We start from the raw sequence: 114,655 nt of genomic DNA on the forward strand, positions 1-114,655 counted from the left end.
CGAGACCGCCGTACTCCTCCGACACGAAGAGCCCCATCAGACCGCGCTCGCCCAGCTCGCGGACCAGGTCGTCGCCGATCCAGCCCTCGCGCTCGGCCTTCAGCGGGTCGTAGCCGGCCAGCACCTCGCGGGCCGACGCCGACACCGTCTCGACCCGCGCCTTCTCGGCCGCGGACATGTGCGGGAACGGCAGCACCAGCTCGGAGGCGATCCGCCCCGCGAACAGGGACTTGGTGAACGAGGGCCGGACAGTACGATCAACGCTGGTCATGCTGCGAGATGCTTCCGAAAGCGCGACGCCCTGCCAAGTCCGTTGTGCCTCATCGACGAAGCACGACCGGGCCGGGCGCGGACGCGTTGTCGGGATGCTCGAAGCGGCGCTGCCCCCGGGAGACCGGGAGGCGGGCCCTACGCAGACGGGGAGGCGGGTCCGACGAGACGGGCGGGCCGCCGCGACCTGGCATGGTTGACCTCATGTCCCGCATCATCTCCGGCTTCGCCGACAACCTGACGCTCGTCGTCCCCAAGGTCGGCACCCGGCCGACCAGCGACCGCGTCCGCGAAGCGCTCTTCTCGTCGCTCGACGCCCGCGACGAGATCCGCGGTCGACGGGTGCTCGACCTGTACGCGGGCACCGGGGGCCTCGGCCTCGAGGCCGCATCGCGCGGGGCGGCCTCGGTCACCCTGGTCGAGAAGGCCCCGGCGGCGGCGAAGGTGCTGCGGCGGAACGCCGACGCCGTTCTGGCACGGGCCCCCAAGCCCCCGCGCGGCGCACCCCCGCGCGTCGACGTCGTCGCGCAGACCGTGCGGTCGTACCTCATGGGCTCGGGCGCGCTCGTCGACCTGGTCTTCTTCGACCCGCCCTACGAGCTGTCGAAGGACGAGCTCGCGGCCGACCTCGCGGCCCTGCTGCCCCTGCTCGACGCCCAGGCGCTGGTCGTCGTCGAACGCGCCAGCCGCGACGGCGAGCCGAGCTGGCCCGCGGGGCTCAGCCTCGACGTGAAGAAGCAGTACGGCGACACGACGGTCTGGTTCGCCCTCCGCGACTGATCCGCCGTCGGGCCCCGCTCGCGCGATGCGTATTCAGCCCCGCTCGCCCGACCACAGGCGATACGGGTCCCAGCCGCCCTCCCGGCCGGCGTCGCCGCCGTCGACGACGACCCGCGGCTCGCCGGACCCGACGGCGCGCATGACGCCGATCGCCCGGAACCCACCCGGCAGCGCCGCACCCGGCGGGAACGTCGCGAGCAGCGAATGGTCCTCTCCCCCGGCGAGCGCCGCCGCCGGATCGCCGCCCAACGCCGCCGAGTCGAGGTCGACCACCAGACCGCTCGCCCGCGCGACCCGACCCGCGTCGAGGGCCAGACCGTCCGAGAGGTCGAGCATCGCCGTCGCGCCGGCCCGGGCCGCGATCGGCCCGTCGACGATCGGCGGCGTGGGCGCGAGCTGCCACCCCACGTCGGGGTCGCGCTCGCGCAGGGCCGCCGCGGCGGCACGGTCGGGGACCCCGTCGTGATCGACGCCGAGACGGAAGAGCAGCTCGAGCCCGCGAGCCGACCGGCCGAGCGCACCAGAGACGGCGACGACGTCCCCCTCGCGGGCGCCGTCGCGGGTGACCGGAGCCCTCCCCTCGAGATCGCCGAAGGCCGTGACGGCGATCGTCATCGTCGCCGAGACCGACAGATCGCCACCGACGACGCCGCAGCCCGGAGCCATCACGGCGCAGGCGTCGCGCAGCCCGTCGGCGAGGGCCTCCAGATCGACCACCGGGGTGTCGCCCGGCACGGCGAGGGCCACCACGAGAGCGGTCGGGACCGCCCCCATCGCGGCCACGTCGGCGAGGTTCGAGGCGGCGGCCTTCCAACCGAGGTCGTACGGGGTCGACCAGGCGAGACGGAAGTCGGGGCCGTGCACCATCAGGTCGGTCGTCACCACGAAGCGCCCGTCGGGTGCCGAGACCACCGCCGCGTCGTCGCCCGGCCCCAGATCGGTGCGGGCCCCTCGGGGCAGTCGGGGCAGGATGCGCGCGAGGGTGGCGAGCTCGCCCACCCCCTGCACCGTGGCGGGTGGTTCGACGTCGACCGACGTGGCGGGGCGTTCCATGTGACGACGGTAGCCTGGTTGCCGTGCCCAGCCCGACCAGGCGACCTCGTCGCCGCCTCCTCCGTCTGCTCGCCGCCGGCGCCGTGATCGCCCCGGCGCTCGCCGGCTGCACGGCCGCCGTGCCGATGACGGCGGCGGCCGACGCGAACGACGCGGCCTGCGCGCAGGTGACCGTGCACCTCCCCGAGACGGTCGGCCCCGACAACTCCCCCTTCGAGCGCCGCGAGACCGATGCGCAGGCCACCGGCGCCTGGGGCACGCCGACGCAGGTCCTCCTGCGCTGCGGCGTCGAGGCGCCCGCCGTCTCCGATCTGCCCTGCTACCCCGTCAGCGGCGTCGACTGGCTCGCCGATCAAGACGCCGACGACCCCGACACCTTCGTCTTCACGACCTACGGTCGCACTCCCGCCGTCCAGGTGATCGTCTCCGCCGAGGCGGGCAGCACCGCGCTCTTCGACCTGGCCGACGCGGTCGGCTACTTGCCGAACGACGGTCGCGGCTGCGTCGGCGTCGACGACCTGCCCGGCACCGAGGCGACCCCGTCGTCCTGAGCCGACCCGCGCCTCCTCGGCTGCCCCTCCCCCAGGAGGCACGGGTCGACTTCGCGAGTCGGCCCCGGCCGGTCAGCGCTCGGTCTGCAGCCCGAGCTCGATCAGCTCGGTGATGAGCTCGGGGTAGCTGAGACCGCTGGCCAGCCAGCAGGCGGGGAACATCGAGATCGGCGTGAAGCCGGGCATGGTGTTGATCTCGTTGATCACCCAGCCGGTGTCGGTGAGGAAGAAGTCGACCCGCGACAGCCCGGTGCCGTCGACGGACTCGAACGCGAGCGCGGCGAGTCGCTGCATCTCGGCCAGCTGGTCGTCGGTGAGGTCGGCCGGGCAGACGAGATCGGCGCCGGGCGCACCCAGGTACTTCGACTCGAAGTCGTAGAAGGTGTCGCTGCCGAGCACGATCTCACCGCCGACGGAGGTGCGGGGCGACCCGCCGTCGCGCCCGCCGAGAACGGCGCATTCGATCTCACGACCCGAGACGGCGGCCTCGACGAGCACCTTGCCGTCTTCCGCGAGCCCGATCTCCATCGCGGCCGCGAACTCCGCCTCGGAGTCGACCCGTGACACGCCGACGCTCGACCCCGCACGGGCCGGCTTGACGAAGACGGGGAACCCCAGGGGCGCGACGTCGGCGATCACCTGGTCGGGATCGCTCAGCCAGGTGCGACGGCGGACGGTGCGCCACGGGGCCACCGCGATGCCGGCCTCTTGCAGCACGGTCTTCGTGAAGTGCTTGTCCATCCCGACGGACGACGCCAGCAGACCCGCCCCGACGTACGGGAGGCCGACGAGTTCGAGGAGCCCCTGGACGGTGCCGTCTTCTCCGAAGCGACCGTGCAGGATCGGGAAGACGACGTCGACGGCACCGAGCAGCCGGACCGAGCCGTCCGGCTCGACCACCGAGAGCTCGCGAGTCGACGCGGATTCGGGCCAGTGCACCCTCGTGCCGTTGTCGACGACGGCCGGCAGCGTCTCGCCGGTCAGCGAGAAGCTCGATGCGTCGTCCGCCTGCAGGGTGAAGGCTCCGTCGCGGGTGATGCCGACGGGGATGACGTCGTAGCGGCTGCGGTCGATGGCCGAGAGCACTCCCCCGGCGGTGGCGCAGCTGATCGCGTGCTCGCTCGACCGGCCGCCGAACAGCACGACGACCGTCTGCTTGGCGCCCGCGAGGGGGGTGGGAGCGGGGCTGGCCTGGTCGATGCTCATCGGGGTCACTCTCGGGGTGGTCGGCGGGCAGACGACTCGGGGCGGCGTCGCACCGGCTCGCGCCGTCGACCCCCGGTCACTCGCCCTGGGGCTCGCTGGTCTCGGTGAGGTGCGGAGCGATGTTCCGCGGGTCAAGCGTACCGGCGAGCACTTCGGCGACCTGCTGCACGATGGGCATGTCGACGCCGCGACCGCGGGCGAGCTCGAGGATCGGCGCGACCGACGCGAGACCCTCGGCGGTCTGGTTCATCTGCCGCACGACGTCGCCGAAGGCGTACCCCTGACCGAGGAGGCGCCCCGCGGTGTTGTTCCGCGACAGGGGCGACTCGCACGTCGCGATGAGGTCGCCGAGCCCGGCGAGACCGGCGAGCGTCTCGGCCTTGGCCCCGAACGACACCGCGAACGCCGTCATCTCGGCGAGACCGCGCGTGATGATCGACGCCTTCGTGTTCTCGCCGTAGCCGACGCCGTCGACGATGCCGATGGCGACCGCGATGAGGTTCTTCAGCACGCCCCCGAACTCGGTGCCGATGACGTCGGTGTTGACGAACGAGCGGAAGTACGGATTGGTGGCGGTCGCGGCGACGAGCGTCGCCGTCTCGAGGCTGTGCGACGACACGACGGCAGCGGTCGGCTGTCGCTTCGCGATCTCGAGCGCGAGGTTCGGGCCCGAGGCCACGGCGATGAGCGACCGGTCGATGTCGAGCTCGCTCTCGATGACCTCGCTCATGCGGAGGCCGGTGGCCTTCTCGACGCCCTTCATCAGGCTGACCACGGGAACGCCGTGCGGCACGAGCGAGCGGATCGCCGAGAGGTTGTCGCGGAGGGTCTGACTGGGCACCGACAGGTAGACCTGCTCGGCGCCCGCCAGGGCGGTCTCGACGCTCGACGAGGCCACCAGGGTGCGCGGGAGGTTGATGCCCGGCAGGTAGTCGGTGTTGCGCTTGCTCTCGGTGATCTCGCGGGCGACCTCGGGGCGTCGTGCCCAGAGAGTGACGTCGGCGCCGCCCTCGGCGAGGACCTTCGCGAAGGTCGTGCCCCAGCTGCCCGAGCCGAGAACCGCGACTCGGCGCGGCACGGACTCTCGCATGACGATCGAGATCGCCTCGGTGGTGACGGCGCCCTCGCCGAGTGCTTCGATCGCGCCTTCGCGCGACGCAGGACTACTCAAAGCGGCCGGTCTCCTTCTGGTCGTTCTTGGCGGGGTTCCAGGGCTCGGCGGGGGCCTGCTCGTCACGGAGGCGCTCGACGAGTCCGGTGATCGCCGCCATGACGAGGGCGGTCGCCTCGGTCATGGAGGCCTGGTCGAGGGGCCGGTCGCGGTAGGCCGAGAGATCGACGGGATCGCCGACGATCACGCGGATCCGCTTGCGGGGGAACGGACGGAGCTTCGCCGAGTAGCGCCCCATGAGCTCCTGACTGCCCCAGTGGGCGACGGGCACGAGAGGCACACCCGCGGCGAGGGCCAACCGCACGGCCCCGCTCTTGCCCTTCATGGGCCAGAGGTCGGGGTCGCGGGTGAGGGTTCCCTCGGGGTAGACGATGACCCCGCCGCCCACTGACGTGAGTCGACGCGCCGCGGCCAGCGGATCGCTGTCGTGGGTGCGACCGGCGCGCTCGACGGGGATGTGCCCCATCGCGTGCATCAGCCGGCCGAACACGGGCACCCGGAAGAGCGACGCCTTGGCCATGAACCTCGGCAGACGTCCCAGTCCGTACATCACCCGCCCGACCACGACGGGATCGATGTTGGTGATGTGATTGGGCGTCAGCACGAACGAGCCGGAGGCGGGCAGCTTCTGCCCGTCGACGACCTCGATCTTCGCCATCAGATCGAACAACGGCGCCGCAGGGATGGCCAGGGCCCGGAAGATCGCGCCCTTGTCCATGCGGCGCCCACGCGTCGCGACCGGGACGACGGGGGCGTCCGGGTCGCCGTGGGGTGCCACGCTCCGATCAGCCCTTGAAGTCGAAGTCGGCGCCCAGCTTGCGGAGCTTCGCGATGAAGTGCTCGTACCCGCGGCTGATGATGCCGACGTTGCTGATCTTCGACTCGCCCTCGGCCGTCAGGGCCGCGATGAGGTGGCTGAAGCCGCCGCGCAGGTCGGGGACGCGGATGTCGGCGCCGTGCAGCGCGGTCGGGCCGTTGATGACCGCCGCCTGCTCGAACTCGCGACGCGCCACGCGACGGTCGTGACCGGGCAGCCCCTCTTTGTGCACCGTGATGTCGGCACCCATGTCGTTGAGGGCCTCGGTGAACTGGAACCGGTTCTCGTAGACGGTCTCGTGCACGATCGACGTGCCCTGCGCCTGCGTGAGAGCCACGATGAGCGGCTGCTGCCAGTCGGTCATGAAGCCGGGGTGGACGTCGGTCTCGACGACGACGGGCTTGAGCTCGCCGCCCGGGTGGAAGAACCGGATGCCGTCTTCGTGCACGTCGAAGTCGCCGCCGACCTTGCGGAAGACGTTGAGGAACGTCATGAGGTCTTTCTGGTCGGCGCCCTCGACGAAGATGTCGCCCTTCGTGGCGAGAGCGGCGGCGGCCCAGCTCGCTGCCTCGTTGCGGTCGTTGATGGCCCGGTGCTTGTATCCGCGGAGCTTCTCGACGCCCTCGATGAAGATGACGCGGTTCGGCTCGACCGAGACGATGGCGCCCATCTTCTGGAGGATCGCGATGAGATCCATGATCTCGGGTTCGATGGCCGCGTTGCGGAGCTCGGTGACACCCGTGGCGAGCACAGCGGTCAGCAGCACCTGCTCGGTGGCGCCGACGCTCGGGTAGGGCAGCTCGATGTTGGCGCCCGCGAGACCGTTCGGGGCGGTCAGGTGGATGCCGTTGTACGACTTGTCGACGACGGCGCCGAACGCACGGAGGGCGTCGAGGTGGAAGTCGATGGGGCGGTCGCCGATGCGGCAGCCGCCGAGGTCGGGGATGAACGCCTCGCCGAGACGGTGCAGCAGCGGGCCGCAGAAGAGGATCGGGATGCGGCTGGAGCCGGCGTGCGCGTCGATCTCGGCGAAGTGGGCCGACTCGACGTTCGACGGGTCGAGGATCATCTCGCCGCGGGCCGGGTCGGTGATGCGGACGCCGTGCACCGACAGCAGACCGCGGACGACGTTGACGTCGCTGATGTCGGGCACGTCGCGCAGGATGCTCGGGGTGTCGCCCAGCAGCGACGCGACCATCGCCTTGGTGGCGAGGTTCTTGGCGCCGCGCACCTCGATGCGACCGATCAGCGGCTTGCCGCCGCGGATGACGATCTCGTCGGACTTGAGCCCCACACGGGCCCCTGCTGCTGCTGCGTCTTGGATGAGCGAGTTCACTTACTTCACCGGCAATGTCTTCGGGCGCCATGCGGCGCGGCGGGTTTCGAATTCTGTGATGGCCGCTTCGTCGCGGAGGGTCAGGCCGATGTCGTCCAGGCCTTCGAGGAGTCGCCACTTAGTGTAAGCATCGACTTCGAACGGAACCGACAGGTCGCCGATCGTGGCGCGTTGCGACTCGAGGTCGACGGTGATCTCGACACCGGGGGCGGCTTCGACGGCCGCCCACAGGCGCTCGATGTCGTCTTCGGCCACCATCGCGGCGAGGAGACCCTGCTTGCCCGAGTTGCCGCGGAAGATGTCACCGAAGCGGGCGCTGAGCACCACGTCGAAGCCGAAGTCGCGGAGGGCCCAGACGGCGTGCTCGCGGCTCGAGCCCGTGCCGAAGTCGGGCCCGGCGATCAGGACGCGGGCGCCCTGGTACTCGGGTCGGTTGAGCACGAAGTCAGGGTCCTGGCGGGCGGAGAAGAACAGGGCGTCTTCGAAACCCGTCTTCGTGACCCGCTTGAGGAACTCGGCGGGGATGATCTGGTCGGTGTCGACGTTCGACCGCTTCAGCGGCGCCGCCACCCCGGTGACGGTGGTGAACTTCTCCATCAGAGCGCGCCTCCTGAAGGGGTGCCGGTCAGGCGCTCGGCGAGGGCGTCGCCGATCGGGGTGTCGGAGGTGAGATCCCACGGGGACGACAGCGTGCCGCGGACGGCGGTCGCCGCCGCCACGAGCGGCGAGACGAGGTGGGTGCGACCGCCCTTGCCCTGACGGCCCTCGAAGTTGCGGTTCGAGGTCGACGCGCAGCGCTCGCCCGGTGCGAGCTGGTCGGGGTTCATGCCGAGGCACATCGAGCAGCCGGCGAAGCGCCATTCGGCGCCGAAGTCGGTGAACACCTTGTCGAGACCCTCGGCCTCGGCCTCGAGGCGGACCCGGGCGGAGCCGGGCACGACCATCACGCGGACGCCCTCGGCCTTGGTGCGACCCCGGATGATCGACGCGAACGCGCGGAGGTCTTCGATCCGGCTGTTCGTGCACGACCCCATGAAGACGGCGTCGACGGCTATGTCTTTCATGGCCGTGCCGGCCTCGAGCGCCATGTACTCGAGGGCGCGCGACGCGGCGGCGCGCTCGTTCGGGTCGACGATCGCCTCGGGGTCGGGCACGGACTCGCTGAGCGAGACCCCCTGACCCGGGTTCGTGCCCCAGGTGACGAACGGCTCGAGCTCGTCGGCGTCGAGGAAGATCTCGGCGTCGAACACGGCGTCGTCGTCGGTCGGCAGGGTCTGCCAGTAGGCGACCGCGTCGTCCCAGTCGGAGCCCTCGGGGGCGTGCTGGCGACCGCGGAGGTAGTCGTAGGTGGTCTGGTCGGGGGCGACCATGCCGGCCCGGGCACCGGCCTCGATCGACATGTTGCAGATCGTCATGCGCCCCTCCATCGAGAGGGAGCGGATCGCACTGCCGCGGTACTCGAGCACGTAGCCCTGCCCGCCGCCGGTGCCGATCTGGGCGATGACGGCCAGGATGATGTCCTTCGCGGTGACACCGGGTCGGAGGGTGCCCTCGACCGTGACCGCCATCGTCTTGAACGGCTTGAGCGGCAGGGTCTGCGTCGCCATGACGTGCTCGACCTCGCTGGTGCCGATGCCGAACGCCATGGCCCCGAAGGCCCCGTGGGTCGAGGTGTGCGAGTCGCCGCAGACCACGGTGATGCCGGGCATCGTGAGCCCCAGCTGCGGGCCGACGACGTGGACGATGCCCTGCTCGGCGTCGCCGAGGGGGTGCAGGCGCACGCCGAACTCGGCCGTGTTGCGACGCAGTGTCTCGATCTGCGTGCGGCTGGTCAGATCGGCGATCGGCCGATCGATCGCCAGCGTGGGGGTGTTGTGGTCTTCGGTCGCGATCGTCAGATCGGTGCGACGCAGCGGCCGCCCGGCCTGACGGAGGCCGTCGAAGGCCTGCGGGCTCGTGACCTCGTGGACGAGGTGGAGATCGATGTAGAGAAGGTCGGGGGCGCCGTCTTCGCCCTTGACGACCACATGGTCGTCCCATACTTTCTCGGCCAGCGTTCTACCCACGGGCCCGCCTCTCTCGATGTCTGCTGCTCGGATGATCGTCGAAGTCTACGCCAGGGTCGGGCGCGGGCCTTCGGTCGAGGGAGCAACGCGCGGGGCCGGTCCGCCCATTCCCGCCGATCGGGCGAGCACCGATGCGGACGGCTCCGAATACGATGACGGCAGTCGTCGGACGCACCGACGGCGCCGCTCGACGAGGAGGTCGATCCGCCCGTGCCCGACCCCCTGCCCGGCCCCGCGCGCGACCCGTGGCGACGACTGCGCGCCGTCCGCGGTCGACGTGCGCCGCGCCTCCTCGGGGGCTACCTGGCGCTGCTCGTCGCGACGGCGATCGTGCTGGCCGCGGGGTGGGCGGCCGATCCCGACTACGGCACGGAGCCGCCGTGGCGCGGACTCGTCGTCGACGACCTCCGCTCGGCCCCCGGCGAGACCCTCTGGTCGCTCGATCTCGCGGCGCTGCTGGCCCCCGAGGCGCCCGCGCACTGCGTGCACCTCTGGCCGTCAGCGGCCGAGTCCGGTCTCGTCGCCGTCACCACCTCGATCGACCTCGACCTCGAGGCCGACGTGGACCTCCGCGCCGACGACCTCGCGCAGGCCGCCGAGTGCCGCACCGCGGCGTTCGCCCACGACACGAGCCGCGTCGCCCTCGTCGACGTCCGCACCGGAGTCGCCGTCTGGGTGCACGACCTCGTCGACGACGTCCCCGACGCCGACCCGACGAGCATCCCGTCGGCCCAGGTGGTGCCGGCGGCGGGCCGCGTGCTCGTGCAGACGCAGTCCGAACGCGGACTCGTGCAGGCGGCGCTCGCCCTCGACGACGGACGGCACCTCGAGACCGCCCGCGAGCGCCGCGACCTGCCGAGCATCAGCGTGGCCACGCTCGGTCGCCTCCAGCTGCGTTCGGCCGCGGCCGCGGTCGGCGACCCCGACGCGTACGCCCTCGTCGACGCCGCCGCGCTGACCGTGCCGGTCTGGCGCGGATCCGCGGATCGGGGCGCCACCCCCCTGCTGGTGCCCGGCGCCCTCATCGTGCGGATCGAGGGGCGCACGGTCAGGATCGACGGGCGCACCGGCGAGATGACGCCGTACCGGTCGGACCCCGATCTGGTCGCGGCCGGCTCACCGGGGCCGGGCGGCGACGACGACCTGTTCGCCGTGCGCTCCGGTCCCGGCGGCCGCGTCGTCTCGGCCCTCGACCCCGACGGCGCCGCCCGATGGGCGCGTCCCCTCGACGCCCGCTCGATCGCATCGACGCCCGGCTGCCTGCTCGTGACGTCCGACGACGACACGACGACGTGCCTGCGGCCCTCCGACGGCGCGACGAGCTGGTCCGTCGACGGTGCGGCCGCGACGGCGCGCGGAGTGCCCGGCCAGGTGTCCGACGACGTCTACGGCATCGCCCGTCGCAACGGTCGACCTCGACTCACGGCGCTCGACGGCCCCACCGGGCGGTCGGTGTTCGACGTCCCCGCGGGCGATCTCGAGACGGTCGTGGCAGCTTCACGCACCGTCGTCTACCTGGCGAAGGGCGCCTCGCCGCAGAGCAGGGCCGTGGCCGCCCACGACGCCGCCTCGGGACGCCCGCTCTGGACACTCCGTTCGGCGGGCAGCGTCTCGTTCTGGGGCGGAGCGCTCGTCGAGGTCGACGGCGTGGGCGTCGCGCGTCGACTCGGCGGCGGTCAGCGGATCGGGGCGACCTCATGACCCGGCCATCCGACCGACGAGCCGAGGAGGCGCACGACGGCGCCCGACGGACCTCCCGTCGACGGGGCGGTCGCGTCCGTTCGCGCTGGCACCGCGCCTCCTCGGCCCGCCGCATCGCGACCGCCTACCTCGTCGGCGTGATCGTCACCGTCGTCGTGATCGTCGCGCTCGTTCCCGGGCAGCCGCGGTACGGGGCGGACCCGCCGTGGCGCGGGATCGCGGTGGACGACCTGCGGGAGGCCCCGACGGCCACCGGCTGGTCGATCGACCTCGGTGCCGCGCTCGCGCCCGGGACGCCGGCGGAGTGCCTGCGGTTCCGGGACGAGCCGATCGACGATCGTCGGGTGCTGCTGCGCGCGGCCGGCGCGTGGACCTACGGCTTCGCCAACGACGGCGACTGCGGCGGGGCCACGGCGGGCGTGGGCACTCGACTGGCGTCGTTCGACACCGACCTCGGGCGTGTGCTGTGGGTGTACGACGTGGCCGACGACCTCCACGCGCTCGGGCTGCGGGGCCCGGTGGAGCTCGCGTCGGCCACCGTCGTCGACGACGCCCGCATCGTCGTGGTGCGGGCCCGGGCGGGTGGCCAGACGGTCCTCGTCAGCCTCGACGCGACCACCGGTGAGCTGAGGCAGCGGACGGCACCGGTGACGACGGTCGACTCGGAGCAGTTCCAGACGGCGGGCCGCACGGTGATGACCGGCGGACAGACGGCGGAGGGCGCGACGTATGCATTCCAGCTGCGCGACGTCCGCGATCTCGACCTCGTGATCTGGGCGGGCCCCGGGAGTCTCGAGGGCCAGGCCCTCGCTCTGCCGGACCGCCTCGTGGTCGCCCGCCCGGGAGGCACGGTGCAGGTCGGACTCGACGGTCGCGAGACCCCGTGGCGGGGGGATCTCGCCGCGCTCGGCGGCTACGTCGCCCGCCCGGACTCGATCGTGGGGCCGGTCCGCGGGGTCGACCGGGGCTTCGCCGCCGTCGACCTCGACGGACGTCCGCTGTGGACCTCCACCCCGGAGGCGTCGGGCTCGTACTCGACGTCGCGGACGTGCCTCACCGTCACCGATCTGAGCGACGACCAGCTCAGCTGCGTCGACTGGAGCACCGGGGAGGTGCGGTGGTCGAGGCCGGCGGACGGGGCCTCGAGCGCCGACGGGCTGCCCGGGCAGACCGACGACACGGTGTACGCCACCGTCACCGCACCCGGCGCCGGCCCGCAGTCGGTCGTCGCCCTCGACGGCGAGACCGGGGCCGCCCGCGCTACCATCGCCCTGCCGGACGGCGCGGTGGTGGTCGCCGCGTCGCGCACCGTCGGGTACGCCCTCGCCTTCGGCAGCTCGGGCGGGCGCTCGACCCTCGTCGGGTTCGACCTCGCGACGGGCGAGACGCTGTGGTCGTTCGCGGGTCAGCTGCAGATCGGCACCTGGGCCGGGCGCTTTGTCGAGGTCGACGTGGACGGGGTGGCCCGTCTGCTCGAAGGGACGGCCCGGGACGTCGTGGCCACGCCGTGACTGATCGAGCGGTCGGCGGGTCTTGGCCTCGACCGGCGACGGGTGCCGGGTACCGGGTGGCGGGAGACGACGAAACCCGCTCAGCCGGAGCCGAGCGGGTTTCGTGGTGGTGACCCCAACGGGATTCGAACCCGTGTTACCGCCGTGAGAGGGCGACGTACTAGGCCGCTATACGATGGGGCCGTATTTGCAACTCGTCGAGTATGCCACAGCTGTCGAGCGCCGCACAAATCGGCCCGGGCGCGCGGTGCGGAGCCGGGTCGCAGGCGCTGCCGGACTGCGCCGGAGCAGCGGGAGTCCGCCTTCTGCGGCAGCGGGTGTATGGTGCTCAGCACTGAGGTAAAAGGCGTCGCGATCTGCGACGCACCCGCACGCGGCATCGGACGAGTCGCCACTTCTTCCCAGAAGGAGTGCGCCCCCGTGTCCCCCAGTCCCTCTTCCACCCGCGGTCGGCTGCGTGCCGGCGACGCGCCTCCCCGGCTCTCCGACTCGTGGATCGCCCTGGCCGGGCTCTCCGCGGTGTTCCTGTTCGAGATGCTCGACACCTCGGTGCTGAACGTCGCCCTGCCGACGATCGGCCGTGAGCTGGGCTCGTCGACGACGGGGCTGCAGTGGGTGTCCGGCGCCTACGCGGTCGCCTTCGGCGGGCTCATGCTCCTCTTCGGCGCCGTCGCCGACCGGGTGGGGCGCCGCCGTGTCATGCTCGCGGGCCTCGCGCTGCTGGCCGTGGCGAGCCTCGCCACCGTGGCGGTCACGACCACCGAGCAGCTGATCGCCGTCCGGGTTCTGACGGGCGTCGCCGCGGCGATGACCACCCCCGGGTCGATGGCGCTGGCGTTCCGGCTGTTCGACGACGAGGGCCTCCGCGTCCGGGCTCTCACGGTGATCTCGACCGCGGGGCTGGTCGGCCTCGCCGTCGGCCCGACCGTCGGCGGGTTCGTGCTCGCCGTCGCCCCGTGGCAGGTGCTGCTGCTGGCCGACGTGCCGATCGCCGTACTCGCGTTCATCGGCATCCGGCGCGGCGTCGCTCGAGACGACGCGGCGGGGCTGCGACGGGAGCCCATCGACGTGGGCGGTGCGCTGCTGGGCGCTGCGACCGTGACCGGGCTGCTCGTGACGCCGAGCGTCCTCGTGGGGGCGACCACCGCCTCCTCGTGGGGGTGGGTCGCCGTCGCCCTGACCGTCGCGTGCGGGGTCGGGTTCGTCGTGCGCCTGCGGACGGCGGGGCACCCGGTGGTGGACCTGCACCTGCTCGCCCGCCCCCTGGTGTCGAGCGGCCTGGCGTTCAAGGCCGCGTCGGGCCTCGCCGTCGCCGGGCTGTCGTACCTCGTCACGCTGCAGCTGCAGTTCGCCTGGGGCTGGCCGCCGGCCCTCGCCGCCATCGGCACGCTGCCGCAGGTCGTCGTGCTCCTGGCCGGGGGCCGTCTCGTCGGGCCCTTCGTGCAGAGGGTCGGCCTGAGCCGGGCCGCCGGGGTCAGCGCCGCCGCTGTCGTGTCGGGCCTCGCGGTCTTCGGCGCCCTGAGTCGTCATGGGTACGTCTGGGTGCTCGTCGCGCTCGTGCTCGTCGCCGTCGGCATGCGCGTCGTCGGCGTCGTGGCCGGAGCCTCCGTGCTCACGGGTCTCCCGGCCGACCGCACCTCGGTCGGCGCGGCCCTCGTCGACACCTCGAGCGAGCTCGCCGGAGGAGCCGCCGTCGCCGCCGCGGGCACGATCGTCGCCGCGTTCGTCACCGGCAGCATCACGACCGCCCCGTGGACGGACTCGCGGCTCGCGTCCTTCGAGAACGCCCTCACCGTCGCCGGGCTCGGTCTCGCCGCGGTCGCCGCCGTGCTCGTCGCGGTCGGGATGGTCCGGGCCCGGGCCGCCGACACCACCCTCGGCACCACTGCACCCGCCCCCTCGTCCGCTCTCACCCCCACCACCCAGGAGTCCTCCCGTGTCTGACACCACCGCCCTGCCCCGCCCGCCGTTCGACCCCGACTTCGCGCCCTTCCTGGAGGCGATGGACGCCCGCGGCCGCTTCCGCCTCGAGACCGCCATGCTGCCGCAGATGCGACAGCTGGACACGACGGAGGCGCAGCTCGACGAAGGACTGCGGGCCCGCGGCCTCGAGAGGCGCAGCATCACCGTCCCCGGGCACCTCGGCGACCCGATCGCCCTCGCGGTCGTCCAGCGCATCGGCCGCACCGGCACCGCGGCCTGCGCCTACGCCATCCACGGCGGCGGGATGATGTTCGGCCACCACCTCGGCAATCTCGACTCGTACGACGACTGGCTGCTCGTGCACGACGTCGTCCTGATCAGCCCCGACTACCGTCTCGCCCCGGAGCACCCCGACCCGTACCCGGTCGAGGACTGCTACGCCGGCCTGGTCTGGGTCGCCGAGCACGCCGACGAGCTCGGCGTCGACGCCGAGCGGATCGTCCTGGTCGGCCAGAGCGCCGGAGCCGGGCTCGCGGCCGGCACGGCGCTCCTCGCCCGGGATCGGCGGGGGCCCGCCGTCGTCGGGCAGGTGCTCGTCAGCCCCATGCTCGACGACCGTGACGCGACGCTCTCCGCCCGGCAGTTCGACGGGGTGGGCGTCGCGGACCGCGAGATGACCCGGTTCGGCTGGGACGCCTACCTCGGAGACCGTCGCGGCGGCGACGACGTGTCGATCTACGCCGCTCCCGGCCGGGCGACCGACCTGACCGGCCTGCCCCCCGCCTACGTCGACTGCGGCAGCACCGAGGTGTTCCGTGACGAGACCGTCGCGTACGCGAGCACGCTCTGGGCGGCGGGCGTGCAGGCGGAGCTGCACGTGTGGCCGGGGGCGTTCCACGGGTTCGGGAGCATGATGCCGGAGGCGACCCTGTCGCGCCGGGCCGTCACCGCCCTGCGCGACTGGACCGGGCGTCTCCTCGAGCCGACGCCCTCGGGATGACTCGACGGCGTCGCCTGGATCCGCGCGTAGAGTCGCGCCCATGCGCCTCACCAAACTCGAACACGCCTGCCTGATCATCGAGATCGAGGGGCGGCGCCTGGTCGTCGACCCCGGGTCGTTCGGATCGCCGATGATCGACGTCGCCGACGTCGACGCCGTCGTCGTGACGCATGAGCACCCCGACCACTGGACGCCCGACCAGCTCGCCCACCTGCTCGCGACGAACCCCGGCATGACGATCCACGGTCCGGCCGGAGTCGCCTCCGCGGCGGCCGACTTCGACGTCCACGTCGTCGCGGACGGCGACACGATCGAGGTCGGCCCGTTCGGCCTCGCGTTCCACGGCTCGCGTCACGCCGTCATCCACGAGTCGATCCCCGTCGTCGACAACGTCGGCGTGCTCGTCGACGGTCGGCTCTTCTACCCCGGCGACGCGTTCACCGTCCCGCCCGTTCCCGTCGAGATCCTCGCCGCACCCGTGGGCGCCCCGTGGTTGAAGATCTCGGAGGCCATGGACTACGTCACCGCCGTCGGCGCGACCACCGTGTTCCCCACGCACGAACGCACCCTCAGCGATGCCGGGCTCGCCATGCACTTCGACCGGCTCCGGTCGAGCGCCGAATCGGCCGGCGGGCGGGCCGTCCTGCTGGCGGCTCACGAATCCCTCGAGATCTGAGGCCGCGCCTCCTCGGCGACGTCTCGGCCGCTCCACCGCCGGACGACGGACCGCCCGCCCCTGGATACGGGGGCGGGCGGTCAGGGGGGTGCGGTCGGACTAGAGCGTGATGTCGATCTCGCGCAGCAGCTCGGCGTCGATCGCGACGCGGACCTTCTCGACGAGCTCGTCGGGCGCGGGGCTGTCGATGGTCAGCACGCTGAGCGCCTGGCCGCCCGCGCTGCGACGCGCGATCTGCATGCCGGCGATGTTGATGCCCGCCTCGCCGAACTCGCGCCCGTAGACGGCCACGATTCCGGGGCGGTCGCCGTACACCATGACGAGGTGGTGCTTCGCGAGCGGCACCTCGACGTCGTAGCCGTTGATCTCGACGATCTTCTCGACCTGCTTCGTGCCGGTCAGCGTGCCCGACACCGAGATCTGCGAGCCGTCGCTGAGCGAGCCGCGCAGGGTGATGACGTTGCGGTACTCGTCGCTCGCCGGGTCGGTGAGCAGACGGACCGTGATGCCGCGCTGCTCGGCCAGCAGGGGCGCGTTCACGTAGCTGACCGACTCGCTGACGATGTTGGTGAAGATGCCCTTGAGTGCGGCGAGCTTCAGGACGCTGACGTCGTACTCGACGAGGTCGCCCCGCACCTCGACGTCGACGCTCGTGAGGGGGCTGTCGGCGAGGCCGGAGAAGACCTGCCCGATCTTCTCGACCAGGCCGATGCCCGGTCGCACGTAGGGGTCGATGACTCCCCCGGCGACGTTGACGGCGTCGGGGACGAGCTCGCCGCCCAGGGCCTGGCGCACCGAACGGGCGACCGAGACGCCCGCCTTCTCCTGCGCCTCGGACGTCGACGCACCGAGGTGCGGCGTGACCACGACGTTCTCGAGAGCGAGCAGCTTCTGGTCGACGGGGGGCTCGGACACGAACACGTCGAGGCCCGCACCGGCGATCTCGCCCGTCGTGAGCGCCTCGTAGAGGTCGCCTTCGTCGATGAGACCGCCGCGCGCGACGTTCACGACGAACGCGCTCTTCTTCATGGCCTTCATCTGCTCGAGACCGATCATGCCGGTGGTCTCGGGGGTCTTCGGCATGTGGATGGTGACGAAGTCGGCCGTGGCCAGCAGGTCGTCGAGCGAGAGGAGCGTGACCCCGAGCTGCTGCGCCCGCGCCGGGGTGACGTAGGGGTCGTAGGCGACGACGTTCACGCCGAACGCCTGCAGACGGGCCGTGATCAGGGCACCGATCCGACCCAGACCGACGATGCCGACGGTCTTCTCGAACAGCTCGACCCCGGTGTACTTCGAGCGCTTCCACTGACCCTGCGCGAGGGCCGCGTGCGCGGCGGGGATGTGCCGGGCGAGACTCAGGATGTGCCCGACCGTCAGCTCGGCCGCCGAGATGATGTTCGACGTGGGGGCGTTGACGACCATCACACCGGCGGTCGTGGCCGCCTTGATGTCGACGTTGTCGAGGCCGACGCCGGCACGGGCGACGACCTTGAGGTTCGGTGCCGCGGCGATGGCCTCGGCGTCGACCTGGGTGGCCGAGCGCACGAGCACGGCGTCGGCGTCGGCCAGCGCGGCGAGGAGGGCCGGACGGTCGGTGCCGTCGACCGATCGCACGTCGAAGTCGGGGCCGAGGGCCTCGACGGTTGCGGGTGAGAGTTCTTCTGCGATCAACACGACGGGCTTTGCCACGGAGACGATGTCCTTAAAGAGAGAGTCGGGGGACGGCCGCGACGCGCCGTGGGCGCGGCTGTCGTCACTCTATCGACTCCGTCGACGTGTGACGCCCCGGGTCGGCGGGACGGCGTCAGACGCTCTGCACGTACGCCGTGATCGTCAGGCTGAGGGCGGCCACCGCAGCGAGGCCCGCGAGCATGACCAGCGCCACGACGGGCAGCGGCCGACGGCGGACCACGACGAGCGCGGCGACGAAGGCCGCGGGCGGCAGCGCCACGTTCGCGATGAGGGCGAACCACGGCGGCGACGCCACGAGACCGTCGAGGCCGTTCTCGGCGTAGAAGTCGTTGTTGGCGTATCGCGCCTGCCCCGGCACGGAGACCAGGTTCGTGACGGCCTCGAACAGGTCGTAGGCGAACAGCAGACCGAACAGCACGACGAGGGCGACGAACACCACCGAGGAGGCGCGGTCGCGTCGGGTGCCGACCGTCGCCCCGGCGGATGCCCGGCTCATGCGCCCGCGCCGATCAGGAGGGGCCAGGGGGCGACGACCAGCGCGCCGACGATCATGGCGAGGATGCGCCGGCGGGTGGCCGCAGCGGGCACGAGCACGATCGACGAGACGAACCAGAGCACCGGCGCCGCCACGGCCAGGAGCACGCCGAACCGCCACAGGCCCGTCGCGACGGGGGTGGCGAAGGTGTACCCGAAGCGGCCGACGAGGGCGACCCAGCCGACCGAGCAGAGGAGGAAGACCCCGCCGAGCACCCCGTGGGCGATCAGCGACGCCGAGCTCATCGGCCGGACGGCGCTCGGGTCGTCGTCGAGGTCGCCGTCGGATCCGATCGTCGAGGCGTGGCGGGCCGGGCCGTCGATGTGGCTGGCGTCGAGCTCGTCGCCCCAGCTCAGCGCGTCGTCGTCTCCGTGGTCGGGTGCGCCGGGGCCGCTCGGGGTCATGCCGACGTCTTGGCGGCCACCGCGTCGCGCAGAGCCGGGAAGAGCGGGTGGTCGGCGAGGACGCCCGTGAGCGTCGTCGTCAGCTCGTCGACACCGAGGCCCGAGACGAGCAGGGCCTGCAGCTCGACGCTCTCGACGTCGTCGGCCACGGAGAAGTCCAGGGCGGCACCGACGGCGCGGACGAGCGCCTCGGACGGCATCCCCCGCTCGGCGAGCTGCGCCGCAGGACCGACGAACCGCTCGTGCCGACTGAGCTTGCGGAGCGGGTTGCGCCCCACCCGCTCGGTCGTGTCGGGGAGGTGCGGGTTCGCGATGCGCACCAAGTTCTTCTCGATGTAGGCCTGCTGCGCGTCGGCCTCGAGCCCGTGCTTGGCGACGAGGAGGGACTTGGTCTCGGCGAGCACGCCCCGCACCTCGGCCATGACCTCGGTGTCGTCGAGAGCCTCGCGGATGCTCGTGAGACCGCGACGGAACCCGTGGTAAGCCGCCGCCGCGTGGGCGGTGTTGACGGTGAAGAGCTTGCGCTCGATGAACGGCTCGAGGTCGTCCACCCAGGTGACGCCCTCGATCTCGGGTCGGTCGTCGCCGAACGGCGTGCTCTCGACGACCCACTCGAAGAACGACTCGATGGTGACGTCGAGGGTGCCGCCGGCCTGCTCGGGGACGATGCGGTCGATGGCGCAGTTCGCGAAGACGGCATTGCCGGCGGGGTCGTGCTCGCGCACGGCGGCGGCCAGCGAGTCGGTCGCGTTGATGGCGTTCTCGCAGGCGATGACCGCGAGGGCCGGGCGGTCGGCGTCGCGGGCGGCGAGGCCCTTCGCGATGACCGGGGCGACGAACGGCAGGATGCGGGCGCCCACCGCGGTCGTGACGATGTCGGCGGCCGCGATCTCGGCGACCAGCGCCTCCTCGTCGGAGCGGCTGTTGATCGCCCGGTAGCCGTCGACGACCGTGGTGCGGCTGTCTTCGCCGACCTCGTGCACCTCGAACGACGACTGCGACTGCAACGAGCCGATGAGGTCGTCGTTCACGTCGGCGAACACGACCTCGTATCCGCTCGCATGGAGGAACTGGGCCACGAAGCCGCGGCCGATGTTGCCGGCGCCGAAGTGGACTGCTGTCTTGCGATCTGCCATGCCTTAGATCATGCCACGGCGAGGCCGACCGGGCGGACGCCGCGAGGGCCCCGCACCGGGCGGTGCGAGGCCCTCGTGGGGTGACTCGGTGACGAGACGGGCGACTAGCGGGCGGCGCTGCCGTCGACGTAGTCGGCGTCCTGCTGCTTCCAGGCGAACAGCGCGCGGAGCTCCTGGCCGGTGGCCTCGATGGGGTGCTCCTCGCCCTTCTTGCGCAGCTCTTTGAACTCGGGGGCGCCGGCGTCCTGGTCGTCGATGAACCGCTTGGCGAACGCGCCCGACTGGATGTCGGCGAGCACGGCCTTCATGTTGTCCTTCACGTCGGGGGTGATGACGCGCGGGCCGGAGACGTAGTCGCCGTACTCTGCCGTGTCGGAGACGCTCCAGCGCTGCTTGGCCAGGCCGCCCTCCCAGATGAGGTCGACGATCAGCTTGAGCTCGTGCAGCACCTCGAAGTAGGCGATCTGCGGCTGGTAGCCGGCCTCGGTGAGGGTCTCGAAGCCGTACTGGATCAGCTGCGAGGTGCCGCCGCAGAGCACCGCCTGCTCGCCGAACAGGTCGGTCTCGGTCTCTTCGGTGAAGGTGGTCTTGATGCCGCCGGCACGCAGACCGCCGATGCCCTTCGAGTACGACCAGGCGAGGTCCCAGGCGGAGCCCGAGGCGTCCTGCTCGACGGCGACGATGACAGGGACGCCGCGGCCCGCCTCGAACTCGCGGCGGACCGTGTGGCCCGGACCCTTGGGGGCGACGAGCACGACGTCGACGCCTGCGGGCGCCTCGATGTAGCCGAAGCGGATGTTGAAGCCGTGCCCGAAGACGAGCGCCTTGCCGTCGGCGAGGTTCGGGGCGATGTCGTCGGCGTAGACGTGGCGCTGCACCTGGTCGGGCGCGAGGATGACGATGACGTCGCCCCAGGCCGAGGCCTCGGCGGGCGTCTGCACGGTGAACCCGGCCTCTTCGGCCTTGGCGCGGCTCTTCGAGCCCTCCTTCAGGCCGACGACGACCTCGACGCCCGAGTCGCGCAGGTTGAGCGCGTGCGCGTGGCCCTGCGATCCGTAGCCGATGACGGCGACCTTCTTGCCCTGGATGATCGACAGATCGGCGTCGTTGTCGTAGACGATTTCAGTCACAGTGGTGATACTCCTCGGTTGTCGACGGGTGTCGGTGGATGTCGGTTGATGGGGGCCGAGGAGGCGCGGGTCGACCGCGCCCCGCCGGTCTAGTTCTTGAAGACGCGGTCGGTGATCGATTTCGCGCCGCGGCCGATGGCCAGCAGACCCGACTGCGAGATCTCCTTCACGCCGTAGGGCTCGAGCACGCGGAGCAGGGCGTTGGTCTTGCCCGTGTCGCCGGTCACCTCGATGACGAGGGCGTCGGTCGAGACGTCGACGACCGAGGCGCGGAAGAGCGTCACGGCCTCGAGCACCTGCGATCGGGTCGTGTTGTCGACCCGCACCTTGATCAGCATGTGCTCGCGCTGCACCGACTGCGAGTAGTCGAGCTCGACGATCTTGATCACGTTGACGAGCTTGTTCAGCTGCTTCGTGACCTGCTCGAGCGGGAGCTCCTCCACGTCGACGACGACCGTGATGCGGCTGAAGCCCTCGAGCTCGCTCTTGCCGACGGCGAGGCTCTCGATGTTGAAGCCGCGGCGGGCGAAGAGGCCGGCGACCCGCGTCAGCAGACCCGGCTTGTCTTCGACCAGGAGGCTCAGGACGTGGCTCATGCGTGCTCTCCTGTCATGTCGCCGTCGCGCGTGGTGTCGGAGGCGCTCGTGCCGGGCGCCTCGTCGTCCCACTCGGGAGCGAGGGCTCGGGCGTGCTGGATCGCGGAGTTCGAGACGCCCTGGGGCACCATCGGCCACACCATGGCGTCGCGGCTGACGACGAAGTCGATGACGACCGGGCGGTCGTTCGTCTCGAGCGCCAGCTTGATGGCGGCGTCCACCTCGTCTTCACGACGCACGCGGATGCCCAGGGCCCCGTACGCGTCGGCGAGCTTCACGAAGTCGGGCACCATGCGCGTCTCGTGCCCCGTGTTCAGGTCGGTGAACGAGTGGCGGCCCTCGTAGAACAGCGTCTGCCACTGCCGCACCATGCCGAGCGACGAGTTGTTGATGATCGCGACCTTGATCGGGATGTCGTTGATGACGCAGGTGGCGAGCTCCTGATTGGTCATCTGGAAGCAGCCGTCGCCGTCGATGGCCCAGACCACGCGATCGGGCTGCGCGACCTTGGCGCCCATGGCGGCCGGGACGGAGTAGCCCATCGTCCCCGCGCCTCCGGAGTTGAGCCAGGCGTTCGGACGCTCGTACTGGATGAACTGCGCCGACCACATCTGGTGCTGTCCGACGCCCGACGCGTAGACCGCCTCGGGGCCCGAGAGCTCGCCGATCCGCTGGATGACACCCTGGGGCGAGAGGAGGCCGTCGTCGGGTTCGGTGTAGCCGAGGGGGAACTGCTCGCGCAGCCCGTCGAGGTGCTCCCACCAGGCCGAGATGTCGGGGCGCGTGCCACCGGTGACCTCGAGGAAGGCGCTCGTGAGGTCGGGGATGACGACCTTCGCGTCGCCCACGATGGGGACGTCGGCGATGCGGATCTTCGAGATCTCGGCGGGGTCGATGTCGACGTGGACGACCTTGGCGTTCGGCGCGAAGAGATCGGCCTTGCCCGTGACGCGGTCGTCGAAGCGGGCGCCGAGCGCGATGATCAGATCGCTCTCTTGCAGACCGAGCACGGCCGGGACGGTGCCGTGCATGCCCGGCATGCCGAGGTGCTGCTGGTGCGAGTCGGGGAACGCGCCTCGAGCCATCAGGGTCGTCACCACGGGGGCGCCGGTGGCCTCGACCAGGGTCTTGAGCTCGGCGGACGCGCCGGCGCGGATGACCCCGCCGCCGACGTAGAAGACGGGCTGCTTCGCATCGGCGATCATCTGGGCCGCGGCCGTGATCTGCTTGCCGTGCGCCTTGGTCACCGGTCGGTAGCCCGGCAGGTCGACGACGGGCGGCCAGATGAAGGGCGCGCTGTTCTGCTGGGCGTCTTTGGTGATGTCGACGAGCACCGGGCCGGGTCGACCCGTGCTGGCGATCTGATAGGCCGCCGCGAGGGTGGCGGGGACGTCCTCGGGCTTCGTCACGAGGAACGAGTGCTTCGTGATCGGCATGGTGATGCCGACGATGTCGGCCTCCTGGAAGGCGTCCGTGCCCATCAGGGTCGAGAACACCTGACCGGTGATGGCCAGCAGGGGCACGGAGTCCATGTAGGCGTCGGCGATGGCCGTGACGAGGTTGGTCGCGCCGGGGCCGGAGGTGGCGATGGCCACGCCGACCCGACCCGACGAGGCCGCGTAGCCCTCGGCGGCGTGACCGGCGCCCTGCTCGTGCCGGACCAGGATGTGACGGATCGCCGTCGAGGCCATCAGCTCGTCGTAGAACGGGATGATCGCGCCGCCCGGCAGGCCGAAGACGTCGGTCACGCCGAGGTATTCGAGCGACTTGAGGATCGCGCCCGAGCCGGTCAGGACGGGAGGCGCGGTGGTGGCGTCGGGACTGGTGCCGCGCCCGGAGGCACGGGTCGTGCCGCCGGGGAGGGGCGTCGCTTCTGGAGGCATCGGGGCCGGGTTCCTCTTCGTGATGATGTGACGGTGATGACGGGGTGTCGCCGCTGCCGGTCGAGCCCTGGCCGCCGTGCCGGCGGTCTCGGTGGGCCGACCCCGACCGAGGACCGCCCGGGAGGCGCGGCCTAGTAGGTGACGGCGCCTTCCGCTGCGGAGCGGACCTGGCGTGCGTACTTGGCGAGGACACCGCGGGTGTATCGCGGCGGGAGGGGCTCCCAGCCGTCGCGGCGGGAGGCGAGCTCAGCCGGATCGACGAGTAGGTCGATCGAGCGAGCGGCGATATCGACCCGAATCAGATCACCATCGCGCACGAAGGCGATCGGACCTGCGTCGACCGCTTCGGGTGCTATGTGGCCGATGCACAGGCCGGTTGTGCCGCCTGAGAATCGTCCGTCCGTCAAGAGTAGTACATCTTTTCCGAGCCCTGCGCCCTTGATGGCGGCCGTGATGGCGAGCATCTCGCGCATGCCCGGCCCGCCCTTGGGGCCCTCGTACCGGATGACGACGACGTCGCCGGCCTCGATGCGGCCCTCCGTCAGGGCGTCCATGGCCCCGCGCTCGCGTTCGAAGACCTTGGCCGGGCCCTCGAAGACCTCGGCGTCGAAGCCGGCGGTCTTCACGACGGCGCCCTCGGGGGCGAACGTGCCGCTCAGCACGGTCAGCCCGCCGGTCGCGTGGATCGGGTTGTCGAGGGTGCGGAGCACCTCGCCGTCGAGGGGCTTCGGCTTGATCGCCTCGAGGTTCTCGGCGACCGTCTTGCCGGTGACCGTGAGGCAGTCGCCGTGCAGCAGCCCGGCGTCGAGGAGGGCCTTCATGACGACGGGCACGCCGCCCATCCGGTCGACGTCGTTCATGACGTACTTGCCGAAGGGCTTGAGGTCGCCGATGTGCGGCACCTTGTCGCCGATGCGGTTGAAGTCGTCGATCGTGAGGTCGACCTCGGCCTCGTACGCGATGGCGAGAAGGTGCAGCACGACGTTCGTCGAGCCGCCGAAGGCCATGGCGACCGCGATGGCGTTCTCGAAGGCCTTCTTCGTGAGGATGTCGCGCGTCGTGATGCCGAGCCTCAGCATCTCGACGACCGCCTCGCCCGAGCGGTGGGCGAAGTAGTCGCGACGACGGTCGGCCGAGGGCGGGGCGGCGGAGCCGGGGAGGCTCATGCCGAGGGCCTCGGCGACGCTCGCCATCGTGTTGGCCGTGTACATGCCGCCGCAGGCGCCCTCGCCCGGGACGATCGCGCACTCGATGGCCTTGAGGTCCTCTTCGCCGATCGTGCCGGCCTTGTAGGCGCCGACGGCCTCGAACGAGTCGATGATCGTCACGTTCTTCTCGGTGCCGTCGCTGAGCTTGACCCAGCCGGGGGCGACGCTGCCCGCGTAGAGGAAGACGCTGGCGAGGTCGAGGCGCGCGGCGGCCATCAGCATGCCCGGCAGCGACTTGTCGCAGCCGGCGAGGAGGACCGAGCCGTCGAGGCGCTCGGCGTTCATGACGACCTCGACGCTGTCCGCGATGACCTCGCGCGACACGAGCGAGAAGTGCATGCCCTCGTGCCCCATCGAGATGCCGTCGGAGACGGACACCGTGCCGAACTGCAAGGGGTAGCCGCCGCCGGAGTGGACGCCCTCCTTCGCACCCTGCGCGAGACGATCGAGCGACAGGTTGCAGGGGGTGATCTCGTTCCAGCTGCTGGCGATGCCGATCTGGGGTTTGTCCCAGTCGGCGTCGCCCATCCCGACGGCACGGAGCATGCCCCGGGAGGTCGTGGCTTCGACGCCGTCGGTGACGACTCGGCTCCGCGGTTTGATGTCGATCCCTACCGGGGTGTCCTTCTCTGGCATGGGTCGAGTTTAGGGCGTGACGACGTGTGCTCCGTCCACCCGGGCCGGGGGCGGTCAGAGCCCGTCGGAACCGCCTCGTCGATCGTCGCCGGCCTGCCGCGGCAGGCCCTCCGAGTCGCGCTCGACGAGACCGTCGCCGTCGGCCGTGGAGTGGTCGCCCACGCCCTCGACGCGGTCCATCTCGACGGCCAGGGCGTCGGCGGATCCGACCGGGAGGTCGGTGACGTCGATGTCGGCGTCGTCGCTCTCGACCGTCTCGGCGAGCTCGCCCGCCGCACGGGCCACGGCCTCGTCGAGCTCGTCGACGACGAGCTGATCGCGCCGGAGGTCGCCGTTCCGGTAGCCGGCGCGCCCGATCATGTGAGCCGAGATGGGCGCCGTCAGCATCTGGAAGACGAGCACCACGAGGAGGGACGCGATGGTGCCGACGGTGTGCTGGTCGAGCGCGATGGCGGCGAGCACGAGGATGAGCCCGAAGATCTGCGGCTTGGTCGCGGCGTGCATGCGCGAGAGCGCGTCGGGGAACCGGAGCAGGCCGATGCCCGCGGCGAGCGAGAGCAGCGCACCGGCGATGAGCAGGACGGACGACGCGATGTCGTAGACGGACTGGGAGATCATGACGGGTCCTGCCTGGAGACGTACCGGGCGACCGTGATCGATCCGAACACCGCCGACAGCGCGAGCACGATGATCACGGGGATCGTGCGGGTGTGCCCCGAGAAGACCATGTCGGCCGCGAGCACGCAGATGAGCGTCGTCAGCAGCATGTCGGAGGCGATCATGCGGTCGAGGATCGACGGACCCCGGACGATGCGGATCACCGAGGCGAGACCGGCGAAGGCGAACAGCGCGCCCACGACGTATTCGACGACGATCATGAGGGACCCCCTTCGGAGGACGAGGACGGGGACACCGGGTCGTGCACCTCGGCGGCGGCCGGCGTGCCGTCCGCGATCCGCCGGAGATCGTCGGTGCTGCCCAGAACACGGGCGATCCTCTTCTCGACGACCAGCACGCCCGAACGGACCGCCTCGACCTCGTCGGCGTCGGAGACGCCGAGAGCGTGCAGGTAGAGGATCGACCGCTCGCGATCGGCCTCGACGACGAGCGAACCGGGGACGAGCGAGATCGCCTCGGCCACCAGCGTCATGATGAAGTCCGATCGCGTGTGCAGCTGGACGGCGACGATGGCGTTCGAGTGGACCCCCCGGGGGCCGACGGCCTGCCAGGCCACCTGCACCGACGCGCGCACGAGATCGACGACGAAGTGCGCCAGGAACACGAGCGCGTACCAGATGTTGAACCGGCCGCTCAGCTCGACCGGGGGCAGGAAGAACACCCGGGTGACCAGGAGGGCCACCGCGACACCCGTGACGAACGCGAGCACCGTGAACTGGCTCCACAAGCACATCCACAGCACGACGAGGCCGATCAGCAACGGCATCTGACGGGCGAGGCTGCGACCCACCTCGCCGCGTGACGGGCGTCCGGTCATGGCGTGCTCCCCTCGTCGACCGATCCCCCGGCGGGTGTCGGTGCCGGCGACGAGTCGTCGCCGCGGGTCTCGCCCTCTCCTGAGGGGAAGACGAGCTGCACGTACTCGTTCGACCCGTACACGCGGCCGGCCGCCCGCTCGGCCACGCCGTAGAGCGGCCCGGCCGCGAAGGTGAGCACGAGCGACACGAGGACCATCCCGGCCGTCGCGCCGACCATCGTGCGGGGGTTGGTGCGCTTCTGCTGCACGGCCACGCGACCCGGCGCCTCCTCGAGGTGCTCGGTGAACGGCGACTCGTGGTCGTCGACGTCGGCCTTCGGACGCCAGAAGGCGAGGTTCCAGGCCCGCATGAGCGCGTACAGGGTCAGCAGCGACGTGAGGGCGCCGGCGCCGATCAGCACGTAGACGAGCGGATCGTCCAGTCGCGCACCGGCCTCGAAGAGCGCCACCTTGCCGATGAAGCCCGAGAACGGCGGGATGCCGCCCAGATTGAGCGCCGGGATGAAGAACAGCACCGCGATGATCGGGGCCGCCTTGAGGAGCCCGCCCAGCCTCGTGATGGAGGCCGTGCCTCCTCGGCGCTCGATCAGCCCCGCCCCGAGGAACAGCGTCGTCTGGACGGTGATGTGGTGCACCACGTAGTAGATGGTGGCCGCCAGCCCCTCGACCGTGCCGAGGGCGATGCCGAAGATCATGTAGCCGATGTGACTGACCAGCGTGAACGAGAGCAGACGCTTGATGTCGGCCTGCGCGACCGCGCCGAGGATGCCGACCACCATCGTCAGCAACGCGATGATCAGCAGGTAGACGTTGACGTTGCTCTCGACGAAGAGCACGGTCTCGGTCCGGATGATCGCGTAGACGCCGACCTTCGTCAGCAGACCCGCGAACACCGCCGTCACGGGCGCGGGCGCCGTCGGATACGAGTCGGGCAGCCAGAACGACAACGGGAAGATCGCGGCCTTGATGCCGAACGCGGTCAGCAGCATGACGTGGATGATCGTCTGCACGTCGGCCGGGATGGTGTCCATCCGCTGGGCGATGTCGGCGATGTTCACCGTGCCGAGCGCGCCGTAGATCATCGCGATCGACGCGAGGAAGAGCACCGACGAGACGAGGCTGACGACGATGTAGACCACGCCGGCGCGGATGCGCTGCTCGGTGCCGCCGAGGGTGATCAGCACGTAGCTGGCCACCAGCAGGATCTCGAAGCCGACGTAGAGGTTGAAGAGGTCGCCCGCGATGAAGGCGTTGAAGACCCCCGTCGCGAGGATGAGGTACGTCGGGTTGTAGATCGAGACCGGAGCCTCGCCGTCGCCGTCGGCCTGCCCCTGCCCGACCGAGAAGACGAACACGGCCAGCAGCACGATCGACGAGATGCTGAGCATCAGGGCGGCGAGGCGGTCCACCACGAGGGTGATGCCGTACGGGGCCTCCCAGCCGCCGACCTGCACGGCGATGGCGCCCTGCGTGTCGACGACCACGAGCAGCACGAGGCTGATGACCACCACGATGCCGAGGGCGACGATCGAGAGGATCGACTGCAGCCGCGGGCGACGACCCGTGATCAATGCGGCGGCCGCGCCCAGGAGCGGGACGAGGACGACGAGGGGGACGAGGAAGCTCATGCGTTCTCGCTCTCGTCGGGCTGGTCGGTGCGGTCGGTGCGGCGGCGGCCGGTGCGGCCTGAACCGGCGGGGTCGGTGCGGCTCCCGGCGGGGTCGCCGAGGGCCGCCCGACGGAGCGCCTCGGTCGGCACGGCGGCCTCGGCGCGATCACCGAACTCGGTGTCACCGCCGGCGACGTCGTCGCCGTCGCTCTGCGAGTCCTCCTCTTCGGCGGGGACGCCGCGGCGCCCGATCTCGAGGTCCTCGACGTCGTCGACGACCGTGTCGACCTGGGCCAGGCGCCACGACCGGTAGATGAGCGCGAGCATGAAGGCCGAGATGCCGAAGGTGATGACGATCGCCGTCAGCACGAACGCCTGCGGCAGCGGATCGGCGAAGTCGACCGGCGCGGCCTGGCCGTCGACGATGGGAGCAGCCCCCCGGCGGCCCGACATGATGAGGATCAGGATGTTCGTCGCGTTTCCGACGAGCAGGAACCCGAGCAGCACCCGGGTCATGCTGCGCTCCAGCAGCAGGTAGACGCCGCAGGCGTAGAGCGCCGCCATGACGACGATCAGGACGAGCGAGACGCTCATGCGCGGCCTCCGTCGGTCGAGGTCGGGCCGGAGACCGAGACGGGGAGCGTCTCGCCGGCGTCGTCGGGCTGCGGCACCGGCGAACCGGTGTCGTCCTCCTCCTCCTGTCGATCGACCTCGGCGCCGAGGCTCCGGAGGACGTCGAGCACGAGCCCGACGACGACGAGGTACACGCCGATGTCGAAGAAGGTCGAGGTGACGAACTCGAGGTGCCCGAGCAGCGGGACCTCGCCTTCGACCCAGGTGGACGTCAGCGCGTCGGCCCCGAAGAAGAGGGGGACGAGCGCGGTCGCGCTGACCGTGAGCAGACCGGCGCCCAGCAGCTTGCCGGCGTCGAGCGGTGCGGCCGCACCGAGCTCGTACCGACCGCCGGCGAGGTAGCGGGCGACGAAGGCGAAGCCTGCGACCAGCCCGCCGGCGAAACCGCCGCCCGGCGTGTTGTGCCCCGCGAAGAGCAGGTAGATCGAGACGACGATGATGGCGTGGAAGATGAGCCGGACGACGACTTCGAGCAGGATCGATCTGTTCTGCGGCGCCAGCTTGCGACCGGCGAGGAGCCAGGCGCGACGATCACCCTCCGTGCTGTCGCCGATCTGCACGATCGAACCGCCGTCGGGCACGACGGGTGCCGGCTCGCGCAGGGGCCGGACACGGGCGAGGAAGCGCTGCGCCCGTGTGCGACGCGCGGGTCGGGGCAGGATGTCGGCCCGCGAGGTGATGAAGACCAGGCTGGCGACACCGGTGGCCGCGACGATGAGCACGGCGATCTCGCCCATGGTGTCCCAGCCGCGGATGTCGACGAGGGTGACGTTCACGACGTTCTTGCCGTGACCGCCGTCGACGGCGAGCGAGGGGAACGCCCCCGAGATCGTCGCGCCGGGCCGGGCGCCGAGCGCGACCACGGCGATGGCCGCCATGACGGAGCCGACGGCCACGCCGATGACCGCGCGCGCGACCCGGTGCGTCCGGCCGTTGCGGTCACCGAGACGGGCGGGCAGGCGCCGCAGCACGAGCACGAAGGCGATGAGCGTGATCGTCTCGATGAGCGCCTGCGTCAGGGCGAGGTCGGGCGCCCCGTGGAGGGCGAACAGGGCGGCCATGCCGTAGCCCGTCACCCCGACCAGGACCACGGCCTGGAAGCGCTTGTTCGACAGCGCCGCGGCGATGGCCCCGACGATCATCAGGACGCCGATCGCGAGCTGAGCGGGATAGTCGAAGAGCACGGCCGAGCTCGGCCACGTGCGGTTCAGCGACAGCGTCACGATGGACGAGGCGATGAACACCACGAGGATCGTCGCCAGGTAGAACGGCAGCGAACCGCGCTGGGTCGTCGCCGTCGTGCGCGAGGCCGTGCGGTCGATGCCCGCCATGATGCGGACGTACCCGTCGGAGGCGCGGGGCAGGAACGAGACCGCCTTCTGGAAGGCGGACACCCGGTCGCGCTGCCAGAACAGCAGGGCGCCGACCGCCAACGAGATGGCGGTCAGCCCCAGGGCGGGCTCGAGACCGTGCCACAGCGCCAGGTAGTACGGCTCGTGGTCGCCGCCGCCCGCCGGGAGGGTGTCGGCGTAGCGGGCGAACACCGGGTCGACGGGGTGTGCAAGGAGACCGAGCACGAGACCCGCGACGGCGAGGACGACGGGGGCGAACAGGAAGTCGATGTGCTCGCGGACGAAGTCGACCGGTTCGACGCCCTTCTTGCGGGCGAAGGCCCCCCAGAGGAACCGCAGGCTGTAGGCCGTGGTGAGGATCGATCCGACCACGACGCCCACCAGGGCGATGACGCCCCAGACGGCACCGGACTCGGCGTCGTGCAGCAGGGCGGTGAGCACGGCTTCTTTCGCGACGAACCCGAAGGTCGGCGGGACGCCCGCCATGGAGGCGAGCGCGAGCACCGTCACGACGAGGAGCACCGGCGTCTGACGACCGAGACCGCTGAGCTTGCGGAGATCGCGGGTGCCCGTGCGGTGGTCGATGACGCCCACCACGAGGAAGAGCGTCGACTTGAACAGCGCGTGGGCGACGAGAAGCGCCAACCCGGCGAGGGCGGCGTCGCGGGTGCCGTAGCCGACGACGATCGTGAGGAACCCGAGCTGGCTGACCGTGCCGTACGCGAGGACGAGCTTCAGGTCGTGCTGCCGCAGAGCGCGATAGCCGCCGAGCACCATCGTCACGACGCCGACGGTGACGATGATCTCCTGCCAGCCGGGCGAGTCGTGATAACCGGGCGCCAGTCGGGCGACGAGGTAGATGCCCGCCTTGACCATGGCGGCGGCGTGCAGGTAGGCGCTGACCGGAGTCGGGGCGGCCATGGCGGCCGGCAGCCAGAAGTGGAACGGCACGAGGGCGGACTTCGACAGGGCGCCGACGAGCACCAGCACGACGGCAACCGTGACGGCCGTGCCCGAGGGGGGCTCGGCGACGAGTGCGGCGAGGGAGCTCGTCCCGCCCTGCACGGCGAGGATGACCAGGCCCACCAGCATCGCGAGACCGCCCGCGGTGGTGACGATCAGGGCCTGCAGGGCGGCGCCGCGACTGGCCTGCTTCGACGTGTAGTGGCCGATCAGCAGGTACGAGAAGACGCTCGTGGCCTCCCAGAACACGAAGAGCACGAAGACGTCGTCGCTCGTGACGAGGCCGTACATGGCACCGGCGAACGCGACCAGGACGGCCGCGAATCGCGCCAGCCCGGCCTCGTCGCTGTGGAAGTAGCGCGCGCAGTAGACGAGCACGAGCCCGCCGATGCCGGTCACGACCAGGGCGAGGACCCAGGCCAGGACGTCCATCCGCAGGGTGAGCGAGATCGCCAGCTGCGGGATCCACGGCACGGTCTCTTCGGGGACCTCCCCCGACAGGACCGCGGGCCCCTGCAGGGCCGTGAAGACGAAGACCGCGAACGGGACGAGCGAGGCCCACAGGAACAGCGACGTGCCGAGGCGGCGTCCGATGCCCGCGACGACCACGGCGGCCACCGCGAAGGCTGTCAGGGCTACGATCACGACGACCTCCGTCGGCTGGCGACCTCGTCTACCGATCGGGATGAACGGGCGCGGGGAGTCGGGCGGAGAGTCCAGACTACCTTGCAGGCACCTGGGAACGCCCGGTCGCGTTCGCCTCGGAGCCGACCCCGGCCGACCCCGGAGACCTCAGGAGTGCCCGAGGTGCGCCCGGAGATCCGCCAGCTCGGTCAGCAGTCGCGCGACGGCCTGCGGGTCGGCCACCCGGTGCCCCGCTCGCGACTCCCCCGGTCCGACCTTGACGGCCAGATCGCCCTCTCCGAGGGCCGCGAAGCCGTCCTCGTCGGTGACGTCGTCGCCGGCGTAGAGCACCCCGGTCGCGCCCACGATGTCGCGCAGCCGATCGATGCCGTCGTTCTTGCCCGTGGACCGGACGGCGTACTCGAGCACGTTCTTGCCCGTCCGCGCGTGGATGCCGTCGAGCGCGCCGACCGTGCGCCGCGCCTCCGCCAGGACCGTCTCGGTGGTCTCGTCGTCGGCGAGGCGCGTGTGCAGGGCGAGACCGGCGGGCTTCTCCTCGACGAAGACGCCCTCGTGCCCCGCGGCCGCCGCGTGCACGGCGTCCGAGAGACGGGCGCGCGCCGCGACCTCGTCGGGGGTGAGCGAGGTCTCGTGGCCGTCCATCCGCAGCTCGATGCCGTGCGAGCCCACCAGCAGCACCTCGTCGGGCGTCTCGCTGATCGCGCTCAACGAGGCGAGATCGCGCCCCGAGACGAGGGCCACCGTGGTCGACTCGGCCGCCGCGAGTCGTGAGATCGCGGCGAGCGCCTCGGGCAGCGCCCTGGCCTCGAGGGGCGCGTCGACCTCGGGCGCGAGCGTGCCGTCGAAGTCGAGGGCGACGAGGAGGCGCGGGGTCGTCGCGAGACGACCGAGCGCGTCGGACAGGGCGCGGGGGTCTTCGGAGGTCATTCGGCGGGGCTCTCTTCGGTCGTTCCGGTGGACACGGCGTCCGCCGGGGTGATCTGCTGGCCGGGGCGCACGTTCTCGAGCGCCTGCAGGAACGACGCCGACCACTTGGCCACGTCGTTGTCGAGCACCCGGCGACGCAGGGCCCGCATGCGGGTCGTGCGATCGCGGCGCGGCATCTCGATCGCCCGCATGATGGTGTTCTTCAACCCGCCGATGTCGTGCGGGTTGATCAGCAGCGCGGTCTTGAGCTCGTCGGCGGCGCCGGCGAACTCGCTGAGCACGAGCACGCCGTCGTTGTCGCGGCGGACGGCGACGTACTCTTTCGCGACGAGGTTCATGCCGTCCCGGAGGGCCGTGACGAGCATGACGTCGGCCGCGAGGTAGAGGGCGACCATCTCTTCGCGCGGATAGCCGTGGTGGTGGTAGCTGATGGCGGTGTGGCTCATCGTGGCGTAGTCGCCGTTGACGCGGCCGACGGTCAGCTCGATCTCGTCGCGCAGCTGCTTGTAGGTCTCGACCCGTTCGCGGCTCGGGCTCGCGACCTGCACCAGCGTGGCGTCCTCGACGCTGAGGCGACCGTCGGCGAGCAGCTCGCCGAACGCCTTCATACGGTGGCGGATGCCCTTCGTGTAGTCGAGGCGGTCGACCCCGAGCATCACGGTCTTGGGGTTGCCGAGCCCCTCGCGGATCTCGCGCGCCCTGGCCTGGATGTCGGGCCGCGCGGCGAGCTCCTCGTAGCTCGCGGCGTCGATCGAGATCGGGAAGTGCTTCGCGAGCACCCGGCGGACCTTCTTGCCGCGCTTCGACACGGGAGCCGACTCATCGTCGACGGGCACCTCGACGTACGGGCGGGTGGTGCCGTAGCCGAGCAGATGCCGGACGGCGCGGGAGAAGTTCGACGCGTCGTCGGCGCGCTGGAACCCGATGACGTCGGCGCCGAGCAGCCCCTCGAGGATCTGCTTGCGCCACGGCAGCTGCGAGAAGATGCCGAGCGGCGGGAACGGGATGTGGTTGAAGAAGCCGATGGTGAGGTCGGGGCGGGCCTCGCGGAGCATCCGCGGCACGAGCTGCAGCTGGTAGTCCTGAACCCAGATGGTGCCGCCCTCCTCCGTGATCTCGGCGGCGCGGTCGGCGAAGCGCTGGTTGACCTGCACGTACGCCTCCCACCAGACGCGGTGGTAGGTCGGGGCGGCGATGACGTCGTGGTAGAGCGGCCACAGGGTGTCGTTGCTGAACCCCTCGTAGTACCGCTGCACCTCTTCGGCGCTGAGCGGCACCGGGACGATCGAGATGCCCTGGTCGTCGAACGGCTCGAACTCGAGGTCGGGCTGACCGGCCCAGCCGACCCAGGCGCCGTCGTTGGCCTTCATGACCGGCTCGAGGGCGGTGACCAGGCCGCCGGGCGAGTGCTGCCACGAGGCGCTGCCGTCGTCGGCGATCACCCGGTCGACGGGGAGGCGGTTGGAGACGACGACGAAGCCGTAACGTTCGGAAGAGTCGGGCATGAGGTGGGTCAGCTCCTGTCGGATCACCCGCACGGACGCGGGACGGCCAGATTATCAGCGGGGGTCGTGGGGGCGCCGGGGTTCCGCCCGGTGTCCGAGGCCACGGGAATAGCATTCGCCTCATGACCGACACGCGACCCGCAGGCACCAGCAGCAGCACCGCGACCGTCACGAGGGCCTACCGCCGCGGCGAGCTCATCGCGCACGGGTTCCCGCTCGCCGAGGTGAGCGACCACCTCGAGGACGGCGACTGCATCGTCTGGGTCGACTTCACCGACCCCTCGGCTGCCGATCTCGCGGAGCTCGAAGACGAACTGGGCCTGCACGAGCTGGCGGTCGAGGACGCCCTGCACGACGGACAGCGCCCGAAGATCGACCGGTACGACGGCCATCTCTTCACCGCGCTGTACGACGTGGACTTCGACCGGGGATCCGGCGTGCTCACCACGAGCGAGGTCAAGGCGTTCGTCACGTCCCGGGCGCTCGTCACGATCCACCACCCCGAGTTCGACGTGTCCCGGCTCGAGAGGACCTACGACGACAACGTCGACCTCACGACGCATGGCGTGACCTACCTGCTCTGGGGTCTGCTCGACAGCGTCGTCGACCGGCACTTCGACGCGACCGACGCGCTCGACGACGAGATCGAGGGGATCGCCGACGATCTCTTCGACCCGAAGCCGAGGACCCTCGACGTCCAGAAGCGCTCGTTCGCCCTGCGCAAGAGCCTGGTGCAGCTCCGCCGGGTGTCGTCGCCGATGCGCGAGGTGCTGAACACTCTGCTGCGTCGCGACCTGAAGGAGGTCGATGCCGAGATGCAGCCGTACTTCCAGGACGTCTACGACCATGTGCTGCGCGTCTCCGAGCAGAACGACTCGCTGCGCGACCTCGTCTCGACGATCCTCGACACGAACCTCAACCTGCAGTCGAACCGGATGAACCTGATCATGAAGAAGGTCACGAGCTGGGCCGCCATCATCGCGGTGCCGACGGCGATCACCGGCTTCTACGGCCAGAACGTACCGTACCCGGGGTTCCAGTCGACGACCGGGTTCGTCACCTCGTGCGTGCTCATCGTCGCCATCGGCGGCGTGCTCTGGTGGCAGTTCAGACGCCGCGACTGGCTGTGACCGGTCGTTCGCGAACTGTTCACCCGGCCCGCCCCGGGGCTCGGGCGCGCCGGTCGTAGCCTTGCCGCGTGATCACGGTCGGAATGAGCACGTCCTGCGTCTTCCCGATGTCGACCGACGAGGCCTTCCGGCTCGCCCGGCTCACCGGCTTCGACGGCGTCGAGGTGATGGTGACCGCCGACCGCGGCACTCGTCGCGCCGACCTGCTCCGCGCCTCCTCGGCCCGCTGGGGTCTGCCGGTGCTCTCTGTGCACGCGCCGGTGCTGCCGATCGCCCACTTCGCGTTCGGTCGCGATCAGCGCGACAAGCTGCTCCGCTCGGCCGAGCTGGCCGCGGACCTCGGGGCCTCGACGGTCGTCGTGCATCCCCCGTTCCTCTGGCAGCGGCGGTACTCGGCCGGGTTCGTCGAGACCGTCCGCGAGATCGCCGGGTCGACCGGGGTGACGCTCGCGGTCGAGAACATGTTCCCGTTGCGCGTCGGGCCGCTCGGGGTCGACGTCCACCGGCCCGGCCACGACCCCTCGGGCATCGACGTCGACGCCGCGACCCTGGACTTCTCGCATGCCGCGGTGGCGGGGCGCGACGCGCTCGATCTCGCGCTGGCGCTGGGGCCGCGCCTCCGGCACGTCCATCTGACCGACGGCCTCGTCTCGCAGCGGCCCGGTGGACTGCACGACTCGCATCTCGTGCCGGGTGACGGCACCCAGCCGGTGGCCGAGGTGCTCACGCACCTGGCCCGCTCGGGATGGTCGGGCTCGATCGTCGCCGAGGTGCACACCGGCACCGCCGGTCGGGCCGAGGAGGCGCGGGTCGAGCAGCTGCGGCGGACCGTCGCCTTCGCACGTCGGCACCTCGGATCCGCCGACCCGGCTTCCGCGCCGGCGCCGGGTCAGAGCACGAGCACGGTCGCCACGACGGCGAGCGGCACCGCGACCACCGCGATGCCGAGGCCGGCCAGCATGAACCGGCCCCAGGACACCTCGACGCCCATCGACGAGAGCCGCGAGTGCCAGAGCAGCGTGGCGAGCGACGCCCACGGCGTGACGAGGCAGCCGATGTTGACGCCGATGAGCACCGCCACCAGACGGAGCGGAGACCCGGCCACGGGTTCGAGCGCCAGGTAGGCCGGCAGGTTGTTGGCGAGGTTCGCGGCGGCGGCGCTCCCGCCGGCGAGCCGCAGCAGGTCGGGCAGCGAGTCCCCTCCGCCCACGACCGACCCCAGCAGGTCGGCCAGCCCCAGCGAGTGCGCGGCCTCGACGACCACGAACAGCCCGCCCGCGAAGAGGATCGTGCTCCACGGGACGATGCCCGGTCGGAGCACCGCGCGACGGCGGACGGCGAACGCGACGACGAGCACGAGCGCCGCGCCGGCGGCGGGGATCCAGACCTCCACCCCCGACACCAGCGCCGGCACGAGCAGGGCGGTCACGATCGCCGCTGCACGGAACAGCACGCGGTCGGCCGGCTCCTCCGATTCGGGAGGCGCGAACCGCCCGGTCAGCTGGCGGCGGTACCGCAGGCCGATCGCCGCCACCGGCACCACGACTCCGACGGCCGCCGCGGGTGCCACGAGCGCCGCGAAGGTCAGGGGCGCGGGCGAGCCGAGCTGCCCGAGCGCCAGCAGGTTGGTGAGGTTCGACACGGGCAGGAGCATCGACGCGCAGTTGGCCAGCCACACCGTCGTCAGGGCGAACGGCATCGCCGGCAGGCCGACGTGACGCGCCACGAGAACGACGACGGGCGTCAGCAGCACGGCTGTCGTGTCGAGCGACAGGAACACCGTGCAGGCCACGGCGAGGACGACGACGTAGAGCCACAGCACGACGACGCGCCCGCCGGCGAGCCGCGAGCAGGTGCGCGCCAGCCAGGAGAAGAGCCCCGCCTCGGCGGCGAGCTCGGCGACGACGGTCAGCGCGACGACGAACCCCAGCACGGGCGCGACCCGCTCGACGAGGGCGACCAGCTCGGCGCCGGTGAGGACACCCGCCAGGAACGCCACGAGACCCATGGCGAGGAACACGGCGCCGAGCACGGCAGTGCGCACGGGGACTCCTTCGGAGGGGACGGGACCGGCGATCCGTCCGAACCGGGCGTCGGACAGCTCAACCTACAACCGCCGGACACGACGGGCCGCACCGGATAGCGTGATCACAACGAACACGGGAGCGAACCTTGCGCAAATTCCTTTTCAACGGAGCCATCCTCAGCGCCACCTTCTCGGGCTTCAGCCTGCTGAAGAGCATCACCGCCGGTCCCCGCGACTGGCGACTGCTCCTCACGGCGGTCGCCTGGGCCGCGACGACGGCCATCGCCATCGGCAACGTGGTCGACGCCGCGAACGACGACTAGGTCGAGCGAGCCGATCCGAGCGATCGATTCGAGAAGGAGGCGCGCCCCGGGTGATCGGGGCGCGCCTCCTTCGTCGTCCTCGCGGGGTCAGCGGTCGGGTCGTCCGACCGGGCGCCCGTCGGGTCGGCCGTCGCCGTCGTCGTCCGGGTACTGGATCGGGATCGCCGACGTGAACAGCGCGGTGCGTTCGGTGTCGGCGTTCTCACCGCTGAAGAGGCCGCCGGCCTCGGACGTCGACCGCTTCGGCCGCGCGGGGGCGACCGGCTCGTCGCCGACCATCTGCACCCGCGCGCGCGGGATCGACACGGGGCTCGAGGCGTGCAGCCAGGCGATGAGGTCCTCGCGCACCAGGCAGCGGAGGTCGAACAGGGTCGGGGCGTCCTTCGCGGTGACGAGCACCCGAACCCGCACGTAGCCGCCCGTCGCATCGGTGACCTGCAGCACCTTGACCCGGCCGTCCCAGAGGTCGGTGCCGGCCAGCACCCGGTCGAGCTCGTCGCGCATGTCGCCGGGCTGCACGCGCCAGTCCAGGTCGAACTCGACGGCGCCGAGCAGCTCGCTGTTGCGCCGCGTCCAGTTCTCGAACGGGGTCGTCGTGAAGTAAGTCGACGGGAGCACGAGCCGTCGGTCGTCCCAGATGTGCACCACGACGTACGACAGCGTGATCTCCTCGATCAGGCCCCACTGGCCCTCCACCACCACGACGTCGTCGATGCGGATGGCGTCGCTGAACGCGAGCTGGATCCCCGCGAACACGTTGGCCAGGGTGGACTGCGCCGCGAGACCGGCCACGACCGACACGAGCCCGGCGCTCGCCAGCACGCTCGCTCCGACGGCCTCGACCCCCGGGAACCCCAGCAGGAGGGCGCCGGCCGCGACGATCACGATGAGGGCGACAGTCAGTCGGCGGAGAATCAGCACCTGGGTCCGCACCCGCCGCGCGACCCGGTTGTCGGGCGTGTCGACCCGGTACCGCGACAGACCCAGGTCCTCGAAGAACAGGGCCAGGGCACCGACGAACCACGCGATGACGACGATGACCGTGCAGCGGAACAGCTGCGAGACGGCCTCCTGCCCCGGGTAGTCGGCCCCGAGGAGGCGCGGGAGCGTCGTCGAGAGCGCGATCGTGAGCAGCACCACCAGCAGCGACCATCGGAAGGGGCGGCGCATCCGCGTCACGAACGCCTTGGCCCAGTCTTTCCGGCGGGCGACGAGCGAGAAGACCCAGGCCACGAGGGCGGAGACGACGAAGGTGAGGACGACGGCGACGAGCACCGCGACGGCGAGTTCGATCCAAGGCATCGCACCAGCTTGGTCGACGCCGGCGAGCGGCGCGACCAGGAAGCGGCCAGAATGTCAGGCGTGAGACAACGCACCGACACCCGTGACGAGCCCGCCGACCGCGTCCCCGCATTCCATCGGGGATCACGCTCGCGACGCCTCGTCAAGATCGTCGCGTCGGTGCTCTTCGCCGTCGTCGTCCTGGCCGCGACCGGCTTCTTCACCTGGGCCAAACTGCCCATGTCGGCCACCGCCTCCTCGATCGCCGCCGTCGCGGCCGACCAGGCCGTGACCGTCACCGACCGACCCGACACCGTGGTCATGCGACCGGCCGAGACGCGCCCCCGCGACCAGGGCCTCGTCTTCGTCGCCGGGGCGCGGGTCGACCCGCAGGCCTACGAGCAGGTGCTCTCGGGCGTCGTCCGCACCGGTGTGACGGTCGTGATCGTGCGCCCCGTGCTCGGCTTCGCGATCTTCGACTGGCGGGCACTCAGCGACTTCACCGCGGTCGCCCCCGAGATCTCGCACTGGGCCGTCGGCGGGCACTCGCTCGGCGGGGTCCGGGCCTGCGGCTACGCCGAGAGCGACCCCCGGGTCGACGGTCTCGTGCTGTTCGGGTCGTACTGCGCGACGAACGACCTGTCGGACGACTCCGAGCTGCCCGTGCTCAGCATCGGCGGCAGCGAGGACGGCCTGAGCACCCCGGAGGACATCGAGCGCTACCGTGCGCAGCTGCCCGACGACGCCACGATGGTGCAGATCGAGGGCTCCAACCACGCGCAGTTCGGCGACTACGGCGAGCAGTCGGGCGACGGCACGGCGACCCTGTCGGACGAGGAGGCGCGCAGCCGGATCGACCGCGAGCTGCGGTCGTTCTTCGCGACCATCGGCCCCTAGGGCGGACGCCTCAGCGCCTCAGACCGAGCGCTTCCGCAGCCGCAGCGCTTCGAGCGCCATGCCCTGCGTGGCGTAGCGGCCCACCTCGTCGCCCCAGTGCGGGTTCGTGCCCCGCAGCGCGACGTGCGAGCCGTTCTCGACGCGGATGTGACCGAGCACGCGGTCGGGCGTCGACACCTGCACGAGGTCTGCGGCGATCGACCGGGTGCTGACCCGGGCGTTGCGGCGGACGGCGTCGATGCTGGTGATGCTCACGGGTGGTGCCTCTCGTGCTGATTCCCGGGATGTCCGGGGTGATGGTGCTGACGCATGATGCGATCGCGACGAGACAGACGGTAGTCGCGCCTCCTCGGCAAGGCCCTGACGGTTCGCTGTGCGTAACCCCCGGCCGGTCTGCGTGATTCCGGTGTCCGCCGGTCGGCGCACGACGAGGGCCCCGGACGACGTCGTCGCCCGGGGCCCTCGCGCAGGTGATGCGGTCCGATCAGCTGGTCAGGCCGTCGACGTACTCCTGGTTGTCGTCGATCCAGGTGTTGACGACCTCGGTGTAGTCGCTGCCGTCGACACCGCTGTTGAACATGGCGTTCTCGAGCGACGACAGACGGTCGTTGTCCATCTCGAAGCCCTCGAGCCACTCGGCGAACTGCGGGTGGCTGTCCGTGAAGCTCTTGCCGCCGAACGAGTGGATCCCCTCGGCGTCACCCAGGGTGCCCTTGGGGTCTTCGAGGTCCTTGATCGGGAACGCGTCGTAGGCCCAGTGCGGGCTCCACAGCGTGACGGCGATGTTCTCGCCCGCGTCGGTGGCGCTCTTCAGCTCGGTGAGCATGGCGGCCGTCGACGAGGTCTGCAGGGTCAGGTCGTCGATGCCGTACTCGGGGATCGTCGCGTTCTCGACGGCCGAGGTCAGACCTGCGGCCGGCTCGATGCCGACGATGGTGCCGCCGAACAGGTCGGCGTTCTCGTTCAGCTCGTCGATCGAGTCGATCGGGGCGTCGGCGTTGACCGCGATGGCCAGCTTCGCGCCGTCGTTCCAGGCGCCGAGGTCGGTGAGGTCGTCGCCGAACTTGTCGATGTACTCCTTGTGCGTGACGGGCAGCCAGGTGTCGAGGACGACGTCGTAGTCGTCGGTCGTCAGGCCCTGGTAGACCGGTGCGACGTCGGCCATCTCGAGGTTGACCGTGTAGCCCTGCTCCTCGAGCACGGACTTCCACAGCCAGGATGCGGCGATGCCCTCGTCCCAGCCGTTGAAGACGGCGATGTCGACGACGCTCTGGTCGCCGTTCTCGAGGGTCTCGGTCGACGACGAGCTGCCGGGGGGCGAGCAGGCGGCGAGGCCGAGGACTGCGGAGGTGCCCAGGGCGACCGAGGCTGCGATGGTGGTGCGCTTGTTCATGTGATCCTTTCGGGTGGTGCAGGAGGTGCGGGTCGGCCGATGACGCCGGCCGACCCGCCGGGGTTCTAGACCGACGCGGTGGCGCGCTCGGGCGCCGGTGCGTCGGGGAGCGGGGTGGCGTCGACCTCGGTCTCGGCACCACCGGAGGCGGCGGGAGCGCTGCCGGCGGCGCGCGTGGAGCGCGACGGGCGACGACGGCGGTCCGCGCCGAGGGCCGCCGTCATGCGGTCGAGGATGATCGCGAGGATCACGACCGAGACGCCGGCCTCGGCCCCCAGGGCGACGTCGATGCGGTTGAGGCTCGCGACGATGTCGCCGCCGAGTCCGCCGGCTCCGACCATGCCCGCGATTACGACCATCGAGAGCGACAGCATGATGACCTGGTTGACGCCGGCCATGATGCTCGGCTTCGCGAGGGGCAGCTGGATCTGTCGCAGGATCCGCCACGGCGACGAACCGAACGCCTGGCCGGCCTCGACCACCTCGGTGTCCACCCCTCGGATGCCCAGCTCGGTCAGTCGCACGCCGGGTGCCATGGCGAACACGATGGTGGCCACGATGCCCGGCACGACGCCGACCCGGAACAGCAGCAGAGCCGGGATGAGGTACACGAACGCCGGGGTCGTCTGCATGAAGTCGAGGACGGGGCGGATGATCTGCGACGCGATGGTCGACTTGGCCGCGAGCACGCCGAGGGGGATGCTGATCGCGATCGCGATGGCACCGGCGACGAGCACCAGGGCGAGGGTCGCCATGGCGTTCTCCCACTGGTTGACCGAGCTGATCAGCAGCAGGCCGACGGCCGAGCCGACGGCGAACTTCCAGCCGCGGGCGAAGAACGCCAGAGCGGCGACGACGATCACCACGGCCCAGAACGGAGGCGCGCTGAGGATGTACTCCATCCACTCGTAGAAGAAGAGGAAGACGGCGCGCACGACGTCGAAGAAGCCGCCGAGGTTGTCGGTGATCCAGTCGACGACCGACGACACCCAGCTGCCGAAGGGGATGCGGAGGATGTCGTTCATCGGGTGGCTCCTTCGGTGACCGCGACGGGGGTCTCCTCCGTCGCGAGGGTGGCGTCGAGCTCGCTCTCGGAGAACCGCGTGACGGGTTCGAGCACGGGGATGGGCGAGGTCGTCGTGTCGACGTTGCCGAGGGCGGCGAGCAGCGTGACCCGCGGGATGACGCCGATCAGGCGATCGCGGTCGTCGACCACGGCGATGGGCAGCGGACTCTCGACGGCGAGTTCGAAGAGGTCGACGAGGGCGGCGTCGGGGCCGACCTTGGCGAACTCGGTGTTCACGATCGCCTCGAGGTCGGTGTCGTTCGTCTTGACCTGACGCATGACGTGGCGGTCGCGGACCCAGCCGAGGAGCTTGCGGTCTCGGCCGAGGACGAACAGGGCCGCGGTCTGCAGATCGCGGAGGGTGCGGAGCGCACCCCGGGGGCCGGCGGTCAGCTGCACGACGGCCCGGGCCGGCTCCATGACGCTCGACGCGGTGAGGACCCGCGCCCGGTCGACGTCCTGCACGAACTGTGCGACGTAGTCGTTGGCCGGGTCGGTGAGGATGTCCTCGGGGCTGCCGATCTGGACGATGCGGCCGTCGCGCATGACCGCGATGCGGTCGCCGAGGAACATGGCCTCGTTCAGGTCGTGCGTGATGAAGACGATGGTCTTGCCGAGCTTCGCCTGCAGCTCGAGCAGCTGCTCCTGCATCTCGCGACGGATCAGCGGGTCGAGAGCGCTGAACGCCTCGTCCATCAGCAGGATGTCGGTCTCGGCTGCGAGCGCTCGGGCCAGGCCGACGCGCTGCTGCATGCCGCCGGAGAGCTCGCTCGGGAGCTTGTCCTCCCAGCCGGCGAGACCGACGATCTCGGTCACCTCGCGGGCCTTGGCCAGACGCTTCGCCTTGGCGACGCCCTGCACCTCGAGGCCGTAGGCGACGTTGTCGATCACGGTCCGGTGCGGGAGCAGCGCGAAGTGCTGGAACACCATGGAGACGTGCTTCCGCCGGACGGCGCGCAGCTCCTTCGCGGGGACGTCGGAGATGTTCGACCCCGACACCTCCACGGAGCCCGAGGTCGGCTCGAGCAGGCCGTTCAGCATGCGGATGAGGGTCGACTTGCCGCTGCCCGACAACCCCATGACGACGAAGATCTCGCCGGGCTGCACGTCGAACGACGCATCGATGACGGCTGCCGTGCCGAAGGCCGAGGCGTCGGCGCGGCTGGCGCCGGACTCGAGGCGGGTGACCGCTTCTCGGGGGCGGCGTCCGAAGACCTTGTAGAGGTTCTTCGCACGCACGGCGGGTGGTGTCGTTGTCATGGGCTCTCCGCGGGCACGCCGGTGGACGCCTTCCGCTCGGGCAGGCGCGCCGTCGGCGGCGTTCTGGTCGGGCGGACGGGTCGACGGCGCATGCGGGACGGTCCGGCTCAAGCATCGTGATCCGAGATGCGAACCTGTACCCCACTGGTGCGGTCATGGGACCGGCACCGGCGCCACCAGACCATACGGCGACCGGGATCCGATACTGCCGGACCGCCGATCAACGCGTCCTGATGATGACGGGCCCACCGGAGCGGGCCTCGACGACCGTAGCGAACATGTGTCGCTCATCCCAACCCGCACCCCCCTCCGGAGGGACCGGACGTGTACCCCGATCCCCTCCGATCGCCGTGTTCATGGGCATCGACATCGTGGCCGTTTCGTTACACGCACTGCACCTCCGAGGGCCGTCGTCCGCAGAGCGAGGGTCCCCCGACATGCCGACCTCCCGATGTGCGCGAACTGCAGACTCGGGCCTACCCTCTCGGCATGAGCGCATCTGACGGAGACCGCGGCCCGGCCGCGCACCCGGACACCGTCCCCCAGGACTTCAGCCACGAGCAGGAGGGGTTCCAGCACGGTCTGAAGCCCCGGCAGCTGCAGATGATCGCCATCGGCGGCGCCATCGGGACGGGGTTGTTCCTCGGCGCCGGCGGGCGGCTGGCGACGGCGGGGCCCTCTCTCGCGATCGTCTTCGCGATCTGCGGCGTGTTCGCGTTCTTCATCCTGCGCGCGCTCGGCGAGCTGGTGCTGCACCGCCCCTCCTCGGGATCCTTCGTCTCGTACGCCCGCGAGTTCTACGGCGAGAAGTTCGCCTACGCGGCGGGCTGGATGTACTTCCTGAACTGGGCGATGACGGCGATCGTCGACGTCACCGCCGTGGCCCTGTACCTGCAGTACTGGAAGGCCTTCACGGCCGCCCCCGAGTGGCTGCTGGCCCTCGTGGCCCTGGCCGTCGTGCTGTCGGTGAACCTGCTGGCCGTGAAGGTGTTCGGCGAGATGGAGTTCTGGTTCGCGATCGTCAAGGTCGCCGCGCTCGTGATCTTCCTGGTGGTCGGGGTCGTCTGGCTCGCCGCGGCGTTCCCGGTGACCCACGACGGCGCGGCCGTCGACACCGGATGGTCGGTGGTCGCCGCGAGCGGGATCCTGCCGAGCGGTCTGCTGCCGGCGGTGCTCGTCGTGCAGGGCGTCGTCTTCGCGTACGCCGCGATCGAGCTGGTCGGAACCGCGTCGGGCGAGACCGAGAACCCGGAGAAGGTGGTGCCGCGGGCGATCAACACGGTGATCATCCGGATCGCGGTCTTCTACGTCGGCTCGCTGGTGCTCCTGTCGCTGCTGCTGCCGTACACCGCGTACGCCGAGGGCGAGAGCCCGTTCGTCACGTTCTTCAGCAGCATCGGCAGCCCCGAGGTGGGTCGCATCGCCGGGTCGATCATGAACTTCGTGGTCGTGACGGCCGCGCTGTCGAGCCTGAACGCCGGGTTGTACTCGACGGGTCGCGTGCTCCACTCGATGGGGATGAACGGTTCGGCCCCGAAGTTCACGACGAAGATGTCGAAGGGCGGGGTGCCGTTCGGCGGGATCCTGCTGACGGCGTCCATCACGCTGCTCGGCGTCGGCCTGAACGCGATCGTCGGCGCGAGTGCGGCGTTCGAGATCGTGCTGAACATCGCGTCGCTCGGCATCCTGACCGCATGGGGCACGATCATCCTCTGCCAGATGCGCCTCCGCCGTTGGGCGAAGGAGGGCAAGGCGAAGGAGCCCTCGTTCCGCCTGCCGGGTGCCCCGGTCACGAGCTACCTGACGTTGGCGTTCCTCCTCGCCGTGGTCGTGCTGATGGCGATCGACTGGCCGATCGGCTCGTTGACGGTGATGTCGCTCGTGGTGATCATCCCGCTGCTGATGCTCGGCTGGCACCTGCAGCGCGATCGCATCCTCGCCGCCGCGCGCCTCCGCGAGGGCATGACCGGCCCGTATCCCGTCACGGGCCGCGACGCCGCGGCGCAGCACCCCCGTCCGGGCGACGACCGCCCGTAGCGCCACTCCCCCGCCGCGAGCGGGACGGACTCCGCCCCCTCCGTCCCGCTCCCGCGCCCCCAGCCCCCGCGACGAGCGAAGCGACGTCGCCCCGTCCCCACCCCGCGGCCAGCGAGGCGAAGCCGCACCGCGACGAGCGAAGCGACGTCGCCCCCGAGCAACACGCACCTGGCGGCAAAGCACCCCCACCCCGCGCGGCCCCAGGCCGCACGTCGGCGGAGCCGACCAGACCGGCACGACGAAAAATCCCCCGCTTCATCGACTGATGAACACGGGGGACACATTTTCGTGCACCCCCTCGGACTTGAACCGAGAACCCACTGATTAAGAGTCAGTTGCTCTGCCAATTGAGCTAGAGGTGCGCGCCGCGGTATGCCCCGCAACGAGGACCAACATTAGCATGAGTTCTGACCCCACTTGAACACACGGGCGCCTCGCGCGCCTGCAGATCGGAGCATCATGGCCACGAGACTCGAGAAGGGCGCCCCGGCGCCGACCTTCACCCTGGACGACGAGAGCGGTTCGCCGGTCTCGCTGGCGGACTTCGCGGGGCAGAACGTCATCGTGTACTTCTACCCGGCGGCATCGACGCCCGGCTGCACGACCGAGGCGTGCGACTTCCGCGACAACATCAATTCGCTGAAGTCGGCCGGCTATCAGGTGCTCGGCGTGTCGAAGGACGCCCCGGAGGCGCTCCGCCGATTCAAGGACGAGCAGGGCTTGAACTTCCCGCTGCTGAGCGACCCCGAGCTCACGGTGCACGAGGCCTACGGCGCCTACGGCGAGAAGAACAGCTACGGACGCATCGTCACCGGCACCATCCGTTCGACGTTCGTCGTCGACGGAGAGGGCGCCGTCGTGCTGCCGCTCTACAACGTGAAGGCGACGGGGCACGTGGCGTCGCTGCGGAAGAAGCTCGCGCTCGACTGACCCCGATCCCTGATGCCGCCCCGCGCCTCCTGCGCCATCCGGTCAGTAGGTGCGGGGCGGCACCTCGTCGCGGCGGGACGTGGCAGCCACCACCGACGGGGTGAGCAGCAGCACGACGACGAGCACGGCCGGCACGATGAGCCAGAGGCCGATGGTCGGGTTGGCGAACGTGCCCTGCAGGCTGCCGACGCCGACCGCGATCTGCAGCACCTGCCACACGATGGCCGCACCGCGGATCCAGGCTCGACCACGGAAGGCGCCGACGACGATGGAGCCGATCCAAGCGGTCGCCATCAGGGTCAGCACGAGCACGGCGACGGCCGACGCGTACGACGACGGCGTCTCGACGACGAGTTCGACGAGGAGATAGCCGGCGGCGGACGCCACGACGGCGAGCTCGCCGACGAGGAGCACGATCAGCAGCCACAGCAGGGCGGGGCGCCGCCGGTCGGCAGACGGATCTGTCGGCGTCGCCGGGTCGTTCTCAGCCGCTCCGCTCATGCGTCGCCCTCCACAAAATCCTTGATTTGGCCGTACCAGTATGCGACCATATTCGAGGTCGAAGTGACGTGCACACGGCCGTGCGCGCCTCCCGAATTCTTTCTCTTTCCCCCATCCGGAACCGGTGCTTCGTTGCGCCGGTTCAGCATTTAAAGGAGTACCCATCGATGGATTGGCGTGACAAGGCCGCCTGCCTGACCGCAGACCCGGAGCTGTTCTTCCCCGTGGGCAACACCGGCCCCGCCGTCGACCAGATCGACAAGGCGAAGACCGTCTGCGGCCGGTGCACCGTCACCGAGACGTGCCTGCAGTACGCGCTCGAGACCAGCCAGGACTCCGGCGTCTGGGGCGGCCTCAGCGAAGACGAGCGCCGCGCGCTCAAGCGCCGCGCCGCTCGCGCCCGCCGCGCCAGCTAGACGACCTCGCCGTCGGGTGGCCTCGGCCATCCGGACGGCGCATGAGAGGCCGGCTCCCCCACGGGGAGCCGGCCTCTCTTCGTCGTCTCAGGAGGCGCTGACAGCCGCTCTCAGGGAGCCCTCACCGCCGATCAGGGCTGCGTGAGCCAGCGGAACGGGATCTCGATGGTGACCTCGGTGCCGCTGCCGACGAGCGTGTGCCAGTCGATGGTGCCCCCGAGCTCGCCCTGGATGAGCGTGCGGACGATCTGGGTGCCGAGCCCGGAGCCGACCTTGCCCTCGGGGAGACCCACGCCGTTGTCGCGCACCTTGACGGTCAACTGCTCGTCGTCGCGTTCGGCGACGATCTGCACCTCGCCGTCGCGACCGTCGAGACCGTGCTCGACGGCGTTCGTGACGAGCTCGGTCAGCGCCAGCGCCAGCGGGGTGGCGTACTCGCTCGGCAGCGCACCGAAACTGCCCACCAGCGCGGGTCGGACCGTCGTGTTGTGACTCGAGGCGACCTCGGCGATGAGCATCAGGACGCGATCGAAGACGGTGTCGAAATCGACGTTCTGGCTCAGCCCCTCGGACAGCGTGTCGTGAACCACGGCGATGGAGGCCACCCGGCGCATGGCCTGCGTCAGGGCCTCGCGGGCGACATCGGTGTGCGTCCGGCGGGCCTGGATGCGGAGCAGCGACGCCACCGTCTGCAGGTTGTTCTTCACACGGTGGTGGATCTCGCGGATCGTGGCGTCTTTGGTGATCAGCTCGCGCTCCTGGTGCCGCAGCTCCGTGACGTCGCGGCAGAGGACGATCGCGCCCATCCGCTCACCACGGTCGCGCAGCGGGATGGCCCTCAGCGAGACCGTCACGCCGCGAGCCTCGATGTCCGTCCGCCACGGGGCGCGCCCGGTGACGACCAGAGGCAGCGACTCGTCGATGACGAGCTTGCCCTGCAGCAGGTTCGTGGTGACCTCCGCCAACGACTCGCCCTCGAGCTCGCCGTCGAAGCCCATCCGGTTGAAGGCCGACAGGCCGTTGGGACTCGCGAAGGTGACCGTACCGTCGACGTCGAGCCGGAGCAGCCCGTCGGAGGCGCGGGGGGCGCCCCGACGAGGCCCGGTGGGCGCACCCAGGTCGGGGAAGTCGCCCGCGGCGATCATGGCGAAGAGGTCGTTGGCGCACTGATTGAAGGTCAGCTCCTGACGACTCGGGGTGCGGGCCTCGCTGAGGTTCGTGTGCCGTGTGATGACGGCGATCGGAGCCTCGGTCACGTCGGGGCGGCTGGCGCCGAGGCGACGCAGCACGGGGACGGCCCGGACTCTGGTCGGGGTCTCTTCGTACCAGTCGGGGGCCGCCGAGTCGACTATGCGGGTCGACGAGAAGGCCGAGTCGATCTGCACCCGCCACTCGGGCCGGACCTCCTGGCCTACGAAGTCGCGATAGAAGAGCGTCGCACTGCTCGACGGCCGCGCATGGGCGACGGCCACGAAACTTCCCGTCTGGGTCGGGACCCACAGGACCATGTCGGCGAACGCCAGGTCGGCCAGCAGCTGCCAGTCGCCGACGAGCAGGTGCAGCCACTCGATGTCCGCTTCGCTGGAGCGGCCCTGGGCGAGTACGAGATCACTGAGCGTCGACACCGCCCCAGTCTAAGTCGAGCCGCGATCACGGAAAATCGGTGCGACACGAGTTCTCCACAGATCGGCCTGTCCCTAGCAAATCAATACCGAATGTCATATGTTGTGTTCGTCCGAGCCGCTTTCACGAAAGTTCGAGCACCATGCCACGTTCCTCACCAGCCACCCCTTCGCCCCGCATCGAGCCAGAGCCCGGGGGCGGCGACACGCCGACGAAGACGATCGCCCCCACGCGCCATCTCAGCGCCGTCGAGGGTTGCGGGGCACTCGCCGCAGTGTCGCCAGACTCCCTGTCGTCGAATGTCCGACCCATCACCGCCGAAGCCGCCGTCGAGGCCCTGGCCAGATCGGTGCTGGAGGTCATGGCGGGCGCCCGCGACATCGACCAGCTCGCGAGATGGGTCACCGCCGACGTCTTCGCCACGCTGCGCAACCGGGTCAGGGTCTCGACTCAGGCTCGACTCGCCCACGGCGTCCGCAGGCATCGACCGGTGCTGCGATTCGGGCGAGTCCACATCGCCGAGCCCTCCCCCGGCATCGTCGAGGCGGTCGTCGTCGTCCACGGTCGTGGCCGCAGCCGCGGCGTGGCCGTGCGTCTCGAGACCGTCCGAGGTCGTTGGCGCGCCAGCGCCCTGCACATCCTCTGAGCGACAGAGCGACATCCGCCAGAGCGGACCAGCAGACGATAGAAGGAGGCGCACCCGCCTGAGCGGGTGCGCCTCCTCTCTGCTGCTCGACCCGACGTCTAGTCGGAGGCCTTCTTGCCCGCGGCGCGGCGCTCGGCCCGGTTCACGGGCGCGGGCTCGTCGCCCCCGGTCTTCTGACCGAAGGCGCCCTTGCCCGCCGCGGCCGGTGCCGGACCGCTCGCGGCGCGTGCCGCGGCGACCTCGGGGGCGGTCGTGCGCTCGGCGGTGTCCTGCTGCCGCTGGGCACGCGCCGTCGCCGCCTTCTCGAGACGACCCTTCTGGTCGCGCACCTCCACCTCGCCGTCGATGTTCGGGGCCGAGTACTCGAGCGCAGGCGGGGCCTGCTCGTTGCCGAGACCCTTCGCGGCGATGACCGGTGCCTTCTGGGAGTCGACCTGCCCCTGGACCTCGACCTCGAGGTTGAACAGGAAGCCGACGGACTCCTCGCGGATCTGGCCCATCATGCTCTGGAAGAGCGCGTAGCCCTCGCGCTGGTACTCGACCAGCGGGTCGCGCTGCGCCATGGCACGCAGACCGATTCCGTCTTTCAGGTAGTCCATCTCGTACAGGTGGTCGCGCCATCTGCGGTCGATGACCGACAGGACGACACGGCGCTCCAGTTCGCGCATGGCCGCCTCGCCGAGCGACTCCTCCCGGGTCTTGTACGCCACCTTGGCGTCGGAGAGGATCTCCTGGCCGAGGAAGTCGCGGGTGGCCTTGCCCTTCGAGCCGGCCTCCGTGATGACCTCGTCGATCGTGATCGAGATCGGGTACAGCGTGCGGCAGCTCGTCCACAGCGCGTCGAGGTCCCAGTCGTCGGGGCTGCCCTCGCCGGTGTGCTGGTCGATGACCTCGTTGACCACGTCGTCCAGGAACTTGGAGGCGCGGTCCTGGAGGTCGTCGCCCTCGAGGATGTGCCGACGGTCGCCGTAGATGGCCTCGCGCTGACGGTTGAGGACGTCGTCGTACTTGAGGACGTTCTTGCGGATCTCGGCGTTGCGCGACTCCACCTGCGACTGCGCCGACCGGATGGCGCGTCCGACGATCTTGTTCTCGATCGCGAGGTCGTCGGGCACATTGCCCCGACCCATCAGCGACTCGGCCGCGCCCGAGTTGAACAGACGCATGAGGTCGTCGGTCAGCGACAGGTAGAAGCGGCTCTCCCCCGGGTCGCCCTGACGTCCGCTGCGCCCGCGCAGCTGGTTGTCGATGCGGCGCGACTCGTGGCGCTCCGTCCCGAGGACGTACAGCCCGCCCGCCTCGATGACCTTCGCGGCCTCTTCGGCCACGGCCTCTTTATGCGACGCGAAGACGGCGTCCCATGCGGCCTCGTACTCGTCGGGGGTGTCGACCGGGCTGAGACCCTTGGCGTTCATCTCCGCCACCGCGAGGAACTCCGCGTTGCCACCGAGCATGATGTCGGTACCGCGACCGGCCATGTTGGTGGCCACGGTGACGGCCCCGGCCCGGCCCGCCTGGGCGACGATCGCAGCTTCGCGGGCGTGGTTCTTGGCGTTCAGGACCTCGTGCTTGACGCCCTTCTTGGCGAGGAGACGAGAGAGGTACTCGCTCTTCTCGACGCTCGTCGTGCCGACCAGCACGGGCTGGTTCTTCGCGTGACGCTCGACGATGTCTTCGACGACCTGGTCGAACTTGGCCGTCTCGTTCTTGTAGACGAGGTCGGTCTGGTCGATGCGCTGCATCGGACGGTTCGTCGGGATGGGGACGACACCGAGCTTGTAGGTGCTCATGAACTCGGCGGCCTCGGTCTCGGCCGTACCCGTCATGCCCGAGAGCTTCTTGTAGAGGCGGAAGTAGTTCTGCAGGGTGACCGTGGCGAGCGTCTGGTTCTCGGCCTTGACCTCGACCCCCTCCTTCGCCTCGATCGCCTGGTGGATGCCCTCGTTGTAGCGGCGCCCGCTCAGGATCCGGCCGGTGTGCTCGTCGACGATCAGGACCTCGCCGTTGATGACGACGTAGTCCTTGTCGCGCTTGAACAGCGCGTCGGCCTTGATCGCGTTGTTGAGGAACGAGATGAGCGGCGTGTTGGCCGACTCGTACAGGTTGTCGATGCCGAGGTAGTCCTCGACCTTCTCGATGCCGGGCTCGAGCACGCCGACGGTGCGCTTCTTCTCGTCCACCTCGAAGTCGACACCCGACACGAGACGGCGGGCGATGGTCGCGAACTCGGCGAACCAGCGGTTCGCCTCACCGCTGGCCGGACCGGAGATGATGAGCGGCGTCCGGGCCTCGTCGATGAGGATGGAGTCGACCTCGTCGACCACGGCGAAGAAGTGGCCGCGCTGGACCATGTCCTGTGACTGCCACGCCATGTTGTCGCGTAGGTAGTCGAAGCCGAACTCGTTGTTGGTGCCGTACGTGATGTCGGCGGCGTACTGCTCGCGACGCTGCGCCGGGGTCTGACCGGCGAGGATGCAGCCCGTGGTCATGCCGAGCGCACGGAACACCCGGCCCATCAGCTCGGACTGGTAGCTGGCGAGGAAGTCGTTGACGGTGATCACGTGCACGCCGCGCGAGGCGATCGCGTTCAGGTAGGCAGCGGTCGTCGCGACGAGGGTCTTGCCCTCACCGGTCTTCATCTCCGCGATGTTGCCCAGGTGCAGGGCGGCGCCGCCCATCAGCTGGACGTCGAAGTGCCGGAGGCCCAGCGTCCGCTTGGAGGCCTCGCGGACGGCGGCGAACGCCTCGGGCAGCAGATCGTCGAGCGACTCCCCGCCCGCGTATCGCTCGCGCAGCTCGACGGTCTCGTTCTTCAACTCGTCGTCGGTGAGCGTGGTGAAGTCGTCTTCGAGTTCGTTGACGGCTTTGGCGTACGCCTTGAGCCTGCGGAGGGTACGGCCCTCGCCGACGCGAAGGACCTTCTCGAGAACGTTGGCCACCGGTTACTCCCTGTGTTTCGGTCGAGCACGCGAAGAGACCCGCGCACCCCGTGAGGCGGGCCCGAGGGCCTCGCCGGGATCGGCTCGACCCGCGGACGGACGAGCACAGAATGGTAACAAGACTAGCGGCCGCGGCCCTGGGAGCCGGCAAGGCGAGAGCCTCGTCGTCTCCGCAGGGCCGCGGCCGCGTCGGGGCCCGCTTCGCGGGGCCCCGTGGGTCCGATCAGCCGGCCAGACCCGCCCGGAGCGCCGTGGCGACCTCCTGCAGCTCGGGGGCCGACTGGTCGAGGCCGATGACGCCGTAGTCCCAGCCCTTCCGGCGGTAGACCACGCTCGGCCGATCGGTCTCGGAGTCGATGAAGAGATAGAAGTCGTGCCCGACCAGCTCCATGTAGTAGAGCGCGTCGTCGACCGTCATGGGCGTCGATGCGAACACCTTCGAGCGGATCACGACGGGGCAGTACTCCTCCTCCGCCTCGGCGGCCGAGGTCGCCGCGTCGTCGTCGGAGACGACCGCGACGGCGCCCGTGCGGACGGCGTCGAGGGTCTCGGCGGCGGCCGGCGTCACGCCGTGCGTGCTGAAGTCGGACGTCGCCGCCTCGTGCAGCGACGTTGGTCGGTGCTGACCCCGGTGCACCTTCTTGCGGTCTTTGGCGCGGCGGACCCGTTCGAGCAGACGCGCGATGGCGAGATCGAACGCGACGTACTTGTCGCCGGCCGTCGACTCGGCGCGCACGAGCGGACCCGGTCCGATGAGGGTGAGCTCGACGCGGTCGTCTCCCGCCTGACCGCTCGACTTCTCGTGGTGCCTCGAGACCTTGATCTCGAGTGCCAGGGCTTTGGTGGCGAGTTGCGCCACCTTGTCGGCCTTGTCAGTGGCGTAGTCGCGGAAACGATCGGTGATCCCGACGTTTCGACCCGTGACGGAAATTTCCATGACGACCTCCTTTGGCTAAGACGTGCCGCCTGTCAGCCAGGCGAGTGTTCTTTCACGCCGTTTGCCCCACCGTAACCGTGACGGCCCCCGCCCGTCACCCCGTGTCCACCGAGTCGCACGTTCTCCAGCGGATTCGAATGCCCGCGGGCGATCGGTCACAGCCGTCTCCCGGTGAGCGGCGTGGACGCCAGACAGGCCGCCCCGACGACCGTCGCCCCGTTCGTCACGAGCGCCCGTTCCGCCTCGAGCAGCGTCGATCCCGTCGTGACGACGTCGTCCACGAGCAGCACGCGACGTCCTGTCAGATCGGCGGCAGCCCGGAGGCTGCCCAGTCGATCGCGATGCCGCTGCACCCGGTCGCGATGCTTCTGCGAACCACCCGCACCGACGACGGACTTCAGGAGGCGCGGTGCGAGGACCAGCCCCGCCTCCCGGGCGAGCAGACCCACGGGATCGAACCCGCGCCTCCTGAGGCCCGCCCTCGAGGCCGGCACAGCGACGAGCGACGGCGGCGCACCCGGCGGGCAGGCCTCGGCGAGCGCCGCCCGCAGAGCGGGGGCGAGCCATCGCGCGAGCCTTAGCCTGCCCTGCTGCTTGAAGGCGATGACCGCGCGGCGCACCTCGAACTCGTAGTCGAGCCCCGACACCACCCGGAGTCCGGTGACGAGGGTGCGTGATCGGACCGCCGGCTCCAGTCGCACGCGGCAGTCGCTGCAGAGTTCGACGTCGGGCGCAGCGCACCCCGCGCAGGCCACCGGGGACACGACGGACAGGGCCTCGCGGAGGGCGGTTCGAGTCGTCATGCACCCAGCGTGCCCGGCCCGCCGGCGGGGTCCGCGCCGCGACGGGAGTCGTCCACAGCAGGCGCGGACCTCGGCCCGCCGGGGAGGAGTGACGCCGGGTCGGGATCAGCGCTGGGTGCCGAGCAGATCGGCTCGGACGCCGCTGTCCTGCCAGCTGCTGCCGCGGGGCTCGAGCACAGTCCCGTCGGAGGTGCGGACCTGCAGACGGGCGAGACCGTTGCCGCCGACGATCGTGTCGGGGTCGCCGGGCGGCCTGCCCCGCGAGGTGGCCGGTCCGCCGACCTCGGAGACGGTGACCTGGGGTTCGTCACCCGCTCGGGTGAGGACGGCGACCGACGACTGATCGGCCCAGGTCGCGTCGACGGGCACCCCCGTGGGAGCCGCCAGCTCGAGCGCGTCGCCGAGGGCCGTGGGGATGCCGTCGGCGTCTCGGACGACGGCGGCGACGAGGATGCGCGCGTCACCGTCGTCGTCGAGGAGGGCGAGGACGCGGGTGCCGTCGCGCGAGACGCGGAGGGCGACCACGTCGGCGCCGCCCGGCAGCGACGAGACGACCCGGTGCGACACGCCGTCGGCGCCGATGGCGCGGAGACCCTCGGGGTCGCTCTCGGGGACGCTCCAGACGAAGCCCCGGTCGTCGAGCGTCGGCGGCACGAGACCGGGGCGCGCGTCGAGGAGGCGCGTGCTGCCGTCGACCCTCGCGAGCACGGCCCCCTCCGGGGTCGCGACGGCGGCGGAGGACTGGTCTCCGGACAGCTCGACGGACGTCGCGCCGAGATCGGCCACGGCGGACGACAGCCCGTCGAGCTCGCTCACCGAGCTCCGCGACGCGAAGCCGAGGACCCCGTCGGCGACGACGAGGGGACGCGCGTCGACGGTCGGATCTCTGAGGGGCGAGTCGGAGCCCAGGTCGGGCACCTCGAGCACCGTCGACTCGACGCTCAGCTCGACCCTCGTGATCGCGGCGACGCTGGAGAAGCTCGCCAGCAGCTGCGCCTGCATGCGGGCCCGGGCGTCCGCCCCGGCCCCGAGGGCGTCGGCCGTGAGGTCGACCCGTGCCGTGCCGTCCTCCACGGTGATGGCGGTGAGCGACAGTCTCGTGCCGTCGGGGAACGCCGAGACGACGGCGCCCTGCAGCCACGGCGACGGACCGGAGAGCAGCGCGCTGGCGATGCGCGTGCCCGTGGAGGAGCGCGCCAGGAACCACCGTTCGTCGGGGACCAGGTAGGTGAAGGTCGGGTCGTAGAAGTAGACCGAGTGGGCGCGGAACACCGACTGGAAGGTCGCCGGGGTGAGCACGATCCCGTCGGGCGCGTCGCTGATGCGCCACTGGCCGTCCTCCTGCACGAACCGGTAGCCGAGCGTCGTGGGGACGGACGACGTCGCGGGGGCGTAGCGCCCGTCGTCGTCGACCGTCGCCGAGTCGACGAACGTGTAGTCGAGCTCGGTGTCGGAGACCCGGGTCGTGGTGCCCGTCCCCGGGCGGATGGTGACGCTCGCCCGAGGGTCCCAGCCGTCGGCGAACCCCGTCGAGAGGAACTGCCGCGCGACGGCGTAGTCGTTCTGCGGCCCGGTGCCCGCGGCGAGGAAGCCGTTGAGGAGCTGCTCCTGCGAGCTGCCGACGGAGGGGCCGTTCGGCGTGTAGACGACGTCGCTGTCGACCACGTCGCTCGTGATCGACTCGCCCTGCTGAACGGAACCGTTGTCGGGGATGCCCGCGCAGCCGACGAGCACGGCGACGACCGAGGCGGCCACGGCGAGGGCCACTGGGCGTCGGGAGGTCCGACTGGTCATGAGAGTCCTTCCGGTCGGATCGGCAGGGGCCAGGAGTCGACCGGCCGCCCGACGACGCGGGGCAGCGTCATGACGAAGCGGCTGCCCTCGCCGGGTCTCGACCACACGTCGATGCGCCCGCCGTGCAGCACGGCGTCCTCCAGGCTGATCGCCAGCCCGAGACCCGTGCCCCCGATCGTCCGACGGCGTGACGGGTCGGCACGCCAGAAGCGGTCGAAGACGCGCTCGGCGTCGGCCTCGGTCATGCCCACCCCGTGATCGTGGACGGCGATCGCGACGGAGTCGGGGTCGGAGTCGACTTCGACGGTGATCGGGCGTCCCTCGCCGTGCTCGATCGCGTTGCCGAGCAGGTTGCGGAAGATGCGGCGGACGCGACGGGCGTCGACCTCCGTCTCGAAGTAGCCGCCCCGGGCGACGATCTCGATCTCGCTGCCCGTCTCGGCCGCCAGGGGCTCGTACTCGGCGACGCCGTCCTCGACGAGTCGCACGAGGGTGATGCGCTCGAGCTCGAGCTCGACGGCTCCCGCGTCGAACCGGGAGATCTCGAGGAGGTCGGCGAGGAGCAGCTCGAAGCGGTCCACCTGGGTGTGCAGCAGCTCGGTGGTGCGCGCCGCCGACGGGCTGAAGCCCTCGCGCTGGTCGTAGAGCACGTCGCCGGCGAGGCGGATGGTGGTGAGCGGAGTCCGCAGCTCGTGCGACACGTCGCTGACGAAGCGCTGCTGCACCCTCGACAGCTCGGCGAGCTGCGAGATCTGCCTCTGCATGGCGTCGGCCATGCCGTTGAACGACCGCCCGAGCGTCGCCACGACGTCCTCGCCCTTCTCGGGGATGCGCTCCTCGAGATGACCGGCGGCGATCTTCTGGCTCGTCTCGGCCGCCACCCGCACGGGGGCGACGACGAGCCGGACGACGGCGTACGTGATGAGGGCGATCAGCGCGACGAGGGCGATCGAGCCGATGGCGAGGGTGCGCTGCATCAGGGCGAGGGTGGCCTCGGCGTCGCCGAGGTCGTACACGAGGTAGAGCTCGTACTGGCCCGCGGTGGGCACCTGCAGGGTCGAACCGACGGCGATCCCCGGCGCCGCGCCTCCTGAGGTCGACGCCAGCGACACCGACTGCAGGGCGAGCGACCCGGTGTCGGCGGCCACCTGCCGACGGAGGTCGGACGTGATGACGTCCGCCGGGAAGTCGGGGCTGGCGATGTTCTGGATGGTGCGGGCGGTGGTCTGACCCGGCGTGCGGAGGATGGCGATGCGGGTGCCGCCCGGGCTCGACGTCGAGCCGAGGATCGCGCTCTGGGCCTCGTTCTGCAACGAGTCGAGCTCGACCTGGTCGGCGTCTTCGGTGGCCGTCGCCGAGTCGAAGATGCTCTGCGCCAGCAGGGTCGCCCGCAACGACTCGGACTGCACCTGGTCGCGGCGCTGATCGAACAGGTTCGCGCCGATGCTGACCGAGATCGACGCCGCGATGATCGACGCGCCCACCCCCGCGAGCACCACGGTGAGGGCGACGGTGCGGAGCTCGAGCGACGACCGCCAGACGTGGCTCAGCCGGCGACCCACGACGGCGAGCCGCCGGACCGTCGCCCCGGGGAGGGCAAGGCGGGGCGACGTCATGGCCCGGCTGCGCCCACGGGGACCCGGGGGCCCGTCGAACCGGCGGAGCCCTCCGAGCTCGTGGAGCTCATGGACCTCACGGGCGACCGCGGCCCGGGCACGCCATCACGCGCTCGAACCGGCCCGGTACCCCACGCCGCGCACGGTCGTGACGATGCGCGGGTTGTCGGGATCGTGCTCGACCTTGGCCCGGAGGCGCTGCACGTGGACGTTCACCAGGCGCGTGTCGGCCTTGTAGTGGTAGCCCCAGACCTGCTCGAGCAGCATCTCGCGCGTGAACACCTGCTGGGGCTTCGACGCCAGGGCGAGAAGCAGCTCGAACTCGAGCGGCGTCAACGGGATCGCCGTCTCGCCGCGTCGAACCTCGTGGGCGGCGACGTCGACGCGCAGGTCGCCGACGGTCAGGACGTCGTTGGTGGGCTCGGTCGCGGGGCGCAGGCGCGTGCGGATGCGGGCGACGAGCTCTTTCGGGTTGAACGGCTTGACCACGTAGTCGTCGGCGCCGCTCTCGAGGCCCTTGACCACGTCGACCGTGTCGCCCTTGGCGGTCAGCATGATGATCGGGACGCCGCTCTCGGCGCGGATCGCGCGGCAGACCTCGAGGCCGTCCATGCCCGGCAGCATCAGGTCGAGCAGCACGAGGTCGGGGCCCGAGTTGTGGAAGGCGTCGAGCGCCGCGCTGCCGTCGCTGCAGAAGTGGGGCTCGAACTCGTCGGCCCGGAGGACGATGCCGATCATCTCGGCCAGAGCGGGGTCGTCGTCGACCACGAGGATGCGCGGGGTCATGGTCTCCGTCTTCGGGATGGGCCGCTCGGAAGGCGGCACGTCGGATCAGATTACTGCAGGAGGCGCGCATCGGCTGGCACCCTCGCCTCCGCTATGGAAACATGGCGGGAGACGCGAGGACGACCTCGGCGGTGGACGACCCGGGGGGACGAATGACCGATCCGAACGACTGGGCCGCCCCCGGTGGCGCCGACGACGGCCCTCGCTGGGGCGAACGCGTCGCCCCGGAATCCGCGCCGCTCCCCCCGCAGGCCGGCTGGACCCCTCCGGCCAAGCCCGGTCTCGTGCCGCTGCGCCCGCTCACCTTCGGCGAGATCCTCGGGGCGTCGTTCCAGGTCTTCCGACGCAACCCCCGGACGACGTTCGGGACGGCGCTGCTCGCCCAGGTCGTCGTCGCGATCGTCACGGCGGGCGCCGTCGGCGCGGCGACGTTCGCCGCCTTCGATCGGATCGACTCGGCCCGAGACTCGGATCTCGAGACGGTGACCTCGGGCGCCGTCGCCCTGATCCTGCTCTCGGCGCTCGTCCCGGCCGCCCTGTCGCTCGTCGTGAGCTCGGTCCTCCAGGGGCTCTTCGTGCTGGAGACCTCGCGGCAGATCCGGGGCGAGCGTCTCCGGCTGGGCGGTCTGCTGGCCCTCGCCAGGGGGCGCATCGGGGCGCTGATCGGCTGGTCGGCCCTCGTCGCCCTGGCGACGATCGTCGCCCTGGGGGTCGTCGCCGCGATCGTCACCCTCGGTGTCGTCATCGGGACGGGCCCCAGCATCGGCATCGGCATCGGCGCCGGCCTGCTCGCGGGGCTCGGAGCCACGGCCCTCGGTGTCTGGCTCACGGTGCGGCTGTGCCTCGTGCCGAGCACGCTCATGCTCGAGCGCACCACGCTGCGCACCGCCGTAGCCCGATCGTGGTCGCTCGTGCGCGGCGACTTCTGGCGGACCTTCGGCATCGTCGCTCTCGTCTTCGTCATGATCCAGGTCGCCGCGCAGGTGGTCGCGACCCCGTTCTCGATCCTGTTCGCCCTGCTCGGGGGCACTCTCGCGCCCACGGGCGACACCCTCGATCCGACCTCGCTCGTCGTCACGGGCATCGGCTACCTGCTGACCATCCTCGTGACCTCCGTGGTGACGGCGATCGGCTCGGTCGTCCAGGCCGCCTCGGTCGGTCTCGTCTACGTCGACCGCCGCATGCGTCTCGAGGGTCTCGATCTCGAGCTGGCGCGGAGCATGGACGAGCGCGCCTCCGACCCGACCGGCCTCGACCCGTTCCGCACCCCGAGCGACGCGCACGACCACGCGGGGGCGTCCTCTCGGTGATCACGACGACGGCGTCGGCCGCCGCCCCGCTGCTGCCCGAGCCCGACGACGCCCGGCGCGCGCTGGTCCGCGAACTGACCGGCGCCGACTACGTGGCCGCTCGACCGACCTGGCTCGACCGCGCGGCGCAGTCCTTCTGGGACTGGATCGAGGGCATCCGGTTCGGCGGGGTCGACGGCGCGCCGGCGGCCGGGCTCCTCGTCGCCCTGATCGTCCTGGTGGGTGTCGTGGTCGTCGTCTTCGTCGTCTACGGCAGACCCCGGCTCGACCGCCGGTCGGCCTCATCGGGATCCGTGTTCGGGGTCGACGACGAGCGCGACGCCGACACCCTGCGCCGCGCCGCCCGGGCGGCCGCCGCCCGAGGCGATCACGCGACCGCGATCGCCGAGGCGTTCCGCGGTCTGACGCGGGCCCTCGTCGACCGCGGATTGATCGAGACGTCCCCGGGCACGACGGCGAACGGCGTGGGCCGACGCGCCTCGGCGGTGTTCCCCGAGCACGAGCGGGCCTCCAGGGCCGCGGCCCGGGCCTTCGACGAGGTCCGCTATCTGGGTCGCGCCGGCTCCGAAGACGACTACCTGGCCGTCGCCGAGCTCGATCGGATCCTGTCGAGCGAGCAGCCCCCTGCACGGTCCGCCGGCCACGACACGGTACGGGCGGACGCATGAGCGTCGTCACCCCCACGCTCGGGGCCCGACTGCGTTCGGCGCGGGTCTGGATCGCCCTGGCGGCCGTGGCCCTCGCCGGCGCGGTGGTCGTCACCCTCCTCGGGGTGGGCGGCGGGACGGGCGGACGAGCGCTCGGGCCCGAGAACGCCGCTCCGGCCGGAGCGAAGGCCGTCGTCGAGGTGCTCCGAGACCAGGGCGTCGGCGTGACGGTGACGACGTCGCTGTCCGACACCCTGGCCAGCTCGACCGACCCGAGCCGCACCGCGATCGTCGTCGACGACGCCGACGGATTCGTCACCGACTCGCAGTGGGCACGACTCGCCGATACCGGGGCCTCGCTCGTGCTGCTCGCCCCTTCTCAGACGGCGCTCGACTCCGTCGCACCCGGGGTGACGGAGGCAGGCCCGTCCGAAGACGGCGTCGTGGCGCCCCGCTGCGACGTCGAGATCCTGTCGCGCGTCGACCGGGTCGACGCCGGCGGGGTCGCCTACGCGATCGACGACTCCGGCTCGCGCGACTCCGACACGGCCGCGTGTCTCCCCAGCGACGCCGGTCTCGGTCTCGTCGAGCTCGCCCGGCCCGACGCGACGATCACGGTCGTCGGGGCGACCACGGCGCTCACCAACGAGGCGGTCGGCTCGGACGACAACGCCGCCTACGCCCTCGCACTGCTCGGCGGGTCACCCGAGCTCGTCTGGTACCTGCCGAGTGCGACCGATCTGCCCGAGGGCCAGGGCACCCTCGCCACGCTCACCCCGTCATGGGTCACCCCGGCGCTCGTCGTCCTGCTGCTCACCGGCGTCGCTGCGATGGTCTGGCGGGGCCGCCGCCTCGGCCCCCTCGTCGTCGAGCGACTGCCGGTCACCGTGAAGGCGGCCGAGACCACCGAGGGGCGGGCACGGCTGTACGAGAGATCCGGCGACCGACGGCACGCCCTCGACCAGCTGCGCATCGGGACGCTGGGACGCCTCGCACGCGTCACCGGGCTGGCCGCCGGCGCGTCGGTCGACGAGATCGTCGACCGGGTCGCACCGCTGGTCTCGGCCCCGCCGGCGGCTCTGCGCCACGTCCTCCTCGACGCCGACCCGTCCGACGACCGCGAGCTCCTCTCGCTCAGCGACGCGCTCCTCGATCTGGAGCGGGCCGTGCGGGCGGCGGTGGCTCCCTCGTGACCGGCACCGCGCCTCCTCGGCTTCCCCCGCGCCTCCCCCATCCGCAGACGACCACCACCACCCGGAGAAGAGCACGACATGACCTCAGACCTCCAGCAGACCTTCTCGCGAGTCCGCGTCGAAGTCGGCAAGGCCGTCGTCGCCCAGGACGGCGCCGTCACCGGTCTCATCGTCACGCTGCTCGCCCAGGGGCACGTGCTGCTCGAGGGCGTGCCGGGCGTCGCGAAGACCCTGCTCGTGCGCGCCCTCGGCCACTCGATGTCGCTCGACACCTCGCGCGTGCAGTTCACCCCCGATCTGATGCCCGGCGACATCACGGGCTCGCTCGTCTACGACGCGAAGGCCGGCGAGTTCGAGTTCCGACCGGGGCCCGTCTTCACGAACGTGCTCCTGGCGGACGAGATCAACCGGACGCCGCCGAAGACCCAGTCCGCACTTCTGGAGGCGATGGAGGAGCGCCAGGTCTCGGTCGACGGGGTCAGCCGTCCCCTCCCGACCCCCTTCATCGTGGCGGCGACGATGAACCCGATCGAATACGAGGGCACGTACACGCTGCCCGAGGCGCAGCTCGACCGCTTCCTGATGAAGCTGACTCTCGATCTGCCCCCGCGCGACGCCGAGGTCGAGGTGCTCGGTCGACACGCGGCGGGCTTCTCGCCCCGCGACCTGCGGGCGGCGGGGGTCACGCCCGTCCTCGGCCCCGACGACCTCGCCCGGGCCCAGGCCGAGGTCGGCCGGGTCGGGGCCTCCCCCGACGTGCTCGCCTACATCGTCGACCTGGCCCGCGCGACCCGTGAGAGCCCGTCGGTCGTCGTCGGCGTGAGCCCGCGCGGCTCGACCGCACTGCTCGCGGCGGCGAAGGCCTGGGCCTGGCTGACGGGCTTCGACCGCATCACCCCCGACCACGTGCAGGCCATGGCGCTGCCGGTGCTCAGGCACCGGCTGAAGCTGCGCCCCGAGGCCGAGCTGGAGGGCGTCGACGCCGACAGCGTCGTCCGATCGGTCCTGCAGCAGGTCAGGGTGCCGATCTAGCCATGGCCGTCACCGGATGGTTCGTCGCGCTCGTCGCCCTCGGGGTCGTGCCCGTCATCGCGACGGAGAGCCCCTGGGCGCTCGTCGCCTGGCTCGTCGTCGTCGGCGCCCTGACCGGGCTCGACGTCGCCCTCGCGGGGTCGGCGCGAGCCCTGGGCCTCCATCGGGGGCTGCCCGGGCCGATCCGGCTGGGCGAGAGCACGACGGCCCGCCTGACGATCTCGAACGACGGACGTCGGACGATCCGCGGGCAGCTGCGCGACGCCTGGCAGCCCTCGGCGGGCGCCTCGCCGACCCGACGTCGTCTCCATCTCCGACCGGGGGCGGCCACGACGTTCACGACGACGCTGACCCCGTTCCGCCGCGGCGAGCGACTCGCCGACTCCGTGACGCTCCGCACCGTCGGCCCCCTCCGGCTCGCGGGCCGCCAGGCCACGCACGCCGTGCCCGGCTCGGTGCAGGTGCTGCCGCGCTTCTCGTCGCGCAAGCACCTGCCGTCGAGGCTGGCCCGTCTCCGCGAGCTCGACGGTCGCACGAGCGTGATGATCCGCGGTCAGGGCACCGAGTTCGACAGTCTCCGCGAGTACGTGCGCGGCGACGACGTGCGGTCGATCGACTGGCGTGCGACGGCCCGGCGCGACGAGGCCGTCGTCCGCACCTGGCGACCCGAGCGCGACCGTCGGGTCGTCGTCATCGTCGACAGCGGCCGCACCTCCGCCGCCCGGATCGACGACGAGCCCCGACTCGACACCGCGTTCGAGTCGGCGCTGCTGCTCGGCGCCCTGGCCTCGCGAGCGGGCGACCGGGTCGATCTCGTGGTCGTCGACCGTCGGGTCCGGGCCAGGGTTCAGGGCACCACCGGGCCCGCGCTGCTATCGTCCATGGTGACCGCCATGGCCCCCCTCGACCCCGAACTGGTCGAGACCGACTGGGCCGCCCTGCCCGGCATCGTGCGCTCGGTCACCACGCAGCGTGCGCTCGTCGTGATCGCGACGACGGTCGACAGCCCCGGCTCCGCGCGGGCGCTGCTCGCCGCCCTCCCCCAGCTGACCCGGCAGCACCTCGTCGTGGTGGCCTCCGTGGCCGATCCCGCGCTCGAGGGGCTGAGTATCGACCGGAGCTCCCGCGACGCCGTCTACCACGCGGCCGCCGCCGAGCGCGCCCGCCTCGACGGCGCGAGGGTCCGCACGGCCCTGCTCCAGTCGGGCGCCGACGTCGTGATGGCCGCCCCGGCCGACCTGCCGCCCGCTCTGGCCGACCGGTACCTCGCCCTGAAGGCCGCGGGGCGGCTCTAGGCCGAGACGAGGCGGGTCGCGCCGGCCTCGAACTCGTCGAGGTCGCCGGTCTCGCCCGCCCGGTGGGCACGACCGCCCAGCACCCACTGGTAGGCCAGGAACGCCAGCAGGGCGATCGTCCCGATGCCGATCTTCACCGGCCAGGGCCAGGGCTGACGGGTCACGAACCCCTCGATGACCCCGGACACGAGCAGGGCGAGCACCAGCCCGACGGCGATCGTGATGAGGGCCCGACCGTCTTCGGCCAGCGCCTGACCCCTGGTGCGGGCTCCCGGGGCGACCCAGGACCAGAAGATCATGAGTCCCGCCGCGGCGGCGACGAAGATGCTGTAGAGCTCGAGCTGGCCGTGGGGGGCGATGTACAGGAAGAAGTAGTCGAGCCGACCCTGATCGGCCATGATGCCGGCCGAGACCCCCAGATTGACGGCGTTGCCGAACACGACGTAGGGCACCCAGACGCCGGTGATGCCGAAGGCCACGCACTGGGCGGCGATGTAGGCGTTGTTCGTCCACACCTGCCCCGTGAACGAGGTGGAGGCGCTCTCGGAGTAGTACTGCACGAAGTCCTGCTCGGCGAACTGGCGCCGGAACTCCTCCGACCCGAACGACGCCAGGACGGCCGGGTTCTGCGCCGCCCAGACGGCGAACACGGTCGCCACGATCGCGGTCGCCAGCGCCACGGCGATCGACGCCCAGCGGACCCGGTAGAGGGCCGAGGGCAGCTGCGCCCAGAAGAAGGTCGGCAGCTGCCGGAGGACGTTCCGCCCCGCGCCGGTGAAACGCAGCCGGGCACGCGACAGGGTCATCGACAGTCGGTCGGCGGCCGGCGAGTCGCCGGTGGCCGTCGTGAGCGCCGACAGCTCGCCGGCACCGGACTGGTACAGGGCGACGAGCCGGTCGGCCTCGTCGCCGCTGAGTCGGCGACGGCGCGCCAGGCGATCGAGCTCGGCCCAGTCGTTGCCGTGGGCTGCGGCGTAGGCGTCGATGTCCATTCTGATTAGATACTAGGCATGCCTCGCCGCACGCCACCACGCGCCTCCCCGGTGGCACTGCGCGCCGACCAGGTCGAGACGTTCACGGCGGGGGGCGACGAGCTCGTGACCGGCGAGGCCGTGGCCCTCGACCTCCGCCCCACGAGCATCGTCCTGCGGGGTGCGGGCGTGATCATCGACTACCTCGTCTACGCGACCTCGGTCGTCGGGCTGCTCGTCCTGGTGGGGCTGCTGAACGAGGCGGGCGTGCTCGACGACGCGCTCTCGCAGGCCTTCGTGATCGGCTCCGTGGCCTTCGGCCTGATCGTCGTCCCCGCCGTCGTCGAGACGGTGTCGCACGGTCGCTCGCTCGGGCGCCTGGTCGTCGGCGCCCGGATCGTCCGAGTCGACGGAGGCGCGATCGGCTTCCGGCACGCCCTCACCCGGTCGCTCGTCGGGCTGCTCGAGATCGTCCTCACGACCGGGGGGCTCGCGGTCGTGGTCGGCCTGCTCAACGGCTCGTCCCGACGTCTCGGCGATCTGATGGCGGGCACGTACAGCCGCAACGAGAGACTGGCCAGAGACACCCGCGTCATCGCCGTGATGCCGCCCGAGCTCGCCGGCTGGGCCTCGATCGCCGACGTCGCCCGGCTGCCCGAGGGCACGGCGCGACGGGTCGCCGCGTTCGTGCAGCAGGGCTCGCGCCTCACCCCGACGAGTCGGCTCCGGGTGGCCGCCGGGCTCGCCGACGAGGTCCGGGCCCACGTGTCGCCGGTGCCCGACGTCGATCCGCAGCTCTGGCTGACCGCCGTCGCCGTGCTCCGCCGCGATCGGGAATCGACCGCCCTGGCCCGCGAGGCCGCGACGCTGGCCCGTCTCGAGCCGGCCCTCACCGGTACCGTCCCCGGGTTCCCCCGGCGCTGACCTACGAGCGGACGAGACGTGCGATGGCCGCCGAGGCCTCGCGGATGCGCTGATCGGCGATCTCGCCGCCCTCTCGGGCCGCCTCGGCCACGCAGTGCGCGAGATGGTCGTCGAGGAGCTGCAGGGCGACCGTCTCGAGCGCCTTCGTCGCCGCGCTGACCTGGGTCAGCACGTCGATGCAGTAGGTGTCGTCGTCGACCATCCGCTGGATGCCCCTGACCTGCCCCTCGGCGCGACGCAGGCGCTTGAGGATCTGCTCCTTGTCGCCGCTGTAGCCGACGTGCCGTGCCGGGCTGTCGGCCTCGTGGTCCGTCACCGCGCCTCCTCGTCCATCGATCACCGGGTGGGGCGACCGGGCCGACGGGCCCGACGCACCCGACCGGCGGATACCCCCTGGGGGTACAGACTAACCGCGGATGAGACGCAGCACGTCGTCGCGGACGCGGATCATCTCGGGCTCGGTGGCCGCCTCGGCGTTGAGACGCAGCAGCGGCTCGGTGTTCGAGGGGCGCACGTTGAACCACCAGAAGCCGCCCTCGTCGGACGCGCCGTTCACCGTGAGACCGTCGAGCTCGTCGAAGTCGCCGACCCCCGCGTAGGCGTCGACGATGCGCGCGTAGGCGGCGGGCACGTCGGTGACCGTCGAGTTGATCTCGCCGCTCGCCGAGTACGGCGTGTAGCGGTTCGTGAGCGTCGACAGCGGCTCGCCCTGCGAACCGAACTCGGCCAGCACGTGCATGGCGGCGAGCATGCCGTTGTCGGCACCCCAGAAGTCACGGAAGTAGTAGTGCGCCGAGTGCTCGCCGCCGAAGATCGCACCGGTCTCGCGCATCTCGTCTTTGATCAGCGAATGCCCCACCCGGGTGCGGACCGCCGTCGCACCCGATGCCTCGATGGCCTCGGGTACGGCCCGCGAGGTGATGAGGTTGTGGATGACGGCGATGTCGGCGTCGGGCTCGAGGGCCCGCACGCGCGCGATCTCGCGCACGGCGACGATCGCCGCCACGGCGGACGGGGTGACGGCGTCGCCGTTCTCGTCGACGACGAAGCAGCGGTCGGCGTCGCCGTCGAAGGCGAGCCCCAGGTCGGCGCCGTGCTCGACGACGGCCTTCTGCAGGTCGACGAGGTTCGCCGGCTCGAGCGGGTTCGCCTCGTGGTTGGGGAACGTTCCGTCGAGCTCGAAGTACATCGGCACGATCTCGATCGGCAGCTCGGCGAGCCCCGCGGCGGTGCCGAGCACGGCCGGGACGGTCAGCCCGCCCATGCCGTTGCCCGCGTCGACGACGACCTTGATCGGGCGGATGGACGACAGGTCGACGAGTCGACGGAGGTACGCGGCGTAGTCACCCAGCGCGTCGTACTCGCGGATCCCGCCCGGCTCGGCGACGGCCTCGATGCCGCCGTCGAGATACGAGGAGGCGCGGTCGCGGATCGAGGCCAGCCCGGTGTCGAGACTGATGCCCTGGGCACCTGCTCGGCTCATCTTTATGCCGTTGTAGCTGGCCGGGTTGTGGCTGGCCGTGAACATCGCGGCCGGGGCCGACAGCGAGCCCGACGCGAAGTACGACTCGTCGGTCGAGCAGAGCCCCAGCGCGACGACGTCCGCGCCACGGGCGCGGGCCCCCCGGGCGAAGGCTGCGGCGAATGCGGGCGAGGAGTCGCGCATGTCGTGGCCGACGACGAGCTCGGAGCCGGCGGCCTCGATCTCGTCGGCGAAGGCCGCACCGAAGGCCTCGACGACCTCGTCGGTCAGCTGACTGCCGACGAGCCCCCTGACGTCGTAGGTCTTGACGAAGGCGGCGAGGTCGGGGCTCTCAGATGTCATTCCCCAAAACTACCCGGCGCAGGACCTCCCACCCCTGCGGAACCGACAACGTCGATGCGTGTCGCTCGCAGAGGTCGTATCCGTGGGGCTCGACGACGCCGCTCAGCGGTCCGACGACCACCATCTGGTCGGAGTACACGTATGTCAGGGTCGCCGCCGCCTCGCGGTGGCAGGTGACCTTGCTGCAGGGACGCGCGTTCATCGGACACGAGACTAGTGCGTGCGGCCGGTGGCCGGGCCGAGCCGCGGACTAGCATGACGGGATGGCCAGGCCACATCACGTCCGCGTCACCGACCGCTCGCGTCATCGCGACCGTCACGGTCGGGGGCTCCGTTCGTCGGCGGCCGGTCCGCACCTGCCGTTCCTCCGCACGCGGGTCGACCTGTTCGACGACATCGTCGCCTCGACCGCCGACTACCTGCGCGAGCTCTGGCCCGACGAGCTCGAGGGCGTGACCTTCGAGGTGGCCGGGCTGCCGGCCGAGCCCGATCGGACCCGCGTCGAGCGCTGGCTCGTCGATCGCCAGGCCCGACGGGTCCTCCTGTACCGTCTGCCGATCGAACGACTCGCGCCGGCGCACGAGCACCGGTCCTCGCCCGACGGCGACTGGGACCACCGCGTCCTCGTCGAAGGCCATGTGTTCCGCGCCGTGGCCGAACTGCTCGGCAAGGACCCGTGGGAGCTCGCGCCCGACCGCTGGCGCGACCAGTGAGCGACACCGTCCCGCGTCGAGCTCAGGGGTAGACGGTGACCGGCGACGACGCCGGAAGCGGCGAGACGACGGGCCACGCTGCGACCGCTCCGTCCGCCGAGAAGCTCATGCCCGCACGGAGACCGTCGGCACCCGTCAGCAGCACCGACTGCCCCGCTGAGACCCCGAGGGTCGCGCTGCCGCCCGCCGGCACCTCCACGACCCGGTCCTCGCCGTCGACGCTCACCGTCGCCGAGACGACGTCGTCCGTCGGATTCGCCAGGGTGAGACCCGCGCCCTCGCCCTCCGGCACCGACAGGAGGGTGCCGCCGGCCAGGGCCGGCGCCGAGGCAGCCCAGGACACGTCGACGGCGCCGTCGGCGGACAGCGCCGAGGTGCGGACGGCGCTCACGACCGGGACGTCCGACGTGATGGTCGCCGTGTAACGGCCGTCCGCCAGGCCGTCGATCGGCACGTCCGTCACGAGACCGGACTCGACTCGCGTGTCGAAGGATGTGCCGGTGCCGTCGTCCGAGGCGATGCGCACGGAGACCAGCGCCGCCGAATCGCCCGGTGCGAAGAGGCGCAGGGCGCTCTGCAGATCGCCGGCGGCCGGGTCCGCCAACGCCGCCTCGAGGGTCTCGCCCCCACGGACGATGATCCCGGGGACGACCGAGGTCGTGCTGGGGGCCGCCGCCCCGCTGATGATGTCCACCCCGCCCGGATCGAGCGTCCGGACGATCGACTCCTGCATGGACGCGACGATCTGGCCGCCGCGGCTGGAGACGTGCACCACCGGGGAGAGGAGCCCCGTCGAGAAGCCGGAGAGCGGGATGACCCGCTGACTGCGCGGGCCCACCACGATGCCCTCGATGCCCGGGCCCTGGACGGGACCGTTCTCGGCGGAGATGTCGAGGTCGATCGTGGAGTTGACGTCGCTCGGGTTGACGAGGGTGATCAGCGAGACGCGACCGGTCTCGGTCGACCCGCCGACCAGCCACGTCGAGCTGCTGGGCTCGGTGCACGGCGCACTGGCGAATCCGACGAGATCGTCGGAGGCGATCGTCTGGCTCTGCGCCGCCGCGACGAGGGGGACGTCGTCTCCTGCCAGAGGCGCGGTCACGAGCAGAGGGTCGGAGCTGCTGCCGTCCGCGCCGGCGAGCGTCGTCGTCGATTCGTCGTCGGCGCTCGAGGATGTGACGACCTGCGCACTGTCGACGGCGCTGGCGGTCGTCGCCTGCTGCCCCTCGGCGTCGGAGAGCCGGAGAACGCTGCCGCCGCAGACCCGCTGCGGGTCGAGGGGCACGGGTGTGACGACCTGACCGGCCGGAGTCGCCTCGAGACTCGGCAGGGGCAGGACGGTCGCGGCGGTCACGACGGCCACGCCGACGGCGATCCCCACCACCCCCACGATGATGCGCCCGGTGGTCGAGGCGACGGATCGCTCAGTCATCTCTCTCCTCGTCGAAGGTGGTGGCGGGCTGCTCGGCTTCGGGCGTCCCGGCACGGCTGCGGCGACGACGCGGAGTCGTCGGAAGCGCCAGGAGGAGTGCCGAGCCGAGCACGAGGGCCCAGGTGACCAGGACGATCACGCCGAGCGGACCGCCGTCGGGATGCGGCTCGCGCTGGTCGGTCGAGTCGATGTAGCGCCAGAGCAGACCGTTGCTGGTGTCGCCGACCGGCAGGAACGCCGCGTCTGCGTCGAGGGCCTCGCTCGACCGCTGGGCAAGAGCCGAGGAGTCCGGATCGTCCGCGCCCTCGGTCAGCAGCACGAAGCCGATGCCCTGGCGCGCGAGGTCGTCGGAGGGGTCGAACCCGCTCCGGCTCACCAGGTTGCCGGCGAGGACGGTGAGATCGCCGGTGGTCGAGGTGAGACTCTGCGCGGTCGAGTCGAGCGACGACTGGTCGTCGAGGGTCGACCCCTGCCCGTGCTCGAGCGAGACCGCCAGCGAGCCGTCGGGCTGCGGCGTCAGCACCAGGGTTCCGATCTCCGGTGACGCCTCGGCCTCCGCCGTCACGTAGGCCGACAGGATCCTACCGGTGCTCGAGCGGATGTCCGCCGCGCCCGAGAGCGAGCCGATCACCACGGGCACGGCCGCGGCGACCGCGAACACCGCCACGACGACACCCGACGCCGGTGCGATGCGCGGCAGTCGATCGAGCGTGACCGAGGCCGCGCCGATCAGACCGAGCAGGTAGAGGCTGAGCGCGCCTCCGGTCCAGATCGTCGTGCTCTCGCTGCCGACTCCGATGATCGACAGCTGCGTCGCCGCCACGGCCGTGAGGTAGCCGGCCAGCGCGATGACGAGCGCGGGCACGGCACGGGTGCGCGAGCCGACGAAGGGCGAGGCGAGCGCGAGGAGCGCGAGGGGCACGAGACCCACTGCCACGATGATCGCGAGCGTCCCGCCCTGGACGCCCGACCCCCCGAGGAGGGAGGTCCATCCGTTCAGACCGGTCTCGGGGGAGCCGAGCAGGAGCTGGAGGGGCGACGCGGGGTCCGTCCGGGTGGGGACTCCGGGGTCGGCGAGGAGGGCCCACCAGGTGCCGCGCATGGTCTGGACGATCGCCAGCGGGGCGAACAGCACCACGGCCGGCAGGGGGATCGCCAGCATGCGGTGGATCCCCCTCGGCCGGGTCGCGAGCGATCCGATCCAGAGGAGGAGCAGCGCCGGCAGGAGGACGGGTGCACCGGCCGCGACGAGCGCGAAGAGCAGCGCCGCCGCCGCCCCCGAGGCCCACGAGCGCGCCGCTCCGATGAGCGCCCAGATGAAGAACGGGAGCGCCATGTGCGCGACGACCGCTCCGAGGTGCCCGGTCTGGAGCGAGGAGAACAGGGGCGACGACACGGCGTAGAGCGCGGCCGCGACGGCGGGGACCCACGAACGCGTCGTGATGCGCCGGGCGACGAAGAAGGTGCCGATCGCCGAGAGGGGCGCGGAGACGAGGTAGACGACGAGCACCGACGTCGACGGAGACCAGAAGGTGGCCGTCCCGAGGAGCGCCACGACGAGGGCGAACGGGTCGGACGGGCCGACGAAGCCGGCGCCGATCTCGCGCCAGCCCCAGCCGACGGACTTCCAGAGCTCTCCGACGGTGGTGCTGAGCGGCAGGAGTCCGCCGCCGGTGATCGCGGGCTCGCGCACCAGCCGGAGGAACGCGACCACGCTGACGACGGCCGTGGCGACGACGACCCACAGTCCACCCGAACCGATGAAGCTGGCCCTCGGGTCGGCGGAGTCCTCGCCCCGGGCGACCAGGGCGTCCCGCTCGTTGACCCGACGCTCGCGCACCTGGTTGTAGCTGGCCCGCAGGGGTTCGACGGCCGACCACGACACCGTCCTGGTCCGGTGCAGCGCACGGCGTGCGGCGGGCACGCGCCCTCCCCCGAAGGCCACGCGCAGAGCGGTCGAGAACTCGCCGAGGACCGCACCGGGGTTCTTGGTGAGGAGGTGCCAGACGCTCCGGATGACGGCCAGCGGGACGAGGCTGAGCCAGTGCAGGGGCAGTGCGGCGAGAGGTGCGTAGACGAGCCGTCGGTGGAGCTGCGCCGCGCGACGCAGCCGGGCCCGACGAGCGTGCCCTCCGTGGGACTGCCCGAAGTCCTCCGGGTTGCCCGCGCTGCTGACGTGCGCGGCGGGGACGGCGACCACCCGGTGCCCGGCGAGTCTCGCGCGCACCGAGAAGTCGAGCGACGCGTCGACGTGCGGCAGTCCCGGGTCGAACCCGCCGAGGGCGTCCCAGACGCTCCGCCGCACGAGCATGCCGCCCGCGGCGACGCCGAGGACGTCGTCGTGGAAGTCGTGCTGCCCCTGATCGAGCTCGTTCTCGACGAGCGGCATCGACGCCCCATAGCGCGTCATGGTCTCGCCGAACTCGGCGATCGTTCCCGGCTCGTCCCAGCGCATCAGCTTCGGACCGGCGACTGCGACGGAGGGTGCCACCTCTACCGTCGCCATCAGACGCTCGAGCGCGTCGTGCTCCGGCGCGTTGTCGTGCCCGAGGAACCACAGCCATTCGTCGTGGGTGTCGTGCGGGGCGTCCGACGTCGGGCCCGACACGCGGACGCCGTGAGCGAGGGCCTCGCCGAACGTCCGGGCCGCGGGGACGCTGGTCAGCTGTGCGGCGCCGCTCAGTGACAGGCGGCCTGCCGCGGAGTCCGGTCCGCCGGTGTCGACGACCACGAGGGCCTCGGGCGGTCGCGTCTGACGCGACAGACCCTCGAGGGTTCGGTCGAGGTAGGTCGCCCCACCGGGGGCGACGAGGATCGCTGTGACTCTCGGCTGCATGACCTGTGCAGCCTAGGTCGAGCCTCGCACCTCCGTCGACCGGCGCGCCGGTCCCGACGCACCTGTGAACCACCCATGACCGGGTACGACGACGGCGTGCCGCCCGTTCGGGGAGCACGCCGTGATGTCGAGGAGGCGCGGGTCAGGCCTGCTTGCGGAGCTTCCGTCGTTCGCGTTCCGACAGACCGCCCCAGATGCCGAAGCGCTCGTCGTTCTGCAGGGCGTACTCGAGGCACTGGGCCTTGACGTCGCACGAGGCGCAGATCTTCTTGGCGTCGCGGGTGCTTCCGCCCTTCTCGGGGAAGAACGCCTCGGGATCGGTCTGAGCGCAGAGCGAATCGGCCTGCCAGGCGAGCTGGTTCTCTTCGTCGTCGACCTGGGTCTTGCGCACGCCGGGGACGCCGAGCAGGACCGGGTCGACGTGCCAGTCGTCGGGTACTCCGACACGGGTGTCGTTCATCGTCACAGCACATCTCCCCTCGTCGTCGTCGCCCCCTGAAAGGCTGCGATGGGGTCAATTACACCGGTGTAATTCGGCCACGTCAAGTCAGGGCCCAATAAACCCTGAACCCCTCATCGAGGGTCAAGCGGGCCCCGGCGTGTCGGGGTACGGTTCCGCTCGTCGCGCCGTCTCAGGCGCGCGGGGCGGCGGCCCAGGCGCTCGTGACCATGTCGAGCAGACTGTGTCGCATCGTCCAGTCGAGGTCGCGGGCCGCGAGTGCGCCGTCGGCGACGATGCGATCCGGGTCGCCCGCGCGCCGAGGTGCGACGTCGGGCGTGAAGTCGATGCCGGTGCCCTCGCGCATGGCGTCCATGATCTCCCGCACCGACACCCCGCCTCCCGAACCGAGGTTGTAGGCGGGCTCGACCGGCTCGCCCGCATCGAGGCGTCGAGCGGCGGCCACATGCGACACGGCGAGGTCGGCGACGTGCACGTAATCGCGCACGCAGGTGCCGTCGGGCGTGGCGTAGTCGTCGCCGTTGATGCGCGGCGTGCGACCCGCGGCGAGCGCGTCGAACACGAGGGGGAAGAGATTGTGCGGGCTGGCGTCGTACAGCTCGGGGTGTCCGGAGCCGACCACGTTGAAGTAGCGGAGGCTCGTGTGACGGAGTCCCGACGCCACCGCCTGGTCGCGCAGCAGCCACTCGCCGATCAGCTTGCTCTCGCCGTACGGCGAGGCGGGGGCCTTGGGGGTGTCCTCCGTGACGAGCTCGGTGGGCGGGGTGCCGTAGACGGCGGCGCTCGACGAGAACACGATGCGATCGACGCCGTTCCCGGCCATCGCCTCGAGCAGGCGCTGCGTGCCCGTCACGTTCTGGTCGTAGGTGTGCAGCGGACGCTGGACGGACACCCCGGCGTACTTGTAGCCCGCGACGTGGACGACGCCGGTGACGCCGTGGCGGGCGATCGTCTCGGAGACGAGGTCGCCATCGAGGATCGACCCCCGGACGAACGGCACCCCCTCGGGCACGAACGACTCGATGCCCGACGAGAGGTCGTCGAGCACGACCGCGTCGATCCCCGCCGACCGGAACTCGCGGACGACATGGGATCCGATGTAGCCGGCGCCGCCGGTGACCAACCAAGACATGGGCCAACTCTAGTCAGCGACGGGGGCGTCCCCGCGGCGGCTCGCTCGCACCGAGGAGGCGCGGGTCGACGACTCAGGCGGGGGTCGCCACGTAGAGGGTCCCTCCCCCGGTGACGGCCAGCCGGACCTCGTCGGGTGTCACGAACGCGGACTCGCCGGTGGCGAGGCGGATGCTGCCGTCCTGGCCCTTCACCTGCACCTCGCCCTCGGTGACGAGCATGATGCTCGGTCCGCCGATCTGCACGACCGCGCCCGCGCCTCCGGCGTCCACCCGGAGGAGGGCGAAGCCGACGCCCGTCGGGTCGAACCGCTCGACCCCGCGCGCGGTCTCGACCGGGCGGAGGTACGGGACCGGCAGCGGGTCGAAGTCGAGCACCTCGAGCAGCTCGGGGACGTCGACGTGCTTCGGGGTGAGCCCGCCGCGGAGGACGTTGTCGGACGGCGCCATCAGCTCGACCCCGAGACCCCCGAGGTACGCGTGCACGTTGCCCGCCGGGAGGAAGAGCGCCTCGCCGCGGGAGAGCGTCACGTGGTTGAGCAGCAGCGAGACGACGACGCCGGGGTCGCCGGGGTAGCGACCGGAGAGGTCGGCGACGGTCGCGATCGAGGGCGACGGGTCGGCCACGCCCTGCGCGAGCTCGGAGACGTCCGTGACGATCCGAGCGGACTCGTCGGAGCCGTCGAACAGCCGCGTCAGAGTCGTCTCGAGCGACGTCTCGATCATGCCGCGGAGCGACGACAGCCGGCCGGTGCCGCCGTCGAGGGCATCGACGTCGGCGAGGGTCTCGACCAGGGTGCGGAAGCCGCAGAGCGCCTCGAACGCGTCGCTGAGGGCGACGATGATCTCGGGCTTCGGGAACGGGTCCTTGTAGTTGCGCGACGGCGAGTCGAGGGGCACGCCCGCCTCGTTCTCCGCGGCGAAGCCGGCCCTCGCCTGCTCGGGGGTCGGGTGCGCCTGGATCGACAACGGGGAATCGGCGGCGAGGACCTTCAGGAGGAACGGCAGCTCGGACCGGCCACGACCGAGGGCGCGATCCGGCTCGGCGGCGAACCAGTCGGCCAGCGTGTCGGCCCCGCCCACGACGGCCGGGTTGACGACGACGCTCGGCGAGCCGGCGTGGGCCCCCAGCCACAGCTCCGCCTCGGGTCGCCCGGACGGTCGGCGCCCGAGCAGCGTCGAGATCGCGGTCGTCGAGCCCCATGCGTAGTCGCGGGGCGTGTTGGTGATGGCCAGGAACATGCTCTACCTGCTTGTCGAGTGGAGGGCTTGGGGCCCCTCTACAAAGACATCGGGGCCTCAACCGGGAGGCGTTGGCCAAAACTACCAAGTCCGTTGCCGCGCGCGGGCGGCGTGCCTAGGCTCGCCGGGTCCCGGCGGCCAGGCCGCGCGGGGCCCCGACACAGAGCAATGGAGCACGGATGTCATCGACGACCCTCACCTCGTTCAGCACGCTGGCCAGCGACTTCTTCGGATTCGAGGACCAGCTCTCGGATCGCGAGAAGGGCGTGCTGTCCGAGCTGCGCTCGTATCTCGAGACCGAGGTCAAGCCGATCGTCAACCGGCACTGGGCCGACGCGACCTTCCCGCACGAGGTCGTCAAGGGCCTGGCGGGTCTCGGCCTGTTCGGCATGCCGTGGGACGAGACCCGGCCGTTCGAGAACTCCGCCGTGTTCCGCGGCTGGGTCGCCCTCGAGCTCGCGCGGGTCGACGCCTCCGTCGCGACCTTCTGCGGCGTGCAGAACGGGCTGGCCATGGGATCGATCAGCGTCGGCGGATCACCCGAGCAACGCGCCGAGTGGCTGCCGAAGATGGCCAGCGGCGAGGTCGTGGGCGCGTTCGGACTGACCGAGCCCCTCTCGGGCAGCGACTCGGCGCAGGGCCTGCGCACCGTCGCCACCCGCGACGGCGACGACTGGGTCCTGAACGGGTCGAAGCGCTGGATCGGCAACGCGACCTTCAGCGACATCACGATCATCTGGGCCAAGAGCGCGGAGGACGGCCAGGTGAAGGGCTTCATCGTCCCGACCTCGACCCCGGGGTACTCGGCCACCAAGATCGAGGACAAGCAGAGCCTCCGCATCGTCCAGAACGCCGACATCACGCTCACCGACGTGCGCGTCCCCGACCGCATGCGCCTCCAGCAGGCGACGTCGTTCCGCGACACCGCGGCGGTCCTCCGCCTCACCCGCGCCGACGTGGCCTGGGCCGCCGTCGGCAACTCCATCGGCGCCTACGAGGCGGCGCTGGCCTACGCCAACGAGCGCGTCCAGTTCGGCAAGCCGATCGCCAAGCACCAGCTCGTCCAGGACCTGCTGGTCAAGAGCATCGGCAACATCACCGCCTCGATCGCCCTGGTGGCGCGCTGCTCGCAGATGCTCGACGAAGGAGTCCAGCGCGACGAGCACGCGTCGCTCGCCAAGGCGTTCACGACGGCGAGGATGCGCGAGACCGTCGGTTACGCCCGCGAGGTGCTCGGGGGCAACGGCATCGTGCTCGACTACGACGTCGCCCGGTTCTTCGCGGACGCCGAGGCCCTCTACAGCTACGAGGGCACGCGCGAGATGAACACGCTGATCGTCGGTCGGGCCATCACCGGCCAGGCCGCCTTCGTCTGACCCCGCTCCTCCACAGGTCCACGACGGGCCGCCCCGGCCGGGGCGGCCCGTCGTCTAGCCTGGTGCCCATGACGTCGACGACCACCTCCCCGCCCGCGGTCCTGGCACCGCGTCGACAGGGCACGGTCTTCGCGACGCTGGCGTTCCTCGTCCTGTTCGGCGGCGACGTGCTCCGCAACGGCACCTCCTTCTGGGGCTGGGGCATCGCCTGCGGGGCGATGGTCGTCGCCTCCGCGGTCGTCGTGGCCCGCAACCGGCCCGACCCCCGGCGACTCCCCCGGCTGCTCGTGCTCTTCACGATCTGGGCGGTCGTCTCGATCAGCTGGTCGCAGTACCCCGGCGCGTCGGCGCTCGGCATCGTCGCGACCCTGGCCACCATGCTCGGCGCCCTGGCGGTCGCCTGGTCGCTCCCCTGGCCGCTCATCGTCACGGCGCTCGGTCGGGCCCTCCGCATCCACGTCGGTCTCTCGCTGCTCTTCGAGCTGATCGTCGCGACCCTCGTCCGACGCCCCGTCTGCCCCGTCTACCTCGACTGCACCGGCGGGGTGCCCGACGCCTTCTTCTGGTCGCGCGACGTGCTGCTCGAGGGCGGTCGCATCCAGGGGCTGCAGGGCAACAGCAACATCCTGGGCATCCTGGCGCTCCTGGCGCTCGTCGTCACCGCGTCGCAGTGGTCGGCCCGCACCATCAGCTCGCGTGCGGGCACGATCGGGGTCGCCCTCGCGATCGCGGCCCTGCTGCTCACCCGATCGGCGACCACCGCGGCGAGCGGCCTCGCCGTGGTGGCCGTGCTGGCGCTCGTGCTGCTGGTCCGCCGCACCGCGCCTCCTCGGCGTCCGCGTCTGTACCTGGCAGCCGTGGTCGCCGTCGTGGTCGTGGCCGTCGTCGCCGTGCTCGCCCGCACGCCCCTGCTCGGCGCGCTGGGCCGCAGCAGCGACCTCACCGGTCGCACCGACATCTGGGCCGCGGTGCTCGACCTGGGCGCGCAGCACCCGGTCGTCGGCTGGGGCTGGGTCGGCTACTGGGTCCCCTGGGCGACCCCGTTCACCGACCTCGCCGAGCGGAACGGCGTCGTCTACCTGCAGGCGCACGACGCCTATCTCGACGTCTGGTTCCAGCTCGGCTGGATCGGGCTCGTGCTGTTCGGCCTCGTGTGCCTCGGCGTGCTGGCGCGCTCGTGGTGGTGGGCCACCGACCGCCGTGTCCTCGGCGTCGGGCGGGAGGCCCCGTGGGCGACGCTCGACCTGCTGCCGCTGCTGCTCGTCGTCGCGCTGCTCGTGCACGGCATCGCCGAGTCCCGCCTGATCGTCGAATGGGGTTTCGCGCTGCTGGTCGTGGTCGTGGTCGTGACCCGGCGCGACGCCCACGGCTGGAGCGACCACGACCGGGTCGCCGAGCCCACCGACGCCCTCCGTCCGTGACGACGGCGCCCGGAGACCGCCCTGCCACAATGGTCGCGTGAAGCAGACCCGAGACGAGCGCGACCCGATCCGCCGCTACGTGTCGGCCTGGATCGGGTTCTCGGCGGGCGGTCACTTCAGCCAGGCCCTCGCGGTCGCCATCGTGCTCTACGCCTTCACGACCGAGTCGGTCCGCTCGCTGATGGGCTGGCCGGGCTCCGTGGCGATCCTGGCGGCCCTGGTCGTCCTGGCCGGCGTCTCGCTCTTCGGCCAGCGGCACCACATCGAGTGGCGCGGCATCCTGCCCGTGTCGCTCATCGCCCTGTTCGGGTTCATGGGCCTCAGCGTGTTCTGGAGCGAGTACACCTGGGTGACCGTAGGAGGCGCGGCGTACGCGGCCGCGTTCGGCGCCCTCGGCATCTACCTCGCGCTCGGCCGGGATCTCGTCCAGGTGGTGCGCGCCGTCGGCGACGCCCTGCGGATCGTGCTGGTGACCTCGCTGGCTCTCGAGGTGTTCAGCGGCCTGCTCATCGACCAGCCCATCCCCTTCCTCGGCATCCAGGGCAACCTGGCCTACGGCGGGCCCATCCAGGGCATCGCCGGCACACGCAACTACATCGGCTACCTCGCCGCGCTGGCCCTCGTCACCTTCGCCGTCGAGTTCCTCACCCGGTCGGTGCCCCGTCCGCAGGCGGTCGCCTCCGGGCTGGTCGCCATGGCGACCCTGCTGCTCGCCCGCTCGCCGGTCACGGCCGTCGCGGTGCTCGCCCTCGTGGTGGCCGGGCTGGCGCTCAACTCGTTGCGCCGGGCGCCCGAACGGCGGCGTCCTCTGCTGCAGGGAGTGCTGGCGACGCTCGTCGTGATCGGCGGGACCCTGGCCTACGTGGGCCGTTCGCGCCTCCTCGACTCCGTCGACGCCACGGCCGACCTGTCGGTCCGGACAGCGCTCTGGTCACGGATCCGCGAGCTGACGAGCGTCCACGACGTGACGGGGTGGGGCTTCGTGGGGCAGTGGCCCGGCGAGATCTTCCCGTTCTCGACCATCATCTCGCCGAGCGGCCGCCCGCATGCGACGGGACTGAACGCCTTCTACGACATGGGGCTGCAGCTCGGCCTCGCTGGCGTCCTCCTCTTGGTCGTCGCCGGGACCCTCGCGTTCGTCCGGAGCTGGACCACCGCCTCCGGCCACCCGATCGTCGCCTACGTCTGGCCGGCCCTCGTGCTCGTGCTGATCGGGGTCACGGCCCTGGCGGAGAGCTACGTGCTGTTCGAGGGCTCGCTCATGCTGTTCGTCGCCGTGTCGACCATCGCGGCTCGGAAGCGCTCCTGGCGCTCCCGCCTGCCCGCCTGACCGACGGCTGATCGCCCGCGACGGCGCTCTCGTCGTCAGGCGCGTCGAGGCGGAGTCCTACTCGTCGCGGAGCGGCCGGCCGAGCAGTCGGCGCCAGGCTCGCTGGGCGCCCCAGACGGTCACCTTGAGCATGGCCTCCTGGACGATCGACCCGCTCATCTTCGAGACACCCGCCTCGCGCTCCCGGAACTCGATCGGCACCTCGACGATGGTGTGACCGGCATCGAGGGTCCGCAGCGTCATGTCGACCTGGAAGAAGTAGCCCCGCGAGGCGACGCGCTCCAGGGGCATGCCCGCGAGGACGTCCGCCCGGTAGGCGCGGAATCCGGCGGTCGCGTCGCGGACGGGGATCCGCAGGGCGAGTCTCGAATAGAGGTTGCCAGCCCGGCTGAGGAACAGCCTGCGCTTGGGCCAGTTGACGACGGACCCGCCGGGGACCCAGCGGGACCCGATGACGAGACCCGGCCTGGTCGGCCCGTCGAGCGCCTCGAGCATGAGCGGGAGCCGGTCGGCCGGATGGCTGCCGTCGGCGTCGATCTCGACGAGCACCCGGTAGCCGCGTTCGAGGCCGAGACGGAACCCCGCGACGTAGGCGGCGCCGAGCCCCTCCTTGGCGGCGCGGTGGACGACCGTCACACGGTCGTCCACCGCAGCGATCTCATCGGCGATGTCGCCTGTGCCGTCGGGGCTGTCGTCGTCCATGACGAGGACGTGGGCGGTCGGCACCGCCTCCAGGATGCGGGCGACGATGCCGCGGATGTTCTCGGCCTCGTCGTAGGTCGGCACGATGGCCAGGCAGGCGGCATTCACTGAATCAGGCACGGTCGTCCTCGGTGGATCGGGATGGGTCGAGCACGAGACTAACGCCCCGGCACCTGGCGGAGCCCTCAGCGCACCGGGCGCGCGGCGCGGTCCTCCCCGGGGCGAGGAGGGGTCCGTTGCTAGACTCGGGCCTTCCCGCTCTCGCCAGAAAGCTCCCGCCCGAAAGGCAGTCCGTGACTGAACGCCGCCCCGGAGTCGTCTCCGTCGTCCTCGTCAACTTCCGTGGTGCCGACGACACCATCACCTGCATCACCGAGCTCAAGGCCGTCGACTGGCCCGCCGAGCTGCTCGAGATCGTGGTGGTCGAGAACGGCTCCGGCGACGACAGCGCCCGACGCATCCGCGAGGCCCACGGAGACGTCCTGCTGGTGAAGTCCAAGAAGAACCTCGGCTTCACCGGTGGCAGCAACCTCGGCGTCGCGAAGTCGAGCGGCGAGTTCGTCGCATTCCTCAACAACGACGCTCGTCCGCACCGCTCCTGGATCCGCGAAGCCGTCGAGACGTTCCACCAGGGGCGGGACATCGCCGCGGTGGCTTCGAAGGTGCTCGACTGGGAGGGCGAGAAGATCGACTTCGTCGATTCGGCCGTCTCCTGGTTCGGCATGGGCCATAAGCCCCACTACCTCGAGGCCGACGACGGCAGCCACGACGAGGCTCGCGACGTCCTGTTCGGCACCGGTGCGGCGCTGTTCGTCCGTACCGAGGTCTTCGAGCAGGTCGGCGGCTTCGACGAGCGACTGTTCATGTTCTACGACGACGTCGACCTGGGCTGGCGCCTCAACCTGCTGGGCTGGCGTGTGCGGTACCAGCCGAAGAGCCTCGCGTATCACAAGCACCATGCCTCGATGAAGGCCTACGGAGACTTCCGCGAGCTGTACCTGCTCGAGCGGAACGCGCTCTACACGATCTACAAGAACCTCGACGACGAGTCCCTCGCGTCCGCTCTCCCCGGTGCCATGGCGCTCATCGCGCGTCGGTCCCTCGCTCGGGGCGGCGTCGACTCGGGAGTGCTCGACCTCCGCGTGCCGGGCGACGACTCGCAGCCCGATCTCGCGATGCCGAAGACCAGCGCCGCCGGCTTCTTCGCACTCGACGCGTTCGTCGACGACCTCCCGTCTCTCACCGCCACGCGGCGCGAGCTCCAGTCGAAGCGCACTCGCAGCGACCGCGAACTCGCGCCCCTGTTCGGCACGACCGACGCCCCGTTGGCGGACATGCCGCGCTACCTCGACGGCTACGACGCCGTCGTGAACGCGTTCGACGTCCTCGCGGGCGCGTTCGCGCCGGGCGCCGAGTCGCAGGGCGGTCCGCGGGCCGTCGGCTCGCGACGCCGGATCCTCATCATCACCGGCGACTCGTTCGGCAAGAAGATGGCAGGACCAGCCATCCGCGTCTGGAACATCGCGACGCTCCTCAGCGCCGAGCACGACGTGCGGGTCATCAGTCTGACCACGGCCGAGCCTCTCGACGCCCCGTTCGACATCCAGGTCGTCTCACCGCACTTCCCCGCTCCGATGACCAAGCACGAGGCCTGGGCCGACGTCATCATCGTGCAGGGTTACGCCCTGCAGCAGTTCGAGGTGCTCGAGAACACCCAGAAGGTGCTCGTCGTCGACATCTACGACCCGATGCACCTCGAGCAGCTCGAGCAGGGTCGCGAGAAGGCGCTCGACGATTGGGACGATCAGATCCTCGGCGCGGCCGACTCGCTGAACAAGCAGATCGGGCTCGGAGACTTCTTCCTCTGCGCCTCCGAACGGCAGCGCATGTTCTGGCTCGGGCAGATGGCCGCCATGGGCCGCATCAACGCCTGGAACTACAGCCGCGACGAGTCGCTCGACTCGCTCCTCGCCATCGCGCCGTTCGGCCTCCCGAGCACACCGGCGGTCCACACGCGGAAGGCCCTGCGCGGCGTGGTGCCGGGCATCGGCGAAGACGACAAGATCGTGGTGTGGGCCGGGGGGCTCTACAACTGGTTCGACCCGAAGACGCTGGTCCGGGCGATCGCCGATCTGGCCACCCGCCACGACGACGTGCGTCTCTTCTTCATGGGGACCAAGCACCCGAACCCCGACGTGCCCGAGATGGCGATCGTCCGCGAGACCCGCGAGCTGGCTCGTGAGTTGGGGGTCCTCGACAAGAACGTCTTCCTGAACGACTCCTGGGTCGACTACGACGACCGGCAGAACTACCTGCTCGAAGCGGACGCCGGGGTGTCGACGCACTTCACGCACGTCGAGACGACCTTCTCGTTCCGCACGCGCATCCTCGACTACCTCTGGACGGGCCTCCCCATCGTCAGCACACGCGGCGACAGCTTCGGCGATCTCGTCGAGTCGTCCGACCTCGGAGTCGCCGTGCCGGAGCTCGACGTCCCGGCGTTGTCGGCGGCCCTCGAGAGCGTGCTCTACGACGACGCGGTGGCGGCCTCCGCCCGAGCGAACATCGAGGCCGTCCGGTCGCAGTTCGTCTGGGAGAACGCGCTCGCCCCGCTCGTCGAGTTCTGCCGCAACCCCGTCAAGGCCGCCGACAAGGTGCGCACCCTCTCGCCGGTGGCCGCCGCCCCCCGCACCTCGGCGGCGAGTCTCATCACCCGGCGCCCGGCCCGACGACACGGCATCGCTCACGACCTCGAGCGGGCCGCGTTCTATCTCCGCCACGGCGGCGTCGACGCCGTGTGGTCGCGGGTGAAGCGCCGCGTCATCAAGCCCCGCTGACGCACCCACCCCGTCGACGGCACGAGAGCCGCCTCCCGATCAGGAGGCGGCTCTCGTGCTGTCGGGACCCTCTACGGCCGACGGCGGACGGCGTCAGCCGACCGTGACGGTGGTCGCCGCGGAGTCGCCGACGGCGTCGACCGATTCGTAGTGGACGTGAACGGCCCACTCTCCTGGAGTCAGGCGCTCGGAGGACAGCGTGAGTCCTCCGCAGACGGTCGACTGGGCATCGGCCTGCGCGGCGAACGCAGCCGACTCGACGGTCTCGCCGTCGCGCTCGGCGACGATGATGCACGAGCCGCCCTGCTCGACGATGGCTCCCATCACCGCGGCTCCCTCGATCGCCGACGTGCTCGGCTCCCAGACGAGTCGGGGCGTGAACACGTCGGTGGTCTCCTGCTGTCCCGCCGTCGGCGGGAGGACGGGCGTCGACGGGGACGTCGGCTCGGTCGAGGGCACCGTATCGGGTGGCGTCGTCGCGGGCGGCGCCTCCGTCGGTGCGGAAGGCGTGCCGCTCGCCGTCGGAACGGGCGTCACGGTCGCGTCGGCGGTCGCCGACGCGGTCGGCGGGACACCTGCGGTCGGATCGGGCCCATCCGCACCTCCCCGCACGGAGAACGACACGACCAGAGCGATCGCTGCGAGCAGCACCACCCCCGAGACGATGGCCCAGACCCGGATCTCCTTCGCCCGCCTCCTGTCGTCGTTCTCCTGGTCGTCCCCGACGAAGTCCGTGACCTCGTCGTCCCCGTGGCGTCCGAGGTCGCTCATCGGACCGTCACCGTGGCGCAGGTCAAGGGCGTGTCGCCGCCGACGCCGCCGCCGCTCCTGGCGACGACGCAGACCTCGTGCTTCCCGGCCGTGACTCCTGCGACACTCGCCGTGAAGCCGTGGTTCGCACCCGATGCCGGGAAGGCCTTCGCGACGTCGGGGCGCGACTTCGACGCGGTCACGATGCCACGGGACACTCCGTCGACGCGCACGTCGACGGTGATGGGGCTCGTCTTCAGATCGGTGTCGAGCGCCCAGCCTCTGACATCGATGCGGCCTGCGGTCGTGCTCGTCGCTCCGTCGACGCGCCCCTGCGGCCAGGTCGTGCTGACCGAGGCCGTCCGGCACGACGGCAACGCGAGGTCCTTGCCGTCGCCGACGTTCACGGCTGTCGCGCAGACCCTATGGCTGCCCGCCGGAAGACCCGAGAGCACCGCGGTCCATCCGCGGTTCGATCCGGCTGCCGGGTAGGCGCGTCCGACGTCGGGACGACTCGCGGTGGCGTTCACGGTCGAGACGATCCTCCCGTCGACGCTCACCTGCACCTTGGTCGCCGCCGTGGTGGACGGATCGAACGCCCAGCCCTTCGTGTAGAGCGTGCCCGACGAACGGTGCTCCAGCAGCTCCAGACGGCCCTTCGGCGAGGTGTCGGCCACCGAGCCGCTCGTGACCGTCACGGTCTTGCACGGGCCCAGTTGCGAGTTCCTGCCCCCGCCGATGTTGATCCCGTACGCGCAGAGCGTGTGCTTGCCCGACGACAACGACACCGTGGCGCCGTAGCCCCGAGCGGGGCCCCAGTCGGGGTAGGCGCGACCGATGTCGGGGCGCTGGCGGTAGGCGGTCACGGCGGCGACCTTGCGGCCGTCGGCGTAGATGTGGACGCCGATGGACTTCGCGGCGTTCGGGTCGAGCGCCCAGCCCGCCACCGTCGCCTTGCCCGGAGCGCTCGCCGTCACGCTGTCGAGTCGCCCCTGCGGGTCGCTCGTCATGGTGAAGGTCTTGCACCCGAGTTGAGCGTTGGCCCCGAACTTCACGTTGATGCCGTAGACGCAGAACTGGTGCGTCTTCGCGGTCGTCTTGGGGATGTCGATCGAGTACCCGTGGCGGGCACCGTATTTCGGTTGCGCCCGCCCGACGTCGGCCCGCGACACGCTGGCCGTCGCGGCGCGCGAGTATCGTCCGTCGACGTAGACGTGGACGGAGATCGGGTCCGCCGTGTCGGGGTCGATCGCCCAGCCGGTCACGCGGGCGGTGCCCGCCTTGACGAACGACACGCTGTCGACTCGGCCGAACGGCTTCACGTTGCCGGTGGTGCTGCCGAACCAGTCGGTGTACAGCCGGAAGAAGTTGCGGTTGCCGTAGGCGCTGCACGAGTCGCCGGTGCCGTACATGTTCCGCAGCGCGGCGGCATTGGGCTGATAGGGCGTGTAGTAGTACAGAGCGGCCGTGGCCTTGTTCTGGATCGTGACCCGACTCGATCCGCACGCGGAGTTCGGGTTGTAGAGCACGTTGCTGACCTTGCCGACCGGGTACCAGTTGAAGAAGCTGCTGTTGCCGTAGACCTTCATCTGATGCGCCGACGAGTAGATCTGGTTGAAGAGCCCGTAGTAGGACGCGTCGCAGGCGCCGTTCGTCGTGTCAGGGCACGCGTACCCCATGGCCCGCCCGAGACGTTCGTTCGAGGGGTTGCCCGGGTAGGTCACCAGCGACTGCTCCTTCTCGAGCGTCACCAGCATGACCATGGCGCTGACACCGCACGCCGCCGAGACCTTCTGGATGATCGTCGCCGTCGACTCGCTCGACGCCCCCTGATAGCGGCCGCAGTACTTGTCGGCGGCCCTCGTGTTGGACGCCACCTTCTTCACCTTGAGGCAGTTCGACCCCGTGCACGCGCCTCCCTTGCTCGTGAGGAACGACTGGATCTGAGTGCCGGTCATGGCGTTCGAGGCGTAGAAGTTCGCGTCGCTGATGATGAAGCCCGGATCGAAGTCGGCTCCGGAGGCGGTGGTCGCCGAGGTCGCGGCCGTCGCCGACTCGCTCTCGGTCGCCACGAGGAGACCGGACGCGGCGACCGCGACCGCGGCCACCACCGCAGTCAATCGGACGAGCCGTGATCCCGGTGTTCGGGGCGCGCGCAGGCGCCCCGGACGTGTTGAACGCATATCGATACCTGATCTGTCGGACACGTCGCCGTCGGCCGCGCATGACTGCGCCCGGGATGGCCGGTCGACGAAGCAGCTGTGTGAGACGCGTCCGATCGGAAGCGACCCGTGAGACCAGGGTACAAAGTTATCGAGCGGTGTCCAGCCCGCCTCGCTCTACAGGGTCGAGAGGAGCTGGTCGAGATCGCCTCGGTTGCGGGCGAAATCGAACTCCCACGCCGACTGCATGGCCTCGGGGTCGTACTTCCCCTCGGCTCGGGGCTTGTCCGCGGCGCTCCAGAAGACGTGGACCTCGGCACCCGACAGGAGGCCGAACATCTGCTCCTCCTTGGCGGGGTAGGACTCCTGACCGAGGATGACCACGGCCCGGGGGTCGGCGGCGAGGGCCACGTCGAAGAGACCGACGCCGGCGAACCCGGCGACGACCTCGGCCCGGCCCAGGACGGCCGTCCGCTCGGCCAGAGTCATCGAAGCGGGGTCGACGACCGTGAATCCGCTCGCCGCGAAGTGCTGCTCGACCTCGTCGGCGTTGCGGCACCGGCGTTCGTCGAGTTCGCGCCCCCGCGTGATGAAGACCTTGGCGGGAGCCTTCGGGTCGACGGGGGGACCGAGCGCCGTCCGGATGCGCGACCAGACGTCTCGGAGCTCGGGATGGGCGTAGTGGGGATAGTCCTGCTGCCACATCGTCGTGGCCGACACGAGCCCCTCGACCTCGACGTCGTCGTGCACCCATTCGACGTCGACCGGGTCGATGCCCCAGGCCGTGAGGATCTCGCTCTCGATCCCGTCGGGGTCTGCTCCGGCCGGAAGTCGATAGATCGCCTTCAGCTCGGGGAGTCGCCGTTTCGCCTCGTCCCAGCCCCAGAGCTTGCCCACCGTGTCGGTCATCACCGAGCCGATGCGCTCGGGGGATGTCGCTCGGAGGTCGTAGTAGACCCCCGGCAGCCGGCGCGGCGTCATCGGATCCACCACGGCGAAGGTGGGAGTGGGGTTGCGACCGGACTCGGGGATGACCTCCTTCTTGAACGGCGACCGGAAGGATCCCGGCAGGAGGGTGTGCCCGATGACGCTGAGCAGCGACGCCCCGAGGGTCACCGCCGCTTCGTACTGACGGAGGGGCAGGGCGGGGACGGAGTACTCGGCGGGCAGGACGGGCTGACCGGACGTGCTCCGATGCGACACGACGGCGCCGTTGCGCGCCGTGAAGGCCACGGCCGGGAGCCGGGACAGCTCGTTCACCGTCACGCCGGGCAGACGGATCGGGAGCACCTCGTCGGCCCGGGCCTCTCCGACCTTCAGCTGGTGAGAGCCCCGCTTGGTGAAGACGATGCCGTCCGGTGTGGAGGTCATCTCCGACGTCGAGCGCGCGGCCTCGGTCTCCTCGCGGAAGAGCCCGTCGATCTCGCCGTCCCGGATCGTGGCCAGTCGTTCGAGCGCCTTGAGCGCGGCAGGCCCCGTGCCGTTGATGCTCGCCAGGATGAGGGTGCCGCCGTCGGCGACGTGCAGGTAGGAACGGCCCCAGGTGGCGAGCGCGGCCTCGACCCGCACGCGGCGCAGGTAGACGAAGACGTCCATCGTGCCGATGCTCTCGAGGAGGCGCGCGAGGCTGTCGTTGCCGGGCGCCGAGTGCCACGTGACACCGGGCACGTCCGGCCGGGGGACGTCGGGGCCGGGGAAGACGACGTGGAGGTCGGCGGCGGGGAACAGCTCGACGAGACTCGGCACCGTCCGGGTCTGATCGGCGTCGACGACGATGACGACGACGTCGCCCGCGGAGACGGCGGGGATCCTGGAACGCCAGGAGACCTTCGCCTCGACCGCGTCGTCTGCGACCAGGGCGCGGGACTTCTTGCGTGCACCGAGCTTGGGCATGGACTCAACTCCCTCTTCGTCGACCAGGTCGACACGTCAGGGCCGGAATCCCACCGTTTCCAGGCCGTCGGACACGCTATCAGCCGGTGCCGTACGCTGACTTCGGCTCTCCGGCGCTTCGGGATCCACGCACTCGACGGCACTCCCCGCAGGCCGCCACGAACGGAGGACGACATGACGACCGTCGACGTCGTGGTGGTCAACTGGAACGGCGCAGCCGTCCTCGGCGAGTGCCTCTCGTCGATCGTCGGGCACACCAGCCGGCACGACGTCTCGCTCGTGGTCGTCGACAACGACTCGCACGACGACTCGCTGGCGATCGTCGCGGCGATCGCCCCCGACGCCGCGGTCGTGCGGACCGGAGAGAACCGGGGTTTCGCGGGCGGCGTGCAAGCGGGCATCGAGGCGTCCCGCGCCGAGGTCGTGGTGCTCCTCAACAACGACGCCACCATGGAACCCGGGTTCGTCGACTCGGCCGTCGCGCACCTCCTCGGCTCCGACTCGTTGGGGGCCGTGACGGGACACCTGCTCCTCTCCGAACCCCGCGCCGACGGCACCCGCCTGATCAACTCGACGGGCGTCGAGCTGACGGCGTCCGGCAACGGCCGCGACCGCGACTGGCTGAGACCCGAGGGCGAAGCGGAGCCGTCGCCCCGCGACGTGTTCGGTCTCTGCGGCGGGGCGGCGGCCCTGCGACGTGCGGCCCTGGACGACGTCGGAGGCTTCGACGCCAGCCTGTTCCTCTACTACGAGGACACCGATCTGAGCTGGCGACTCCGGCTCGCGGGCTGGCGCGTCGAGTACGAGCACGACGCCGTCGTCCTGCACCGCCACGCGCACAGCACGGTCGAGGGCAGTCCCCTCTTCGTCCGCCAGAACACCCGCAACAGGCTCGTCGTGGCCACGCGCTACGCGCCGGCGTCCGTCGTCGCACGCGCCTGGGCGGCGACGATCGCCCGCACCATCAGGACGACGCTCGCCGCAGCGACCGGCGGAGGGCGGAGGGCCACGGCCGCCGCCGTCGCCGCGGGGCTCGCCTCCGCCGCGCGGGCGCTACCCGGCGATCTCTCGACCAGGAGGCGCTGGAACAGCAGAGCGGTGCTGACGGCGTCCCAGCGCCGGTCCCTGCTCGGCCGTTGACCCGACGGGCCATCCCGACGGCGAGGCCGTCGGGCCGCGGAGTCGTCAGCGACTCTTCATGAAGTCCTCGTAGGCGGGGGCGACCTCGTCGACCGAGCCTGCGTGGACGAGCTGCCCCTTGTCGATCCAGGCGACCTGATCGCACATGCGGCGGATGTTGGCCATCGAGTGAGTCACGAGGATGACGGTCCGGCCGCCGTCTCGGAGTTCGTTGAACTTGTCCTGGCTCTTACGCTGGAAGGCGCTGTCGCCCACGGCGAGCACCTCGTCGACGACGAGGATGTCAGGGCGCACGGTGATGGCCACGGAGAACCCGAGCCTCACGTACATGCCCGACGAGTAGTTCTTGACCGGCTGGTCGATGAAGTCGCCGATCTCCGAGAAGTCGACGATCTCGTCGAAGCGCGCGGCGACCTCCTTGCGGCTGAGGCCGAGGATCGACCCGTTCAGGTAGACGTTCTCGCGTCCCGTCAACTCGGGATGGAACCCGGAACCCACCTCGAGCATCGCAGCCAGCCGGCCGTTGTACTCGATGGAGCCCTCGTTCGGCGACAGGATCTTCGCGAGGCACTTGAGGAGGGTCGACTTGCCCGACCCGTTGCGGCCGATCAGACCGAAGGTCGAGCCCTTCGGCACCTCGAAGCTCACGTCTCGGACGGCCCAGAAGTCCTCGGCGACGACGCGACGCCCCCGCATGACGGCGGACTTCAGGGTCTGATTGTTCTCCTTGAAGAGACGGAACTTCTTCGAGACGTTGGAGACGGTGACGGCGGGTTCGATCACAGGAGTTCTGCCAGTTTCTTTTCGTTGCGTCGGAAGATCCAGAGGCCGAGGACGATGAAGACGGCGGCGTAGCCGAGACAGAACAGGGTGTCGTCGAGGGCCGGCAGACGCTGGTCGTAGAGGATCGTCCGGAACGAGGAGATGAAGCGCTCGACGGGGTTGAGACGGTAGAGGTCGAACAGCGTCACGGATCCGAAGAGCGGCCCGAGGTTGTTGCTGGCGTTCGAGACGAGGCTCAACGGGTAGACCACCGGACTCAGGTACATCATCAGACGGAGCGCGATGCCGATGAGGTGCTGGGTGTCCTGGAAGTAGACGTTGACGACCGACAGCATCAGACCGACCCCGGTGACGAACACCAGCATCAAAGCCATGAACACGATCATGACCGGCACGAAGAGCAGGACGCCCGGACCACCGACGATGAGGAGCGCGACGACCAGGATGACCATCTCGACGGCCCAGTTGAAGCCGGACGCCGCGCTGGCCGAGAGCACGAGGTTCGTCCGCGGGAAGTAGACCTTCTTGACCAGCGACGAGTTCGACCAGATGGCCCCCATGCCGCTGTTCACCGCGTTCGAGAAGAACTGGTAGGGCAGCAGACCGCAGAGGAGCCAGATGAAGTACGCGTCGATGCCGCTGGGATCGCCGGGGCCCGGATCGTTGCGGAACAGCACGCCGAAGACGAACGTGTAGACGAGCATCGACGCGAGCGGGTTGAGGAGCGACCACAGCTGCCCCAGGACGGTCCTCTTGTAGCGCCCCGTGATCTCACGCTTCGTGAGATTGAGGAGGCAGCTCCCTGGAGGACCAGAGTTCCTGGAAGTAGGTCATGCGTTTCCTAGCGGGACGGGAGGCGAAGAGCACGCCTGCAAAACTCGGCTAGCTTAGACTGGCTGAACCAGATCGCAATCCTAGTCGGAGCACCCTCGACCTTTTGTCCACACTCATCCGTGCCCTGGTCGACGCGACGGCGGTCCCCGACGACCTCGGCGGAGTCGGCCGCTACGTGACCGGATTCGTCGAATCCTTCCGCTCGAGCGCAGTCGAACTCCACGTCGTGGCCAAACCCGGTCCGCAGGCCGACTGGTTCGAGTCGCACGCCGCGGGCGTGGTCGTGCACCGTGCACCGGCCGCCCTCCGACGGACACCGGTGCGGCTCGTCTGGGAGCAGCTCGGCCTTCCTCTTCTCGCACGCCGCATCGGTGCGGACGTGATCCACTCGCCCCACTACACGCTGCCGTTGCTCACCCGCAGACGCCGGGTCGTCACCCTGCACGACGCGACCTTCTTCAGCGATCCCGACTGGCACATCCCCACGAAGGCGCGGTTCTTCCGCCTCTGGACCCGCCTCGCGCTCCGTCTCGCCGACGCGGTCGTCACCCCGAGCCAGGCGACGGCCGACGAGGTGCAGCGTCTCGTCGGGCGGACCCCGCGCCTCCTCCGGGTCGCTCCTCTCGGCGTCGATCGGACCGTGTTCCGCGAACCCACCGGAGCCGAGGTCGGGCGCCTGCGCGACGAGCTCGGGCTCGGCGACGACCCCTACGTGGCGTTCCTCGGCACGATCGAACCGCGTAAGAACGTGCCCGCCCTCATCGAGGCGGTGTCGCGCTTCTCGACCGAGCGGGTCGCAGCCGGTCTGCGGCCGTGGACACTCGTCGTCGCCGGAGCCAGAGGATGGGACTCCGAGACGGACGGGGCGGTGGCGGCGGCGCCGGATCTCCAGCGCATCGTCGTCACCGGATACCTGCCGCTCGAGCAGCTCTCCGCGTACCTGGGCGGGGCGGAGTGCGTCGCCTACCCGAGCCTCGGCGAGGGATTCGGCCTGCCCGTCATCGAGGCGCTCGCCTGCGGTGCCCCCGTCATCACCACCGAACGACTGTCTCTGGCCGAGGTCGGCGGCGACGCCGTCGACTACACCGGTGTCTCCGCCGCGGAGATCGCGGCTACCCTGGAGCGCGTCGCCGCACCCGGAGTCGACCGTGCCGCCCGTCGGACACGAGGTCTGGCGCGGGCCGCCGAGTTCACCTGGACGCGGTGCGCCGCCGTGCACGACGACGTATACCAGGCCGCCGCGAGAGGAACCCCGTGACCCAGACACCCCGGGTGGCCGTCGTCACCGTGTCGTACGACTCGGGCGAGTTCCTCGAACGGTTCGCCTCGAGCGTCGCCTCGTCGTCGAACGAGCCCCTCGCGCTCGTCGTCGTCGACAACGGCTCGACGGACGGCGCGCCGCAGCGACTGCGCGACATGAGATCCGACGCACGCGTCCTGCTCCTCCCCGAGAACAAGGGGTACGGAGGTGCGGTGAACGCCGCCTGCGTCGGCCTGCCCGCCGAGATCGAATGGATCCTCGTCGCGAACCCCGACGTCGAGCTGGGCGTCGGATCGGTCGACGAGATGCTGGCCGAGTTCGACGGCCACGACGATGTGGCCGCCGTGGGGCCGCACATCGCCGACGCCGCGGGCAACACGTATCCCTCCGCCCGCCGATTCCCGTCGTTCGTCGACGGCATCGGCCATGCGCTCCTCGTGCACGTCTGGCCCGGCAACCCCTGGTCGCGTCACTACCTCCAGACCAGCACCGCGGTCGAGCCCCGGGACGTCGACTGGCTGAGCGGCGCCTGCATCCTCCTCCGCCGGTCGGCGTTCGACCAGGTCGGCGGGTTCGACGAGCGGTACTTCATGTACTTCGAAGACGTCGACCTGTGCTTCCGTCTCGGCCAGGCGGGGTGGCGACGACGGTACCGGCCATCGTCCGAGATCATGCACGTGGGCGCGCATTCGACGAAGACCCGGCAGGCCGCGATGGTGCGAGCCCATCACGAGAGCGCCGCCCGCTTCGTCGGCACCAGGTACCCCGGGCCGACGCTGGCTCCCGTCCGGGCGCTCGTACGCCTCGGGCTCAATGTCCGAGCGGTGCTCAGCACGCGCCTCGGCTGAGGTCGGGGGGCGACCGGGTCGTCGTCGATATCATCGAACCCAGAGACAGACCATGGTCGGCCCTCGGGCCGCGGGAGGCAGGATCATCATCGGAACTCGTACCCCATCTCTCGGCGGCCTCCGACGGGCTCTGGCCGGCACACCCGCGGCGGCGCTGGCGCGTCGCGAGTCATGGGCACGTCGCCTGGAACGCGTCGGAGTGCTCGACCGCGAGTACTACGCCCTGCAGACGGGTGAGGACTTCCGCACCGACCTCGACGCCCTCCGCCATTTCGTGAGCCTCCCCGAGGGCGGTGACGTCTCACTCAACCCGTTCCTCGAACCGGAGTGGCTCACCTCCCGACACGGTGACGGCACGTCCGCCACGATGCAGCTCCTGGCGCCGGAGGGCGACCGCTCCCCCGGCCCCTTCTGGCCGACGCCCCCTGTCGGCGACCCCGTCGAGGCCATCCGGGACGCATCACGGCAGGCACGCGACGAGCCCGGCTCGCCCGCAGCTCGCCATCGCGCCGTCGTCGTCGACAATGCTCGACTGCTGCGCGACCTCGCGCAGGCCGCGGCGATGACGGAGGGCGCCTCCGCTCCTCGAGCGGGCGACCTCACCGACGGCGACGTCGACGTCGTCGTGCCGTCGGGCGACGACCCGACCGACCTCTCCCTCCGTCTCGACTCGCTCGTCGCGCAGGAGCACCGCACGTGGCGAGCCGTCGTCGTGCCCGACCCGCACCCGGGCAGCACCCTCGACGTGGCCAGAGACCTCTCGACGCGCGACGCACGGATCTCGGTCCTCGATCTCGACAGCGGGAGCCACGGCGAGACCCTCGACGCAGGGGTCGCGGCCGGTTCGGCGCCGCTCGTCGTCTTCCTGCCGGTGGGCACGCGCTGGGCATCGACGCACCTCGGCACCATGGTCAGCGCCCGTGTCGATCCCGCGGCGATCGTCGTGGCGCGCTCGACGAACACGCTGACGGGGCCGGGGACCCCGCGGTCCGCCGGGGCGAGTCCCGAGTCGCTCCTCGTGCTCGGAGACGTCGTCCCCCTCGGGGCCCTCCTCGTCCCGAGACCGGCGCTCGAGTCCGTCGGACCGGTCGACACCACCCTCGGGGGCGGGCACGACTTCGATCTGGTCCTCCGCCTCCTCGAGTCCACCGCCGGCACACCGGCGTCGACGACCGTGCGACACCGCGCCCCGTCCCGCCCCGGTCTGCCCACCTCCCCCGACGACCCACGGGTCTGGGACAAGCACGTCATCGAACGCCGCTTGGTCGACTGGTCGACCCAGCGGGCCGGAGTCGACGACCGCGTGGTGGACCGACTCTCCGTCTGCATGCCGACATTCCAGGACTGGTCGATGACCATCCGAGCGGTCGACGCCGTGCTCGACACCGCCGCCGGCCGCGACGTCGAGGTGGTCGTCGTCGACAACGGATCCCGGCGCTCGGTGTCGAGCATCCTGGCGGGACGCTACGCGGACGAGCCCCGAGTGACGATCGTGAGGGCGCCGCAGAACCTGAACTTCGCTCTGGGCTCCAACCTCGCCTTCGCCCGATCCTCGGGAGCCCACGTGCTGTTCCTGAACAACGACACCGTGGTGCAGCCGGGTGCGCTCGACCTGATGATCGAACGTCTCGAGTCGGACGACACGATCGTCGCCGTCCAACCGCTGCTCCTCTACCCCGACGGAACCGTGCAGACGGCGGGCACGTTCTTCGCTGGTGAGCGCATCCTGCCGTGGCACCTGCTGGCCGGGCACCCCCGCGAAGACGCGGAACGCGGCGATCTGCGCCGGTTCAGCGCCGTCACGGCCGCGGCGATGGCGATGCGCGCCTCCGACGTCGTGGCCCTGGAGGGCTTCGACACGAGATTCACGAACGGACTCGAGGACGTCGACCTCTGTCTGCGGGGGCTGGCCCTCCGGACGGAGGCCCATCACGAGGTGGAGACCCGCGCGGTCGTCGAACACCACGAGAGCAAGAGCACCGGCCGGAAGGTGACCAACACGGTCAACCGGTCGCTCTTCGACGAGCGGTGGAGTGGCGCGTATCCGGTCTCCGATCTCCCCCGCTACGAGCACTTCGGTCTCGCGGCCCCGCATCTCGGGGCGACGCCGCCGGCCGAGTTCCGCATGCTGCGCCGCGCCTACCCGGTCGTCGTCCGCCCCCGGCGGGACGTCGCCACCGGTCCCCGCGCGGGCGAGCCGTGCCTCCGGTGGGCCGTGAAGACGCCCACCGACTCGACGGTGTCGACCGGCACCGACGATCCCCTCGTCCGGCGACTCGTCGCCGCTCTCGAACGGAACGGGCAGGAGGTCGTCGTCGACGGCCGCCAGAACCACTACCGCGCGTCGGGAGACCTCGACGATGTGACGCTCACACTCGAGGGCGAGACGCCCGTCAGCCCGCAACCCGGATCATTCGCCGTCCTGTGGCGGACCCGCACCGAGGCGCTCGGATCCCTCGAACGACAGATCCACGACGTCGTCGTGCCGCTCACCGCGAGTCACGACGTCGACACCGAGACAGACCGCCTGGTCGAGCTGGCGCTCGCCGAGGCCCGAAAGGACAACCGATGACCCTCGCCATGACCATGATGGTCCGAGACGAAGCCGACATCGTCGAGTCGATGCTCGAGTTCCACCTCGCGCAAGGCGTCGATGTCGTCATCGTCACCGACAACGGCTCCCTCGACGGCACGGCCGAGATCCTGCAGCGCTACGCCGACGACGGCCGCATCGTCCTCCACCACGACCCCGTGCAGAAGAAGCAGCAGGGCGACGTCGTGACGAAGATGGCGCGCGAGGCCTACACGGAGCACGGGGCGGACTGGGTCATCAACGCCGACGCCGACGAGTTCATCCGACCCCTCGACCCGGCGAAGACGCTCTCGGAGGTCTTCGCGAAGATGCCCGTCGAGCTGCAGTCGTTCCCCGTCCCGGTCACGAACATGGTCGGTCGTCCCGCCCGGAGCGGGGCGGGCATCGACAGACTCGTCTGGCGCGACCACCGCAGCGAGGCGGCCCTCAAGGCCGTCGGCGTCCACGCCCAGCCGACGCCGAACGCCGTGCACGTCGGTTCCGCCGACGTCGTCGTCCGTCAGGGGAACCACTACGTGTCGATCACCAGCAAAGGACGTCCCCCGGCCGGCCTCGAGCTCGAGGTGCTCCACCTCCCCTGGCGCTCGTGGGCGCAGTTCGAGCACAAGGTCCGCATCGCCGGTGAGTCGTACCGTGCCAATCCGGACCTCAAGCCGAGCCCCAACCACCACGGCATGCGTGACTTCGCGCGACTCGAACAGGACCGCCTGCTGCCCGCGTACCTGATCCGCCAGCCGGACCCGCGCCTCCTCGGCTCAGACGGCGACGAGTTCGTCCACGACGACTCCCTCGCCCGGTCGCTGGCCGCACTGCCTCGCCCCACCAGCCCCCTCGCGGCCGCGGACGACGAAGCGATGTCCGACGAGGAGATCGCCGCCCAGCGCGAGATCGGCCTGCACAACCTCATGATCGAGATCGACGGACAGGCGGTGCTCGCCGCCAGCAAGGCCCGATGGGACGACGAACGACGACGGATGCAGAAGGCGCTCAACGCCAAGGACGCGGAGATCGCGCAGTTCCGTCAGCGTCGGATCGTGCGCATGGCCGATCGGCTCGGTGCCGTCATCAGGAAGAGCTGACCCGCGGGCCGTCTCGGTGTCCGGCCCTCGCCTCCACCGCGCTCTCCAGGAGGGTCCGGGCCCGACTCGCGAACGAGTGCTCGGTCGCGATGATCGCGGCTCTCGCCAGCCGTGCCTCGTCGTCCGGCCAGGCGTGCGCCGGGTCCGTGGCCGCGGTCAGCTCCTCGCGAGAGGCGACCTGGGCGACGCTGTCGCCGAACAGCTCGTCGATTCCGGCGACGGGGTCGGAGACGACGCGGGCACCCGAAGCGACGGCGTCGAAGAGACGGTTGCTGACGAAGCCCTGCGCCGCCATGTCCGCCCAGTGGTCGTTGAGCACGACGCGAGCGCTGCGATAGGCGGCGGAGAGCTGCTCGTTCGGCAGGAAGGCGCCCTTGACGAGACGAGGGTCGACGTGATCGAGCCAGCCACCACCGTAGATGTCGACGTCGATCCCGGCCTCGACGGCTTCACGGACCAGGGGCCGGTACTCGCCCCGGGTCGAACCGACGAAGAGGACGTCGGATGCGAGGTCCGCGTCGGACGCACCGGGGTGGAACCGAGCGGGATCCGTCGCCTGGAGCAGCGGGACGACGTCGACGCCGGTCTTCTCGGCGGTCTCCGCCGACCAGGTGAACGAGGCCGCGAACACCCGGTCGTAGGCGGTCAGCTCGTCGGCCGTGACCTCGTCCGGATGGCTGATGACCCAGAGCAGGTCGATCCTCTCCGCGCTCGTCGGCGGGGACTGGAGACCTCTGATGACGAGCGACACGTCGTCCAGGTGCTGCGTCGCCGGCCGCCGGTGGGAGTGCCGCCGATCGATGACGACCCGCTGCCCGAGAGCTCGGAGTTCGCGGGCGAGGTCGTCGGCGAAGAACGTGTCGCCCCAGGTGTCGCCCAGGGGGCCGGCGCTCGCGGCCGTCTTGATGGACCACCGGAGGCGCGGGTAGTCCCCCGCGGCAGCGTGCCGACGGTCGACGCGCCCGCCTCGCACGGTCGAGACGCCGTCGGATGACGTCAGGGGCGCGGCCGCATCGACCGTGAACCCCGCGCTCTCCAGAGCCCGGAGCGCTTCGCCGCCGGCCCGGATCATGCTGACCGACTCGGAGTCGTGCGGTGCCTCGACTCCCCGCTCGACCCTGCCGGAACGGTTCAGACGACCGGTCACGACGAAGGTCGCGCCGCCCGGCACCCGCCCGGTGATCGCGGCGATCGCGGTCGCCTGGTGGCCGGTCCGCGGTGCAGGCGCCAGGTCGATCGTCTTCGCGACGAAGGCCGGCTGGTCGGCGGCGGCGATCCGGTTCTCCGTCGCCGCCGAGACGTCTTCGAGGGGGAAGCCGGAGAAGAGCGACTCGAGGGGGTCTTGCGCCCTGTGCCGTACGGCGCCGGCACTGAGGACCACGTCGTCCTTCCCCTGGACGACGGCCTGGACGACTCCGCCCCGTTCGTCTCGGGCGGCGAGCAGTTCTCGGACGGTCGCCGACTCGACCTCGATCGACGCGTCGAGCACGACCGTCGTGGCGCCGCTCGCCGTGTCGAGGGCCTGGGTGTAGGCGGCCTCCCAGGTGGGGAGCAGATCACGACTCGCCCACTCGGCGCCCAGGAGGTCCGGTGGGCTCCAGTGCGCGGGCGGTGCGGACTCGGGGACGAGATGCGCCGCGACGAGGACCTCGGAGGGCTGACCGACGAGGGCCACCCGCAGTCTCGCGAGCCGGTCGTCGAGCAGAGGGAGCTGATCCTGACGGACCGTCAGGAGGACCGACACCAGCGACGGATCGAGCGGCCTCGTCCGGGCGGCCGCCGGTCGAGCGCGACGCCGCTCCGCAGCACGTCGTCGCCACGAGCCCAGCCACCGAGCCGCTGTCGTCCGGGGGCGGCGGAGGGCCGTGAGACCAGTGAGTACCCGGGACCTGAGTGACATGTCGTGATGCCTTTCGGAGTGCGGCGACAGGGCCAGGAGGACGCCGTCAGGCCAGGAGGCGCCTGAGGTAGACCCCGTAGCCGCTCTTGGCGAGCGGGGCGGCGAGAGCCTCGAGCTGGGCGTCGTCGATCCAGCCGGCGCGCCAGGCGATCTCCTCGACGCAGCCGATCTTGAACCCCTGTCGGTCTTCGATGACCCGGACGTACTCGCTGGCCTGCATCATCGACTCGAAGGTGCCGGTGTCGAGCCACGCGGTCCCGCGATCGAGCACCTGGACCCGGAGACGACCCGACTCGAGGTACCGCTCGTTGACGGTCGAGATCTCGAGCTCGCCCCGGGCGCTGGGCTCGATCGTCTTCGCGATCCGGACGACGTCGTTGTCGTAGAAGTAGAGACCGGGCACCGCGTAGTTGCTCTTCGGCTGCGTGGGCTTCTCCTCGATCGACACGGCCGTGAAGTCGTCGTCGAACTCGACGACGCCGTAGGCGGTCGGATCGGACACGTGGTAGGCGAAGATGGTCGCCCCATCGACCTGAGCGTTCTGGCGGAGGCTGGAGCCCAGGCCCGTGCCGTGGAAGATGTTGTCGCCGAGCACGAGCGCGACGCTGTCGTCGCCGATGAAGTCCTCTCCGATGACGAACGCCTGCGCCAGGCCGTCGGGCGAGGGCTGCACGGCGTACTCGATGGTCATGCCGAGGTGCGAGCCGTCGCCGAGGAGCGCGCGGAACTGGTCGTTGTACTCGGGCGTCGTGATCACGAGCACCTCGTTGATCCCGGCCATCATGAGCGTCGACAAGGGGTAGTAGACCATCGGCTTGTCGTAGATCGGCATCAGCTGCTTCGAGATGCCCTTCGTGATCGGCCAGAGACGAGTCCCGCTGCCCCCCGCGAGGATGATGCCCTTCATCGTCCGGCTCCCGTCCGCAGGGTGTCGTAGTAGGCGCGCGCGGCGTCCCAGGTGGGGAGCAGACCCGCCTCGGCCGCCTCGGCGAGAGTCGGAGCGTCGGTGTCCTTGGGCGAGAGGAGCAGCTCGCCGGCCTCGTCGGGGAAGGCCAGTGCGACCTGCTCGTCGAGAGGGTCGATGCCGTGCTCCCGTGTCGGCTGGTAGACGTCGGTGACGAGATAGCTGACGGTCGCGCCCTCGGTCAGTGCGACGAAGCAGTGCCCGAGCCCCTCGGACACGAAGATGGCGCGTCGGTCGACGTCGTCGAGACGGACGCTGTCCCACTGGCCGAAAGTCGGCGAGCCGACCCGGATGTCGACGACGAAGTCGAGGACGGCACCGTGCGTCGCCGTGACGTACTTGGCCTGACTCGGCGGCACGTCGGCGAAGTGGACGCCGCGCACCGTGCCGCGCTTCGACACCGACGTGTTCGCCTGACGCAGGTCGATCGACCTGCCGGTGGCCTTCTCGAGCTCGTCGAACCGGTACCACTCGAGGAACGTCCCGCGGTCGTCGTCGAACTGGCGGGGGGTCACTTCGTACGCGTCGGGGACGCTCAACTCACGGATCTGCACGGCCCCGAGTCTAGACGAACCCGTCTCGCGCATCGGAGGATCCCACTCCGACCGCGTGCGCGATCCCGGCTAGCATGGCGGGCGGCCCGCCCCGCCGGGCGCGCCTCCGGCCCTCGTCGAAAGGACCCCGTCGTGTCGATGCAGACGCCCGCGAACGTCCCCCTCCTCTCCGTGGTCGTCCCCACGCACGACGTCGCCACGTGGTTGACGGAGTGCCTCGACACCATCGCCCGTCAGGACGTCGACCTCGAGGTCATCGTGGTCGACGACCACTCGACCGACGACACCCTGGCACTGGCCCGACGACGAGCCGAGGCGGATCCCCGATTCCGCGTCCTCGAGGCGACGGGTCGAGGCGGCGCCGCCGCCCGGAACCAGGGCGTCGAGCAGGCGCGCGGCCGCTACCTCATCTTCGCCGACGGCGACGACATCGTCCCCCGGGGCGCGTACGCCGCACTGGTCGGCGCTCTGGAGGCCTCCGGCGACGACCTCGCAGTCGGCGACTTCCTCAAGTTCAACGCCCGGACGACGTGGCGGCCCTCGAAGGGGTTCGACGCGTTCTCCGAGCACCGGTCGTCCGTCGCCATCGACGACGTCCCCTCCCTCATCCGCTTCAGGGCCTGCTGGCACAAGGCGTTCAGACTCGAGAAGTGGCGGGCCGACGGTCTGCTCTTCCCGTCGGTCCCCCGCTCGAACGACATCGTGCCCATGACTTCGGCGCTCCTGGGCGCCGCGTCGATCTCCGTCGTCACGGATGTGGTCTACACCTACCGCGACCGACCCGGGCACGGCTCGATGACGAAGAAGGCGGGCCAGCTGGCGGGGACTCTGAGCTACTTCAGCGAGGAGGCGCGGTGCACCGAGCTCGTCGTGCGCGACGGCCGCGAGGCGGTCGTCCAGGAGTACTTCTCCATGGTGCTCGTCAACGACGGATGGGTCCACCTCCGCAAGCTCATGGCGCAGGGACGCATCCCCATCTCCCCGGCCGAACGCGAGGAGCTGGCATCCGTCGTCACGACGCTGCTTTCCGAGGCTCCCACCGACGTCGTCGAGCGCCTCGGCCCCAACCAGAACCGCATCTACCGTGTGGTCGGCGCCGGTCGCGTCGATCTCGTGTGGAGTCTCCCCGGCGTCCCGGGGACGACGGACGTCGTCCCCGACGACCCGGCCGACATCCTCGCCGCCGTCTCCCGTGCCGGGGAGCTCGTGACGCTCCTCGGCGGACTCGGCGACCCGGAGGCCGGCGAGACCGTCGTCGAGCGCATCGTCATGCCGCATCTCCTCGCGCTGTCTTTGTCGGACGACGACGACGCCAAGGCGGAGGCGTCCAGGCTCAGCGCGGTCTTCCCCGCGACGAGCCTGAACACCTCGACAGCGGGCGTCGTGGGCCTGGCCGCGGGGTCCGCCTGGGCCCGCCTGGCCCGGCTCGCCGACCTCGTCCGAGATCTCCGGGTCGACGTCGACGACTTCGACGGCCGGCGTGCCATGCTCTCGTCGTCGGGTCAGTCCCCTGACGTGCCGGTCAGCCTCCTTCTGCAGCATGCGTCAGGGCACTCGGTCGAGTGGACGGAGCTGCCCCCCTCGAACACGGCCACGGCGGCGCTGCCGCGTCGAGTCCGCACCACCCCCGGGGTGTGGTCCGTCCGCGCGCAGGTCGACCTCGAGGGCACGCACGTGGAACTCCCGGCGCGCGTCTCGCGGTTCGCGCTGCAGCGCCCGGCGGACCCTCTGGCCTCGGTCGTCGTGGCGCAGGCGGACGACGCCGACAGCGAGCTGCAGTTCATCACCCGCTCGCGTCTCGTCCGGCGTCTCGCCGGGGCCGCCCTCAGACGGGCCCGGGCGACGGCGGGTCGGATCAGGCGCTGATCGAGTCGTAGAGCGACAGCATGTCGGTCGCCATGGCGTACGGCGTGTACCCGAGCGCGTAGGCGCGTGCCGACGCGCGGAGCTCGGGCGAGGGCTCGAACTCCGCGAGACAGGCCGCCAGCGCTTCGACGCCGCCGGCCGCGTCGTAGAAGCGGACCCAGCTCTCGTCGGCGAACTGCTCGACCAGATGAGGGAAGGCCGGCACGACGACCGGCAGACCGAAGGTCGAGGCCAGATGGATGCTGCCCGAGTTGAGGATGGCGGCGTAGGGCACGACGAGGACGTCCGCGGCCGCGAACCACCGCCCCGCCTGGTCGTCCGGGACGTAGCCGAAGCTCGTGACGATCTTGGAGTCCTCGGGGATCATCGCCTCCGTCTCGAGGCGGTCGACGTGCGAGGCGTGCCCGGCGAGCAGGAGGGTGTCTCCCGTGCGGCCGACGGCCGAGATGAGGGCGGAGATGCCCTTGTAGGGCTTTATGTGCCCGAAGAACAGGACCGTCGTGCCCGACGAGGCGTCGAGCTCCAACGACGCCCGCGCCTCGTCTCGTGACCAGGCCTGGTCGTACAGCCCCTCGTAGCTCGGGTGACGGACGAGAGCCTCCTTGTCGAGGGGGATGTCGAAGACGTCCGCCACGACCCCGCGCGTCTGAGGAGACATCACGTGGACCTTGGCGGCGAGAGCGACGAGTCCGTTGCTGAGCTCGGTCTCCTGGCGAGGCCACGGGCAGTCGTGAGGGAGGCGGTTGTGGACCGTCCAGACGAAACGGACCCCGCGCTCGGTCGCCTCCCGGATGGTCGAGAGCACGAGCTGCATCCGACGCTCGGCCTCGGCCTCGTCGGGCGCCGTCTGGATCAGCAGGGAGGTCCAGTGCAGGTGGATGACGTCCCCGGACTCCAAGGTGCCGATCTTCGTCAGGAAGGGCGTGAGTCGTCGCTGCTCGTTCACCACCCAACCGTCCGCACGGATGGCCAGATAGGACACGTTGAGGTAGGGGTTCTCCGGCCAGTACGGGAACACCACCACCGTGGGGTGTCTTGAGTCGCTCACGGTTCCTCCTCCAGGGTCGGCACATGAGTCTAGGGCAGCCGCGGTGTGATCCCGCAGGGTCTGCTGTTACCCTCGGTCCCGCGATTCCGGCGACGGTCGTCCGGAGAGGACTCCACATGCCCACACCCTGCATCCGACCACTCCCGACGGGTTCCAGAGGGTCGTGCCGTGCCTGACCTGCACACGGTCGTGCGAGGGGTGCCGGTCGTACGGTGGGATCCTCTCCGTCCGCATCCCGACGGCCCGCGCCGCGTCTCGAACTTCGGCGATCTCCTCGGCCCTCTCATCATCCGGGAGCTGCTCGGTCGGGTGCCCGTCGTCGTCCCGGATCGGCGCCGACTCGTAGCCGTCGGATCCGTCCTCCACTTCGCCCGACCCGGCGACGTCGTCTGGGGCTCGGGCGTCAACGGCAAGATGCCGCCGGTCGCGCTCGGCGCCGGGGACCTCGACGTCCGCGCGGTGAGGGGGCCTCTCACACGCGCCGCGCTCGCCCTCGCCGGGATGGAGCCGGGCGACGTCATCGGGGACCCCGCGCTGCTGATCCCCGAGCTCGTGCCCGACCTGGTGCACCGGGCCGGAGGAGCCAGGACTCGGGACGTCACGATCATCCCCAACCTGAACGACCGGAAGGACCACCGGAACGACCCCAGGGCCGTCGACCCGACGGCTCCCCTCCTCGAGGTGCTCCGGGCGATAGCCGAGAGCCGACTCGTCGTGGCCTCGTCGCTCCACGCCCTGATCGTCGCGGATGCTCTCGGTGTAGACGCCGTGCCCTTGGCCTCCCGGGCCGAGCACCCTTTCAAGTACGCGGATCACTACGCGGGGACGGGCCGTCGCGAGGTCCTGCCGGCGCGCACGGTGGAGGACGCCCTGGCGTCCTCCCCGCCGCCGCCCCTGTCGCTCGACCTGATGCCGCTGCGCCGGAGCTTCCCCCTCGATCTGTGGGACGTCGAGGCGTCGCACGACCGGACCCGCGCCTCCTCGGCCACCCCTCCGGCACGGCCCCGGTGCACCGCGGCCGAAGAGGCCGACCGGCACGCCTCAGAGGAGACGCTGGCGCGCTGGCTCGAGGCGTTCGGACGCCCGCCCGAGCCGTGGCGGTTCAGGACGGCTGCGGCGTCAGCGGACGAGCGGGCGTAGTCGCTCCATCAGGTACGGGGCCAGCGTCTTGCTGAACGTCGCGGTGATGTGATGCTGGTCGCGGTACACGATGACGTTGCCGATCACGATCGGGCAGGTGTCGTCCCGACAGAAGAACGAGGCCAGATCGACGACGTCGGCACCCGTGTCGTCGGCCGCGACGACGAGGTCGTCCGTTCCCGCGAAGGCGTCCGCCGACGAGACCGAGCACGTCGACGTGTCGGCACCGTCCGCGGCCTGCGTGACGCAGTCGAGCGCCTCCTGGGTGATCGTCGGATTGTCGCGGAGCACGACGACACGGGTCCCCGAGTCCTGCGTCTCCCGCCAGGCCGTCTCCATCGCCGCCACCCGGGTCGACGACTCCTGCTCCGTCTGGGTCGGATCACGGCGAGCGGTGGCCAGGACGACGTCGTAGTCGCCGCTCCGGAGGGCGGTGTCGACAGCCTGCATGTACGTCCGCTGAGGTCCCGCGCCGAACGTCGACGGATCCGTCCACGCCCCTCCCCAGCCGACGAAGACGTCGAGGCTCCAGCCCTCGTCGGCCACCTGCTCGCTGAGACCCGGCACGAGCATCGCCGCATGGGAGTCGCCGACCAGTGCCACGCGCGGAGCGTCGGCGTCGTCGGATCCGAAGTGGCACGGGGTGGCGTCCGGTGAGCCCTCCGGCCGGTAGCAGTCGAAGGCGCCGTCCGTGTCGTCGAAGACCGCGGCGGTCGACGGCACGAGAGTGTCTCGCAGGTCCGGGTTCGCGCAGATGCTCTCGTCGGCGAAGGCCGCCGCGCCGAAGCAGGGGACGTCTCCCCCGAGCAGAGCCTGGGTCTGACGGTCGCTGTCCTCCTCGGCCGCGCGTGCCTGGACGAGACCGACCGTCGGGACGATCAGAGCGATGACCATGCCCGCGGCCACCGCGGCGAAGGTCCACCGCGGACGTCGGAGCGTCAGAGCCTTCGCCGTGCGCGAAGGATCTTCGATCAGCACCTTCGACAGCCAGGCGAGGGTCACCGCCACCACCAGGATCAGCAGCTTGACCCGTGCGTCGAGATCGCGGCCGAGGGCGTAGGGGACCAGGACGATCAGCGGCCAGTGCCAGAGGTAGAGGGAGTACGACACGTCGCCGAGGAGGCGCACCGGGCCGAACTCCGCCAGCGGGGTGGGCGACCAGCGGCCTTCGGGGCTGCCCGCGGCGATGACCAGGAGGGTGCCGACGACGGGGAGGAGCGCCGTGAAGCCGGGGAACGGAGTGGCACCGGTGAACGTCACCACGGCGAGGGCGATCATCCCCCAGCCGCTCCAGGCAAGGAGCGTCCGAGCCCGGGTGCCCGCCCGCAGCACGTCGGGCGCCACGATGGCCAGCAGCCCGCCTGCCGCGAACTCCCACGCGCGCGTGTGCGTGACGAAGTAGGCGCTGGCCGGGTCGGTCGCCGTCAGCACGATCGAGAGGACGAGCGACACCGCGAAGACGACGGCGAGCAGCACCCCGACCGTTCGACGCGGCCGCTGCACGGACCGTCGTCGGGCCAGGACCAGCGCGAGCGCGATCAGCAGCGGCCAGGCGACGTAGAACTGCTCTTCGACCCCGAGCGACCAGAAGTGCTGGACGGGCGTCTCGACGTTGTCGGCGGCGAGGTAGTCGACGGAATCGGACGCCAGCACCCAGTTCTGGACGTAGAGCACGCTTCCCGCCACGGCGCGCAGGAACTGACCCCAGAGCGATCGGGGCACGACGACGACGACGGCGATCGCGGTCAGCACCAGGACGGTCAGGGAGGCCGGGAGCAGTCGCCGCGCACGACGGGCCCAGAACCGCGACAGCTGCACTCGACCCGTCGACTGGACCTCGCGCATGAGATGCCCCGTGATCAGGAACCCCGAGATCGCGAAGAAGACGTCGACCCCGACGAAGCCGCCCGGGAGACGAGCCGGCCAGAGGTGGTAGAGCACGACGACCAGCACCGCGGCGGCGCGGAGAGCCTGGATCTCGGGCCGCACGCCCGCGTGGGCTCGTGCCGTCGGCCGGTCCCGCGGCGTATCGCCCCTCAGGTCGTCGACCGAGTTGCGGGAGGAGATCGGAGCGGGCACCGGGAGATCATAGCCCGGCGGGTCTCGGGTCGACGGCTACCTCGATGAGGGCCTCGCCCACGGCCGAGGCGATGGCCCGGTGACCGGCGTCGTTCGGGTGCACTCCGTCACGGAACATGAGGTCGGGACGGCCGAGGAGCGGTTGGCCGATGTCGAGGTAGGTGCCGTCGACCTTGGCCGCGGCCGACTGGACGATGGCCCCGAGTATCGAGATGTTCGGCGGAGTCCGGTCGGCGCTCCAGAGCGGCGAGACGGCCACGATCTGGGCGTCGGGCAGGGCCGAGCGGAGATCCGCGAAGGTCTTGTCGACCGCCTTCTTCAACAGGTTGAGGTCTCGGGTCGATCGCACGTCGTTGAGTCCGCCCGAGACGATGACGGCGTCCGGGTCGACGGCCACGACCTGGTCGATCCGCTCGTCGTACGTCATCTCGCACGACGAACCCAGCGCGACGTAGCCCGAGCCCCCGCAGCCGAGGTTCGCACCCTGCCAGCCGAACGTCTCGTCGAGGAGCGACACCCAGCCGGCCTCGGCTGATCGCGCGCCCGTGCCCACGGTGTAGGAGTCGCCGAGGTAGGCGACCCGGGTGCCGGTCGTCGGGTCCGCCTGGAGGACGTCCTCAGGTGGCGTGGTCGCCCTCTCGGCCGCGACGGCGGGCTCCGCCCCGCCCCGGGGGACGAGGATCGCGACTCCCGCCACTGCCAGGAGGGCGAGGATCACGGAGGAGACGAGCCACGCTCGGAGGCGCGATGTCGTCGTGGGGGTGGCGGTCATGCTGCTCCTCATTCGGTCGGGACTCTCACGCCCCTCCGCGACGACTGGCGGGATCGTCGCGACTAAAGAATAGGGTGGCTTCGTGTTGCAGATGCTGAGCCGGTGGGCGCGTGTACGGAGGTTGCTCGACGCCGTCGACGTGCTCGAGGAGCGCGTGGCCGCCCTCGAGCAGTCGTCGATGGACCACAGGGGGGAAGGCGACGACGAGACGCCTCTCGCGGTCGTGCCCTCGTACGTGTCGGTCGGCGAGGGGACGCGCATCGGCCGGACCGTGGCCTTCTTCGGCACCCGACGGGCCAGGATATCCGTCGCCGAACGCTGCCAGCTGCTCGATGGGGTGCGGGTCTTCGGGCCGGTCGGAATCGGGGCCGGGACGTTCCTGAACCGCGACGTCTACGTCCGTCCGAGGACGACCATCGGCTCGCAGGTGTCCGTCGGCCCCTTCACGCGGTTCATCACGGAGACCCACGATCTCGGAGACGCCTCGAACCGCGCGGGAGCGGGCCGCACGGAGCCCATAGTCGTCGGAGACGGCTGCTGGATCGGCGCCGACGTGACCGTGCTCGGAGGGGTGACGATCGGCGGCGGGAGCGTCGTGGCGGCGGGCAGCCTCGTCAACCGCGATGTGCCCCCGAATTCGCTGGTCGCCGGTGTACCCGCTCGCATCGTCCGCCCGCTGGAGGCCTGACCACCCCGCGGAGGCGACGCCGGGTCAGCGACCCGAGTAGTCGGCGGACTGCTTCACGGCCGCCTTCGGGATGGACATCGAGCTCAGCACGTTGTAGAAGCCCACGCTGTTGACCTCGCGGTACGTGACGCCGATCGTCTTGACGGATGACACCATGGCGGACGTCGACAGATGACGCAGTGTCCGGACGCCGACGAGACAGGTGTACCCCTTGCCCACCCCGGCGAGCGAATCGGTGCAGCGGAGAATCAGCATGTGTGTGTGTCCTTCGGTGTTTTCTTGCCCGCGACGGGCGTGGATCGGGGACTGCTCAGCGACGCCAGTAGTCGGCGTTCGGCACGAGGGCGGACCGCGGGATGGACAGTGAGGACATCGCGTTCAGGAACGTGTTCGCCGTCACCTCGAAGTAGGGCGTCGAGACGACCCGCATGGAATTGATCATGTCGATGGTCGACAGGTGGCGGAGGCTCCGGATGCCCAGCAGGGCCGTGTACCCCGCCGCGATGCTGCCGATGGCCTGGGTGGTGCGCAGCACGGCCACGTCACCCGTCCCGACCTTGGGCGCATCCGTCCCGGCCGTTCCGACCCAGGCACCCGTGTAGTCGAAGTGCCACGGCTCGGGCTGCGAGAAGCCGTTCCCCGTCGGCTTCCAGCCGTACGACGGTGCGTTGGCGTCCATCCATCGTTTGGCGGCGGTGCCGGCCGTCTCGACCCCCGAGCCGAAGTCGCACGAGATGGCCCAGCCGTGATTCGACGTGCCCGGATAGGCGGCGAGGTTGCCCGTGCCGTTCTGGTAGCGGGTCCAGTAGTCCTGCTGACGCGCGTAGGTCCGGTATCCCTCGGTGATGACCAGGGGGCGCCCGACAGCCCGGGAGAAGGCGAGACTCATCGACAGATACTGTCGCGCGGCGTCCGAACGCAGGTATCCCGATCCGGCGACGGTCGACACGATGGGCGTCAGGGCGGCCGCGGGGATCCTCCCGTTCGAGTAGCCGCCCCACGACGAGGCCTGGGCGGCGGCGAGGGCCTCGGCCACGGTGGTCACCCCGGCCGTCGTCTCGCCGAGGTTCGTGGCCGCCGCGGCGGGACGAGCGTCGAAGGTCGTCACCGCGGCGCCGCCGGCGGCCACCGCCGCGAGTGCGAGCAGTCGCCGTCGATCGACCGACACGACGGCGCGAGGCGCCGTCTCGGCGGGGGCGTCGCGGATGTCCATGACTACAACGGTCACATGGATCTGTCCCCCGAGCCACCCCCCGACCGAGGTTCCGCAGAAGAGGGGACAGACAGGAGCGGATACTTCCCGAGCCGCCGCGGACGACCTGTCCCCCTAAGATCGAATGACCCTTCCGCGACCGACCAACAAGGAACAGTGTGAAAATCCTCGTCACCGGCGGCGCCGGTTTCATCGGCTCGAACTTCGTCCGCCGCACCATCGAAGACGCCTACCCCGGCCTCGAGGGCGCCGAGGTCGTCGTCCTCGACGCTCTCACCTACTCCGGCAACGAGGCCAACCTCGCCTCCGTGGCCGACTCCCCCCGGTTCACCTTCGTGAAGGGCGACATCCGCGACGGCGCACTGCTCGACACGCTCTTCCCCGAGATGGACGCCGTCGTCCACTTCGCCGCCGAGTCGCACGTCGACCGGTCCGTCCGCGACGCGTCGATCTTCGTCGAGACCAACGTGCTCGGCACGCAGCAGCTGCTCGACGCGGCGCTGCGCAACGACCTCAAGCGTTTCGTCCACGTCTCGACCGACGAGGTCTACGGCTCGATCGCCGAAGGGTCGTGGGCCGAAGACCGTCCGCTCGAGCCCAACTCGCCCTACAGCGCCTCGAAGGCGGGCAGCGACCTCCTGGCCCGCAGCTACCACCGCACGCACGGCTTGAACGTCTCGATCACGCGCTGCAGCAACAACTACGGCCCGTACCACTTCCCCGAGAAGGTCATCCCCCTCTTCGTCACGAACCTCATCGACGACCGGCATGTGCCCCTCTACGGCGAGGGGAACAACATCCGCGACTGGCTGCACGTCGACGACCACACCCGCGGCATCGCGATGGTGCTCGTGGGCGGTCGCGCTGGCGAGATCTACAACATCGGCGGCGGCACCGAGCTGACCAACCGGGAGCTCACCGAGATGCTGCTCGAGTCGACCGGCCGAGACTGGTCGTACGTCGACCGCGTCCAGGACCGACTCGGTCACGACCTCCGCTACTCGGTCGACATCTCGAAGATCCGCGACGAGCTCGGCTACGAGCCGCGCGTCCCCTTCGCCCAGGGTCTCGCCGAGGTCGTCCAGTGGTACCGCGACAACCGCGAGTGGTGGGAGCCCCTCAAAGAGCGGGCGGCCCTCTCGTGAGCACCCCGCAGAATTCCCGCTATCTCGTCACCGGGGCGCGGGGCATGCTCGGCTCCGACCTGCTCGAGGCGCTCTTCGGCCGTGAGGTGACCGTGCTCGGCCGCGCCGATCTCGATGTCACCGACCGTGACGCGGTCTTCGACGCGGTCGCCGGTCACGACGTCGTGATCAACGCCGCGGCCTATACGGCCGTCGACGCCGCGGAGACCGACGAGGAGGCGGCGCTCGCCGTCAACGGGACCGCAGCCGGTCTGCTCGGCGAGGCCACCGCCTCCTCGGGTGCCAGGCTCGTGCAGGTGTCGACCGACTACGTGTTCGACGGTTCCGCCACGACGCCCTACGACGAGTCGACCCCTCTCGCACCGGTCAGCGCCTACGGTCGGACGAAGGCCGAGGGAGAGCGCCTCGCCCGCGCCGCGAACCCCGACGGCACCTACATCGTCCGCACCGCGTGGCTCTACGGCGAGCACGGTCCGAACTTCGCCAAGACGATGCTCCGGCTCGCGTCGACGCACGACACCGTCAGCGTCGTCGACGACCAGGTCGGCCAGCCCACCTGGACGATGGACCTCGCGGAGCAGATCGTCCGACTCGTCGACTCCGACGCCCCCGTCGGGATCTACCACGGCACCAACGGGGGTCGAGCCAGCTGGTACGACTTCGCCCGCGCCGTCTTCGAGACGGCCGGCCTCGACGCCGACCGGGTGACGCCGACCGACAGCTCGAGCTTCGTGCGACCGGCCCCCCGACCCGCCTTCAGCGTGCTCGGACACGAGGCCTGGGGAGCGGTAGACCTCGAGCCCATGCGCCCCTGGCGCGAAGCCCTCGACGATGCAGTGGCGAAGGGGGTCTTCACGTCCGATGACGACGCTCCGAGTGGTCGTTGACCAGATCCTGGCACCCGTCCCCGGAGGGATCGGCCGGTACACGGTCGAGCTCACTCGTGGACTGATCGCGAACGCGCCTCGTGGCTGCGACGTCGAGGGCGTCGTTGCGGCGCACCCGCAGGCGGACTACGACCGCGTCGACGATCTGCTCCCCGGGCTCAGAGGCCTCGCCAAGGCCCCTCTCGGTCGACGTGAGCTTCTCGGTCGCCTGGCAGACGGGTCTCGTCGGCCTCCCCGGTCGGGGCATGGTCCATTCGACGAGTCTGCTCGCCCCGCTGTCACGACACGACCGGTCTCTCGAACCGTCGACCCAGACCGTGGTGACGATCCACGACACCGTGCCGTGGACCCATCCCCACACGCTCACGCCGCGAGGCGTCCGGTGGCACAAGGCCATGGCTCGACGTGCGCACCGCTTCGCCGATGCGGTCGTCGTGCCCACGCACGCCGTGGCCGACGATCTCTCCGAGCGGTTCGACTTCGGAGACCGCCTCCGTGTCATCGGCGGCGCCGTGAGCAGCGACCTGAGCGTCCCGAGCGACGCCGACGCGATCGCCGACGCGCTCGACCTCCCTCCGACCTACGCCCTGAGCGTCGGAACCCTCGAACCCCGCAAGGGCATCGAGCCGCTGATCCAGGCCATGGGCCATGCCGACGCCCCCGACGTCCCGCTGCTCATCGTCGGGCCCGACGGCTGGGGCGAGGTGAGCATCGCCGACATCATCGCTCGAGAGGGTCTCCCCGAGGGGCGGGTGCGCTCGCTCGGCTTCGTGTCGGACGCCCAGCTCGCCGTCCTGCTGCAGCGCGCCTCCGTCTTCGTGTTCCCGAGTCTGGCCGAGGGGTTCGGTCTCCCCGTCGTCGAGGCCCTGAGCCTCGGTACGCCGACCGTGATCTCGGACACCCCGGCCCTCGTCGAGGTCGCCGCCGACGCTGCGGTCGTGGTCGCCCGTGACGACCCCGAGCACTATCCCGAGCGGCTCGCCCAGGCGATGTACCAGGTGGTGAACGACGTCGAGTTGAGCACCCGTCTCGGGGTCGTCGGACTCGACCGCTCGCATGCCTTCAGCTGGGCCGACTCGGCGGACAAGGTCTGGCAGCTGCACGCCGACCTCTGACCCCCCAGGGGGTCGGGCGCTCAGCCTCCGGTCGACGCGGTCGCCGCGGCGACATCGGTGCGGATCACCGAGAAGTCGGGATAGACGTTGTCGTAGGTCGGCGGGACGATCTCGAGGTCGGAGATGTCCTGGCCCTTGGTCTTGAGCGCGAGTTCGACGAACGCGCCGAGGGCCCCTCGGGGGATGTCGGTGTCGACCGTCTGCACCCCGGCGCTCGCGACGGATTGGAACTTGGCCAGCACCGTGGCCGGCTGGAACTGCGTGAGGAGAGCCTGCTGCACCTCGCGTTGACGAGCCATCCGGTGGTAGTCGTCCGAGCCGTGCCGGGCCCGGGCGTACCAGAGGGCGTGGTAGCCGTCGAGGGTCTGCCTGCCGGGCTCGATCCAGCCGTCGACGTTGACGGGCTGACCGGCCGCGTCGACGCCGCCGTTGATGGGCAGACGCCCCTCGGTGTTGTCGACCTCGATGCCGCCGAGGGCGTCGATCAGCTGGGCGAAGCCCTCCATGTCGATCAGCACGTAGTACTGGAGGGTCAGACCGGTGACGCCGGAGACGGCGTCGCGCATGGCCTCGACCCCGGCGTTCGAGCCGTTCCGCTCGGCGTCGGGATACAGCTCGGGATGCTCTTCGCCGTAGGTGTACAGGTAGCTGATGAGGCAGTCGTCACCGCAGGAGTACCCGTCGGGGTAGGCGCCCCAGAGAGGCGACCCCTCGGAGAACGGCGCGTTGTAGAGGTTGCGAGGGATGCCGATCAGCGTCGCGGCCCCCGTCTCGGCGTCGATGCTCGCGACCGAGATGCTGTCGGGCCGGAGGCCCGTCCGGTCGGCACCGGCGTCGCCGCCGAGCAGCAGGATGTTGTAGCGACCGTCCACGGGGTCGGCCGCCTGGGCCTGCGACGTGAAGAGGTCGCTGAGCAGACCATGCTGAACACCCGACAGGTAGGCGCCCCAGGCGGCCGGCCCGACCGTCACGAAGAGCAGCAGCGCCATCGCCCCCGCCAGGAAGCCCCGTGACGTCGGATTCGTCCGCACGAACCGCAGGAGTCGCAGGGTGTCGAGGGTCAGCACGACCCACAGCACCGCGAAGTAGATCAGGTAGACCTGGACGACGGTCAGCGCCACGACGCTCGTCGCCATCTCGATCAGCGGGCGGCGGAAGAACAGCGCCGAGAGCAGCACGACGACCAGTACGGCCCAGAACACCAGCGTCGAGGCGAGCCCGATCCGACCGAGCCGGCGGTTCCCCGCCAGCACCTGGGCGGAGCCCGGCACGAGCACGTTCAGCACGACCAGCACCCAGGCCCGCCGGGTCATGAACGACTCCGACCCGAGGTCGGGGTTCCGCACCGGCAGGGTGGCGCTCACAGCGACCGCTGCAGGGCCGTGTTCTTCTCCTCGACGAGCTCGCCGAGACTGGTCGCGTAGTCCGCCAGCCGGGCGGCGAGATCGGGATCGGAGACCCCGAGGATGCGCGCCGCGAGGAGTCCGGCGTTGGCCGCCCCGCCGATGGAGACCGTCGCGACCGGGATGCCCGCCGGCATCTGCACTATCGAGAGCAGGGAGTCGAGGCCGTCGAGCTTCGCCAGGGCGACGGGCACGCCGATGACGGGCAGGGTGGTGACCGAGGCGAGCATCCCCGGGAGATGCGCCGCGCCTCCTGCACCCGCGATGACGACGCTCAGACCGCGCCCCGCGGCCTCGCGTCCGAACCGGATCATCTTGTCGGGGGTGCGGTGCGCCGACACGACCTCGACCTCGTGGGGGACGCCGAACTCGGAGAGGATCTCGGACGCGCTGCGCATCGTCGGCCAGTCGCTGTCGGAGCCCATGACGATCGCGACCCGCGGCGGCGTGCCGGGATCGTTCGCGACGGAGGGGGCGAAGGAGGCGCGGTTCGGGTCGGACACGAGCTAGAGGATAGCGTCAGCCCTCGAAGAACGCCGCACCGGCGCGCGCCCGGTAGGTCGCCTCGTCGAGGTCGTCGCCCGTCGCCGTCACGTGCCCGACCTTGCGACCGGGACGCGGGTCCTTGCCGTAGTCGTGCACCTTGACCGACGGGTGATCCGCCATGAGCGCGGGGAGCCGCTCGGAGAGGGTGCCCTGCTCGGGCCCGCCGAGGACGTTCACCATGACGCTCCAGGCGTCGTGCGGTCTCGTGTCGCCGAGGGGCAGATCGAGGACCGCACGGAGGTGCTGCTCGAACTGACTCGTCGTCGATCCGTCGATCGTCCAGTGCCCGGTGTTGTGCGGGCGCATCGCCAGCTCGTTGATCAGCAGGCGGTCGTCGTCGGTCTCGAACAGCTCGACGGCCAGCACGCCCGTGACCCCGAGCCGCTCGGCCACCGTGCGGGCGATGGCCTCGGCGGCCTCCGCCAGACGACCCGCGCTCTTCGGCGCCGGCGCGATGACCTCGGCGCAGACGCCGTCGCTCTGCACGCTCTCGACGAGGGGC

General features: G+C 70.9%; 100 protein-coding genes, 2 tRNA genes and 1 pseudogene (2 of these 103 only partly in view). 37 read left to right on the plus strand and 66 right to left on the minus strand.

Translation table 11 applies throughout. The features are described from left to right. Window positions 1-271, minus strand: the 5' end (the start) of a protein-coding gene (locus ACZZY9_RS03645) for an acyl-CoA dehydrogenase family protein (protein WP_463463023.1). The gene continues 1,436 nt to the left of window position 1, outside the view; the window shows 271 of its 1,707 coding nt (coding positions 1-271); its start codon is at window positions 269-271; its stop codon lies beyond the left edge, outside the window. A 203-nt stretch (window positions 272-474) separates the two neighbouring features. Between ACZZY9_RS03645 and rsmD the strand changes: the two genes are divergently transcribed. Next, window positions 475-1,050, plus strand: a complete 576-nt coding sequence (gene rsmD, locus ACZZY9_RS03650) for a 16S rRNA (guanine(966)-N(2))-methyltransferase RsmD (protein ID WP_463463024.1) — start codon at window positions 475-477, stop codon at window positions 1,048-1,050. Window positions 1,051-1,083: 33 nt separating this feature from the next. Here rsmD and thiL read toward each other — a convergent pair whose 3' ends face one another. Continuing rightward, window positions 1,084-2,103: a thiamine-phosphate kinase gene (gene thiL / locus ACZZY9_RS03655; protein ID WP_463463025.1), complete on the minus strand. Its 1,020-nt coding sequence runs from the start codon at window positions 2,101-2,103 to the stop codon at window positions 1,084-1,086. A gap of 23 nt (window positions 2,104-2,126) precedes the next feature. On the opposite strand from thiL, the gene ACZZY9_RS03660 reads away from it, so the two are divergent. After that, window positions 2,127-2,654, plus strand: a complete 528-nt coding sequence (locus ACZZY9_RS03660) for a DUF3515 family protein (RefSeq protein ID WP_243215511.1) — start codon at window positions 2,127-2,129, stop codon at window positions 2,652-2,654. A gap of 72 nt (window positions 2,655-2,726) precedes the next feature. Here ACZZY9_RS03660 and ACZZY9_RS03665 read toward each other — a convergent pair whose 3' ends face one another. The 6 genes from ACZZY9_RS03665 to leuC form a co-directional block, all read right to left on the minus strand. Beyond that, on the minus strand, window positions 2,727-3,860 hold the full coding sequence (locus ACZZY9_RS03665) for a D-alanine--D-alanine ligase family protein (protein WP_463463026.1): 1,134 nt from the start codon (window positions 3,858-3,860) through the stop codon (window positions 2,727-2,729). Window positions 3,861-3,936: 76 nt separating this feature from the next. Further along, window positions 3,937-4,950, minus strand: a complete 1,014-nt coding sequence (locus ACZZY9_RS03670) for an NAD(P)H-dependent glycerol-3-phosphate dehydrogenase (RefSeq protein ID WP_463464630.1) — start codon at window positions 4,948-4,950, stop codon at window positions 3,937-3,939. Between the two features lie 73 nt (window positions 4,951-5,023). Next, entirely contained in the window at window positions 5,024-5,809 is a 786-nt protein-coding gene (locus ACZZY9_RS03675) for a lysophospholipid acyltransferase family protein (protein ID WP_463463027.1), read from the minus strand. Window positions 5,810-5,816: 7 nt separating this feature from the next. Then, the gene (gene murA, locus ACZZY9_RS03680; protein ID WP_463463028.1) at window positions 5,817-7,184 is read right to left on the minus strand and encodes a UDP-N-acetylglucosamine 1-carboxyvinyltransferase; all 1,368 of its coding nucleotides are present in this window, start codon (window positions 7,182-7,184) and stop codon (window positions 5,817-5,819) included. Continuing rightward, entirely contained in the window at window positions 7,185-7,781 is a 597-nt protein-coding gene (leuD, locus tag ACZZY9_RS03685; RefSeq protein ID WP_192058365.1) for a 3-isopropylmalate dehydratase small subunit, read from the minus strand. Continuing rightward, window positions 7,781-9,250, minus strand: coding sequence for a 3-isopropylmalate dehydratase large subunit (leuC, locus tag ACZZY9_RS03690; RefSeq protein ID WP_243215506.1), 1,470 nt, complete (start codon window positions 9,248-9,250; stop codon window positions 7,781-7,783). The genes leuD and leuC overlap by 1 nt, the downstream gene beginning before the upstream one ends. Before the next feature lie 210 nt (window positions 9,251-9,460). On the opposite strand from leuC, the gene ACZZY9_RS03695 reads away from it, so the two are divergent. Together ACZZY9_RS03695 and ACZZY9_RS03700 are read left to right on the plus strand one after the other, a co-directional pair. Continuing rightward, the gene (locus tag ACZZY9_RS03695) at window positions 9,461-10,951 is read left to right on the plus strand and encodes an outer membrane protein assembly factor BamB family protein (RefSeq protein WP_463463029.1); all 1,491 of its coding nucleotides are present in this window, start codon (window positions 9,461-9,463) and stop codon (window positions 10,949-10,951) included. Continuing rightward, window positions 10,948-12,462 carry a hypothetical protein gene (locus ACZZY9_RS03700; protein WP_463463030.1) on the plus strand — a complete coding sequence of 505 codons (1,515 nt, stop codon included), beginning with the start codon at window positions 10,948-10,950 and terminating at the stop codon, window positions 12,460-12,462. The genes ACZZY9_RS03695 and ACZZY9_RS03700 overlap by 4 nt, the downstream gene beginning before the upstream one ends. Before the next feature lie 107 nt (window positions 12,463-12,569). On the opposite strand, the gene ACZZY9_RS03705 is transcribed toward ACZZY9_RS03700, so the two are convergent. Then, window positions 12,570-12,645: transfer RNA gene (locus ACZZY9_RS03705), tRNA-Glu, on the minus strand. Between the two features lie 237 nt (window positions 12,646-12,882). Here ACZZY9_RS03705 and ACZZY9_RS03710 point away from each other — a divergent pair. Genes ACZZY9_RS03710 through ACZZY9_RS03720 form a run of 3 tightly spaced genes read left to right on the plus strand, consistent with a single transcriptional unit; the run spans window position 12,883 to window position 16,061 of the window. After that, window positions 12,883-14,406, plus strand: coding sequence for an MFS transporter (locus ACZZY9_RS03710; protein WP_463463031.1), 1,524 nt, complete (start codon window positions 12,883-12,885; stop codon window positions 14,404-14,406). Continuing rightward, window positions 14,399-15,385, plus strand: coding sequence for an alpha/beta hydrolase (locus ACZZY9_RS03715; protein WP_463463032.1), 987 nt, complete (start codon window positions 14,399-14,401; stop codon window positions 15,383-15,385). Before ACZZY9_RS03710 ends, ACZZY9_RS03715 begins: the two co-directional genes overlap by 8 nt. 40 nt (window positions 15,386-15,425) lie before the next feature. Beyond that, window positions 15,426-16,061, plus strand: a complete 636-nt coding sequence (locus tag ACZZY9_RS03720) for an MBL fold metallo-hydrolase (protein WP_463463033.1) — start codon at window positions 15,426-15,428, stop codon at window positions 16,059-16,061. Window positions 16,062-16,160: 99 nt separating this feature from the next. On the opposite strand, the gene serA is transcribed toward ACZZY9_RS03720, so the two are convergent. From serA to otsA, 16 genes are all read right to left on the minus strand, one after another. Then, window positions 16,161-17,750, minus strand: coding sequence for a phosphoglycerate dehydrogenase (gene serA, locus ACZZY9_RS03725; RefSeq protein ID WP_463463034.1), 1,590 nt, complete (start codon window positions 17,748-17,750; stop codon window positions 16,161-16,163). Between the two features lie 115 nt (window positions 17,751-17,865). Then, complete coding sequence (locus ACZZY9_RS03730; protein WP_463463035.1) at window positions 17,866-18,249, minus strand: hypothetical protein; 384 nt, start codon at window positions 18,247-18,249, stop codon at window positions 17,866-17,868. After that, window positions 18,246-18,692 carry a hypothetical protein gene (locus ACZZY9_RS03735; RefSeq protein WP_463463036.1) on the minus strand — a complete coding sequence of 149 codons (447 nt, stop codon included), beginning with the start codon at window positions 18,690-18,692 and terminating at the stop codon, window positions 18,246-18,248. Before ACZZY9_RS03735 ends, ACZZY9_RS03730 begins: the two co-directional genes overlap by 4 nt. After that, on the minus strand, window positions 18,689-19,828 hold the full coding sequence (locus ACZZY9_RS03740) for a mannitol-1-phosphate 5-dehydrogenase (protein ID WP_463463037.1): 1,140 nt from the start codon (window positions 19,826-19,828) through the stop codon (window positions 18,689-18,691). Before ACZZY9_RS03740 ends, ACZZY9_RS03735 begins: the two co-directional genes overlap by 4 nt. Before the next feature lie 104 nt (window positions 19,829-19,932). Beyond that, window positions 19,933-20,958, minus strand: a complete 1,026-nt coding sequence (ilvC, locus tag ACZZY9_RS03745) for a ketol-acid reductoisomerase (RefSeq protein ID WP_320479029.1) — start codon at window positions 20,956-20,958, stop codon at window positions 19,933-19,935. 89 nt (window positions 20,959-21,047) lie between these two features. Next, the gene (gene ilvN / locus ACZZY9_RS03750) at window positions 21,048-21,554 is read right to left on the minus strand and encodes an acetolactate synthase small subunit (protein WP_192058388.1); all 507 of its coding nucleotides are present in this window, start codon (window positions 21,552-21,554) and stop codon (window positions 21,048-21,050) included. Next, window positions 21,551-23,437, minus strand: coding sequence for an acetolactate synthase large subunit (locus ACZZY9_RS03755; RefSeq protein WP_463463038.1), 1,887 nt, complete (start codon window positions 23,435-23,437; stop codon window positions 21,551-21,553). Before ACZZY9_RS03755 ends, ilvN begins: the two co-directional genes overlap by 4 nt. A 131-nt stretch (window positions 23,438-23,568) precedes the next feature. Further along, window positions 23,569-25,281 (minus strand): dihydroxy-acid dehydratase, encoded by a 1,713-nt coding sequence (ilvD, locus tag ACZZY9_RS03760; RefSeq protein ID WP_463463039.1) that lies wholly within the window; start codon window positions 25,279-25,281, stop codon window positions 23,569-23,571. Window positions 25,282-25,335: 54 nt separating this feature from the next. After that, complete coding sequence (gene mnhG, locus ACZZY9_RS03765) at window positions 25,336-25,899, minus strand: monovalent cation/H(+) antiporter subunit G (protein WP_463463040.1); 564 nt, start codon at window positions 25,897-25,899, stop codon at window positions 25,336-25,338. Next, window positions 25,896-26,159: an MrpF/PhaF family protein gene (locus ACZZY9_RS03770; protein WP_192058396.1), complete on the minus strand. Its 264-nt coding sequence runs from the start codon at window positions 26,157-26,159 to the stop codon at window positions 25,896-25,898. The genes mnhG and ACZZY9_RS03770 overlap by 4 nt, the downstream gene beginning before the upstream one ends. After that, on the minus strand, window positions 26,156-26,776 hold the full coding sequence (locus ACZZY9_RS03775; protein WP_463463041.1) for a Na+/H+ antiporter subunit E: 621 nt from the start codon (window positions 26,774-26,776) through the stop codon (window positions 26,156-26,158). The genes ACZZY9_RS03770 and ACZZY9_RS03775 overlap by 4 nt, the downstream gene beginning before the upstream one ends. Beyond that, window positions 26,773-28,404 (minus strand): Na+/H+ antiporter subunit D, encoded by a 1,632-nt coding sequence (locus ACZZY9_RS03780; RefSeq protein WP_463463042.1) that lies wholly within the window; start codon window positions 28,402-28,404, stop codon window positions 26,773-26,775. Before ACZZY9_RS03780 ends, ACZZY9_RS03775 begins: the two co-directional genes overlap by 4 nt. Beyond that, on the minus strand, window positions 28,401-28,979 hold the full coding sequence (locus tag ACZZY9_RS03785; RefSeq protein WP_463463043.1) for a Na(+)/H(+) antiporter subunit C: 579 nt from the start codon (window positions 28,977-28,979) through the stop codon (window positions 28,401-28,403). The genes ACZZY9_RS03780 and ACZZY9_RS03785 overlap by 4 nt, the downstream gene beginning before the upstream one ends. Then, a complete protein-coding gene (locus ACZZY9_RS03790) occupies window positions 28,976-31,978 on the minus strand; it encodes a Na+/H+ antiporter subunit A (protein ID WP_463463044.1) in 3,003 nt (1,000 codons plus the stop codon). The genes ACZZY9_RS03785 and ACZZY9_RS03790 overlap by 4 nt, the downstream gene beginning before the upstream one ends. Before the next feature lie 147 nt (window positions 31,979-32,125). Beyond that, the gene (gene otsB / locus ACZZY9_RS03795) at window positions 32,126-32,905 is read right to left on the minus strand and encodes a trehalose-phosphatase (protein WP_463463045.1); all 780 of its coding nucleotides are present in this window, start codon (window positions 32,903-32,905) and stop codon (window positions 32,126-32,128) included. Continuing rightward, complete coding sequence (otsA, locus tag ACZZY9_RS03800) at window positions 32,902-34,410, minus strand: alpha,alpha-trehalose-phosphate synthase (UDP-forming) (RefSeq protein ID WP_463463046.1); 1,509 nt, start codon at window positions 34,408-34,410, stop codon at window positions 32,902-32,904. The genes otsB and otsA overlap by 4 nt, the downstream gene beginning before the upstream one ends. Window positions 34,411-34,532: 122 nt before the next feature. On the opposite strand from otsA, the gene ACZZY9_RS03805 reads away from it, so the two are divergent. After that, a complete protein-coding gene (locus tag ACZZY9_RS03805; RefSeq protein ID WP_463463047.1) occupies window positions 34,533-35,540 on the plus strand; it encodes a magnesium transporter CorA family protein in 1,008 nt (335 codons plus the stop codon). A 107-nt stretch (window positions 35,541-35,647) separates the two neighbouring features. Then, window positions 35,648-36,337, plus strand: a pseudogene (locus tag ACZZY9_RS03810) (sugar phosphate isomerase/epimerase family protein); the annotation flags it as partial. A gap of 92 nt (window positions 36,338-36,429) precedes the next feature. On the opposite strand, the gene ACZZY9_RS03815 reads toward ACZZY9_RS03810, so the two are convergent. Continuing rightward, on the minus strand, window positions 36,430-37,584 hold the full coding sequence (locus ACZZY9_RS03815) for an SLC13 family permease (protein WP_463463048.1): 1,155 nt from the start codon (window positions 37,582-37,584) through the stop codon (window positions 36,430-36,432). Between the two features lie 128 nt (window positions 37,585-37,712). On the opposite strand from ACZZY9_RS03815, the gene ACZZY9_RS03820 reads away from it, so the two are divergent. Next, entirely contained in the window at window positions 37,713-37,889 is a 177-nt protein-coding gene (locus ACZZY9_RS03820) for a hypothetical protein (RefSeq protein WP_192058414.1), read from the plus strand. Window positions 37,890-37,976: 87 nt separating this feature from the next. Here ACZZY9_RS03820 and ACZZY9_RS03825 read toward each other — a convergent pair whose 3' ends face one another. After that, window positions 37,977-39,191 carry a mechanosensitive ion channel family protein gene (locus tag ACZZY9_RS03825; protein ID WP_463463049.1) on the minus strand — a complete coding sequence of 405 codons (1,215 nt, stop codon included), beginning with the start codon at window positions 39,189-39,191 and terminating at the stop codon, window positions 37,977-37,979. Window positions 39,192-39,251: 60 nt separating this feature from the next. Here ACZZY9_RS03825 and ACZZY9_RS03830 point away from each other — a divergent pair, with 60 nt between their 5' ends. Further along, the gene (locus ACZZY9_RS03830) at window positions 39,252-40,067 is read left to right on the plus strand and encodes an alpha/beta hydrolase (RefSeq protein ID WP_463463050.1); all 816 of its coding nucleotides are present in this window, start codon (window positions 39,252-39,254) and stop codon (window positions 40,065-40,067) included. An 18-nt stretch (window positions 40,068-40,085) separates the two neighbouring features. Here ACZZY9_RS03830 and ACZZY9_RS03835 read toward each other — a convergent pair whose 3' ends face one another. From ACZZY9_RS03835 to ACZZY9_RS03850, 4 genes are all read right to left on the minus strand, one after another. Next, window positions 40,086-40,322, minus strand: coding sequence for a hypothetical protein (locus tag ACZZY9_RS03835; RefSeq protein ID WP_463463051.1), 237 nt, complete (start codon window positions 40,320-40,322; stop codon window positions 40,086-40,088). Between the two features lie 229 nt (window positions 40,323-40,551). Beyond that, the gene (locus ACZZY9_RS03840; RefSeq protein ID WP_463463052.1) at window positions 40,552-41,460 is read right to left on the minus strand and encodes a glycine betaine ABC transporter substrate-binding protein; all 909 of its coding nucleotides are present in this window, start codon (window positions 41,458-41,460) and stop codon (window positions 40,552-40,554) included. 65 nt (window positions 41,461-41,525) lie between these two features. Continuing rightward, on the minus strand, window positions 41,526-42,485 hold the full coding sequence (locus ACZZY9_RS03845) for an ABC transporter permease (RefSeq protein ID WP_463463053.1): 960 nt from the start codon (window positions 42,483-42,485) through the stop codon (window positions 41,526-41,528). Further along, the gene (locus tag ACZZY9_RS03850) at window positions 42,482-43,786 is read right to left on the minus strand and encodes a quaternary amine ABC transporter ATP-binding protein (RefSeq protein WP_192058426.1); all 1,305 of its coding nucleotides are present in this window, start codon (window positions 43,784-43,786) and stop codon (window positions 42,482-42,484) included. Before ACZZY9_RS03850 ends, ACZZY9_RS03845 begins: the two co-directional genes overlap by 4 nt. 489 nt (window positions 43,787-44,275) lie before the next feature. On the opposite strand from ACZZY9_RS03850, the gene ACZZY9_RS03855 reads away from it, so the two are divergent. Next, complete coding sequence (locus ACZZY9_RS03855) at window positions 44,276-45,823, plus strand: amino acid permease (protein WP_463463054.1); 1,548 nt, start codon at window positions 44,276-44,278, stop codon at window positions 45,821-45,823. Between the two features lie 289 nt (window positions 45,824-46,112). On the opposite strand, the gene ACZZY9_RS03860 is transcribed toward ACZZY9_RS03855, so the two are convergent. Further along, window positions 46,113-46,185, minus strand: a tRNA-Lys gene (locus ACZZY9_RS03860). A 97-nt stretch (window positions 46,186-46,282) separates the two neighbouring features. Between ACZZY9_RS03860 and bcp the strand changes: the two genes are divergently transcribed. Next, window positions 46,283-46,753 carry a thioredoxin-dependent thiol peroxidase gene (gene bcp / locus ACZZY9_RS03865; RefSeq protein ID WP_463463055.1) on the plus strand — a complete coding sequence of 157 codons (471 nt, stop codon included), beginning with the start codon at window positions 46,283-46,285 and terminating at the stop codon, window positions 46,751-46,753. Window positions 46,754-46,795: 42 nt separating this feature from the next. Here the strand turns inward: bcp and ACZZY9_RS03870 are convergent, their stop codons facing one another. Continuing rightward, window positions 46,796-47,254, minus strand: a complete 459-nt coding sequence (locus tag ACZZY9_RS03870; RefSeq protein ID WP_463463056.1) for a hypothetical protein — start codon at window positions 47,252-47,254, stop codon at window positions 46,796-46,798. Between the two features lie 167 nt (window positions 47,255-47,421). Here ACZZY9_RS03870 and ACZZY9_RS03875 point away from each other — a divergent pair, with 167 nt between their 5' ends. Then, a complete protein-coding gene (locus tag ACZZY9_RS03875) occupies window positions 47,422-47,670 on the plus strand; it encodes a WhiB family transcriptional regulator (RefSeq protein WP_055796236.1) in 249 nt (82 codons plus the stop codon). A gap of 131 nt (window positions 47,671-47,801) precedes the next feature. Here ACZZY9_RS03875 and ACZZY9_RS03880 read toward each other — a convergent pair whose 3' ends face one another. Further along, a complete protein-coding gene (locus ACZZY9_RS03880; RefSeq protein ID WP_463463057.1) occupies window positions 47,802-49,295 on the minus strand; it encodes a sensor histidine kinase in 1,494 nt (497 codons plus the stop codon). A gap of 272 nt (window positions 49,296-49,567) precedes the next feature. Here ACZZY9_RS03880 and ACZZY9_RS03885 point away from each other — a divergent pair, with 272 nt between their 5' ends. Next, window positions 49,568-49,939, plus strand: a complete 372-nt coding sequence (locus tag ACZZY9_RS03885) for an Rv3235 family protein (protein ID WP_463463058.1) — start codon at window positions 49,568-49,570, stop codon at window positions 49,937-49,939. A gap of 98 nt (window positions 49,940-50,037) precedes the next feature. Here ACZZY9_RS03885 and secA read toward each other — a convergent pair whose 3' ends face one another. From secA to mtrA, 6 genes are all read right to left on the minus strand, one after another. Next, window positions 50,038-52,878 (minus strand): preprotein translocase subunit SecA, encoded by a 2,841-nt coding sequence (gene secA, locus ACZZY9_RS03890; RefSeq protein WP_463463059.1) that lies wholly within the window; start codon window positions 52,876-52,878, stop codon window positions 50,038-50,040. Between the two features lie 223 nt (window positions 52,879-53,101). Then, complete coding sequence (hpf, locus tag ACZZY9_RS03895; protein WP_463463060.1) at window positions 53,102-53,815, minus strand: ribosome hibernation-promoting factor, HPF/YfiA family; 714 nt, start codon at window positions 53,813-53,815, stop codon at window positions 53,102-53,104. A 155-nt stretch (window positions 53,816-53,970) separates the two neighbouring features. Next, complete coding sequence (locus ACZZY9_RS03900; protein ID WP_463463061.1) at window positions 53,971-54,618, minus strand: ComF family protein; 648 nt, start codon at window positions 54,616-54,618, stop codon at window positions 53,971-53,973. 105 nt (window positions 54,619-54,723) lie between these two features. Further along, complete coding sequence (locus tag ACZZY9_RS03905) at window positions 54,724-56,412, minus strand: LpqB family beta-propeller domain-containing protein (protein ID WP_463463062.1); 1,689 nt, start codon at window positions 56,410-56,412, stop codon at window positions 54,724-54,726. After that, window positions 56,409-58,028: an MtrAB system histidine kinase MtrB gene (gene mtrB / locus ACZZY9_RS03910; RefSeq protein ID WP_243213546.1), complete on the minus strand. Its 1,620-nt coding sequence runs from the start codon at window positions 58,026-58,028 to the stop codon at window positions 56,409-56,411. Before mtrB ends, ACZZY9_RS03905 begins: the two co-directional genes overlap by 4 nt. Window positions 58,029-58,133: 105 nt before the next feature. Further along, entirely contained in the window at window positions 58,134-58,814 is a 681-nt protein-coding gene (mtrA, locus tag ACZZY9_RS03915) for an MtrAB system response regulator MtrA (RefSeq protein WP_463463063.1), read from the minus strand. A 152-nt stretch (window positions 58,815-58,966) separates the two neighbouring features. On the opposite strand from mtrA, the gene ACZZY9_RS03920 reads away from it, so the two are divergent. The 5 genes from ACZZY9_RS03920 (at window position 58,967) to ACZZY9_RS03940 (ending at window position 64,291) form a co-directional block, all read left to right on the plus strand. Then, on the plus strand, window positions 58,967-60,124 hold the full coding sequence (locus ACZZY9_RS03920; RefSeq protein WP_463463064.1) for a hypothetical protein: 1,158 nt from the start codon (window positions 58,967-58,969) through the stop codon (window positions 60,122-60,124). Continuing rightward, the gene (locus ACZZY9_RS03925; protein WP_463463065.1) at window positions 60,121-60,792 is read left to right on the plus strand and encodes a DUF4129 domain-containing protein; all 672 of its coding nucleotides are present in this window, start codon (window positions 60,121-60,123) and stop codon (window positions 60,790-60,792) included. The genes ACZZY9_RS03920 and ACZZY9_RS03925 overlap by 4 nt, the downstream gene beginning before the upstream one ends. Then, a complete protein-coding gene (locus ACZZY9_RS03930; protein ID WP_463463066.1) occupies window positions 60,789-61,964 on the plus strand; it encodes a DUF4350 domain-containing protein in 1,176 nt (391 codons plus the stop codon). The genes ACZZY9_RS03925 and ACZZY9_RS03930 overlap by 4 nt, the downstream gene beginning before the upstream one ends. Window positions 61,965-62,042: 78 nt before the next feature. Continuing rightward, window positions 62,043-62,996: an AAA family ATPase gene (locus ACZZY9_RS03935; protein WP_192058458.1), complete on the plus strand. Its 954-nt coding sequence runs from the start codon at window positions 62,043-62,045 to the stop codon at window positions 62,994-62,996. Window positions 62,997-62,998: 2 nt separating this feature from the next. Then, a complete protein-coding gene (locus tag ACZZY9_RS03940; RefSeq protein ID WP_463463067.1) occupies window positions 62,999-64,291 on the plus strand; it encodes a DUF58 domain-containing protein in 1,293 nt (430 codons plus the stop codon). Here the strand turns inward: ACZZY9_RS03940 and ACZZY9_RS03945 are convergent. Further along, complete coding sequence (locus ACZZY9_RS03945; RefSeq protein WP_463463068.1) at window positions 64,288-65,283, minus strand: stage II sporulation protein M; 996 nt, start codon at window positions 65,281-65,283, stop codon at window positions 64,288-64,290. The two genes, ACZZY9_RS03940 and ACZZY9_RS03945, sit on opposite strands and share 4 nt — an antisense overlap. Before the next feature lie 18 nt (window positions 65,284-65,301). Here ACZZY9_RS03945 and ACZZY9_RS03950 point away from each other — a divergent pair, with 18 nt between their 5' ends. Next, a complete protein-coding gene (locus tag ACZZY9_RS03950; RefSeq protein WP_463463069.1) occupies window positions 65,302-66,186 on the plus strand; it encodes an RDD family protein in 885 nt (294 codons plus the stop codon). 1 nt (window position 66,187) lies between these two features. On the opposite strand, the gene ACZZY9_RS03955 is transcribed toward ACZZY9_RS03950, so the two are convergent. From ACZZY9_RS03955 to ACZZY9_RS03965, 3 genes are all read right to left on the minus strand, one after another. Then, on the minus strand, window positions 66,188-66,439 hold the full coding sequence (locus tag ACZZY9_RS03955; protein WP_371740668.1) for a metal-sensitive transcriptional regulator: 252 nt from the start codon (window positions 66,437-66,439) through the stop codon (window positions 66,188-66,190). A gap of 153 nt (window positions 66,440-66,592) precedes the next feature. Further along, a complete protein-coding gene (locus tag ACZZY9_RS03960) occupies window positions 66,593-68,011 on the minus strand; it encodes a phosphomannomutase/phosphoglucomutase (RefSeq protein WP_463463070.1) in 1,419 nt (472 codons plus the stop codon). After that, complete coding sequence (locus tag ACZZY9_RS03965) at window positions 68,001-68,213, minus strand: DUF3499 family protein (RefSeq protein WP_192058472.1); 213 nt, start codon at window positions 68,211-68,213, stop codon at window positions 68,001-68,003. The genes ACZZY9_RS03960 and ACZZY9_RS03965 overlap by 11 nt, the downstream gene beginning before the upstream one ends. A gap of 61 nt (window positions 68,214-68,274) precedes the next feature. Between ACZZY9_RS03965 and ACZZY9_RS03970 the strand changes: the two genes are divergently transcribed. Next, window positions 68,275-68,724, plus strand: coding sequence for a metallopeptidase family protein (locus tag ACZZY9_RS03970; RefSeq protein WP_192058474.1), 450 nt, complete (start codon window positions 68,275-68,277; stop codon window positions 68,722-68,724). A gap of 22 nt (window positions 68,725-68,746) precedes the next feature. Here ACZZY9_RS03970 and ACZZY9_RS03975 read toward each other — a convergent pair whose 3' ends face one another. The 5 genes from ACZZY9_RS03975 to manA all read right to left on the minus strand — a co-directional run bounded on the left by ACZZY9_RS03975 (window position 68,747) and on the right by manA (window position 75,824). Then, the gene (locus ACZZY9_RS03975; RefSeq protein ID WP_463463071.1) at window positions 68,747-70,156 is read right to left on the minus strand and encodes a DUF5719 family protein; all 1,410 of its coding nucleotides are present in this window, start codon (window positions 70,154-70,156) and stop codon (window positions 68,747-68,749) included. After that, window positions 70,149-72,992 carry a glycosyltransferase family 2 protein gene (locus tag ACZZY9_RS03980; protein WP_463463072.1) on the minus strand — a complete coding sequence of 948 codons (2,844 nt, stop codon included), beginning with the start codon at window positions 72,990-72,992 and terminating at the stop codon, window positions 70,149-70,151. The genes ACZZY9_RS03975 and ACZZY9_RS03980 overlap by 8 nt, the downstream gene beginning before the upstream one ends. A 142-nt stretch (window positions 72,993-73,134) precedes the next feature. After that, entirely contained in the window at window positions 73,135-73,452 is a 318-nt protein-coding gene (locus tag ACZZY9_RS03985; RefSeq protein ID WP_463463073.1) for a WhiB family transcriptional regulator, read from the minus strand. Window positions 73,453-73,624: 172 nt separating this feature from the next. Continuing rightward, window positions 73,625-74,584, minus strand: coding sequence for a UDP-glucose 4-epimerase GalE (gene galE / locus ACZZY9_RS03990; protein WP_463463074.1), 960 nt, complete (start codon window positions 74,582-74,584; stop codon window positions 73,625-73,627). Window positions 74,585-74,657: 73 nt separating this feature from the next. Beyond that, the gene (gene manA, locus ACZZY9_RS03995; RefSeq protein ID WP_463463075.1) at window positions 74,658-75,824 is read right to left on the minus strand and encodes a mannose-6-phosphate isomerase, class I; all 1,167 of its coding nucleotides are present in this window, start codon (window positions 75,822-75,824) and stop codon (window positions 74,658-74,660) included. A gap of 179 nt (window positions 75,825-76,003) precedes the next feature. Between manA and ACZZY9_RS04000 the strand changes: the two genes are divergently transcribed. The 3 genes from ACZZY9_RS04000 to ACZZY9_RS04010 all read left to right on the plus strand — a co-directional run bounded on the left by ACZZY9_RS04000 (window position 76,004) and on the right by ACZZY9_RS04010 (window position 79,951). Further along, entirely contained in the window at window positions 76,004-77,200 is a 1,197-nt protein-coding gene (locus ACZZY9_RS04000; RefSeq protein WP_463463076.1) for an acyl-CoA dehydrogenase family protein, read from the plus strand. A gap of 68 nt (window positions 77,201-77,268) precedes the next feature. Then, a complete protein-coding gene (locus ACZZY9_RS04005; protein WP_463463077.1) occupies window positions 77,269-78,621 on the plus strand; it encodes an O-antigen ligase family protein in 1,353 nt (450 codons plus the stop codon). A 37-nt stretch (window positions 78,622-78,658) separates the two neighbouring features. After that, complete coding sequence (locus ACZZY9_RS04010) at window positions 78,659-79,951, plus strand: exopolysaccharide production protein (protein WP_463463078.1); 1,293 nt, start codon at window positions 78,659-78,661, stop codon at window positions 79,949-79,951. A gap of 57 nt (window positions 79,952-80,008) precedes the next feature. On the opposite strand, the gene ACZZY9_RS04015 is transcribed toward ACZZY9_RS04010, so the two are convergent. Then, window positions 80,009-80,773 (minus strand): polyprenol monophosphomannose synthase, encoded by a 765-nt coding sequence (locus ACZZY9_RS04015; RefSeq protein ID WP_463463079.1) that lies wholly within the window; start codon window positions 80,771-80,773, stop codon window positions 80,009-80,011. Between the two features lie 173 nt (window positions 80,774-80,946). On the opposite strand from ACZZY9_RS04015, the gene ACZZY9_RS04020 reads away from it, so the two are divergent. Beyond that, window positions 80,947-83,490 carry a glycosyltransferase gene (locus ACZZY9_RS04020; RefSeq protein ID WP_463463080.1) on the plus strand — a complete coding sequence of 848 codons (2,544 nt, stop codon included), beginning with the start codon at window positions 80,947-80,949 and terminating at the stop codon, window positions 83,488-83,490. A 93-nt stretch (window positions 83,491-83,583) separates the two neighbouring features. Here ACZZY9_RS04020 and ACZZY9_RS04025 read toward each other — a convergent pair whose 3' ends face one another. From ACZZY9_RS04025 to ACZZY9_RS04035, 3 genes are all read right to left on the minus strand, one after another. Then, window positions 83,584-84,261 (minus strand): hypothetical protein, encoded by a 678-nt coding sequence (locus ACZZY9_RS04025; RefSeq protein WP_463463081.1) that lies wholly within the window; start codon window positions 84,259-84,261, stop codon window positions 83,584-83,586. After that, a complete protein-coding gene (locus ACZZY9_RS04030) occupies window positions 84,258-86,348 on the minus strand; it encodes a hypothetical protein (RefSeq protein ID WP_463463082.1) in 2,091 nt (696 codons plus the stop codon). Before ACZZY9_RS04030 ends, ACZZY9_RS04025 begins: the two co-directional genes overlap by 4 nt. Before the next feature lie 231 nt (window positions 86,349-86,579). Then, window positions 86,580-88,295, minus strand: a complete 1,716-nt coding sequence (locus tag ACZZY9_RS04035; RefSeq protein ID WP_463463083.1) for a glycosyltransferase family 61 protein — start codon at window positions 88,293-88,295, stop codon at window positions 86,580-86,582. A 174-nt stretch (window positions 88,296-88,469) separates the two neighbouring features. Here ACZZY9_RS04035 and ACZZY9_RS04040 point away from each other — a divergent pair, with 174 nt between their 5' ends. Beyond that, window positions 88,470-89,435 (plus strand): glycosyltransferase family 2 protein, encoded by a 966-nt coding sequence (locus tag ACZZY9_RS04040; protein ID WP_463463084.1) that lies wholly within the window; start codon window positions 88,470-88,472, stop codon window positions 89,433-89,435. Between the two features lie 45 nt (window positions 89,436-89,480). On the opposite strand, the gene ACZZY9_RS04045 is transcribed toward ACZZY9_RS04040, so the two are convergent. Further along, on the minus strand, window positions 89,481-90,218 hold the full coding sequence (locus ACZZY9_RS04045; RefSeq protein ID WP_463463085.1) for an ABC transporter ATP-binding protein: 738 nt from the start codon (window positions 90,216-90,218) through the stop codon (window positions 89,481-89,483). Continuing rightward, entirely contained in the window at window positions 90,215-90,988 is a 774-nt protein-coding gene (locus ACZZY9_RS04050; protein ID WP_463464631.1) for an ABC transporter permease, read from the minus strand. The genes ACZZY9_RS04045 and ACZZY9_RS04050 overlap by 4 nt, the downstream gene beginning before the upstream one ends. Before the next feature lie 167 nt (window positions 90,989-91,155). On the opposite strand from ACZZY9_RS04050, the gene ACZZY9_RS04055 reads away from it, so the two are divergent. The 4 genes from ACZZY9_RS04055 to ACZZY9_RS04070 all read left to right on the plus strand — a co-directional run bounded on the left by ACZZY9_RS04055 (window position 91,156) and on the right by ACZZY9_RS04070 (window position 96,833). Further along, window positions 91,156-92,310 (plus strand): glycosyltransferase family 4 protein, encoded by a 1,155-nt coding sequence (locus ACZZY9_RS04055; protein WP_463463086.1) that lies wholly within the window; start codon window positions 91,156-91,158, stop codon window positions 92,308-92,310. After that, window positions 92,307-93,161 (plus strand): glycosyltransferase family 2 protein, encoded by an 855-nt coding sequence (locus ACZZY9_RS04060; protein WP_463463087.1) that lies wholly within the window; start codon window positions 92,307-92,309, stop codon window positions 93,159-93,161. Before ACZZY9_RS04055 ends, ACZZY9_RS04060 begins: the two co-directional genes overlap by 4 nt. A gap of 199 nt (window positions 93,162-93,360) precedes the next feature. Then, complete coding sequence (locus ACZZY9_RS04065; protein ID WP_463463088.1) at window positions 93,361-95,733, plus strand: glycosyltransferase; 2,373 nt, start codon at window positions 93,361-93,363, stop codon at window positions 95,731-95,733. Then, the gene (locus tag ACZZY9_RS04070; protein ID WP_463463089.1) at window positions 95,730-96,833 is read left to right on the plus strand and encodes a glycosyltransferase family 2 protein; all 1,104 of its coding nucleotides are present in this window, start codon (window positions 95,730-95,732) and stop codon (window positions 96,831-96,833) included. Before ACZZY9_RS04065 ends, ACZZY9_RS04070 begins: the two co-directional genes overlap by 4 nt. On the opposite strand, the gene ACZZY9_RS04075 is transcribed toward ACZZY9_RS04070, so the two are convergent. The 3 genes from ACZZY9_RS04075 to ACZZY9_RS04085 form a co-directional block, all read right to left on the minus strand. Continuing rightward, window positions 96,820-98,577, minus strand: a complete 1,758-nt coding sequence (locus ACZZY9_RS04075) for a CgeB family protein (protein WP_463463090.1) — start codon at window positions 98,575-98,577, stop codon at window positions 96,820-96,822. The two genes, ACZZY9_RS04070 and ACZZY9_RS04075, sit on opposite strands and share 14 nt — an antisense overlap. Window positions 98,578-98,779: 202 nt before the next feature. Then, window positions 98,780-99,640, minus strand: a complete 861-nt coding sequence (rfbA, locus tag ACZZY9_RS04080) for a glucose-1-phosphate thymidylyltransferase RfbA (protein WP_463463091.1) — start codon at window positions 99,638-99,640, stop codon at window positions 98,780-98,782. Then, window positions 99,637-100,251, minus strand: a complete 615-nt coding sequence (locus ACZZY9_RS04085; RefSeq protein WP_463463092.1) for a dTDP-4-dehydrorhamnose 3,5-epimerase family protein — start codon at window positions 100,249-100,251, stop codon at window positions 99,637-99,639. The genes rfbA and ACZZY9_RS04085 overlap by 4 nt, the downstream gene beginning before the upstream one ends. A gap of 138 nt (window positions 100,252-100,389) precedes the next feature. On the opposite strand from ACZZY9_RS04085, the gene ACZZY9_RS04090 reads away from it, so the two are divergent. Next, entirely contained in the window at window positions 100,390-102,117 is a 1,728-nt protein-coding gene (locus tag ACZZY9_RS04090) for a glycosyltransferase family 2 protein (protein ID WP_463464632.1), read from the plus strand. Here ACZZY9_RS04090 and ACZZY9_RS04095 read toward each other — a convergent pair. Further along, on the minus strand, window positions 102,107-103,165 hold the full coding sequence (locus ACZZY9_RS04095; RefSeq protein ID WP_463463093.1) for a glycosyltransferase: 1,059 nt from the start codon (window positions 103,163-103,165) through the stop codon (window positions 102,107-102,109). The two genes, ACZZY9_RS04090 and ACZZY9_RS04095, sit on opposite strands and share 11 nt — an antisense overlap. Window positions 103,166-103,333: 168 nt before the next feature. Between ACZZY9_RS04095 and ACZZY9_RS04100 the strand changes: the two genes are divergently transcribed. After that, window positions 103,334-104,305: a polysaccharide pyruvyl transferase family protein gene (locus tag ACZZY9_RS04100; RefSeq protein ID WP_463463094.1), complete on the plus strand. Its 972-nt coding sequence runs from the start codon at window positions 103,334-103,336 to the stop codon at window positions 104,303-104,305. Here ACZZY9_RS04100 and ACZZY9_RS04105 read toward each other — a convergent pair. Together ACZZY9_RS04105 and ACZZY9_RS04110 are read right to left on the minus strand one after the other, a co-directional pair. Further along, entirely contained in the window at window positions 104,285-106,384 is a 2,100-nt protein-coding gene (locus ACZZY9_RS04105; RefSeq protein WP_463463095.1) for an acyltransferase family protein, read from the minus strand. The genes ACZZY9_RS04100 and ACZZY9_RS04105 overlap by 21 nt on opposite strands. Before the next feature lie 7 nt (window positions 106,385-106,391). Further along, window positions 106,392-107,156, minus strand: coding sequence for an SGNH/GDSL hydrolase family protein (locus tag ACZZY9_RS04110; protein WP_463463096.1), 765 nt, complete (start codon window positions 107,154-107,156; stop codon window positions 106,392-106,394). A 91-nt stretch (window positions 107,157-107,247) separates the two neighbouring features. On the opposite strand from ACZZY9_RS04110, the gene ACZZY9_RS04115 reads away from it, so the two are divergent. After that, window positions 107,248-107,844, plus strand: coding sequence for an acyltransferase (locus ACZZY9_RS04115; RefSeq protein WP_463464633.1), 597 nt, complete (start codon window positions 107,248-107,250; stop codon window positions 107,842-107,844). Between the two features lie 24 nt (window positions 107,845-107,868). Here the strand turns inward: ACZZY9_RS04115 and ACZZY9_RS04120 are convergent, their stop codons facing one another. After that, on the minus strand, window positions 107,869-108,099 hold the full coding sequence (locus tag ACZZY9_RS04120) for a hypothetical protein (RefSeq protein WP_463463097.1): 231 nt from the start codon (window positions 108,097-108,099) through the stop codon (window positions 107,869-107,871). Window positions 108,100-108,154: 55 nt separating this feature from the next. Further along, a complete protein-coding gene (locus tag ACZZY9_RS04125; RefSeq protein ID WP_463463098.1) occupies window positions 108,155-109,057 on the minus strand; it encodes a M15 family metallopeptidase in 903 nt (300 codons plus the stop codon). Between the two features lie 158 nt (window positions 109,058-109,215). On the opposite strand from ACZZY9_RS04125, the gene rfbB reads away from it, so the two are divergent. The 3 genes from rfbB to ACZZY9_RS04140 all read left to right on the plus strand — a co-directional run bounded on the left by rfbB (window position 109,216) and on the right by ACZZY9_RS04140 (window position 112,204). Next, on the plus strand, window positions 109,216-110,202 hold the full coding sequence (rfbB, locus tag ACZZY9_RS04130; RefSeq protein ID WP_463463099.1) for a dTDP-glucose 4,6-dehydratase: 987 nt from the start codon (window positions 109,216-109,218) through the stop codon (window positions 110,200-110,202). Continuing rightward, on the plus strand, window positions 110,199-111,089 hold the full coding sequence (rfbD, locus tag ACZZY9_RS04135; RefSeq protein ID WP_463463100.1) for a dTDP-4-dehydrorhamnose reductase: 891 nt from the start codon (window positions 110,199-110,201) through the stop codon (window positions 111,087-111,089). Before rfbB ends, rfbD begins: the two co-directional genes overlap by 4 nt. A gap of 191 nt (window positions 111,090-111,280) precedes the next feature. Next, window positions 111,281-112,204: a glycosyltransferase family 4 protein gene (locus tag ACZZY9_RS04140; RefSeq protein WP_463463101.1), complete on the plus strand. Its 924-nt coding sequence runs from the start codon at window positions 111,281-111,283 to the stop codon at window positions 112,202-112,204. Between the two features lie 20 nt (window positions 112,205-112,224). Here the strand turns inward: ACZZY9_RS04140 and ACZZY9_RS04145 are convergent, their stop codons facing one another. The 3 genes in view from ACZZY9_RS04145 to ACZZY9_RS04155 are tightly spaced (at most 16 nt apart) and all read right to left on the minus strand, a layout consistent with a single transcriptional unit that may run on beyond the window. Next, the gene (locus ACZZY9_RS04145) at window positions 112,225-113,568 is read right to left on the minus strand and encodes an LCP family protein (protein ID WP_463463102.1); all 1,344 of its coding nucleotides are present in this window, start codon (window positions 113,566-113,568) and stop codon (window positions 112,225-112,227) included. Next, window positions 113,565-114,110 carry a 5-(carboxyamino)imidazole ribonucleotide mutase gene (purE, locus tag ACZZY9_RS04150; protein ID WP_463463103.1) on the minus strand — a complete coding sequence of 182 codons (546 nt, stop codon included), beginning with the start codon at window positions 114,108-114,110 and terminating at the stop codon, window positions 113,565-113,567. Before purE ends, ACZZY9_RS04145 begins: the two co-directional genes overlap by 4 nt. Before the next feature lie 16 nt (window positions 114,111-114,126). Beyond that, window positions 114,127-114,655, minus strand: the 3' portion of a protein-coding gene (locus ACZZY9_RS04155) for a 5-(carboxyamino)imidazole ribonucleotide synthase (protein ID WP_463463104.1). 599 nt of this gene lie beyond the right edge of the window; only the last 529 of its 1,128 coding nucleotides appear in the window; its start codon lies off the right edge, out of view; it ends in the stop codon at window positions 114,127-114,129.

The sequence above is a fragment of the Frigoribacterium sp. AC394 genome, assembly GCF_979258095.1.

Bases quoted from the DNA above. Each gene is read 5' to 3' on its own strand.
- rsmD (WP_463463024.1), top strand. From the start codon at position 475: ATGTCCCGCATCATCTCCGGCTTCGCCGACAACCTGACGCTCGTCGTC.
- thiL (WP_463463025.1), bottom strand. From the start codon at position 2,103: ATGGAACGCCCCGCCACGTCGGTCGACGTCGAACCACCCGCCACGGTG.
- ACZZY9_RS03665 (WP_463463026.1), bottom strand. From the start codon at position 3,860: ATGAGCATCGACCAGGCCAGCCCCGCTCCCACCCCCCTCGCGGGCGCC.
- ACZZY9_RS03670 (WP_463464630.1), bottom strand. From the start codon at position 4,950: ATGCGAGAGTCCGTGCCGCGCCGAGTCGCGGTTCTCGGCTCGGGCAGC.
- leuD (WP_192058365.1), bottom strand. From the start codon at position 7,781: ATGGAGAAGTTCACCACCGTCACCGGGGTGGCGGCGCCGCTGAAGCGG.
- ACZZY9_RS03700 (WP_463463030.1), top strand. From the start codon at position 10,948: ATGACCCGGCCATCCGACCGACGAGCCGAGGAGGCGCACGACGGCGCC.
- ACZZY9_RS03720 (WP_463463033.1), top strand. From the start codon at position 15,426: ATGCGCCTCACCAAACTCGAACACGCCTGCCTGATCATCGAGATCGAG.
- ACZZY9_RS03730 (WP_463463035.1), bottom strand. From the start codon at position 18,249: ATGAGCCGGGCATCCGCCGGGGCGACGGTCGGCACCCGACGCGACCGC.
- ACZZY9_RS03735 (WP_463463036.1), bottom strand. From the start codon at position 18,692: ATGACCCCGAGCGGCCCCGGCGCACCCGACCACGGAGACGACGACGCG.
- ACZZY9_RS03740 (WP_463463037.1), bottom strand. From the start codon at position 19,828: ATGGCAGATCGCAAGACAGCAGTCCACTTCGGCGCCGGCAACATCGGC.
- ilvN (WP_192058388.1), bottom strand. From the start codon at position 21,554: ATGAGCCACGTCCTGAGCCTCCTGGTCGAAGACAAGCCGGGTCTGCTG.
- ACZZY9_RS03755 (WP_463463038.1), bottom strand. From the start codon at position 23,437: ATGCCTCCAGAAGCGACGCCCCTCCCCGGCGGCACGACCCGTGCCTCC.
- ilvD (WP_463463039.1), bottom strand. From the start codon at position 25,281: ATGCCAGAGAAGGACACCCCGGTAGGGATCGACATCAAACCGCGGAGC.
- mnhG (WP_463463040.1), bottom strand. From the start codon at position 25,899: ATGATCTCCCAGTCCGTCTACGACATCGCGTCGTCCGTCCTGCTCATC.
- ACZZY9_RS03770 (WP_192058396.1), bottom strand. From the start codon at position 26,159: ATGATCGTCGTCGAATACGTCGTGGGCGCGCTGTTCGCCTTCGCCGGT.
- ACZZY9_RS03775 (WP_463463041.1), bottom strand. From the start codon at position 26,776: ATGACCGGACGCCCGTCACGCGGCGAGGTGGGTCGCAGCCTCGCCCGT.
- ACZZY9_RS03780 (WP_463463042.1), bottom strand. From the start codon at position 28,404: ATGAGCTTCCTCGTCCCCCTCGTCGTCCTCGTCCCGCTCCTGGGCGCG.
- ACZZY9_RS03785 (WP_463463043.1), bottom strand. From the start codon at position 28,979: ATGAGCGTCTCGCTCGTCCTGATCGTCGTCATGGCGGCGCTCTACGCC.
- otsB (WP_463463045.1), bottom strand. From the start codon at position 32,905: ATGACCTCCGAAGACCCCCGCGCCCTGTCCGACGCGCTCGGTCGTCTC.
- otsA (WP_463463046.1), bottom strand. From the start codon at position 34,410: ATGCCCGACTCTTCCGAACGTTACGGCTTCGTCGTCGTCTCCAACCGC.
- ACZZY9_RS03805 (WP_463463047.1), top strand. From the start codon at position 34,533: ATGACCGACACGCGACCCGCAGGCACCAGCAGCAGCACCGCGACCGTC.
- ACZZY9_RS03825 (WP_463463049.1), bottom strand. From the start codon at position 39,191: ATGCCTTGGATCGAACTCGCCGTCGCGGTGCTCGTCGCCGTCGTCCTC.
- ACZZY9_RS03840 (WP_463463052.1), bottom strand. From the start codon at position 41,460: ATGAACAAGCGCACCACCATCGCAGCCTCGGTCGCCCTGGGCACCTCC.
- ACZZY9_RS03845 (WP_463463053.1), bottom strand. From the start codon at position 42,485: ATGAACGACATCCTCCGCATCCCCTTCGGCAGCTGGGTGTCGTCGGTC.
- ACZZY9_RS03850 (WP_192058426.1), bottom strand. From the start codon at position 43,786: ATGACAACGACACCACCCGCCGTGCGTGCGAAGAACCTCTACAAGGTC.
- ACZZY9_RS03855 (WP_463463054.1), top strand. From the start codon at position 44,276: ATGAGCGCATCTGACGGAGACCGCGGCCCGGCCGCGCACCCGGACACC.
- bcp (WP_463463055.1), top strand. From the start codon at position 46,283: ATGGCCACGAGACTCGAGAAGGGCGCCCCGGCGCCGACCTTCACCCTG.
- ACZZY9_RS03870 (WP_463463056.1), bottom strand. From the start codon at position 47,254: ATGAGCGGAGCGGCTGAGAACGACCCGGCGACGCCGACAGATCCGTCT.
- ACZZY9_RS03875 (WP_055796236.1), top strand. From the start codon at position 47,422: ATGGATTGGCGTGACAAGGCCGCCTGCCTGACCGCAGACCCGGAGCTG.
- hpf (WP_463463060.1), bottom strand. From the start codon at position 53,815: ATGGAAATTTCCGTCACGGGTCGAAACGTCGGGATCACCGATCGTTTC.
- ACZZY9_RS03900 (WP_463463061.1), bottom strand. From the start codon at position 54,618: ATGACGACTCGAACCGCCCTCCGCGAGGCCCTGTCCGTCGTGTCCCCG.
- ACZZY9_RS03905 (WP_463463062.1), bottom strand. From the start codon at position 56,412: ATGACCAGTCGGACCTCCCGACGCCCAGTGGCCCTCGCCGTGGCCGCC.
- mtrB (WP_243213546.1), bottom strand. From the start codon at position 58,028: ATGACGTCGCCCCGCCTTGCCCTCCCCGGGGCGACGGTCCGGCGGCTC.
- mtrA (WP_463463063.1), bottom strand. From the start codon at position 58,814: ATGACCCCGCGCATCCTCGTGGTCGACGACGACCCCGCTCTGGCCGAG.
- ACZZY9_RS03920 (WP_463463064.1), top strand. From the start codon at position 58,967: ATGACCGATCCGAACGACTGGGCCGCCCCCGGTGGCGCCGACGACGGC.
- ACZZY9_RS03930 (WP_463463066.1), top strand. From the start codon at position 60,789: ATGAGCGTCGTCACCCCCACGCTCGGGGCCCGACTGCGTTCGGCGCGG.
- ACZZY9_RS03935 (WP_192058458.1), top strand. From the start codon at position 62,043: ATGACCTCAGACCTCCAGCAGACCTTCTCGCGAGTCCGCGTCGAAGTC.
- ACZZY9_RS03940 (WP_463463067.1), top strand. From the start codon at position 62,999: ATGGCCGTCACCGGATGGTTCGTCGCGCTCGTCGCCCTCGGGGTCGTG.
- ACZZY9_RS03945 (WP_463463068.1), bottom strand. From the start codon at position 65,283: ATGGACATCGACGCCTACGCCGCAGCCCACGGCAACGACTGGGCCGAG.
- ACZZY9_RS03950 (WP_463463069.1), top strand. From the start codon at position 65,302: ATGCCTCGCCGCACGCCACCACGCGCCTCCCCGGTGGCACTGCGCGCC.
- ACZZY9_RS03960 (WP_463463070.1), bottom strand. From the start codon at position 68,011: ATGACATCTGAGAGCCCCGACCTCGCCGCCTTCGTCAAGACCTACGAC.
- ACZZY9_RS03965 (WP_192058472.1), bottom strand. From the start codon at position 68,213: ATGAACGCGCGTCCCTGCAGCAAGGTCACCTGCCACCGCGAGGCGGCG.
- ACZZY9_RS03970 (WP_192058474.1), top strand. From the start codon at position 68,275: ATGGCCAGGCCACATCACGTCCGCGTCACCGACCGCTCGCGTCATCGC.
- ACZZY9_RS03975 (WP_463463071.1), bottom strand. From the start codon at position 70,156: ATGACTGAGCGATCCGTCGCCTCGACCACCGGGCGCATCATCGTGGGG.
- ACZZY9_RS03980 (WP_463463072.1), bottom strand. From the start codon at position 72,992: ATGCAGCCGAGAGTCACAGCGATCCTCGTCGCCCCCGGTGGGGCGACC.
- ACZZY9_RS03985 (WP_463463073.1), bottom strand. From the start codon at position 73,452: ATGAACGACACCCGTGTCGGAGTACCCGACGACTGGCACGTCGACCCG.
- galE (WP_463463074.1), bottom strand. From the start codon at position 74,584: ATGTCTTGGTTGGTCACCGGCGGCGCCGGCTACATCGGATCCCATGTC.
- manA (WP_463463075.1), bottom strand. From the start codon at position 75,824: ATGTTCCTGGCCATCACCAACACGCCCCGCGACTACGCATGGGGCTCG.
- ACZZY9_RS04000 (WP_463463076.1), top strand. From the start codon at position 76,004: ATGTCATCGACGACCCTCACCTCGTTCAGCACGCTGGCCAGCGACTTC.
- ACZZY9_RS04005 (WP_463463077.1), top strand. From the start codon at position 77,269: ATGACGTCGACGACCACCTCCCCGCCCGCGGTCCTGGCACCGCGTCGA.
- ACZZY9_RS04025 (WP_463463081.1), bottom strand. From the start codon at position 84,261: ATGAGCGACCTCGGACGCCACGGGGACGACGAGGTCACGGACTTCGTC.
- ACZZY9_RS04035 (WP_463463083.1), bottom strand. From the start codon at position 88,295: ATGCCCAAGCTCGGTGCACGCAAGAAGTCCCGCGCCCTGGTCGCAGAC.
- ACZZY9_RS04040 (WP_463463084.1), top strand. From the start codon at position 88,470: ATGACGACCGTCGACGTCGTGGTGGTCAACTGGAACGGCGCAGCCGTC.
- ACZZY9_RS04070 (WP_463463089.1), top strand. From the start codon at position 95,730: ATGACCCTCGCCATGACCATGATGGTCCGAGACGAAGCCGACATCGTC.
- rfbA (WP_463463091.1), bottom strand. From the start codon at position 99,640: ATGAAGGGCATCATCCTCGCGGGGGGCAGCGGGACTCGTCTCTGGCCG.
- ACZZY9_RS04090 (WP_463464632.1), top strand. From the start codon at position 100,390: ATGCAGACGCCCGCGAACGTCCCCCTCCTCTCCGTGGTCGTCCCCACG.
- ACZZY9_RS04110 (WP_463463096.1), bottom strand. From the start codon at position 107,156: ATGACCGCCACCCCCACGACGACATCGCGCCTCCGAGCGTGGCTCGTC.
- ACZZY9_RS04115 (WP_463464633.1), top strand. From the start codon at position 107,248: ATGCTGAGCCGGTGGGCGCGTGTACGGAGGTTGCTCGACGCCGTCGAC.
- ACZZY9_RS04120 (WP_463463097.1), bottom strand. From the start codon at position 108,099: ATGCTGATTCTCCGCTGCACCGATTCGCTCGCCGGGGTGGGCAAGGGG.
- ACZZY9_RS04125 (WP_463463098.1), bottom strand. From the start codon at position 109,057: ATGGACATCCGCGACGCCCCCGCCGAGACGGCGCCTCGCGCCGTCGTG.